At 64.2% G+C, this 114,466-nt stretch carries 102 protein-coding genes, 1 tRNA gene and 4 pseudogenes (2 of these 107 running past the window's edge); 54 read left to right on the forward strand and 53 right to left on the reverse strand.

The annotated features are described in order from the left end of the window. The 3 genes from EJ078_RS12620 to EJ078_RS12630 form a co-directional block, all read right to left on the reverse strand. On the reverse strand, positions 1-591 hold the 5' end (the start) of the coding sequence (locus tag EJ078_RS12620) for an ActS/PrrB/RegB family redox-sensitive histidine kinase (protein WP_095799233.1). Its footprint begins 735 nt before the window's first position; 591 of the gene's 1,326 nt are visible here — the first part of the coding sequence; the start codon lies at positions 589-591; the stop codon falls past the left edge of the window. Positions 592-975: 384 nt separating this feature from the next. Continuing rightward, entirely contained in the window at positions 976-3,438 is a 2,463-nt protein-coding gene (gene hrpB, locus EJ078_RS12625) for an ATP-dependent helicase HrpB (RefSeq protein WP_127847058.1), read from the reverse strand. Between the two features lie 52 nt (positions 3,439-3,490). Beyond that, complete coding sequence (locus EJ078_RS12630; protein ID WP_095824309.1) at positions 3,491-4,381, reverse strand: DMT family transporter; 891 nt, start codon at positions 4,379-4,381, stop codon at positions 3,491-3,493. A 23-nt stretch (positions 4,382-4,404) separates the two neighbouring features. On the opposite strand from EJ078_RS12630, the gene EJ078_RS12635 reads away from it, so the two are divergent. From EJ078_RS12635 to EJ078_RS12705, 15 genes are all read left to right on the forward strand, one after another. Then, positions 4,405-5,094, forward strand: a complete 690-nt coding sequence (locus EJ078_RS12635) for a PIG-L deacetylase family protein (protein ID WP_067324285.1) — start codon at positions 4,405-4,407, stop codon at positions 5,092-5,094. A gap of 238 nt (positions 5,095-5,332) precedes the next feature. Next, positions 5,333-6,664, forward strand: coding sequence for an extracellular solute-binding protein (locus EJ078_RS12640; RefSeq protein WP_095782297.1), 1,332 nt, complete (start codon positions 5,333-5,335; stop codon positions 6,662-6,664). 99 nt (positions 6,665-6,763) lie between these two features. Beyond that, positions 6,764-7,711, forward strand: coding sequence for a sugar ABC transporter permease (locus EJ078_RS12645; RefSeq protein WP_095824412.1), 948 nt, complete (start codon positions 6,764-6,766; stop codon positions 7,709-7,711). Further along, positions 7,708-8,658 carry a carbohydrate ABC transporter permease gene (locus EJ078_RS12650; RefSeq protein WP_067324280.1) on the forward strand — a complete coding sequence of 317 codons (951 nt, stop codon included), beginning with the start codon at positions 7,708-7,710 and terminating at the stop codon, positions 8,656-8,658. Before EJ078_RS12645 ends, EJ078_RS12650 begins: the two co-directional genes overlap by 4 nt. After that, positions 8,655-8,861 carry a hypothetical protein gene (locus EJ078_RS12655; RefSeq protein ID WP_095777044.1) on the forward strand — a complete coding sequence of 69 codons (207 nt, stop codon included), beginning with the start codon at positions 8,655-8,657 and terminating at the stop codon, positions 8,859-8,861. Before EJ078_RS12650 ends, EJ078_RS12655 begins: the two co-directional genes overlap by 4 nt. A gap of 2 nt (positions 8,862-8,863) precedes the next feature. Then, positions 8,864-9,970: an ABC transporter ATP-binding protein gene (locus EJ078_RS12660; RefSeq protein WP_095824311.1), complete on the forward strand. Its 1,107-nt coding sequence runs from the start codon at positions 8,864-8,866 to the stop codon at positions 9,968-9,970. Beyond that, entirely contained in the window at positions 9,963-10,976 is a 1,014-nt protein-coding gene (locus EJ078_RS12665) for an ABC transporter ATP-binding protein (protein ID WP_095824312.1), read from the forward strand. Before EJ078_RS12660 ends, EJ078_RS12665 begins: the two co-directional genes overlap by 8 nt. A 52-nt stretch (positions 10,977-11,028) precedes the next feature. Beyond that, positions 11,029-12,669, forward strand: a complete 1,641-nt coding sequence (locus tag EJ078_RS12670) for a dihydroxyacetone kinase subunit DhaK (protein ID WP_095824313.1) — start codon at positions 11,029-11,031, stop codon at positions 12,667-12,669. Between the two features lie 10 nt (positions 12,670-12,679). Further along, positions 12,680-13,279 (forward strand): dihydroxyacetone kinase subunit DhaL, encoded by a 600-nt coding sequence (gene dhaL / locus EJ078_RS12675; protein WP_095824314.1) that lies wholly within the window; start codon positions 12,680-12,682, stop codon positions 13,277-13,279. After that, positions 13,279-13,668, forward strand: a complete 390-nt coding sequence (gene dhaM / locus EJ078_RS12680) for a dihydroxyacetone kinase phosphoryl donor subunit DhaM (protein ID WP_067003489.1) — start codon at positions 13,279-13,281, stop codon at positions 13,666-13,668. The genes dhaL and dhaM overlap by 1 nt, the downstream gene beginning before the upstream one ends. A 19-nt stretch (positions 13,669-13,687) precedes the next feature. Continuing rightward, positions 13,688-13,990 (forward strand): HPr family phosphocarrier protein, encoded by a 303-nt coding sequence (locus EJ078_RS12685; protein ID WP_067003487.1) that lies wholly within the window; start codon positions 13,688-13,690, stop codon positions 13,988-13,990. 41 nt (positions 13,991-14,031) lie between these two features. Continuing rightward, a complete protein-coding gene (ptsP, locus tag EJ078_RS12690) occupies positions 14,032-15,606 on the forward strand; it encodes a phosphoenolpyruvate--protein phosphotransferase (protein WP_164750600.1) in 1,575 nt (524 codons plus the stop codon). Positions 15,607-15,613: 7 nt separating this feature from the next. Next, the gene (locus EJ078_RS12695) at positions 15,614-16,045 is read left to right on the forward strand and encodes a hypothetical protein (protein WP_067324262.1); all 432 of its coding nucleotides are present in this window, start codon (positions 15,614-15,616) and stop codon (positions 16,043-16,045) included. Positions 16,046-16,070: 25 nt separating this feature from the next. Next, positions 16,071-17,057, forward strand: a complete 987-nt coding sequence (gene dhaK / locus EJ078_RS12700; RefSeq protein ID WP_127216663.1) for a dihydroxyacetone kinase subunit DhaK — start codon at positions 16,071-16,073, stop codon at positions 17,055-17,057. A gap of 58 nt (positions 17,058-17,115) precedes the next feature. After that, a complete protein-coding gene (locus EJ078_RS12705; protein ID WP_127216662.1) occupies positions 17,116-18,141 on the forward strand; it encodes a nucleotidyltransferase family protein in 1,026 nt (341 codons plus the stop codon). A 16-nt stretch (positions 18,142-18,157) separates the two neighbouring features. Here the strand turns inward: EJ078_RS12705 and EJ078_RS12710 are convergent, their stop codons facing one another. The 3 genes from EJ078_RS12710 to EJ078_RS12720 are packed head-to-tail and all read right to left on the reverse strand — an operon-like array spanning position 18,158 to position 19,862. Beyond that, positions 18,158-19,144: a serine kinase gene (locus EJ078_RS12710; RefSeq protein WP_127216661.1), complete on the reverse strand. Its 987-nt coding sequence runs from the start codon at positions 19,142-19,144 to the stop codon at positions 18,158-18,160. Continuing rightward, a complete protein-coding gene (locus EJ078_RS12715) occupies positions 19,141-19,575 on the reverse strand; it encodes a lasso peptide biosynthesis B2 protein (RefSeq protein ID WP_127403643.1) in 435 nt (144 codons plus the stop codon). Before EJ078_RS12715 ends, EJ078_RS12710 begins: the two co-directional genes overlap by 4 nt. After that, positions 19,575-19,862, reverse strand: a complete 288-nt coding sequence (locus EJ078_RS12720; protein ID WP_067324253.1) for a PqqD family protein — start codon at positions 19,860-19,862, stop codon at positions 19,575-19,577. Before EJ078_RS12720 ends, EJ078_RS12715 begins: the two co-directional genes overlap by 1 nt. A 586-nt stretch (positions 19,863-20,448) precedes the next feature. Here EJ078_RS12720 and EJ078_RS12725 point away from each other — a divergent pair. From EJ078_RS12725 to EJ078_RS12735, 3 genes are all read left to right on the forward strand, one after another. Next, a complete protein-coding gene (locus EJ078_RS12725; protein ID WP_208721546.1) occupies positions 20,449-22,356 on the forward strand; it encodes a propionyl-CoA synthetase in 1,908 nt (635 codons plus the stop codon). Positions 22,357-22,477: 121 nt separating this feature from the next. Beyond that, a complete protein-coding gene (locus EJ078_RS12730) occupies positions 22,478-23,557 on the forward strand; it encodes an acyltransferase (RefSeq protein WP_127216402.1) in 1,080 nt (359 codons plus the stop codon). Positions 23,558-23,803: 246 nt separating this feature from the next. After that, positions 23,804-24,520 carry a metallophosphoesterase family protein gene (locus EJ078_RS12735; RefSeq protein WP_164749204.1) on the forward strand — a complete coding sequence of 239 codons (717 nt, stop codon included), beginning with the start codon at positions 23,804-23,806 and terminating at the stop codon, positions 24,518-24,520. 30 nt (positions 24,521-24,550) lie between these two features. On the opposite strand, the gene EJ078_RS12740 is transcribed toward EJ078_RS12735, so the two are convergent. From EJ078_RS12740 to EJ078_RS12765, 6 genes are all read right to left on the reverse strand, one after another. Then, a complete protein-coding gene (locus EJ078_RS12740) occupies positions 24,551-26,932 on the reverse strand; it encodes a polysaccharide biosynthesis tyrosine autokinase (protein WP_127216403.1) in 2,382 nt (793 codons plus the stop codon). A 167-nt stretch (positions 26,933-27,099) separates the two neighbouring features. Continuing rightward, complete coding sequence (gene galU / locus EJ078_RS12745) at positions 27,100-27,996, reverse strand: UTP--glucose-1-phosphate uridylyltransferase GalU (RefSeq protein ID WP_095799217.1); 897 nt, start codon at positions 27,994-27,996, stop codon at positions 27,100-27,102. Positions 27,997-28,071: 75 nt separating this feature from the next. After that, a complete protein-coding gene (locus tag EJ078_RS12750; RefSeq protein WP_127216404.1) occupies positions 28,072-29,022 on the reverse strand; it encodes a glycosyltransferase family 2 protein in 951 nt (316 codons plus the stop codon). Next, a complete protein-coding gene (locus tag EJ078_RS12755; protein WP_127403641.1) occupies positions 29,012-29,956 on the reverse strand; it encodes a glycosyltransferase in 945 nt (314 codons plus the stop codon). The genes EJ078_RS12750 and EJ078_RS12755 overlap by 11 nt, the downstream gene beginning before the upstream one ends. Further along, positions 29,956-30,945 carry a glycosyltransferase family 2 protein gene (locus tag EJ078_RS12760; protein WP_095824413.1) on the reverse strand — a complete coding sequence of 330 codons (990 nt, stop codon included), beginning with the start codon at positions 30,943-30,945 and terminating at the stop codon, positions 29,956-29,958. Before EJ078_RS12760 ends, EJ078_RS12755 begins: the two co-directional genes overlap by 1 nt. A gap of 25 nt (positions 30,946-30,970) precedes the next feature. Further along, the gene (locus EJ078_RS12765; protein ID WP_127216695.1) at positions 30,971-32,143 is read right to left on the reverse strand and encodes a glycosyl transferase family 1; all 1,173 of its coding nucleotides are present in this window, start codon (positions 32,141-32,143) and stop codon (positions 30,971-30,973) included. A gap of 195 nt (positions 32,144-32,338) precedes the next feature. Between EJ078_RS12765 and EJ078_RS12770 the strand changes: the two genes are divergently transcribed. Continuing rightward, positions 32,339-33,835 carry a lipopolysaccharide biosynthesis protein gene (locus EJ078_RS12770; protein ID WP_127403640.1) on the forward strand — a complete coding sequence of 499 codons (1,497 nt, stop codon included), beginning with the start codon at positions 32,339-32,341 and terminating at the stop codon, positions 33,833-33,835. An 81-nt stretch (positions 33,836-33,916) separates the two neighbouring features. Further along, entirely contained in the window at positions 33,917-34,939 is a 1,023-nt protein-coding gene (locus EJ078_RS12775; protein WP_127216693.1) for a phosphoribosyltransferase, read from the forward strand. 121 nt (positions 34,940-35,060) lie between these two features. Here the strand turns inward: EJ078_RS12775 and EJ078_RS12780 are convergent, their stop codons facing one another. From EJ078_RS12780 to EJ078_RS12815, 8 genes are all read right to left on the reverse strand, one after another. Continuing rightward, positions 35,061-36,140 (reverse strand): glycosyltransferase, encoded by a 1,080-nt coding sequence (locus EJ078_RS12780; protein WP_127216692.1) that lies wholly within the window; start codon positions 36,138-36,140, stop codon positions 35,061-35,063. Positions 36,141-36,211: 71 nt separating this feature from the next. Continuing rightward, complete coding sequence (locus EJ078_RS12785; protein ID WP_095824415.1) at positions 36,212-36,655, reverse strand: hypothetical protein; 444 nt, start codon at positions 36,653-36,655, stop codon at positions 36,212-36,214. A gap of 11 nt (positions 36,656-36,666) precedes the next feature. Then, a complete protein-coding gene (locus EJ078_RS12790) occupies positions 36,667-38,112 on the reverse strand; it encodes a GMC family oxidoreductase (protein ID WP_095799211.1) in 1,446 nt (481 codons plus the stop codon). Positions 38,113-38,217: 105 nt separating this feature from the next. Then, the gene (locus tag EJ078_RS12795) at positions 38,218-39,549 is read right to left on the reverse strand and encodes a UDP-glucose/GDP-mannose dehydrogenase family protein (protein WP_095824327.1); all 1,332 of its coding nucleotides are present in this window, start codon (positions 39,547-39,549) and stop codon (positions 38,218-38,220) included. A gap of 130 nt (positions 39,550-39,679) precedes the next feature. Then, complete coding sequence (locus EJ078_RS12800; RefSeq protein WP_127403393.1) at positions 39,680-40,552, reverse strand: glycoside hydrolase family 16 protein; 873 nt, start codon at positions 40,550-40,552, stop codon at positions 39,680-39,682. Positions 40,553-40,637: 85 nt separating this feature from the next. Then, positions 40,638-41,078: a hypothetical protein gene (locus EJ078_RS12805; protein WP_245456998.1), complete on the reverse strand. Its 441-nt coding sequence runs from the start codon at positions 41,076-41,078 to the stop codon at positions 40,638-40,640. 126 nt (positions 41,079-41,204) lie between these two features. Further along, positions 41,205-42,221, reverse strand: a complete 1,017-nt coding sequence (locus EJ078_RS12810) for a glycosyltransferase (protein ID WP_127215157.1) — start codon at positions 42,219-42,221, stop codon at positions 41,205-41,207. A 55-nt stretch (positions 42,222-42,276) separates the two neighbouring features. Beyond that, positions 42,277-43,434, reverse strand: coding sequence for a nucleotidyltransferase family protein (locus EJ078_RS12815; RefSeq protein ID WP_208721548.1), 1,158 nt, complete (start codon positions 43,432-43,434; stop codon positions 42,277-42,279). Here EJ078_RS12815 and EJ078_RS12820 point away from each other — a divergent pair. From EJ078_RS12820 to EJ078_RS12850, 8 genes and pseudogenes are all read left to right on the forward strand, one after another. Next, entirely contained in the window at positions 43,433-43,645 is a 213-nt protein-coding gene (locus EJ078_RS12820; RefSeq protein WP_127215155.1) for a hypothetical protein, read from the forward strand. The genes EJ078_RS12815 and EJ078_RS12820 overlap by 2 nt on opposite strands. A gap of 292 nt (positions 43,646-43,937) precedes the next feature. Further along, positions 43,938-44,090, forward strand: a complete 153-nt coding sequence (locus tag EJ078_RS12825) for a lasso peptide (RefSeq protein WP_082953851.1) — start codon at positions 43,938-43,940, stop codon at positions 44,088-44,090. 201 nt (positions 44,091-44,291) lie between these two features. Further along, a complete protein-coding gene (locus tag EJ078_RS12830) occupies positions 44,292-44,540 on the forward strand; it encodes a PqqD family protein (protein ID WP_245459206.1) in 249 nt (82 codons plus the stop codon). Next, the gene (locus tag EJ078_RS12835; RefSeq protein ID WP_127215153.1) at positions 44,524-44,940 is read left to right on the forward strand and encodes a lasso peptide biosynthesis B2 protein; all 417 of its coding nucleotides are present in this window, start codon (positions 44,524-44,526) and stop codon (positions 44,938-44,940) included. The genes EJ078_RS12830 and EJ078_RS12835 overlap by 17 nt, the downstream gene beginning before the upstream one ends. A 3-nt stretch (positions 44,941-44,943) precedes the next feature. Beyond that, the gene (locus tag EJ078_RS12840) at positions 44,944-46,863 is read left to right on the forward strand and encodes a lasso peptide isopeptide bond-forming cyclase (protein ID WP_127215152.1); all 1,920 of its coding nucleotides are present in this window, start codon (positions 44,944-44,946) and stop codon (positions 46,861-46,863) included. Next, on the forward strand, positions 46,860-47,840 hold the full coding sequence (locus EJ078_RS12845; RefSeq protein WP_127215151.1) for a serine kinase: 981 nt from the start codon (positions 46,860-46,862) through the stop codon (positions 47,838-47,840). Before EJ078_RS12840 ends, EJ078_RS12845 begins: the two co-directional genes overlap by 4 nt. Positions 47,841-47,911: 71 nt before the next feature. After that, positions 47,912-48,394: pseudogene (locus tag EJ078_RS30430) on the forward strand (ABC transporter ATP-binding protein); the annotation flags it as partial. 91 nt (positions 48,395-48,485) lie between these two features. Next, complete coding sequence (locus EJ078_RS12850; RefSeq protein ID WP_245459208.1) at positions 48,486-49,745, forward strand: ABC transporter ATP-binding protein; 1,260 nt, start codon at positions 48,486-48,488, stop codon at positions 49,743-49,745. Here EJ078_RS12850 and EJ078_RS12855 read toward each other — a convergent pair. Continuing rightward, a complete protein-coding gene (locus EJ078_RS12855) occupies positions 49,716-49,982 on the reverse strand; it encodes an exopolysaccharide production repressor exox (RefSeq protein WP_067003432.1) in 267 nt (88 codons plus the stop codon). The genes EJ078_RS12850 and EJ078_RS12855 overlap by 30 nt on opposite strands. A gap of 668 nt (positions 49,983-50,650) precedes the next feature. Between EJ078_RS12855 and EJ078_RS12860 the strand changes: the two are divergent. The 3 genes and pseudogenes from EJ078_RS12860 to EJ078_RS12870 all read left to right on the forward strand — a co-directional run. Further along, positions 50,651-51,265, forward strand: a pseudogene (locus EJ078_RS12860) (sugar transferase); the annotation flags it as partial. Positions 51,266-51,440: 175 nt separating this feature from the next. Then, positions 51,441-52,628 carry a polysaccharide biosynthesis/export family protein gene (locus EJ078_RS12865; protein WP_095777021.1) on the forward strand — a complete coding sequence of 396 codons (1,188 nt, stop codon included), beginning with the start codon at positions 51,441-51,443 and terminating at the stop codon, positions 52,626-52,628. 106 nt (positions 52,629-52,734) lie between these two features. After that, positions 52,735-53,829 (forward strand): acyltransferase, encoded by a 1,095-nt coding sequence (locus tag EJ078_RS12870; protein WP_127215149.1) that lies wholly within the window; start codon positions 52,735-52,737, stop codon positions 53,827-53,829. A 112-nt stretch (positions 53,830-53,941) separates the two neighbouring features. Here EJ078_RS12870 and EJ078_RS12875 read toward each other — a convergent pair whose 3' ends face one another. After that, positions 53,942-55,225, reverse strand: a complete 1,284-nt coding sequence (locus EJ078_RS12875; protein ID WP_095777019.1) for an O-antigen ligase — start codon at positions 55,223-55,225, stop codon at positions 53,942-53,944. Between the two features lie 483 nt (positions 55,226-55,708). On the opposite strand from EJ078_RS12875, the gene EJ078_RS12880 reads away from it, so the two are divergent. The 4 genes from EJ078_RS12880 to EJ078_RS12895 all read left to right on the forward strand — a co-directional run bounded on the left by EJ078_RS12880 (position 55,709) and on the right by EJ078_RS12895 (position 61,111). Next, positions 55,709-56,638, forward strand: coding sequence for a TIR domain-containing protein (locus EJ078_RS12880; RefSeq protein WP_067324214.1), 930 nt, complete (start codon positions 55,709-55,711; stop codon positions 56,636-56,638). A gap of 101 nt (positions 56,639-56,739) precedes the next feature. Then, positions 56,740-57,390, forward strand: a complete 651-nt coding sequence (locus EJ078_RS12885) for a bifunctional DNA primase/polymerase (protein ID WP_127215148.1) — start codon at positions 56,740-56,742, stop codon at positions 57,388-57,390. Further along, positions 57,387-59,549 (forward strand): glycosyltransferase, encoded by a 2,163-nt coding sequence (locus EJ078_RS12890; protein WP_127403396.1) that lies wholly within the window; start codon positions 57,387-57,389, stop codon positions 59,547-59,549. The genes EJ078_RS12885 and EJ078_RS12890 overlap by 4 nt, the downstream gene beginning before the upstream one ends. Continuing rightward, complete coding sequence (locus tag EJ078_RS12895; RefSeq protein ID WP_127217069.1) at positions 59,546-61,111, forward strand: glycosyltransferase; 1,566 nt, start codon at positions 59,546-59,548, stop codon at positions 61,109-61,111. Before EJ078_RS12890 ends, EJ078_RS12895 begins: the two co-directional genes overlap by 4 nt. Before the next feature lie 85 nt (positions 61,112-61,196). Here EJ078_RS12895 and EJ078_RS12900 read toward each other — a convergent pair whose 3' ends face one another. From EJ078_RS12900 to EJ078_RS12965, 14 genes and pseudogenes are all read right to left on the reverse strand, one after another. Next, complete coding sequence (locus EJ078_RS12900) at positions 61,197-61,778, reverse strand: DUF1349 domain-containing protein (RefSeq protein ID WP_067324209.1); 582 nt, start codon at positions 61,776-61,778, stop codon at positions 61,197-61,199. Positions 61,779-61,790: 12 nt separating this feature from the next. Next, the gene (locus EJ078_RS12905) at positions 61,791-63,230 is read right to left on the reverse strand and encodes an aldehyde dehydrogenase family protein (RefSeq protein WP_127217070.1); all 1,440 of its coding nucleotides are present in this window, start codon (positions 63,228-63,230) and stop codon (positions 61,791-61,793) included. Between the two features lie 199 nt (positions 63,231-63,429). After that, complete coding sequence (locus tag EJ078_RS12910; RefSeq protein WP_095824342.1) at positions 63,430-63,915, reverse strand: hypothetical protein; 486 nt, start codon at positions 63,913-63,915, stop codon at positions 63,430-63,432. Positions 63,916-64,001: 86 nt separating this feature from the next. Then, positions 64,002-64,174 (reverse strand): annotated as a pseudogene (locus EJ078_RS12915) (sugar phosphate isomerase/epimerase); the annotation flags it as partial. Positions 64,175-64,305: 131 nt separating this feature from the next. Then, a complete protein-coding gene (gene ugpC / locus EJ078_RS12920) occupies positions 64,306-65,373 on the reverse strand; it encodes a sn-glycerol-3-phosphate ABC transporter ATP-binding protein UgpC (RefSeq protein ID WP_095799193.1) in 1,068 nt (355 codons plus the stop codon). A 3-nt stretch (positions 65,374-65,376) separates the two neighbouring features. Beyond that, positions 65,377-66,225 carry a carbohydrate ABC transporter permease gene (locus EJ078_RS12925; protein ID WP_127217482.1) on the reverse strand — a complete coding sequence of 283 codons (849 nt, stop codon included), beginning with the start codon at positions 66,223-66,225 and terminating at the stop codon, positions 65,377-65,379. Then, positions 66,225-67,148, reverse strand: coding sequence for a sugar ABC transporter permease (locus tag EJ078_RS12930; RefSeq protein WP_095777012.1), 924 nt, complete (start codon positions 67,146-67,148; stop codon positions 66,225-66,227). The genes EJ078_RS12925 and EJ078_RS12930 overlap by 1 nt, the downstream gene beginning before the upstream one ends. A gap of 275 nt (positions 67,149-67,423) precedes the next feature. Next, on the reverse strand, positions 67,424-68,701 hold the full coding sequence (locus tag EJ078_RS12935) for a sugar ABC transporter substrate-binding protein (RefSeq protein WP_127217014.1): 1,278 nt from the start codon (positions 68,699-68,701) through the stop codon (positions 67,424-67,426). Between the two features lie 25 nt (positions 68,702-68,726). Next, complete coding sequence (locus tag EJ078_RS12940) at positions 68,727-69,929, reverse strand: PLP-dependent transferase (protein ID WP_095824343.1); 1,203 nt, start codon at positions 69,927-69,929, stop codon at positions 68,727-68,729. Beyond that, positions 69,926-70,657 (reverse strand): FadR/GntR family transcriptional regulator, encoded by a 732-nt coding sequence (locus EJ078_RS12945; RefSeq protein WP_067324712.1) that lies wholly within the window; start codon positions 70,655-70,657, stop codon positions 69,926-69,928. The genes EJ078_RS12940 and EJ078_RS12945 overlap by 4 nt, the downstream gene beginning before the upstream one ends. Before the next feature lie 133 nt (positions 70,658-70,790). Next, positions 70,791-71,507 (reverse strand): DUF2161 family putative PD-(D/E)XK-type phosphodiesterase, encoded by a 717-nt coding sequence (locus EJ078_RS12950; protein ID WP_127217015.1) that lies wholly within the window; start codon positions 71,505-71,507, stop codon positions 70,791-70,793. 62 nt (positions 71,508-71,569) lie between these two features. Further along, on the reverse strand, positions 71,570-71,920 hold the full coding sequence (locus EJ078_RS12955; RefSeq protein ID WP_245299804.1) for a hypothetical protein: 351 nt from the start codon (positions 71,918-71,920) through the stop codon (positions 71,570-71,572). Positions 71,921-72,049: 129 nt separating this feature from the next. Further along, positions 72,050-72,125: transfer RNA gene (locus EJ078_RS12960), tRNA-Ala, on the reverse strand. 176 nt (positions 72,126-72,301) lie between these two features. Further along, entirely contained in the window at positions 72,302-72,697 is a 396-nt protein-coding gene (locus EJ078_RS12965; protein ID WP_067003406.1) for a TIGR02300 family protein, read from the reverse strand. A gap of 194 nt (positions 72,698-72,891) precedes the next feature. Between EJ078_RS12965 and aroA the strand changes: the two genes are divergently transcribed. Continuing rightward, complete coding sequence (gene aroA, locus EJ078_RS12970) at positions 72,892-74,250, forward strand: 3-phosphoshikimate 1-carboxyvinyltransferase (RefSeq protein WP_067003404.1); 1,359 nt, start codon at positions 72,892-72,894, stop codon at positions 74,248-74,250. Positions 74,251-74,504: 254 nt separating this feature from the next. Continuing rightward, positions 74,505-75,155 carry a (d)CMP kinase gene (cmk, locus tag EJ078_RS12975; protein ID WP_127216881.1) on the forward strand — a complete coding sequence of 217 codons (651 nt, stop codon included), beginning with the start codon at positions 74,505-74,507 and terminating at the stop codon, positions 75,153-75,155. Between the two features lie 9 nt (positions 75,156-75,164). On the opposite strand, the gene EJ078_RS12980 is transcribed toward cmk, so the two are convergent. Next, entirely contained in the window at positions 75,165-76,055 is an 891-nt protein-coding gene (locus EJ078_RS12980) for a bile acid:sodium symporter family protein (protein WP_127216882.1), read from the reverse strand. 96 nt (positions 76,056-76,151) lie between these two features. Between EJ078_RS12980 and EJ078_RS30435 the strand changes: the two are divergent. Then, positions 76,152-76,253 (forward strand): annotated as a pseudogene (locus EJ078_RS30435) (cytidylate kinase); the annotation flags it as partial. A gap of 204 nt (positions 76,254-76,457) precedes the next feature. Further along, the gene (gene rpsA, locus EJ078_RS12985; protein ID WP_067003396.1) at positions 76,458-78,155 is read left to right on the forward strand and encodes a 30S ribosomal protein S1; all 1,698 of its coding nucleotides are present in this window, start codon (positions 76,458-76,460) and stop codon (positions 78,153-78,155) included. 77 nt (positions 78,156-78,232) lie between these two features. On the opposite strand, the gene EJ078_RS12990 is transcribed toward rpsA, so the two are convergent. The 4 genes from EJ078_RS12990 to EJ078_RS13005 all read right to left on the reverse strand — a co-directional run bounded on the left by EJ078_RS12990 (position 78,233) and on the right by EJ078_RS13005 (position 82,415). Then, positions 78,233-78,940 carry an SDR family NAD(P)-dependent oxidoreductase gene (locus tag EJ078_RS12990; RefSeq protein ID WP_127216883.1) on the reverse strand — a complete coding sequence of 236 codons (708 nt, stop codon included), beginning with the start codon at positions 78,938-78,940 and terminating at the stop codon, positions 78,233-78,235. A 183-nt stretch (positions 78,941-79,123) separates the two neighbouring features. After that, positions 79,124-80,704, reverse strand: a complete 1,581-nt coding sequence (locus tag EJ078_RS12995; RefSeq protein ID WP_127324262.1) for a 5-guanidino-2-oxopentanoate decarboxylase — start codon at positions 80,702-80,704, stop codon at positions 79,124-79,126. A gap of 197 nt (positions 80,705-80,901) precedes the next feature. Continuing rightward, positions 80,902-81,573 (reverse strand): TetR family transcriptional regulator C-terminal domain-containing protein, encoded by a 672-nt coding sequence (locus EJ078_RS13000; protein ID WP_127216001.1) that lies wholly within the window; start codon positions 81,571-81,573, stop codon positions 80,902-80,904. Continuing rightward, complete coding sequence (locus EJ078_RS13005; RefSeq protein WP_127216000.1) at positions 81,543-82,415, reverse strand: dimethylarginine dimethylaminohydrolase family protein; 873 nt, start codon at positions 82,413-82,415, stop codon at positions 81,543-81,545. The genes EJ078_RS13000 and EJ078_RS13005 overlap by 31 nt, the downstream gene beginning before the upstream one ends. A gap of 212 nt (positions 82,416-82,627) precedes the next feature. Between EJ078_RS13005 and EJ078_RS13010 the strand changes: the two genes are divergently transcribed. From EJ078_RS13010 to EJ078_RS13040, 7 genes are all read left to right on the forward strand, one after another. Beyond that, positions 82,628-83,443, forward strand: coding sequence for an ABC transporter ATP-binding protein (locus EJ078_RS13010; RefSeq protein ID WP_067003385.1), 816 nt, complete (start codon positions 82,628-82,630; stop codon positions 83,441-83,443). Positions 83,444-83,498: 55 nt separating this feature from the next. Beyond that, the gene (locus EJ078_RS13015) at positions 83,499-84,293 is read left to right on the forward strand and encodes a transporter substrate-binding domain-containing protein (protein WP_067324186.1); all 795 of its coding nucleotides are present in this window, start codon (positions 83,499-83,501) and stop codon (positions 84,291-84,293) included. A gap of 200 nt (positions 84,294-84,493) precedes the next feature. Then, positions 84,494-85,159, forward strand: a complete 666-nt coding sequence (locus EJ078_RS13020; RefSeq protein WP_127216003.1) for an ABC transporter permease subunit — start codon at positions 84,494-84,496, stop codon at positions 85,157-85,159. Beyond that, complete coding sequence (locus tag EJ078_RS13025) at positions 85,159-85,968, forward strand: ABC transporter permease (protein WP_127215999.1); 810 nt, start codon at positions 85,159-85,161, stop codon at positions 85,966-85,968. The genes EJ078_RS13020 and EJ078_RS13025 overlap by 1 nt, the downstream gene beginning before the upstream one ends. Positions 85,969-86,101: 133 nt before the next feature. Then, the gene (locus tag EJ078_RS13030) at positions 86,102-87,103 is read left to right on the forward strand and encodes an Ldh family oxidoreductase (protein ID WP_067324184.1); all 1,002 of its coding nucleotides are present in this window, start codon (positions 86,102-86,104) and stop codon (positions 87,101-87,103) included. Between the two features lie 380 nt (positions 87,104-87,483). After that, a complete protein-coding gene (locus EJ078_RS13035; protein ID WP_067324182.1) occupies positions 87,484-87,936 on the forward strand; it encodes a DoxX family protein in 453 nt (150 codons plus the stop codon). A 158-nt stretch (positions 87,937-88,094) separates the two neighbouring features. Beyond that, complete coding sequence (locus EJ078_RS13040) at positions 88,095-89,078, forward strand: complex I NDUFA9 subunit family protein (protein WP_067324180.1); 984 nt, start codon at positions 88,095-88,097, stop codon at positions 89,076-89,078. A gap of 27 nt (positions 89,079-89,105) precedes the next feature. On the opposite strand, the gene EJ078_RS13045 is transcribed toward EJ078_RS13040, so the two are convergent. After that, positions 89,106-90,476 carry a cytochrome P450 gene (locus tag EJ078_RS13045; RefSeq protein WP_067324178.1) on the reverse strand — a complete coding sequence of 457 codons (1,371 nt, stop codon included), beginning with the start codon at positions 90,474-90,476 and terminating at the stop codon, positions 89,106-89,108. Positions 90,477-90,656: 180 nt separating this feature from the next. Between EJ078_RS13045 and EJ078_RS13050 the strand changes: the two genes are divergently transcribed. The 3 genes from EJ078_RS13050 to EJ078_RS13060 all read left to right on the forward strand — a co-directional run bounded on the left by EJ078_RS13050 (position 90,657) and on the right by EJ078_RS13060 (position 95,092). Next, positions 90,657-91,238, forward strand: a complete 582-nt coding sequence (locus tag EJ078_RS13050; protein WP_127215998.1) for an NADPH-dependent FMN reductase — start codon at positions 90,657-90,659, stop codon at positions 91,236-91,238. A gap of 247 nt (positions 91,239-91,485) precedes the next feature. Continuing rightward, positions 91,486-93,957: a DNA topoisomerase (ATP-hydrolyzing) subunit B gene (gyrB, locus tag EJ078_RS13055; RefSeq protein ID WP_127847062.1), complete on the forward strand. Its 2,472-nt coding sequence runs from the start codon at positions 91,486-91,488 to the stop codon at positions 93,955-93,957. A 217-nt stretch (positions 93,958-94,174) separates the two neighbouring features. After that, positions 94,175-95,092, forward strand: coding sequence for a hypothetical protein (locus EJ078_RS13060; RefSeq protein WP_095776998.1), 918 nt, complete (start codon positions 94,175-94,177; stop codon positions 95,090-95,092). 76 nt (positions 95,093-95,168) lie between these two features. On the opposite strand, the gene EJ078_RS13065 is transcribed toward EJ078_RS13060, so the two are convergent. From EJ078_RS13065 to EJ078_RS13110, 10 genes are all read right to left on the reverse strand, one after another. Then, positions 95,169-96,566, reverse strand: coding sequence for an NAD(P)(+) transhydrogenase (Re/Si-specific) subunit beta (locus tag EJ078_RS13065; RefSeq protein ID WP_067324170.1), 1,398 nt, complete (start codon positions 96,564-96,566; stop codon positions 95,169-95,171). Between the two features lies 1 nt (position 96,567). Beyond that, a complete protein-coding gene (locus tag EJ078_RS13070; protein WP_067003367.1) occupies positions 96,568-96,990 on the reverse strand; it encodes a proton-translocating transhydrogenase family protein in 423 nt (140 codons plus the stop codon). Beyond that, positions 96,990-98,258, reverse strand: coding sequence for a Re/Si-specific NAD(P)(+) transhydrogenase subunit alpha (locus tag EJ078_RS13075; RefSeq protein ID WP_127214914.1), 1,269 nt, complete (start codon positions 98,256-98,258; stop codon positions 96,990-96,992). The genes EJ078_RS13070 and EJ078_RS13075 overlap by 1 nt, the downstream gene beginning before the upstream one ends. Before the next feature lie 86 nt (positions 98,259-98,344). Further along, positions 98,345-98,569: an aa3-type cytochrome c oxidase subunit IV gene (locus tag EJ078_RS13080; RefSeq protein ID WP_095799174.1), complete on the reverse strand. Its 225-nt coding sequence runs from the start codon at positions 98,567-98,569 to the stop codon at positions 98,345-98,347. A gap of 271 nt (positions 98,570-98,840) precedes the next feature. Further along, positions 98,841-98,990, reverse strand: a complete 150-nt coding sequence (locus EJ078_RS13085; RefSeq protein ID WP_067003359.1) for a DUF3096 domain-containing protein — start codon at positions 98,988-98,990, stop codon at positions 98,841-98,843. A 144-nt stretch (positions 98,991-99,134) separates the two neighbouring features. Next, complete coding sequence (locus EJ078_RS13090; RefSeq protein ID WP_245456954.1) at positions 99,135-100,055, reverse strand: hypothetical protein; 921 nt, start codon at positions 100,053-100,055, stop codon at positions 99,135-99,137. A gap of 224 nt (positions 100,056-100,279) precedes the next feature. Further along, positions 100,280-102,595, reverse strand: a complete 2,316-nt coding sequence (locus EJ078_RS13095) for an EAL domain-containing protein (protein ID WP_067003356.1) — start codon at positions 102,593-102,595, stop codon at positions 100,280-100,282. 254 nt (positions 102,596-102,849) lie between these two features. Beyond that, on the reverse strand, positions 102,850-106,356 hold the full coding sequence (locus tag EJ078_RS13100) for an indolepyruvate ferredoxin oxidoreductase family protein (RefSeq protein WP_259979601.1): 3,507 nt from the start codon (positions 106,354-106,356) through the stop codon (positions 102,850-102,852). Positions 106,357-106,532: 176 nt separating this feature from the next. Beyond that, complete coding sequence (locus EJ078_RS13105) at positions 106,533-107,060, reverse strand: hypothetical protein (RefSeq protein WP_127403919.1); 528 nt, start codon at positions 107,058-107,060, stop codon at positions 106,533-106,535. Continuing rightward, positions 107,053-107,661: a CGNR zinc finger domain-containing protein gene (locus tag EJ078_RS13110; protein WP_067324160.1), complete on the reverse strand. Its 609-nt coding sequence runs from the start codon at positions 107,659-107,661 to the stop codon at positions 107,053-107,055. The genes EJ078_RS13105 and EJ078_RS13110 overlap by 8 nt, the downstream gene beginning before the upstream one ends. Before the next feature lie 95 nt (positions 107,662-107,756). On the opposite strand from EJ078_RS13110, the gene EJ078_RS13115 reads away from it, so the two are divergent. The 4 genes from EJ078_RS13115 to EJ078_RS13130 all read left to right on the forward strand — a co-directional run bounded on the left by EJ078_RS13115 (position 107,757) and on the right by EJ078_RS13130 (position 112,345). Continuing rightward, complete coding sequence (locus tag EJ078_RS13115) at positions 107,757-108,662, forward strand: branched-chain amino acid ABC transporter permease (protein WP_067324158.1); 906 nt, start codon at positions 107,757-107,759, stop codon at positions 108,660-108,662. 243 nt (positions 108,663-108,905) lie between these two features. Beyond that, on the forward strand, positions 108,906-109,511 hold the full coding sequence (locus EJ078_RS13120) for a TRAP transporter small permease subunit (RefSeq protein WP_067324156.1): 606 nt from the start codon (positions 108,906-108,908) through the stop codon (positions 109,509-109,511). Then, positions 109,508-111,304, forward strand: a complete 1,797-nt coding sequence (locus tag EJ078_RS13125; protein WP_189413685.1) for a TRAP transporter large permease subunit — start codon at positions 109,508-109,510, stop codon at positions 111,302-111,304. The genes EJ078_RS13120 and EJ078_RS13125 overlap by 4 nt, the downstream gene beginning before the upstream one ends. 12 nt (positions 111,305-111,316) lie before the next feature. After that, a complete protein-coding gene (locus tag EJ078_RS13130) occupies positions 111,317-112,345 on the forward strand; it encodes a zinc-dependent alcohol dehydrogenase family protein (RefSeq protein ID WP_127214920.1) in 1,029 nt (342 codons plus the stop codon). Positions 112,346-112,429: 84 nt separating this feature from the next. Here the strand turns inward: EJ078_RS13130 and EJ078_RS13135 are convergent, their stop codons facing one another. After that, positions 112,430-113,539 (reverse strand): TRAP transporter substrate-binding protein, encoded by a 1,110-nt coding sequence (locus EJ078_RS13135; RefSeq protein WP_067003340.1) that lies wholly within the window; start codon positions 113,537-113,539, stop codon positions 112,430-112,432. Positions 113,540-113,784: 245 nt separating this feature from the next. Here EJ078_RS13135 and EJ078_RS13140 point away from each other — a divergent pair, with 245 nt between their 5' ends. Next, positions 113,785-114,466 carry the 5' portion of a gamma-glutamyl-gamma-aminobutyrate hydrolase family protein gene (locus tag EJ078_RS13140; RefSeq protein ID WP_067003338.1) on the forward strand. It continues 92 nt past the right edge of the window, so only the first 682 of its 774 coding nucleotides appear in the window; it begins with the start codon at positions 113,785-113,787; its stop codon lies beyond the right edge, outside the window.

Here is a 114,466-nt window from a genome sequence, read left to right on the forward strand (position 1 = left end):
GGTGGCGGCGAGCGCGTTGGCGAGCAGGCGTGCCTCGGCCGCGACGCGGAAGGCGTAAATCGCGGTGAAGGCGATCGAGGCGAACACCGCCATCCACATGCCGGCGACATAGATGAAGGGCATCGACAGCGGCGCGCCTTCGTACCAGGGCAGCGGCAGATGGAAGAACACAAGCAGCGTGGCCGCCGCGATGACCAGCGCGCCGAGCACCGCGGTGAGGCGCAGCGGCAGTGATGCGGCGGAAATGACGACGGGCACCGAGAGCAGGACCGAAAACGGGTTGGTCAGGCCGCCGGTCATATAGAGCAGGCCGGCGAGCTGCAGGCTGTCGATGGTGAGGATGACGAAGGCCGAGAGCGGGGTCAGCCGATGCGCCGCGGGATAGCGGAAGGTGAGCCAGAGGTTCATCCAGGCCGAGCAGGCGATGAGCGCGAAGCACAGCGAGACCGGAAGCGGGAATTTCAGCCCGTAGCCGACGACGAGCACCGCGATGCTCTGGCCGACAATGGCCAGCCAGCGCAGGCGGATCAGCGTGTTGAGCCGCAGCCGCTGGCTCTGCTGGGAATCGGGCGCGCGCAGAATATTGATCATCGACTTACGATTATAGCCGCAGGAGGGTTAGCGCTAGTAGCGCTGTGACGGCGACTTGACCGGTCAGCGGCCGTTGTTTCGGTTCACCATCATGAGCGCTTGATGATTGGCCTAGGCCCCTCGCGACTTCGTCATCCCCGGGCGGAGCGACGCGAAGCGGAGCGCAGGCCCGAGGAGATCCATTCCGTGACTTCGAAGTTTTGCGATGGTTCAGAATTCTGTTCCGCTGCATTTTACGGTCAAGGTAGCGGAATGGATCCTCGGGTCTACGCGCGTCGCTTCGCTCCTTGCTCCGCCCGTGGATGACGAAGTGATGGGCGTTTGCGCCAATCGCCAACGCACGTTGCCCACTAACGCGAATGGCCCGCCGAAAGCGGCACGAACCTATGTCCCGCGCGGCTTGGCGCGGCTGGTGGCGGCCGCCAGCAGCGGGTTTTCCGGCCAGACATGCTTAGGATAGCGACCGCGCATATCGGTGCGCACATCCGCCCACGAGCCGCGCCAGAAGCCGGGCAGATCGCGCGTCGTCTGGATCGGGCGATGCGCCGGCGACAACAGCTCCAGAGTCAGCGGCACCGTACCGCCCGCGACCGAAGGATGGCGATCGAGGCCGAACAGCTCCTGCACGCGGATCGCCAGCACCGGCCATTCGCCGTCATAGCGGATCGGCACATGGCTGCCCGAGGGCGCGTCGAAATGGGTCGGCGCCAGCGCGTCGACCTCGCGCTGCAGGTCGTGCGGGACCAGCGACATCAGCCCCGCCGCAAGCGCCGCCGGCCTGATCGCCGCGAAGGAGGCCTCGCCGGCAAGGAAAGGCAGCAACCAGTCGTCGAGACGGTCGAGAAGCGCCTGGTCCGAGACGTCGGGCCAGGGAGAACCGAGGCCGCGATAGAGCCAGCCGAGCCGCTGGCGCAGCGTTTCCGCCTCCTTGCCCCAGTCGAGCAGCGACAGGCGGTGCTCGCGCAGGGCGTCCAGCATGGCCCGATCGGCCTCGGCACCGGAAGGTGCGGGCAGCATGCGCTCGGAAAGGGTGATGGCGCCAAGGCGAGCGGTCTCGCGCACGCGCACGACGCGGCGCTCGCGGTCGAAACTCGTCTCGCGCTTCGTCTCGATGCGGTCGGCAAGCGCGGTGCGGATAAGGGCCTCGTCGACGGGCGCGGCGGCGGTGATACGGGCATTCTGCGCCTTGCCCTGCAGATCGGCGACGACCAGCCAGCTCTCGCCGGCAAGTGGATCGGCAGCATCGACCATCGCGCCGGAACCGTTGGCGAGCACGAAGCGGCCGCGCTCGCCGCGGGCTCTGGCGACACGATCCGGCCAGGCATGGATCAGCAAGGCGCCGGGCGCGGCTGGCGAGTCTGCCCTTGCCCCGCCTGCCTGCTTGGCCAGGCGTGCGGCAAGTTGCCGGGCGGCACCGGCGCGCGGCGATTTTTCTGCGCGGAAGCGGATCAGCCGCCGTTCCAAATCTGCGCTGTCGCCGCCAAGCCCGCGCTCCGTCAAAAGCACGGCAAGGATCGCCGCTTCCTGCGCCTGCCCGATCTCAGCCGCTTCGGCCACCATGTGCGCGAGCCGCACGGGCAGAGCGAGCTTGCGCATCGCCGCGCCCGCCTCCGTCAAGCGGCCAGCGTCATCGATTGCATGCAGCGCTTTGAGCAACACCCTCGCTTCGTTAAGCGCCGGCGCCGGCGGCGGGTCGAGGAAGGACAGGCTCGACGGATCGGCGATGCCGAAAGCGGCGCAGTCGAGCAACATGCCGGAAAGGTCAGCCTCGAGGATTTCCGGCGGTGTGAAGGCGGGCAGCGCCGCCGTCTGCTCGGCACGCCACAATCGGATGGCGACGCCCGGCTGCGTTCGTCCGGCGCGGCCGGCCCGCTGATCGGCGGAAGCCTTGCTGACGCGCACCGTTTCCAGCCGGGTCAGGCCGCTTGCCGGCTCGTAGCGCGGCAGGCGCGACAGGCCGCAATCGATGACGACGCGCACGCCGTCGATGGTGATCGAGGTCTCGGCGATCGAGGTCGCCAGCACCACTTTACGGCGGCCAGGCGACGCCGGCTTGATCGCGGCATCCTGCGCCCTGTTGTCCAACTGGCCATAGAGCGGAACGATGTCGGTATCGGCACCGAGGCGATCTTCTAGCCGCTCTGCGGTGCGCTCGATCTCGCGCTGTCCGGGCAGGAAAGCGAGCACGCTGCCCTGCTCGGCGGCTAAAGCCGAGCGAACCGCCTTGGCCATCGCGTCCTCGACCGCCATGCCGGCCGGCCGCTCGTCATAGCGGATGTCGACCGGGAAGGCGCGGCCCTCGCTTTCGACCACCGGCGCCCCGGCCAGTAGTTTTGCGACGCGCGCGCCGTCGAGCGTCGCCGACATCACCAGCAGGCGCAGATCCGGCCGCAGCGCGCCCTGAACATCGAGCGCCAGCGCGAGGCCGAAATCGCCGTCGAGCGAACGCTCGTGGAATTCATCGAAGATTACCGCCGCAACGCCGGGCAGTTCGGGATCGTCGAGGATCATGCGCGACAGCACGCCTTCGGTGACGACGAGGATCTTTGTCCGCGCTGAAGTGCGGTTCTCCATGCGCATCGCGTAGCCGACTGTACCACCCGGCTCCTCGCCGACAAGCTCGGCCATGCGACGGGCGGCGGCGCGGGCTGCCAGCCTGCGCGGCTCTAGCAGCACGATCCTGCCTTCGCCGAGCCAGGGCGCGTCGAGCAGCGCCAGCGGCACCAGCGTCGTCTTGCCGGCACCGGGCGGCGCCACCAGCACGGCGCTGTTGCGCCCGGCGAGCGCCTCGCCGAGCACCGGCAGCACGGCGGATACCGGGAGTTCCGGCAAAATTCCTCTGTTCATGGCGTCCGCATATCAGCGGCCACGGTGAGCGCGCAACCTGTCCCGGAATTGCCTAAAGCCTGGTGCGCGTGAACGGGTTCCAGCGCACGGTGCCCAGCCGTACCTCCTCGCGAACCATGGTCAGCAGGCCCGAGGCGCCGAGCACTGCAAGGCCGGCCAGCGTCAGCAGGTCGGGATCTTCCTGGAAGAACAACGAGCCCAGCACCACCGCCCAGACGATCTGCGAATAGTGCGTCGGCGCGATCCGGTTGGCAGGCGCGTATTTGGCCGCGAGAAGCTGCAACAGCTGACCGCCGGCGGTGAAGGCGCCGGCCATGACCAGCCAGATCAGCTGCCTGCCATCCGGCAAGGTGAAGGACGTTGCCGCCACGCCGAGGCCATTGAACAGCAGGCCATAGCCGACAAGCACGCCGAGCATCGTCGTGCGCTTCTCCTGCTGCGCCAGCGACCGCATCAGGATGACGCTGGTAGCGGCAAGAAAGGCGATGGCGAAGGCCGCGAGGTGGCCGAGATGAAGTTCGCGGAAACCCGGCCTGACGACCAGCATGACCCCGGCAAATCCGGCGACCACGGCAAGCCATCGCCACGGCCCAACCTTCTCCCTCAGGATGAGAGTGGAGAGGATGGTGACGAACAAGGGCGCCAGGAAAATCAACGCGTAGACTTCCGCCAGCGGGATGGTGGTGAAGGCATAGACGCTGAGCACGCCCGATGCGATGCCCGCCCAGGCGCGGGCCTGCACGGCCCAGGGCCGGCTGGTGCGCCAGAAGTCGCGCCAGCGCTCATCGGCAGGCCTTGTGAAGAACAGGAAACAGCCGGCAAACAAGGTTACGAAGAAGCCGATCTCGAAGACGGTGAACTGCCCGCCCAGGCTCTTGATGACGGCATCGCTCCACGAATAGCTTGCATAGGCGATGAGGGCGAGCAGGATTCCGTTCGGCACGTTCCAATTCCGGGAGAAAAGAAGTGAAGATACTGGCGCTGGGGGCTCATCCCGACGATATCGAGATATTCATGTTCGGTACGCTGGCCGCCTATGCCGCGCTAGGCGCAGAGCTGACTTTTGCGATAGCCACGGACGGAGCCAAGGGCGGCACGGGCGATCCGAAGGCGCTTGTCAAAGCGCGGCGCGAGGAAGCGACCGAGGCGGCCACCCTGCTCGGCGTCACACCGCGTTTCCTCGATTTCCCCGACGGGGCGCTGGTTGCGGATGCCGCATTGATCGGCACACTCAAGGCGCTGATCGGCGAGGTGCAACCCGACCTCGCGATCACGCATGCGCCGAACGACTATCACGGCGACCACCGCGCGCTGTCGGATGGCGTGCGCATCGCGGCGTCCTTCGAGGTACCGGTGCTGCATGCCGACACACTGGGCGGCACAGGTTTCTCGCCGTCGCATTACGTCGACATTTCCAGCCACTGGGACCTCAAGGCGCAGGCCATTCTCGCGCATCGCTCACAGGGGCCCGAGCATTATCTCAACGGTGCACGCATGCAGAACGCGTTCCGCGCCGGCCAATGCAACGGCGCGCCCGGCGCGCTGGCCGAGGCGTTCCGGTTCGAGCCCCTCTTCCCCTTTGCCGACATCCGCGAGCTGCTGCCTCCGGCGCCGCGGATCCGGCCGGTCACGGTGGGCCCGAAGACCGTCAGGTAGCCGGCTGAAGCACGAGCCGCCAAGCACCAACAGTTATTTCCCAACGATTTCAAGCACCGCTTTCGTCATGCTGCGGCGCAGCAACGAATTCGCTTGCATTGTTTAGTAAAAAGAGCATCACTAAACAAATTACTAAACATCGGCGACGCGGCGCGCGCCATGTTCAGGCCCTCGGAGGAGCGAGGTTGAGGCTTTTGAAACCGTCATCCGGACGCGTTTCGCAAATGGGAGGTAAGGCATGAAATCGACCTTGAAACTGGCGTTGGGACTGGCCTCGGCGGCACTCGCGTCGACCGCCGTCTCGAACGCGGCGCATGCGGAAGATCTGACGCTTTGCTGGGCGGCCTGGGATCCGGCCAACGCGCTCGTGGAATTGTCCAAGGACTTCACCAAGGAAACCGGCATCGGCATGAAGTTCGAATTCGTGCCGTGGACCAACTATGCCGACCGCTTCCTCAATGAGCTCAACTCACACGGCAAGCTCTGCGACCTGATCATCGGCGACAGCCAGTGGATCGGCGGCGCGGCCGAGAACGGTCATTACGTCAAGCTGAACGACTTCTTCGACAAGGAGAAGATCAGCATGGACGACTTCGTGCCGGCGACCGTCGTCGGCTATTCCGAATGGCCGAAGAACACGCCGAACTACTGGGCGCTGCCGGCCATGGGCGACGTGGTCGGCTGGACCTATCGCAAAGACTGGTTCTCGCGGCCGGAACTGCAGAAGGAGTTCAAGGAGAAGTATGGCTGGGACCTCGCCCCGCCGACGACCTTCGACCAGCTGAGGCAGATCGCCGAGTTCTTCCAGAAGCGGCAGATCGACGGCAAGACCGTCTATGGCGCCTCGATCTACACCGAGCGCGGCTCCGAAGGCATCACCATGGGCGCCATGGACGTCCTCTACAGCTACGGCTTCCAGTACGAGAACCCGAAGAAGCCCTATGAGATGGACGGCTTCGTCAATTCCGAGAAATCGGTGAAGGGGCTGGAATTCTACAAGGCGCTCTATGATTGCTGCACACCGCCCGGCGCCTCCAACAGCTACATGGGCGAAGGCGTCGATGCCTTCAAATCCGGCCAGGTGGCGATGCACATGAACTTCGCCTTCACCTGGCCCGGCCTGCAGAAGGACGAGAATGTCGGCGGCGACAAGATCGGTTACTTCGCCAATCCGAAAGGTCCCGACGGCGACCAGTTCGCGCAGCTCGGCGGCCAGGGCATCTCGGTGGTTTCCTACTCCGACAAGCAGGAATCGGCGCTGAAATACATCAAGTGGTTCGCCAACAAGGACGTGCAGGCCAAGTGGTGGTCGCTCGGCGGCTATTCCTGTCTGAACTCCGTCGTCAAGGATCCGAAGTTCCCGTCCAGCCAGCCCTATGCGCAGGCCTTCCTCGACTCCATGGCGATCGTGAAGGACTTCTGGGCAGAGCCGAGCTACGCGCCGCTGCTGCAGGCCTCGCAGAAGCGCTTCCACGACTATGTCGTCGCCGGCCAGGGCTCGGCCAAGGATGCGCTCGACGGCCTCGTCAAGGACTGGACGCAGATCTTCCAGGATGACGGCAAGATGTAAAGCTCCTCCCGAGCAGGCGTCCCGTGCCGCCTTGGCACGGGACGCAGTTCAGATAAATTCCAGCGCCGAGGCTGACCAGTGACCGATGCAGGACTAACCATGCTCAATCGGACTGCGGACAACGCTGCACGGGCCACACCCGAGCCGTTGGCCAAGAAGATCCGGGGCATCAGCGACAAGGGCCTCGCCTGGCTGTTCATTTCGCCGACGATCCTTCTGCTTTTAGCCATCAACATCTTCCCGCTGTTCTGGGCGATCTACCTCTCCTTCACCAATTACCGCGCCAACCGCCCGAACGAAGTGGTCAAGAATCTCGGGCTTTCCAACTACAGGCGCATCCTCGGCGACCAGGATATCTGGATCGCGATGCAGACGACGGCGCATTTCGTCTTCTGGACCATCCTGCTGCAGACGGTGATCGGCTTCGCGCTTGCCTGGCTGATCGACCGGAAATTCCGCGGCCACGCCATCTGGACCACGATCATCCTGGTGCCGATGATGCTGTCGCCGGCGGTGGTCGGCAATTTCTGGCGCTTCCTCTACGAGCCGCAGATCGGACTGTTCGCCTACGCCGTCTCGTTCCTCACCGGCATCCCGCCGACGAATGTCCAGATGCTGTCCAATGTCGAGCTGGCGCCATGGGCGATCATCATCGTCGACACCTGGATGTGGACGCCTTACGTGATGCTGATTTGCCTCGCGGGTCTGCGTTCCATCCCAGAATACATTTATGAAGCGGCCGAGGTCGACCGCGCCTCCAACTGGCGGCAGTTCTGGTCGATCACCCTGCCGATGGCGCTGCCCTTCATCATGCTGGCGGTGCTGTTTCGCGGCATCGAGAACTTCAAGATGTTCGACATGGTCAACCTGCTCACCGGCGGCGGACCGGGCTCGACCACCGAGGTCGCCTCGATCACGCTGAAGCGGCAAGCCTTCGAAAGCTGGCGCACCGGCTATTCCTCGGCTTTCGCCATCGTCCTGTTCGTCGCGGTGTTTGGCCTTGCCAACATCTACGTCAAGGCACTCAACAAGGTGAAGCAGAGATGAGCCTGACCACCGCCCATTCCGTCGTCGCACCTTCGACGAATTCGAAGCGGATCGCCGGCGTGCTCGTCGTCGGCTACGCGCTGATCTCGATCGTGCCGCTCTTGTGGATCTTCGCCACCAGTTTCAAGACGCCGCCGGATTCGATCGCCTATCCGCCGAAGATCGTCTTCCAGCCTAGCATCGAAGGCTACTGCAACCTGTTCACGACCCGCACCAGGCAGACGCCGGAATACATCAACGCGCTCGGACCGGCGACCGGCTTCTGCGATGAGACGGTGCGCAAGCGCAACATGGTGATCGCCGGCCCGTCCAACTTCCTGCCGCGCTTCGTCAACTCGCTGATCATCGCCTTCGGCTCGACCTTCTGCGCAGTGTTCCTCGGCACGCTCTCGGCCTACGGCTTCTCGCGCTTCAAGGTGCCTTTGGCAGACGACCTCCTGTTCTTCATCCTGTCGACGCGCATGATGCCGCCGATCGCCGTCGCGATCCCGATCTATCTGATGTACCGCGAGCTCGGCCTCTCCGACACCGCGCTCGGCATGATCCTGCTCTACACCGCGGTCAATGTCTCGCTGGCGGTCTGGCTGCTCAAGGGCTTCATCGACGAGATCCCGCGCGAATACGAAGAAGCGGCGATGATCGACGGCTACACGCGGCTGCAGGCCTTCTGGCGCACGGTGCTGCCGCAGGCGACCACCGGCATTGCCGCGACCGCCATCTTCTGCCTGATCTTTGCCTGGAACGAATATGCGTTCGCCGCGCTTCTGACCTCCGGCACGGCGCAGACGGCGCCGCCCTTCATCCCGACCATCATCGGCGAAGGCGGCCAGGACTGGCCGGCAGTCGCCGCCGGCACCACGATATTCCTGGTGCCGATCCTGGTCTTCACCATCCTGCTCCGCAAGCAATTGCTGCGCGGCATTACCTTCGGCGCGGTGCGCAAATGAGCACGATCCAGCCTGCAAAACGCAAATCGCGTTGGCCCGTCTGGGCAAGACGCGGCCTGATGGAAAACATCGCCACGGCGATCATCGCCATCGGTTTCCTGATGCTGTTCCAGCCTTTCGCGCTGTCGCTCTACAGCTATTCCTTCGTCACCATGCTCGCCGGCACCGCCATGTTCATCGTCGTCTCGAAATTCCCGGAATAGAAATGGCCGAGATCCGTGTTCAGAACCTGAGGAAAGCCTTCGGCGAGTTCGTTGCCGTGCAGGATTCCAATTTCGTTGTCGAGGACGGCGAGTTCTTCGTGATGCTCGGGCCGTCGGGCTGCGGCAAGACGACGACGCTCCGCATGATCGCCGGCCTCGAACTGCCCACCGGCGGCAAGATCCTGCTCGGCGGCGAGGACGTCACCATGCGCCGGGCGCGCGAGCGTGACATCGCCTTCGTCTTCCAGCTCTTCGCGCTCTATCCGCATATGAATGTGCGCAAGAACATCGGCTTCCCGCTCTTGGCGCAAGGCATGGCGTCGGCCGAGATCCGCGCCCGCGTCGAGGAGACCGCGAAGCTGCTGCGCATCGACCACCTGCTCGACAAGTCGGTCTCCGGTCTTGCCGGCGGCGACCGTCAACGCGTCGCGCTCGGCCGCGCCATCGTCAGGCGACCGAAATGTTTCCTGATGGATGAGCCGCTTGGAACCCTCGACACCGAGTTCCGCGATTTGATGGTGCATGAGTTGCGCGAGCTGCACAACCGCATCCACGCCACCACCGTCTATGTCACGCACGACCAGATGGAAGCGATGTCGATGGCCGACAAGATAGCGGTGATGAACCACGGCGTCATCGAGCAGTTCGGCAGCCCGCGCGAGATTTACGACCGGCCGGCCACGATGTTCGTCGCCGATTTCATCGGCTCGCCGCCGATGAACTTCTTGCGCTTCGGCGGTGGGCTCGCGAAGGGTGCGAAGGAGATCGTCGTGCAGGGCGCCAGGGTGACGGTCCCGGAAGTGCGCGAGGATATTGCGCCGGCCGACATGGCGCTTGGCATCCGCCCCGAGCACATCCGCTTCGACGATGCCTCGAAGCTGCGCGGCGCGATCTACGGCACCGAATATCTCGGCACCACGCAGATCGTCGCGGTGGAGACGGCTGACGGCATCATCAAGGCCCGGGTGCCGGCCGGAATCCATCTAAATACGGGCGAACAGGTAGGGCTGGCATTGAGCAGCGCGCGGCTGTCGCTGTTCGAGAAAGGCACTGGACGCGCGGTGAAAACCGTCATGTACGATCAGGCAGTGGAGGCGCGCCATGGCTGACGTGCAGATTCAGGGTGTGACCAAAAGCTTCGGCGAGACAGTCGCGGTCAGCGATCTCGACCTGCAGATCAAGGACGGTGAGTTCGTCGTGCTGCTCGGGCCGACCGGCGCCGGGAAGACGACGACGCTCAGGCTGATCGCCGGGCTCGAGCGGCCGGACAGCGGCACGATTTACATCGGCGGCCATGATGCGACGGCGCTGTCGCCGGCCGAGCGCGATACGGCCTTCGTCTTCCAGCAATATTCGCTCTACCCGCATCTTTCGGTCTTCGACAACCTCGCCTTCCCGCTGCGCTCGCCGGCGCGGCGTTTTCCGGAGGAAGCAATCCGCCGCCGCGTCGAGGAAGTCGCGCGGATGGTGCGCATCGACCACAAGCTCAACAACCGCTCGACCAGGCTTTCGGGCGGCGAGATGCAACGCGTCGCCATCGGCCGCGCGCTGGTGCGAAAGCCCTCGATCTATCTGATGGACGAGCCGCTGTCCTCGCTCGACGCCAAGCTGCGCGCCGATCTCAGGCTCGAGCTGAAGCGCATCCAGTCCGAGCTCGGCGCCACCATGCTCTATGTCACGCACGACCAGATCGAGGCGATGACCATGGCCGACCGCATCGGCATCCTTTCCGAGGGCGTGCTGGTGCAGATCGGCACGCCGCGCGCGATCTATTCCGAGCCGGCAAACCTTCATGTCGCGGCTCGCCTCGGCCAGCCGGCGATCAACCTTCTGCCGGCAGGGTTGCTGCCCGACGGCGCCGCGCCCACCGGTACGACGACGATCGGCGCGCGCACCGAACATCTCGCGATCGAAAAGGCGGCGAACGGCCATGCCGACGGCGTCGTCGACTGGGTCGAGCATCTCGGCGACCAGAACCATCTGCATGTCACGGTGGGCGCCAAGAAGCTGGTGACGCTGACCGATCCCGACACGCCGCTCGCAAAGGGGGACAGAGTGACGATCCGCTATCGCTCGCCGCTTTATTTTGGGTCGGACGGGCACAGATTGATGTAGCCGGCGCATCCGCACTTTTTGACGACCCGCAGATACGGACTGGACGAAATCCATGAAGCACTTTTTCAACCGCAAGGACTCGATCGTTACCGAAGCGCTGGACGGTTATCTGGCCACTGCCGGCTCCGGGGCGCTGGCGCGGCTCGACGGCTATCCGGAGATCAAGGTGGTGTTGCGCGCCGACTGGGACAAGGCGAAGGTCAGCGTCGTTTCGGGCGGCGGCGCGGGGCACGAGCCGTCGCATGCGGGCTTCGTCGGCGCCGGCATGCTGACGGCGGCTGTCTCCGGCGAGATCTTTGCTTCGCCGAGCGTCGAGGCGGTGCTGGCGGCGATCCGCGCGACGACCGGGCCGGCCGGCTGCCTGCTGATCGTCAAGAACTACACCGGCGACCGCCTCAACTTCGGCCTCGCCGCAGAAAAGGCCCGCGCCGAGGGCTTCGCGGTCGACATGGTGATCGTCGGCGACGACATCGCGCTGCCCGACATCGCACAGCCGCGCGGCATCGCCGGCACGCTGTTCGTGCACAAGATCGCCGGACATCTTTCCGAATCCGGCCATGACCTAGCCTCGGTCGCGGCGGCAGCGCAGGCGGCGGCGAAGGATATTGTTTCGCTCGGCATCTCGCTCTCCTCCTGCTCGATCCCCGGCCAGACCCACGAGGACCGCTTCGGCGCCGGCGATGGCGAGCTCGGTCTCGGCATCCATGGCGAGCCGGGCGTGGAGCGCATAACCCTGCAGAGCGCCAGTGCGCTCGTCGCCATCATGGCCGACCGCCTCGCGGCCCGGCTCGATGCCGGCAGCCGCTATGCCTTGCTGATCAACAATCTCGGATCGGTACCGCCGCTCGAAATGTCGTTGATCGCCAATGCCGTGCTGGCCTCGCCGCTGGCAAAGGCGGTGAGGCTGACGATCGGTCCCGGACATCTGATGACCGCGCTCAACATGAACGGCTTTTCGCTGTCGTTGATCAGGCTGGAGGCGGAGCGCGAGGCAGCGCTGCTGGCGCCGGTCGGCCCGCATGCCTGGCTGCCGGCCAGGCCGGTTCGCCCGCCGGTCGTGGTGACCATAGCCCAGCCGGCAGGTCGCGACATCGCCAAAGCGGCCAGCCGTGACGCCGGCGCCGAGCGGCTGATTGCTGCGGTCTGCGAGAAGCTGATCTCGCTCGAGGAGGCTCTGAATGACCTCGACGCCAAAGCCGGCGACGGCGACACGGGATCGACGGTGGCGACCGGCGCACGCAGCGTGCTTGACCGCGTCGACACGCTGCCGCTCGCGCACCAGGCCGCAACTCTCGCCACAATCGGCGATACATTGGGAACTTCCATGGGCGGTTCCAGCGGCGTGCTTTTGTCGATCTTCTTCACGGCTGCCGCGCAGTCGCTCAACGGCGGCGCGCCGCTCAGCAAGGCGCTGCTCGCCGGCCTTGACCGCATGACCTTCTACGGCGGCGCGAAACTCGGCGACCGCACAATGGTCGACGCGCTGGAGCCGGCTCTGAAGGCGCTCGACACGAACGGGCTGGAGGCGGCTGCTTCGGCCGCGCGGCGGGGCGCGCAGGCGACTGCAGCGATGCCGAAGGCGAAGGCCGGTCGCTCGGCCTATATCGGCCGCCAGCTTGACATAGCGGATCCGGGCGCGTTTGCAGTTGCCGAGGCGTTCGCGGCCATGGTGGCCATGTTCGTCCCGGCGTGAAGGACAGGCGATGGCCGCACCCGATTTCTCACAATTGATCGCGGCGACAGCGGATACGATCGCGGCGCATGCCGACGAGTTGACCGCGCTCGACCAGGCGATCGGCGACGGCGACCATGGGCTGAACATGAAGCGCGGCTTCGAGGCGGTCCGCGCCGAAAAGGCCGCAATCGCGGCAAAACCGCTGCCGGACGCGCTTAAGGCGATCGGCACCAGGTTGGTGATGACCGTCGGTGGAGCCTCCGGGCCCTTGTTCGGTACTCTGTTCATGGCGCTCGGCAAGGAACTGTCCGGCACGCCCGACCGCGCCGCGCTGACAGCGGCGCTGGGTAAGGCGATCGAGGCGGTTTCGGCGCGCGGCAAATCGCAGCCGGGGCAAAAAACGATGCTCGACGTGCTGCAGCCGGTGTATGAGGCACTGGCGCAGGGCAAGACGGCTGGCGCAATCGCAGACGCCGCCGACAAGGCGGCCGAGGCCACCGTGCCGATGAAGGCCTTGCGTGGGCGCGCCTCTTTCCTGGGGGAGCGCTCGATCGGGCATATGGACGCCGGGGCGCGGTCGACCGCGCTCTTGGTGCGCGCAGTCGCTGAAGCAATCGAGGGTTCTTGATGAGCAATGTCGGTATCGTCATCGTCTCGCATTCGCCGCTGGTCGCCGAAGGCACGGCCGACATGGTGCGCCAGATGGTGGGCGACGAAGTGCCGCTTGCATGGTGCGGCGGAAACGGCCATGGCGGGCTGGGCACCAGCGTCGAGGCGATCATGGGCGCGATCGAAAAGGCCTGGTCGGAAGCGGGCGTCGCCATCCTGGTCGATCTCGGCGGCGCCGAGACCAACAGCGAGATGGCGGTGGAAATGATCGGAGAGCCGCGCTCCCGCAGAATAGTCGTCTGCAACGCGCCGATCGTCGAGGGCGCGGTGATGGCGGCGACGGAATCTTCCGGGGGTGCCTCGCTCAAGGAAGTGGTGGCGACGGCGCATGAATTGTCGCCGTCGTGAGTGAACGGGAATCGACTGAATGTCCGCATCCGCCGAAGCCACGGTTCTGATCACCCACGAGGTGGGCCTGCACGCGCGCCCTTCGGTGAAGTTCACCAAGCTCGCCAAGTCGTTCGCGGCCGAGGTGGAGGTGGCAGTCGCCGCCAACGGCCCCTGGTTCGATGCCAAGAGCATCGTCAAGGTCATGGCGGCCAAGGCGCCGAAAGGAACCGTGCTGCACATAAGGGCGCGAGGCGACGGCGCAAGCAACGCGGTCGAAGCGCTGGTCGGCCTGGTGCAGCGCGATTTCGACGAGGATGCGGATCATGCCCGCTCCGCTTGAGCCGGGTCTGCCGCCCTCTCAATCCGCAAGGAATGCGGGCCATGCGGATTGAGGGCATCCCTGCCTCTCCCGGCTACGCCGAAGGGCCGCTGTTCAACCTCGACCGTCCACCGGCTGCTTATGTGGCTAAGGCGAGCGAGGCGGAGGAGAAAGCAGCGCTGAAGGCGGCCATCGGCAAGGCGGTGAGCCGGCTGACCTCGCTTGTCGAGACGGCCGATGGCGATGCCGCCGGCATCCTCGAATTCCACATCGCCATGCTGGAGGACGTCGCGCTGAGCGCGCCCGCCTTCGCGGCGCTCGGCTCCGGAGAGCCGGCCGACGCTGCCTGGCGGCAAGCACTGGATGCCGAGATCGCCGGCTATGAGGCGTCCGACCAGGACTATTTCCGGGCACGCGCCTCGGACTTGCGCGACATCCGCGACCAGGTGCTGCGAGCGCTGAGCGAGGATAGCGAGACCGCGGCGCCCCTCGGCGCCATCCTCTATGGCCTGGACATCGCGCCGACGCGTTTCCTCGAAACCGACTGGAGCAGAGGCGGCGGCATTGCGCTCGAGGCCGGCAGCACCGCCAGCCATGTCGCCATGCTGGCACGCTCGCGCGGCGTGCCGATGGTGGTGGGGCTTGGTGCCTTTGCGGACGAGCCCACCGGAAACGCGCTGCTCGACGCCGAGCATGGCGGCATCGTGCTCTCGCCCTCGCCGAAGGAGATCGAGGCGTTCCGGCAATCATCCTCCTCCTTCGCGGCGCGACAAGGCCAGGCGCAGACTTTTCTCGCCCAGCCGGCGGCGACCAAGGCCGGCACGTCGGTGCGGGTGCAGGTAAACATTGCCTACCCTTCCGATGTCGACGGCATCGACATTGCGACCTGTGATGGCGTCGGGCTCATGCGCACCGAATTCCTGTTCGGCAAGGCCCTGCCGGACGAGGAGACACAGTACCAAGCCTACCGCAAGGTGCTGGAATGGGCCGGAGAAAAACCGGTGACCATCCGCACCATCGATGCCGGCGGCGACAAACCGATCCCCGACTTCACCGTCGAGGAGACCAACCCGTTTCTCGGCCTGCGCGGTATCAGGCTGTCGCTGGCGCGGAGCGACATCTTCCGGGTGCAAATCCGGGCATTGCTGCGCGCCGCCGTCCACGGCAATCTGAAGGTGATGTTTCCGATGATCGCCAGGGCCGAAGAGCACAGGCAGGCCGCCGCGTTGTTTGCGGAGGAGGAGGCCGCTCTCGCGTCGCGCGGTGTTGCGCACAAGCTGCCGCCGCTGGGCATCATGGTCGAGGTCCCTTCGGTGGCCATCGCGCCGGAGGCTTTTGCCGACGTTGCCTTCTTCTCGATCGGCTCCAACGACCTGACGCAATATGTGATGGCAGCCGCGCGTGACAACGCCGCCGTTGCACATCTCAACGCTGTCCGCCATCCGGCTGTGATGCGGCTGATCGCTTCGGTCGCGGCCTTCGGGCGCGAGAAAGGAATTCCGGTCAGCCTCTGTGGCGATGCGGGCGGCGATCCGGCCGCCATTCCGGCGCTGATTGAGGCCGGCCTGCGCGACCTATCGGTGTCTCCGGCGCAACTCGCCATGGCCAAGGCGGCCATAGCGGACGTCCCGGTGTAAGCACAGCATGGCCAGGCCAGCCAAGATACAAGAAGCCGGCGCGGAAGACGCGATCCGCGCGTATAAGACCATCCTGTCGCAAGTCATCGACCAGCGGCCTTCCGGCATGCGCCAGCGACTTGCCGATGCGCTCGGCAAGCATCGCAGTTTCGTCACGCAAATCTCCAGCCCGGCCTATTCGATCCCCATCCCGTCGAAGCATTTGCCGGCTATCTTTTCCGTCTGCCATTTCAGCCCGGCCGAGCGCGACCAGTTCCTGGCCGCCTACCACCAGGCGCATCCGGGCAAGCTGCCGGCGGCTTCGGGTCCGCGCAAGACGCGCCACGTCTCGCTCATCGTGCCGGATTTCGGCGACGACAAGCAGAACGCAGCGCTCGACCGAGCGATCAACGAATTCATCCAGAAGATCACCAGCATCGCCGGCAGGGGCAGCGGCTGAGCGATCTCTATTCGGGAGGACTGCCATGAAGAAGTTTCTGAATTCGGTGGACACGGTCCTCACCGAAAGCCTCGATGGCTTCGTCGCCGCGCATTCCGACATCCTCGCGATCGGCGACGAGCACAAATTCGTTCGCCGCAAGACGCTGAAACCGGGCAAGGTAGCGCTGATCTCGGGTGGCGGCTCCGGCCACGAGCCGCTGCATGGCGGGCTGGTTGGCCACGGCATGCTCGACGCCGCCTGCCCCGGCCAGGTCTTCACCTCGCCGACGCCCGACCAGATGCTCGCGGCCGCGCAAGCCGTCGACACCGGCGCCGGCTGCCTGTTTATCGTCAAAAACTATGAAGGCGACGTGATGAATTTCGACATGGCCGCCGAAATATCGGACGGCGTTCTGCAGGTGGTGACCAATGACGACGTCGCGGTCGAGAATTCGTCCTACACCACCGGTCGGCGCGGCGTGGCCGGCACGCTGGTGGTGGAGAAGATCGTCGGCGCCGCGGCCGAGCAAGGCATGCCACTGCCCGAGCTCAAGGCGCTGGGCGACCGCGTCAACGCCTCGACGCGCTCGATGGGCGTGGCGCTGACCAGTTGCACGGTGCCGGCTGCGGGCAGGCCGACCTTCGACATTGGCGACAACGAGATGGAATTCGGCGTCGGCATCCATGGCGAGCCCGGCCGGCGGCGCGATGATCTGAAGGGTGCCGACGCCATCGCCGAGGAGATCTGCACGGCAATCCTCGGCGATCTTGGTGACCGCGCCTGGGGACCGGCGCTGCTTTTCGTCAACGGCTTCGGCGGCACGCCATCGATGGAGCTTTATCTGATGTACAACAGCGCGCGAAAAATCTTCGAGAAGAGAGGCGTGACGGTGACCCGCTCGCTGGTCGGCTCCTATGTCACCTCGCTCGACATGGCAGGCTGCTCGATCACGCTGACGATGCTCGAGGATGAGACGACGGCGCTTTGGGACGCTCCGGTGCACACGGCGGCGCTGCGCTGGGGGATGTAGCGTCGCGCGGGCTTTTCTGCGACCATGGTCGCCTGTTGTTCGCGATATTGCCCGGTTGATGCTGCTCCCGCTTTCACCTGCCGAAGAAAAGCTGCTGCTCGAATTTGCCGATCCGGAGGCGCCGTCCGAGCCGGGCGGGGCCCTCTCGGCAAGCAGCCTCATTGCGCTGCTCGCCAATGCCGAGTTCCACGGCGTGCTGCCGATCATGCTGCGCAAGCTTCGGGAAATCGGCGAGGCCGATCTGCCGAACGATGCCGCCCTGCGGCAAAAACTCTCCGGGCTTCGCGATCAGGCGACACTGGCGACCGGGCAGTCGATGCTGCTGCAATATCACGGCGACCGCATCATGAAGGCCTTGGCCGCGAAAGGCGTTGCGGCTCGCATCGTCAAGGGCCCGGTGTTCGCGCGCAAGCTTTATCGCCATGCTGCCGATCGGCCGTTCACCGACATCGACATCCTTGTCGATCCGGCCAGCATCGGCGAGGCCAACAACGTGATCGCCGAATGCGGCTTCACGCTTGGCAGCGGCGAGGCCGAATCGCATGAGTTGCAGGAGTTCAAGTGGCTGGAGAAGGAGAACTCCAGCCTGCTGATCGAGCTGCACGGCAATCTGGTGCATGACACCGGCATGCGGCGGCGCCTGTCGCTCGGCTTCCGCGAGTTGCAGATCATTGACGGCGGCGAGGCCGACACGCCGGCGTCGCTGCTCACCATCGCCATCGTTCATGCCGCCGGAGGCCACAAATTCCACCGGCTGCAGCTCTGTATCGACGTGCTGCAAGGTGTGCGCGCTCTGCAATCGCCGGAAGCCGAAGCGCGCCTTCTCGAAGCCGCGCGTATGACCGGCATCGAACTCGAGCTGGCGACCGTGCTCAATGTGACCGGGCGGCTGTTCGACGAGCCGCGCGCGATCGCCCTTGCCAACCGCATCAAGCCCGATCTGTCGATACGGCTCGCCAAATTGCTGATCACCGGCAACATGCTGCTCAGGGTCAATTCGCGGGACAAGATGCGCTCGCGCCTTAGCCGCGACGCCTTCCGCTGGGTCCAGCGGCTTGCCCGGCCAAGGCCCTATCCGGCCTGAAGGCCCGTTTGGAGATCTACTCCTCCACCGCGCCGCGGATCAGCCCCGCTGCATCGGCCGGGCTTGAGCCGACTTCCAGGGTGAAAGTGGGGACGGCCCTGACCAGTGCCGCGATCGACGCCATCCGCCGTTGCTGCATCGGCAACAGGCCGGTCAGGCCGGTCCTGACATTGTCGGTGGCAAGCGCGACCATCGCATCGGTCCTGGCCAAGCGCGTGAGCCGGGTGTGGCCGTCGGTCGAGCGCGCCAGATGCAGCAGCGCCGAGACCGGCCTGGGACGGACGTCGTCGATGCGAATGATCTCGGCGAGACGCTCCAGCGAGACGGCCTGCTCGCCCTCGGCGTCCCATCTGTCGCCAAGGCAGGGCGAGAGGAATGGCAGCATCGCCGCGGTGTTGCGATGGATCTTCACCTTACGCGGCATGCCCCAGGCCAGGGTGCCTTCAGATGTTGCGCCGAGGATCATCACATCGTCCGAGCATAGGCCGAAGCCCTGCGATGCCAGCGCCATTGAAGTCGTCGACTTGCCAGTGCCGCTTGGCGCATGGATCAGCACGAGCGCCCCACTATCGGGCAGCGTCAGACCGGCGGTATGGAGCATGTACTGCCCGCCGGAATCGAGCGCGGCATCCAGCACCATTATCAGCAGCGTCCATTTGACCTTGCTGTCGGGATGAACGCGGATTTCGGCCGCACCCTCGTCGGCACGGATCGAGGCCGTCTGGAGGCCGGGAAAGACCAGATGGACCACGTCGCCGGCGTCGATGATGCGGCAATGGCCGTCCAGCGGCACTTCGCCGTCGAAGGCGAGCTTCCCTTCCGGGTTTTCGGGCAGCGCCGACGTTTCGAGGATATCGATGCGAAAGCCGGGTTCGACCGCTTCATTGACGCGCAATGTGCCGAGCATCAGATCGAAGCTCGGCCAGAGCTCGGCGCGCTCTGCCGATATGCCGATGACCTGGCCGTTGAGGTCATAGCAAACGGTGGCTGCGCCGCCGGTCAAGCGGCGCGCGCCTTCACGCTGCCGCCGGGGTGGCGATAGATTTCAACCATGTCGGGAAGGCTGTCGCTGACCACCGGCTTGCCGTCGAGGCAAACCCAGCAATGCGCCGAAAGGCGCGGCTCATGCATCGATTTGGCATCGACACCGAAATGGAGGTCGGGGTTGAAACCCGCCATCCGCAGGAAGCGGAAACCGAGCAGCCCTTCCCTCAGGCATCTGCGATCACGCATCACCCAGGGATGCCGAACCGTGCGGTTGACGCGGCTGACGACGTAGCTGCATGGCAGGCCACGATAGGGTGTGGGCAATTGCAGCGGCGCCAATTTCAGCACGCTTTCGAAATCGCGCCCGGCGACCAGTACCGGTATCAGCCGGGCGCTGAGCCACAGATGAGTGCGGAACAGGGCGCGCAGGAACGGTCCGCCGGCCATCACGCGCCCGGGTCGGCAAGGATGCCTTCGGCCACCAGCTCGGCGGCCAGCGCCGTCATGTCGTCGCCGAGCGTCGCCTTGTCGACCTCGAATTCTTCCGACAGCAGATCGACGATGTGGTCGAGGCTGCGGGCGCCGTCGACCTTGTCGAGGAACGCTTCGGTGGTGCCATTGCAGGTGTAAAGCTGGCCGCTGCGCGCCAGAAGCACCACGGCGCCGTCGCCGACATGCTGCACGGAGGCGTCGTCCGCCATCCGCAGAACCGTTTCAAAGGCGATTTCAGCCATACGCCCGCTCCCTATGCCGAACTGCAATTAGCGCGGCATGCCGTCGCTGTCCATTGCCAAGCGGGCAACGCTGCGTGTCAGACGGCCGGGCCTATCGGGCCACTCGGGCCCGCAACGATGCTCGACAGCTTCGCGCGCCTGACCGGAACCGGTTTTTCGTAAGTTCTTTTCGTCAAAACTTCCCCGGAAAGACTATCCAACTCGCGCGAGAATGATGGTGGGCTGGAACCACTGTCAAGCCGCCGTTCGCGCCAGGGTTGCCATCTTTCCCATAAGTAAGCTAAGAGTCTGCCGGCTTTTTGGGGAGTGGACAGTATGCGTTACAACTGGGATCGCGCTCCGACGGCATTCGAACGCCATCGGAAGGCATTGGCCGCCGCCATTCTAATAGCCGGCGGTGTCGGGCTGATGCTGGCAGCACTGCCGCTCTAAGCCGAATTCACTTGCTGACGTCATAGCGCGCTCCGATCCGGGAGCGGCTGGATCCGTTTGCCGGCAACGCCGACCAAAATGCGAGGAGACATGGCCGGCCAAAGCGGCTTAGGCTATTGCCATACGACGGAATGTTCCTGGGGAGGAAAAGTCGATGGCCTCACGCTACCACGAAGTCTATGAGGGCTGGAAACGCGACCCCATAGCGTTCTGGGCCGAAGCGGCCAAAGCGATCGACTGGTATTCGCCAGCCGAAAAGGTCTTCGATCCGGCGGCGGGCGTCTATGGCCGCTGGTTCACAGGCGCCACCTGCAACACCTGCTTCAATGCCATCGACCGCCACGTGGCGGGGGGGCGCGCCGACCAGCTGGCGCTGATCCATGACAGCGCGATCACCGGCACGATCCGGAAATTCACCTATGCCGAACTGAAGCTCGAGGTGGTCGCGCTCGCCTCTGTCCTCAAGAACCGTGGCATCGGCAAGGGCGATCGGGTGATTATCTACATGCCGATGGTGGCGGAAGCGGCGATCGCCATGCTCGCCTCGGCCCGCATCGGCGCCGTGCATTCAGTGGTGTTCGGCGGCTTCGCCTCGCATGAGCTCGCGACCCGCATCGACGACGCCAGGCCGAAGCTGATCATCACCGCCTCCTGCGGCCTGGAGCCGGGACGCGTCGTCGCCTACAAGCCGCTGCTCGACAAGGCGATCGAGATGTCGAAGCACAAGCCCGATGCCTGCCTGATCCTTCAGCGCGAGCAATTGCGCTGCGAGATGAAGGACAATTGCGACATCGACTATGCCGATGCGGTCGCCCGCGAGCGCGCCGCCGGCGCCAATGTCGACTGCGTGCCGGTCTTGGCCACCGACCCGCTCTACATCATCTACACCTCCGGCACGACCGGGCAGCCGAAGGGCATCGTGCGCGACAATGGCGGTCACATGGTCGCGCTGAAATGGACGATGGACAACGAGTTCGGCGTCAACCCCGGCGAGGTGTTCTGGGCGGCCTCCGACGTCGGCTGGGTGGTCGGCCATTCCTACATCGTCTATGGGCCGCTTCTGCATGGCTGCACCAGCGTGCTCTTCGAAGGCAAGCCGATCGGCACGCCGGACGCCGGCACCTACTGGCGGGTGATCTCGGAACACGGTGTGGTGGCGCTGTTCACGGCGCCGACCGCCTTTCGCGCCATCAAGGGGCAGGATCCGCGCGGCGAGTTCGTGCCGAAATACGATCTGTCGAAATTCCGCACGCTGTTCCTCGCCGGCGAGCGCGCCGACCCCGAGACCATCAAATGGGCAGAGCAGAAGCTCAACCGTCCGGTGATCGACCATTGGTGGCAGACCGAGACCGGCTCGCCAATGACCATCAACCCGGCCGGGCTCGGGCTTTTGCCGGTGAAATACGGCTCGCCGGGCGTGCCGATGCCGGGCTACGATATTCGTATTCTCGACGATGCCGGCCACGAGGTGCCGCGCGGCACGCTCGGCAATGTCGTGGTCAAGCTGCCGCTGCCGGCAGGCTGCCTGCCGACGCTCTGGAACGCCGACGCCCGCTTCCGCCAAGCCTATCTCGAGGAGTTCCCCGGTTTCTACAAGACGGCCGACGCCGGCATGATGGACGAGGACGGCTATCTCTACGTCATGGCCCGCACCGACGACATCATCAACGTCGCCGGGCACCGCCTCTCGACGGGCGCGATGGAGGAGGTGCTGGCCGCGCATCCGGACGTCGCCGAATGCGCCGTGATCGGCATCGCCGACGCGATGAAAGGCCAGGTGCCGCTCGGCTTCGTCGTGCTCAACGCCGGTGTGGCGCGCGACACCGGCGCCATCGAAAGCGAGGTGGTGGGCCTGGTGCGCGAGCGGATCGGACCGGTCACAGCCTTCAAGACGGTGGTGACGATCAAGCGGCTGCCGAAGACGCGCTCCGGCAAGATCCTGCGCGGCACGATGCAGAAGATCGCCGACAAGGAGGAATGGACGATGCCGGCGACCATCGACGATCCCGCGATCCTCGACGAGATCACGGCGGCGCTCAAGGGGCGCGGCATCGGGATCTAGCCGCTCGCGGGATCGCAACGCGAGGGCAGCCTCACGAATGCATCCTGCGCTGCAATCGACTGTTGTGCAATGCAGCAGCACCCCCTAGAAGTCTGCCCGGGGGCCGTTCCGAAGGCACGGCATGGCTCAGCACAAGACCACATTCGGCGGCGTCGACATTTTGCGTTTCTTCGCCGCCGTCATGGTGATGTTCTATCACTACGGCTTCTGGGTATGGGCGTTTCCCGACGGCGTGTCGGCGCGCTCGACCGGCGGCATCCCTGCCCATCCCGAAATGGCGTTTGTCGGCTCCGGCTGGGTCGGCGTTCAGGTGTTCTTCGTCATCAGCGGCTTCGTCATCGCATTCAGCGCCGAGAATTCGACGCCGCTGAAGTTCTTCGAAGCCCGTGTCAGACGGCTGGCGCCGGCGGTCTGGGTCTGCGCGCCCATCTCCGCGATCGTGCTGCTGATGGTCGGTCTTTCCTGGCCGACCGATGCCGTGGTGCGACTTGCCCGCACGGCGCTGTTCGTGCCGTTCGAGCCATGGGTCGACAGCATCTACTGGACGCTCGGCATCGAGATCGCCTTCTACGCCATCGTCTGGACCCTGCTGCGGTTCGGCCGATTCGACCTGATGGAAGCTGTCGCCGTCATCATCGGCCTGCTCAGCACGCTGTTCTGGTGTCTCTATTTCGCCTTCGGCTGGACCGATCTCGCGGAGGCGCGCTGGCTGCAGCTCACCCTGGTGCATCACGGCGCGTTCTTCGCGGTCGGCGTGCTCATCTGGCTGATGCGCTTCAAGGCGGTGACAGCGGCACGGCTCTGCTTCTCGGCGCTGTTTCTCGCCGGCGGGGCGCTGCAGATCGTAAGCTCGGTCGACGTGCACAGCATCAAGGTGGAAGCGGCGATGCCCTATGCGCCGCCGATCATCATCTTCCTGGCCGCGGTAGCGCTGATGGCTTGGTCGCTGCGCCTCAACCTTTCCTGGGGCGGCTGGCGCCGGATCGGGCTGATGACCTATCCGCTCTACCTCATCCACGATGTCGTCGGCGCGGCGCTGCTCGGCGTCCTGATCCGCGCCGGCGTGCCATATCTGGTTTCGATCCCGATCGTCGGCATGGCCATGATCGCGGCAAGCTGGCTGGTGGCGGCCGAGGCCGAGCCGCGCGTCCGCATGCTGCTCGACCGCACGCTTTTCCGCTATCGGCTCAAAGCGGCCTAAAGCGCATCGCGCCGAAACGGTTCAGGCGACGCTTTTCGGGGTATTGATGCACGTCGTTTTGCCAAGACCGCTGCGCCTTTTTGGCGATGTGCATCGAGCAGCCCGGTGTGGAAATGTTTGCATTCGACATGATATCGAGGCTTGGTCCACGCTCCGTGGCATGACCCTAGTTTGAGTACCGAGCCTCAATCCGTGAGCCTGTTCCAACGATCGAGACGACCCCGGCCCTTGCCGCGCGAACGGCTGATGATGGATATGCGCGACACGGTGGTCTACGCGATCGGCGACGTGCATGGCTGCTACGACGAGCTGCGCACGCTGGAGCAGAAGATCGAGGCCGACGCGCTGCAGTTCCGCGGCCGCAAGATCATCATCATGCTGGGCGACTATGTCGACCGCGGGCCCAATTCGCGGCGCGTGGTCGAGCATTTGATGGCACCGCCGCCAGAAGGTTTCATGCGCGTGTGCCTTGCCGGGAACCACGAAGTGGCGATGCTCGCCTATCTCGACGGCCATCTGTCACTGGAGCCGTGGCTCCGCGTCGGCGGACGGGAAACGCTGTTCTCCTACGGTATCGATCCCGACCGCCTGGCCGATTTGTACGGATCGAGCGAAGAGGTAGTCGAGCGTATCCGGGAGGCCATTCCGGCCACCCACGTCGCCTTCATGCGCACGCTGCCGGTGATGATCTGTTCGGAGCGGTTCCTTTTCGTCCATGCCGGCATCCGGCCCGGCATCGCGCTCGAAGCGCAGGACGAGGCCGACCTGCTCAACATACGATCCGAGTTCCTGGCGGCGGCTCACCGCCTCGATCGCTGGGTCGTGCACGGACATACGATCGTGGACGTTCCGACGCTCGACGGGCGCCGGCTCGGCATCGACACCGGCGCCTTCCAGAGCGGCCGGCTGACCGCCCTCAGGATCGTCGGCAAATATGGGCGGCTGCTGTCGACCGGAGAATAACCGCCGCGGCTTTTCGTCGGATGAACTGCTTTAGGCGGCCTGCTTGGCGCGCGATTCCGACTTCTCGAGGTAGTAACTCGAATAGCGGTCGAAGAACTTTTCCGAACCGCCGAGAGAGCCGTATTTCGCCAGCTTCTTCAGCTCGACCTTGTTGAGCACCGCGCCGGTGATCTTTTCGGCGATGTAGGGTTCCGACTCCAGCATCGAGCGCACCATGGCGCGTGGCGTGCGGCCCCACTCGGTGACGAGCACGAAGCCGTCGACCAACGGCGCGAAGGCCTTGGCGTCGACCACCGGGCCGAGCGGCGGTAGGTCGACGATGATGTATTCGAACGTCTCCTTGGCGTTCTCGATGAAACGCCGCATGCCGGCGGAGCCGAGAAGCTCGCTGGTGTGCGAGAACTGGCCGCGCACCACGGCCGGGATGATCGCCAGCTTGGTCTGGCGGTCGACCTTGCCGACCGACTGCCAGGTCTGTCCATTGACCACCGCCTCCATCAGCCCGTGCTCCGACTCCATGCCGAGGCTGCGGCTGAGGCCCGGATTGCGCAGGTCGCCATCGATCAGCAAAGTCTTGGCGCCGTTGGCGGCGAGCAGACCGGCGAGGTTCGCCGCAACCGTCGACTTGCCTTCGCCGGGCAGGACGGAGATGACGCCGATCACCCGGCTGCCCTTGTCTTCCATCACCACGTCGAAAGCGATCTTGGCGTTGCGGAGCGTCTCGGCGAACATCGAGGCCGGCGCATCGAGGCTCACCCGCATGCGCGCCCGTTTCTCGGCGGCCGACAGGCTGGTGACCTTGCCGTCGGCCGGCAAGTCGTCCGGCTTCGACTCCTTGGCCTTGCCGCCACCGATCGTCGGCAGATAGCCGAGGAACTTCAGGCCGACACGGTCGCGAATGTCCTCGCCTGTCCGGAAGAAGCGCTCGTTGAATTCGTTCAGGCCTCCGCAGCCGGCGCCGAGCATGAGGCCAAGCACCAGCGAGAGCGCCAGCACGCGCAAGGTGCGCGGAGCCGAGGCGGTGAGAGGCATCGACGCGTCAGAGATGATGCGGACCTTGCCGACCGGGAATGACTGCTGCTGCGACGCTTCCTCGTAACGGCTAAGGAAAGTCTGATAGAGCGTGGTCAGCGCCTGCGCCTGCTGATCAAGTTCCTTCAGCCTGACCTGCGACTGGTTGTCGATCGAGCTCTTGCCTGCCTGGGTGGCGATCTTCTCCCTAAGCGCGGTCTCGCGCGCCTGCGCCACCTGATAGTCGTTTCGGTAGCTCTCGGTGATCTGTTTCAGCTGTCCGAAGATCTGCGCCGAGACGTCGGCCTTCTCCTTGGCCAGCGCAACCGCCTGCGGGTGATCCTTGCCGAAGTTGTTCTCGACGTCCTGCAACCGTTTCGCGATCGCGAGATAGCGGGTTTTCAGCGCGATGATGACCGAGCTGCTCGGCTGATCGGCCGCTATCGCGGAATCGTTGAAGGCGCTTTCGGAGCCGCTGTCGACGATCGCCTTGTACTGCTGGTAGCGGGCGCTGGCGCGGGCTGTATCGGCCTGCGCGACGATGAGCTGGGCGTTCAGGTCGGCGAGTTGCTTGTCGCTGAGCAACTGGCCGTCGCTGTTTGCGGAAAGCCCGTGCTCGGCCCTGAACTTCTCGACCGCCAGCGCAGCTGCCTGCGAGCTTTCGCGCAGTTCGGTCAACCTGCCCTGCAGCCAAACGGCCGCGCGCTCGGTGGCGTCGAAGCTGGCGTTGAGCTGGTCGGCAAGGTAGGCGTCCGCATAGGCCTTGGTGATGGCCGTGGCCAAAGCCGGATTGGTCGACTGATAGCCGATGCTGATGACATTGCTGCGGCCGTTGCGATCCGCCATCAATCCGGTTTGCAGCACGAGAACCGCGTAGTCATGGGTCGCCGCCTTCATCATGGCTTCGCGCGTTGCGGCATCGACATTCTCGATCCCGGGGATTTGGTTGCCGCCGCCGCTGCGGAAATAGCCGACGATGCCGCGCAAGAATCCGATTCCCTGGGCCAAAGCCGATTGCGGCGGGTTCATGAATTCCTGGTTCTGGTCCAGCTTCAGCTTGTCGACCACCTCCGATGCCAGCCGCGCCGAGTTGAGTATCTCGATCTGGCTGAGGATCGTCGCGTCCGTCTGCTGCGTGGCACTGACAGCCGAAATGTCGTCCACGACCTTGTTCAGGCCGTCGTCGATCAGCACGCTCGCAAGGGAGGTGTATTGCTTGGGCGTCGTCTGGAGATAAATCACACCCAGGAATAGACCGATGACGGCGCAGACCGCCACCACCTTGGCCTGCCGGGCGGCCATGCCAAGCAGACGCTCGATATCGATGAAGTCTTCACCCTTTTCCGGTTCGGTGGTGGGCAATGGCATCCTCTTGTCGAGAGGAAAGTTGGCATAATTCATCGTCGGTCCAATTCCAGGTTGCAGGCGCTACCGGCCTTCGAAGAGTGTCGTCGTTACCAGAAAAGGCCACGCAACATTCGTGCCACGGAGCGCCCGGCCAAGAAGGCCAAGCGCTTGCGTGGCTGTCGCGCCATCGCGATTTCGCATATGCACCCAAAATTTGGGCATTATGCGGCTACTTCCCGGCGCTCGTGCGACCGGACGAATTGCTGCAGCATTTCGAAGACAGGTCCTTTCATGTCGTCGCGCGCCAGAGCAAAGGCGATGGTGGCCTCGATGAAGCCCTCCTTGGAGCCGCAGTCGAACATGCGGCCGTTGAAGGGCTGGGCATAGAAAGGCTGGCTTTCAGCCAGTCGAACCATGGCGTCGGTGAGTTGGATCTCGTTGCCGGCGCCGCGTTGCTGGGTGCCGAGCAGGGCGAAGATCTCCGGCTGCAGGATATAGCGGCCATTGATGTAGAAGTTCGACGGCGCGTTGGCGGGGGCCGGCTTCTCGACCATGGCGGTTACTTCGAAGCCCGAGGCCACCTCGGCGCCGCGGCCGACGATGCCGTATTTGCTGGTTTCCGAAGGATCGCAGCGCTCGACGGCGATGACGTTGCCGCCGGTCCGCTGATAGAGGTCGACGGTTTCCGCCAGGCAGCCCGGCGCGCCGAAGGACACCATGTCGGGGAGCAGCAGCGCGAAGGGCTCGTTGCCGATCACGTCGCGTGCGCACCATACGGCATGGCCGAGACCGTGCGGCGACTGCTGGCGGATGAAGGAGGTGGCGCCGGCCACCGGCAGCAAGCTTTCCAGCGATTGGAGCTGCGCCTTCTTGCCAGTCTGCTCGAGCGTCCCGATCAGTTCAGGGTGCAGGTCGAAATAGTCTTCGATGACCGCCTTGTTGCGCCCGGTGACGAAGACGATGTGCTCGATGCCGGCCTCGAAGGCCTCGTCCACGGCATATTGCACGACAGGCTTGTCGACGACGGGCAGCATTTCCTTCGGCATCGACTTGGTCGCCGGCAGGAACCGCGTTCCGAGCCCCGCCACCGGTATGACTGCCTTCCTGACTTTCTGCATCGCTTATTCCTTCTGAGGATATCGCTTTTTTACCTATCGCTGGCTATGAAACCGCATTCCATGCGCCTGCATACTTCACCTCCCCGTGCCCACGGCAAACTGTGCCGCAACCCTTCTCAGCCGAACCGCGATCGGCATCGACATATGCCGGACCGCGGCCGGATCGCTGAGCGCCGTGCGTATCGCCTTCAGCGGCGCACGCGCCTTGATGTGCTGCACCAATGACAGGAACGAGGCCGCCTTGCGCAGGCTGCGGCCGCGTCTGGCGAAAGCCGCCTTGGCGCCGTCGTCCATGAAATGCTCGGCCGCGAAGGCGGCATCGGCCTCGGCCATCGCCTCGACATGATGCAACTCGAGCACGCGCGAGATCGAGCCGGTGCGGATATGGTAGACATAGCCGACGGTCGGCTCGACCACGCAGCGGCCGCCTTTGGCCAGCGCGCTCGCCAGAAGAATGTAGTCTTCGCCGATGCGCAGCTTCTCGTCGTAGCGGAGGTGATTATCGTCCAGGAAACGGCGCTGGAAGATCGGCTTCAGATAGCCGAGGTTGAAGCGCGACTCGAAAACGATGTTGCCGGCGATATAGTCGGTCAGCGAGATTTCGCCGAGCCCTTCGAGGTACCTGGTCGGGAACATGATGTCTTCGGGCGTGCCGTCTTCGCGCACGACCTGGACATTGTCGACCGCGATCTCGGCACCCGCCTTCTCCGCCCGCGCGATCATGGCCGCCAGTCTGCCGGGCAGGACGGCATCGTCGGAATCGAGCACGGCGACCCAGCGGCCGCGGGCCAGATCGAGCCCGGCATTCCTGGCGCCGCCGGGGCCGCGGTTGGCAGGAAGCGCGACTACCTTGACGATGTCCTGAGGATAAGCGCGCGCGACATCGAGCGTGCGGTCGCTCGACCGGTCGTCGACGACGATGACTTCGATCGCGACATCGCGCTGCGCCATCGCGCTGGCGATCGCCCGGTCGAGAGTTGCCTCGGCGTTGTAAGCGGCGATGACGAAGCTGACGTCAGGCTGCACGCTTTTCCCCTTCCTGCGGAGTGATGCCGTACTGGCGGATTTCGCGGACTCCGACCAAACCGCTGACGACGCCGAGATGCATAATGCCGCGCAGCATGCTGCGGTTCCGTCGCACCGGGCTGACTGCGGCCAAAAGCGCCATACCGAAGCAGTAGCCCGCCTTCGCCGAGGCGAGACCGACCTGGCAGACGCGACGCAGGCCGCCGGTGTTGCGCCCGATGAGATGACCATGCGTCTGCCCGAAGCGGAAGCGGCGGCGGCGCAGCCAGTCGAAGGCGGCCCTCGAACTCGGCACCACCTCGTCGACAAAGGCGTGCGAGGCAAAGGCGATGCGCCCGCCGGACTTGACCACCGAATCGAAGAATTCGGTGTCCTCGCCGCCGGTCTGGCCACGCGCCAGGCTGAAGCGCCGGTTGCGCAGGCTTTCCTCGGTCATCCTGAGCAGGACATTGCAGGTGTAGCCGGTGCGGATCTCGCCGCGCACCCAGACGGGCAAGGTCGAGTGGAAATCGCCCTTGCGCATCCAGTCCGGCGCGTCCTGGCGATATGTCGCGCGGACCGGCCCGAGCACGGCCGTCGCGCCCGTCGCCTCCGCGGTCGCCACGAGTTCGACGAGCCAGCCCGGCGAAGCCGTCTCGTCGTCGTCGATGAAGGCGACGAGGTCCGAGACGCTGGCATCGAGGCAGGCGTTGCGAGCGATCGAGATGTTGCGCGCCGGCGCGTGGCGATAGCGGATCGGCAGCTTCAGTTCCTGCGCCAGCGCCTTCACCAGCGGCTGCGCACTCGGCTCGTCGTCATTGTCGGCGACGACGATGCCGATCTCGAAACCGGCGGGGTTCTCCAGCGCGGCGATGGAGCGCAGCGTGTCAGCAAGCTCCGGCCTGCGGAAAGTGCAGATGCAGATGTCGATGCTGCCGCTCCTCTTCGCAGCCATCACGCCGCCTCGCGCGACGGCTGCGGGCCGAAGAGTTGCAGCCAGAAGCCCATGGACCAGCCCAGATGCATGACCATCACCGACACGCCGGCCAGCGCTATGGCGGGATTCCGCTGGCTGATCGCGGTCCGGACGCCGTAACCGAGGCAGACACCCGCCCACACCAGAAACGGCACGGCCGCCAGAACAAAGATCGGAGACAAGAGCGCCATCAGGACCACCGGAAACACCAGCAGCGGGATCATCTGCCGCAGCTTCGGCATCATGCGATGCTTGAGCACGTTCCTGGCGCGGCCGCGGCCATAGCCGAGATATTGGAAAAACAGGCTCTTCAAGGTGGAGCGCGGATAATAAACCATCTGCGTCTTGCCGCTCATCCAGATGCGGTAGCCGGCCAGACGGAGGCGGTGATCGAGCTCGGCGTCCTCGTTATGGCTGAAGCTCTCGTCATAGCCGCCGACCGCGCGGAACGCGGCAATGCGCATCAGCGCATGGTGGCCGTGGTCGACCCACTCGCCGGCCGACATGTGGCGGTGCTTGGAGCCGCCGGTGCCGAGCCTGGAATTCTGCGCCGCCGCCACGGCCTTCTGTACCGCGCCCGTGCCGCTGGTCAGCATCGAAACGACGACCGAATCGGCACCCGTAGCTTGCGCTTCCTCGACCAGCCTGTCGCAATAATCGGCGGGATATCCGCCATGCGCATCGATGCGGATGAGATAGTCGGCGTCGTCGCCGAAGGTCGCCACCGCAAGGTTGATCGCCGCGCTCTGGATGCGCTTCGGATTGGCGATCAGGATGACGCGTGGATCCTCCGCAGCGAGTTCTTCGACGATGCCTTGTGTGCCATCGGTGCTGCCGCCGTCGGCCACGACGATGCGCGCGCCGAGCCGCGCCGCGGCCGGCCGCAGCCGCTGGAGCAGCCCGCCGATATGAGCGGCCTCGTTGAGGCACGGGATGACGATCAGGCTCGATGCCGTCGTGCGCGTCATCGGGTTTTGTCCATTCTTAGCCATCCTATGCCAGCGCCTCGGTCGCAAAGCTCCCGCGACCGGCGGTCAGGCCGCGCAGCTTGTCGACAAAAGCCAGGCAATCGCTGCGGTCGTAGCTCCAAGTCCGCGGATTGCGTGCCAGCACCCGCGACTTCAGCTTGCCGTAGTGTTCCTGACCCATTCGGCCGAGCGCGGTGTCGAGTCCTTCGGACGTCGCCTCGGACAGAAGCACACCGATGTCCTGCTGCTTCAGGAACCGGCCGGTTTCGGTGCTCGCCATCGAGATCGGCACGGCGCCGAAGCGGCAGCCTTCGTAGAGCCGGTTGGGAAGCAGCCATTCGGAATTCTGGCCCTGCTCGAAGAAATCGATCGCCCAGGAGAAATGCACCTCGCGGTAGATCGCCGCCATGTCCTCCGGATTGCGATAGGGACCGCGGAAGGAAAGCCAGGGCTCGGCTTCGACAAAGGCATGAAAATCCGGAAATTCGGAGAGCGCGGGACGCCCCCTGAGCACCACTTCAAAGCGTCCGTCTTGCCGGCGGGTGAACTCGGCCAGGAGTTCCAGCGAGCGCCGGCAGCGCAGCGCGCCGAACCAGCCGATGCGCCAAGGCGGCGCCGCCGGACTGTCGTCCTCGCGGCGATGATCCGCCGGCACGGGCATGGTGTCGAAATATTTGTTCTCGATCAGCTCGACCGGCGCCGCGATTTGCCCGAACGGCTTGAAATAATTGGCGACGAAGGCGGGAGAGCTGGTCACCAGAAGCTTGACGTCGCGGGCCAGATGACGCTCGGCGCCGCGCAGCGTCTTGCCGATCAGGTCGTTGCGCAACACAAGTCGATGGATGTCGAGGCACTCGTAGACGATCGGCACGCCGGCGCCGAAAGCGCGCCTGGCGCGGCTGGCAAGCGCCAGCATCTCGAGATTGCGCGCGAGGATCAGATCGGGTCGCGCCAGGCCCGCGAATTTGGCTCCGATCGACATGGCGGCCTTGGCAACTGCACCGATGCGCTGGGCGAATCGGCCATCGCGCGTCGGTCCGAGGTCGACGGGCTTGATGCCTTCGATCTCGGCGATCGGATTGGAGGTGCGACGGAAGCCCGCCAGGGTTATCCTGGCGCCGCCTGCCCTGAGCATTTTTATCCTCCGGCGCACCGCCGGGTCGGATATGTCATGCACAAGGTACAAGACATGCAGCATGAAACTCGACCGCTTTTGGGCCCGCCACCCAAGAGGGGATGCTAGTACAGCTTTTGCTGCATCGCAACATTTTTGGTGCAGCGTAGCAATCGGCGCACATTTTTTGTTGCGCTGCAAAAACCTCTTGCGGTAGTTTGTGCATGGCGGCGGGCGCCGGTCGCGATGATGACTGGCGCAAAATCAGGAATCCAGAATTTGGAAACCAGTGCATTCGATCCGCCCGAGGGCTCCCTGCGCAGATCGGTCGGGCGCGGCGCCGTCGTCACCGCGATGGCGCAGGGCGTGCGGGTCGCCACCCAAATCGTGTCGGTCATCGTGCTGTCGCGGCTTTTGTCGCCGCAGGATTTCGGCGTCGTGGCGATGTGCGCGCCGGTGCTCGCCTTCATCGCGCTGTTCCAGGATTTCGGCCTGACCCAGGCGACGATCCAGAAAACCGGCATCCGGCACGAGGAGGTCAACTACCTCTTCTGGATCAACACGGCGGTGAGCGCGATCCTGGCCTGCGTGCTTGCTGCGGCGGCTCCCCTGGTGGCCGCCTTCTACGGCGAGCCGCGCGTCACCGGGCTGGTTGCCGCCTTCGGCCTGCAGATCATGGCCTATGGTCTCGGCGCCCAGCATCTGGCGTTGCTGACGCGCCGCATGGAATTCAGCCGGCTCGCCGTCATCGACGTCGCCAGCGCCGTTACGGGCCTTGTGGTCTCGATCGCCTGGACCTTCATCGACCGCTCCTATTGGGCGCTTTTTGCCGGCACGCTGACCGGCGCCGTGTTGCCGACGCTTTGCTACTGCGTGTCATCGCGCTGGCGTCCGGGGCTGCCGCGCAAGGTCGAAGGCATCAGCCAGCTGATCAATTTCGGCGCCGGCATCACCGGCTTCAACTTCGCCAATTTCTTCGCCCGCAATCTCGACAATGTGCTGATCGGCAAATATTGGGGCGAGGCGCAGCTCGGCCTCTACGACCGCGCCTACAAGCTGCTGCTTTTCCCGCTCAGCCAGATCACCAACCCGCTGTCGAAGGTGATGGTGCCGGCACTTTCGCGGCTGAAGGACGAGCCGGACCGTTATCGCAGCGCCTATCTGCGCGTCATGCCGCTGATCCTCCTGGTGGCGTTGCCGGGCGTGGCCTTTGCCACCGCCATGTCGGATACGCTCATTCCTTTCGTGCTCGGCCCGCAATGGCGGGAGAGCGCCAACATTTTCCTCGCGCTGGGCTTCGCCGGCCTGCTGCAGCCGCTCAACAATCCGGCCGGATGGCTGTTCGTCAGCCAGGGCCGTTCGGGCGATTTCATGCGCTGGGGCATCATCACCGCCGTCACCTCGGTGCTGGCCTTCGCCATCGGCCTTCCTTATGGCGCGCTCGGCGTCGCGGTCGCCTATGCGGTCAGCGAATATTTGCGGACGCCTTTCCTCTGGCTCTATGTCGGCAAGGCTGGGCCGCTGCGGGCGAGCCATGTGCTGCACGCAGCCGCCCCCTTCGTGCTCGGCGCGCATCTGGCGCTGGCCCTGGTCTGGGTCGCCAAGCCGATGCTGCCGGCGCAGCCCATCATCGCTCTCGTAGGCGGCGCGGTGCTGTCCTATGTCGTCACCATCATCGTCGCGCTCGCCTTCGGCGCCGGCCGCGAGGCGCTTCGGGAGGCCCTGCGGCTGATCCCGGCGCGCGGGTTTTCGCCCGCGCCCAGCGAGGCGAAATGACCTTGCCGGCGCAAACCGCCAGGCATTCCGGCCGCGGCCGGACAGCCCAAAACTGCTGACTTTTGAGGGTTAGGCAACAGCATGAATTACCGATCGATCTCAGACATGAACGACGCGATCGCGCGGAACCTGCACCGGCTGCCGCGCGACATCGACCTGGTGGTCGGCGTGCCGCGAAGCGGCATCCTCGCCGCGACGCTGGTCAGCCTGACGGCGAATATCCCGATGACCGATCTCGACAGCTTTCTCGCCGGCAAGATCTACACCTCGGGGATCACCAAGCGGCGCGCGGCGCTCGATCGGCAGCATTCCGAAATGCGCAAGATCCTGGTGATCGACGACAGCGTTAGCGGCGGCAACGCCATGCGCGACGCGCGCAGCAAAATCGCGGCTGCCGGCATCCCGGGCGATTTCGTCTACGCGGCCGTGTTCGGCCTGCTTTCGCAGCACAACGAAACCGACATCGTCTTCGAGGTCGTGCCGCATCCCAGGATGTTCCAGTGGAACTTCATGCACCACGTCTTCCTCGAGCAATGCTGCGTCGACATAGACGGCGTGCTTTGCCTCGATCCGACGGCGGACGAGAATGACGACGGCCCAGCCTACGAGAAATTTCTCACCGAGGCGCGGCCGCTTCTCGGGCCGACGCGCAAGATCGGCTGGCTGGTGACCAGCCGGCTGGAAAAGTACCGCAAGCTGACTGAAGCCTGGCTGGCCAAGCACGAGATCAAATATGACCATCTCGTCATGCTCGACCTGCCGAGCAAGGCCGAGCGGCAGCGGCTTGGCGCGCATGGCAGCTTCAAGGCCGAGTTCTATCGCAAGTCGGACGCCATCCTGTTCATCGAGAGCGAGCACGAGCAGGCGCTCAAGATCGCCAAGCTATCGGGCAAGCCCGTGCTGTGCGTCGAAACCAACATCGTGAGCTTTCCCGACGCGTTTTCCCTGCCGGCGCTGGAGCAGGCGGCCCGCAACCTGCCGGCACGGCTCAGGCAGATCAATTCGCCCGAAGGGCGCAAGAAGGTCATCAAGACCGCCGCGCGCGCCCTGCTCGGCGAACGCGCCTATGAAATGCTGAAGAGCCGGGTCAAAAGGCCAGCGTAAGCAAAGCCTTACGCGGAACTAAGGTGCCTCGCGCCGAATCGAATTCAGTCGACGCCCTTTTCAGTCGCTGTTTCGATGCCTGTCGCGCCCAGAACCGCTGCATACTTCTGGGCGAAATGCATTAAGCAGCGCGCCGGGCGCGCTGCCGGGCAGCCCTGTCCAGCAAGGCGAAGAAGGTGGCGAATTGGCGCTCGGGATCGAGTTCCGGGCGCTGCGAGAACGTGAGCGCGGCTTCCGAGACCCGCTGATACTCCTCGCGATCGTTCCACAGCCGCCTGAGCGCCGCGACCCAGTCCTCAAGCGGCGCGTCATAGTCCAACACGACGCCGCCGGAGCCGATCGCTTCGGGCAGGCCGCCGCGCCGCGAGCCGACGACGGGAATACCGCTGCAATGGGCCTCCGAGGCAACGCGACCCCACGCCTCTTCCCATTTGCTCGGCGCCAGCAGGATCCTGGTGCGGCCGTAGAGAGTCTTCATGTCGTCGGTGCGGTTTTCGAGCTTGATATTGGAGAACGGCGCGATCGTTTCCGCGATGCGGGCGCGGTGATCGTCATCCAGCTTCCAGCTCTCGACGAACAGGAAAGGGATCTCCCTGCAGGCGGCCGCAATCCGCACCGCCAGCTCGAAACCCTTTTCCTCGTAGGGATTGATAAAGGTGACGTACGCGCCCGTCGTCGGCGTGCTGTAAGAGGCCGGATTGATCGTCGGCGGGATCACCGTGGAATCGATGCCAAACTCGCGCTTGTAAGTGCGCGCCGTGAAATCGGAATTGGCGATGTAAGATGCCGAGTTCAGCTCGCGCAGATCGCCCCCGAGTTCATGGAATTCAACATTCCTGAGATAGACCACCAGCGGGACGCCCTCGGCCTCCAGCGCCTTGCCGAGCGGAACCGATTTGTGACACTGCACCACCGCTACGTCCGGCTGCAGCTTCTTGACGGCAAAGGCGGCCGCTTCCCAGGGGAACCAGGCGCGCACCACCGGATAGCCGGGGAAATTGTCGATGACGGCGCGCTGACCGAGGAGCTTCATCTTGGCGCGCGCCTTGTATCCGAACATGCCCTGCCCGAACAAGGCCGCAAGCACCGATGCCTCATGACCGTGTTCGATCAATTGTTCCGCCAGATGATGGGTGCTCGACTGGACGCCGCCGCTGAATTGCGGCGGATAGCCGTTTCCGCCTGCGAAGAGAACTTTCATGGTTCGGCTCCTTGTCATATTTTTCTTGGCCAGTTTTCCTGGCTTGCCGGCAAACATGCCGGCGGGCAGTGTCAGGCAGTCTGCTGCTCGAGATTGGCGAACGGATTGGTGCATGGATGCCAGCCGGTGAAGCGGATCGGATCATTGGGCGAGCTGCGCCAGGCATAATCGGTCAGCATGTGGAACTCGGCGATGACCCAGCGCTCGAAATTGCCGACATCCTGCTGCTTGCGCCTGGGCAGCAATTCGCGCGCCCTGTCGAGCCTCACGGTCTCCAAAAGCGTCACCGCGTCCGCCAGCTTTTCGCTCGGGAATATCCACGGGTTGCGGTTGCGGAATTCGAGCACGAATTGCTGCAGGTGCTCGATGCGCATGTTGAGCGGGCCGAAGTATTTCTCGAGCGTGAGGCGGACCAGATCCTCATCCGAGAAGGACGATACGGCCGCAGCGGCGATGCCGGTCGAAGCAATGCCGCCGGCAACAACGGCCAATGCGGTGCGTCGCGTGATCTTCATCGACCCCTCCTTCATGCCAGCCGGCTCGCCGCCCGCAGCGAAAGCGCCGCGGCGGTCAGGCTTGGGTTGGCGCAGGAACAGCTCGGATAGGTGCTGGTACCGACGACGACGAGGTTCCGGAGCTGGTGGTGGATCATGTCGCGGTCGACCACCGAGTCGGCGGGGCCGGTGCCCATCCGCAAGGTGCCCTGCACATGCGATTCGGTCGGCCTTATGCCGCGATCGAATATCTGCTCGACCGGAAGAGGGTTGAGCAGCGCCGGCAGCCTCTCGAGCGCCTTGGCCATGCCCTTGGTTGCATAGTCGGAGGCTCCCTTGAAGCTGACGAAAGCGTTCTCGTTCTTGTCGAGGATCACCCGGTTTTCCGGGTCGAGCAGGTTTTCGGTGACAATGACCAGCGGCAGCGCCTGCCGCAGCCGCCCCTTCTCGGCTCGCATGCCGTGCTGCCAGCGGTTCTCGAAATAGACCAGCGCCGCCGCGTGCTCGGCGCGATGCGGGCCGTCATAGAGGCCGAAATTCAAGCCGGTGGTGATGGTGCTGCCGTCGAAATTGTCGACGCCGTCGAGATAGACCTCGTAGTTCCAGCCATAGGATTCGTGCAGGCCGAGCCCGACGAATTCGCCGCCGAGCCCCGAGCGCAACATGATTGCAGGGCTCTGGATGGCGTTGGCGCCAAGGATGACGAGTTCGCCGCTGACCGAATATTCCTTGCCGTCGCGCAGGAAGGCAACCGAACGCACCGAGCCGGCTGAATGGTCGAGCCGCCGCACTTCGGCGCCCAAGCAAACCGACACGTCCGCGTGCTGGAAGACGTGCATCAAACCATTGTTGGCGGTGAACTTGGCGTCGGCCGGGCACAGCCAGCATCTGAGGTTGGCGCAGCATGAGTTGCGCTGCGCCGTCGCGACGCGGGCGCGGGCGGTCGGCATGACGAAATGCTGCTCCGGCTGCGCCGCCTTCATCATCCGGTCCGGCGTCGACATGCGGTGCGGCGGCTGCGGAAACGGCCGCGAACGCGGCAGCATCCGGGCCATGTCGGGGTCGCCGGAGATCGACATGACCTCCTCGGCGTCGCAGTAGAACGGCTCCAGCTCGTCATAGCTGATCGGCCAGTCGTTGCCGACGCCGTATGTGCTCTTCAGCCTGAAGTCGTTGGGATGGAAACGCGGCGTCTGCGCGAACCAGCAGTTGGTGCCACCGCCGAGGCCGATCGTGTAGTTCCACGGCTTGTCGGCATTGTCGGTCTTATAAGTGCTCTCGTCGTCTATGTCGGTGTTGGCGTTCTGGTCAAGCTGCCATTCATGCGTGTTGTGGCGGCCCCATTCCAGCACCAGGACCCGGGCTTTGCGCCGCTTCAGGAACTCATGCAGGAAAAAGGCTGAACCAAACCCGGAACCGATGACGACGAGGTCGAAATGCTCGTTGGCGATCTGTTCGGGCTGAACGTCCATCACCATCAGATCGAATCTCCCGAAACGCGCACGATCATTCGGCACCCCATCATTGTCGGTCCCACTGTCGTTCGCCGGAGCCATACGGCGGGAAGGTGGCGGCGGACACTGTCATGCCGCCATCCTGCCGATCGAGTGGTATTCGATGCCGTAGCGGGCGATGACCCTCGGGTCGTAGAGGTTGCGGCCGTCGAAGATGACCGGTGTCGACAGCGCGTCCTTGAGCGCGTCGAAGGAGGGAGCCCTGAAGCTCTTCCATTCGGTGCAGATGAGAAGCGCGTCGGCGCCGCGCAGGGCCGCTTCCTTGGTGCCGCACAAGAGAAGGTCCTCGCGCTGGCCGTAGATGGCCTGGCACTCCTGCATGGCCTCCGGATCGTAAGCCTGCACCTTGGCGCCGGCGGCCCAAAGCGCCTCCATCAGCGTGCGCGACGGAGCCTCGCGCATGTCGTCGGTGTTCGGCTTGAAGGCCAGGCCCCACAGCGCAAACGTCTTGCCCTTGAGGGCGCCCTGGAAATAGCGGTTGACCTTGTCGAACAGCACCGATTTCTGCGCGTTATTGCGCTCTTCGACGGCGCGCAGCAGCTTGGCGTCGAACTTGACGCCCTCGGCGGTCTTGATCAGCGCGCGTACATCCTTGGGGAAGCAGGAGCCGCCATAGCCCAGGCCGGGATAGATGAAATGGTAGCCGATGCGCGGATCGCTGCCGATGCCCTTGCGCACCTCCTCTATGTCGGCGCCCAATTGCTCGGCGAGGTTCGCCATCTCGTTCATGAAGCTGATCTTGGTCGCCAGCATGCAGTTGGCCGCATACTTTGTGAACTCGGCGCTGCGGACATCCATCACGATCATCTTCTCGTGGTTGCGATTGAACGGCGCGTAAAGCTCGCGCATCACCGCCTCGGTGGCCTCGCTCGACGTCCCGACGATGATGCGGTCCGGCTTCATGCAGTCGGCGACCGCCGAGCCTTCCTTGAGGAATTCCGGATTCGAAGCCACGTCGAAGGTCAGGTCCTCGCGGCCGCGCGCCTTCAGCGTCTGGGCGACCCTTTCCTTGATCTTCTCGCAGGTGCCGACCGGCACGGTGGACTTGCCGACGACAATCTTGGGCGCGTCCATCTCGCGGCCGATGGCCTCGGCGACGGCAAGCACGTACTTCAGGTCGGCCGAGCCATCCTCGCCAGGGGGCGTGCCGACCGCGATCATCTGGATCTGGCCATGCTTGACCGCCGCGGCCGCGTCGGTCGTGAAGCGGATGCGGCCGGCGGCGTGGTTCTCCTTGACGAGAGCTTCCAGTCCTGGCTCGAAAATCGGGATGAAACCCTGGTTGAGCCGCTCCACCTTCGCTTCGTCGATGTCGACGCACACCACCTCGTGCCCGACTTCCGCAAGCACCGCGGCCTGGACGAGACCGACATAGCCAATTCCAAACACCGTCAAATTCATTTGGTTCTATTCCTGTTTAAGGCCGGGCCGCAAAACGGCCCGGCCAGTTAAGATGTCCCCCAGGCCCATGAGGCCTAGATATTCGGCATGATCCGCATCCCAAAACCAGTTCCTACTTTGGGGGACATGCCTAGTTGCTGTTGGTTATGGTGCATGCCAGCGACTCCGGGAACTGGCACGGCTGGCCGAGCGCTGTGAAAGCGATGCGCTTGACCTGCATGGTCACCTTGCGGCCGGGATCGGCAAAGGCGCCCATCCAGTTGGTCAGCTTGTCGCTGCCCCACAAGCTGAAGAATATTTTTTGCGGATTGGTCGGCAATTCGTCCGGGTTGGTCACCTCGTTGACCAGCTTGCCGTTGACATACCAGCGCAGCCGGTCCTTCTCCCAGACGAACCCATAGTCGTTGAAGCCCTTATCGGCGCCGCCTTCGACGTCGACCAGCTTGCCGTTCTTCGGCTTGCCTTGGATGTAGCTGTTCACCTGGACTTTGGTCGGGTCCTTGGTGAGGACCTCGAAGTCGATCTCGTCCCAGGGCTTTTTGTCCTGCGGTCCGATATAGGTGAAAAAGGCGGCATTGAGGCCGGATCCGGTATCGGTCTTCATCCGCGCCTCATAGACGCCGTAGCCATAGCGCTGCTTGGTCTGGACCTCGGCGCAGGCGAAGTCGCGATCCTTCAGCTTGCGCTTTTCGAAGCTCAGCGACAGCACGCCGTCCGAAAGCCGGACAAGGTCCTTCGACCATGTGCAGTTCTGATGATTGCCGTTGCTCCAGCCGTCGGAGACGAACCAGCGCGAACGGTCGAAATTCGAAAAATTGTCGACGAAGGACGGCGCGCTCTGCATCTCCTCGGCATGCACCGAATGGGGTGGTGCCACAATGGCGGCCGCGGCCGCAACCAGCGCGCCGGCGAGCCAGAGCTTAAGCCTCTTCGACCTATTCGAATTCGCGCGCGGCATGCTGCAAGCAGCCGCGGTGGAGGTGTCGTTCGGATATGCGTTCATGACAAACTTACCTTTGTGCTGTCCGCCCCAACCCAAAGTCATTCCTGGCCCGCCTCCAGAGAGCCGCTTCTGATCCTCCCCCCTCTTACTCCTCTAATGTTTTGCAGCTATGACCGCGCCTGGAAGCGCTGTCAGCCTCTGCCCGCAGACCTTGCCTGTGCGGCCCGCGAACCGGGTTGCCCGACACCCCATCTTCGACAATCGCGTCGAGCGAATGACGCAGTTCCTTCATCAGACCTTTCTGACGCGTGAGTTCGGCGATGCGCCGCTCGTAATTCAGGATCGCGCCGGTCATCGTGTTGACATCCGACGACTTGTCTGTCGACGCGGAGCCGTTCTCCATTGCCTCGACCAGGAAAGCGGCGTTGGTTGCCGTCGACCGATAGCGGTTCTCCAGCCCGGTCTTTTCCGCTTCGATCTCGGCGGAGATCTGGTCGAACAGCTTCGCCAGACGGTCGAGCCGCTGGAGATCGGTCTGCCGGTCACGCGCCGGATCCCTGGATCTGAAGCCAAAAATCGAAGCCATTCGATCGGCCTTTCGAAATTGCTGCACCGCAACATAGCTTGCCATTCTCGGGGCAAGTAGGCAACCTCGTAGTTTCGGAAAGCGGATTTTTTTGGGAACGGCGCCAGCGCTGACGCTTTTGTCGGATCATTCTGTTGCGGCACTCGTTGCCGGCATCAGGAAGCGCATCGGCGGCACCTGCTGCTTTGCAGCAATGCCGGCGCGGCGGAGCAACGCGTCCAGCTTGTCGCCCGCCACGCCGCGAACGATCGGGATCAGATTGGACTGGCTGGCAAAGGCATAGGCGGCAGCCGATGCCAGGCCGCGCTCCGCCTTCACGTCGAGGAAATTCCGCAGCCGATATTTGTCGCGCACATGGCGCTCGTGGCGCCGCAACGCGGCCTTCGAACCCTCCGGCAGGTTGCCCAGCGCCAGCAGCGCCAGGTCGGCATCCGCAAGCCGCTTCAGGTCCTGCGTCCTGTGGCGGCCGCTCAGCGAATCGGCGCGAACGATCGCACCATAGCCGCAGGACTTGATAATCTTGAAACGCGCGCCGCGGGCGACCGCGCGCGCATAGAGCTCGTAGTCCTCGCCGAGCCGCAGGTTTTCATCGTACCTCAGCCCGTGACGATCGAGGAACGCCCGGCTGATCACCGGCTTGAGGAAGCCCAGTTCGCCGCGCAGCAGGCGGCGACGGGAAATGTTGCCTTCGATGAAACGCTCGAAGTCGAGGAATTGCGGTTCTGGCGCGAAGGACGGAGCTGCGACCTTGGTGGGGTCGGTCGCGGCATCGTCCCTGATCAGCATGATGTTGTCCGCCGCGAAATCCCAGTCGGGGCTGGCAAACAGCCGGCGGAAACGGCCTTCGAGGAAGAAATCGTCGGCGTCGAGGATGCTGATGAAAGGCGAAACGGAAGCCTTGATCGCGGCGTTGCGCGCAAAGGACGGACCATGGTTGACGTCGAGACGCATCACCTTGAGCCGACCGCTGCCATCATCAGCGGCGCGCGCCACATTCTGTGTGTCGTCGGTGGAGGCGTCGTCGACCACGACGACTTCCGCCACCTCCGGCTCGCGCAGAGCCGAAGCGATGGCGACCGGTATGGTCCGCGCCGCGTTGCGGGCGGCGATGATGACGCAGACCCTTGGGGTCGTCACGGCCATGATTCACCTTTCGATTGCGTGAGTGACAGCCCGCCTATGAATGCAAAACCGATCTTCATGCGTTGCCCCGCACCAGCGCGGCCGCGGCCGGCCGCTCGAAGATCCGCCGGCTGAGATCGGCGGAAGCCGCCCAGCCGGCCTCCGCCAGATAGCGCACCGGCTCGCGACCGCAGAGCTCCCACAGCACCGTTCGCCGCTGCGGCCAGCGCAACGAGGACAGCCAGGGCGCGATCACCATGTGGAAGAGGTCGGCATTGTCGATGCGCGCCAGGATCCGGGTGGCGCGGTCCGAAAGCAGCGTGCCGGTACCGCCAAGCAGAACATCGGCCGCGCGCAAAGCAAGTAGCAGCGTGTCGGCGAGGCCCTGCTCAGCGGCATGGTCGAGCAGTTTCTGCTGCTCGGCTTCGTTCAGCCGGCCGGCCGCGGCTCTGACGTCGCAGACATAGCCGGCGCAGGGCTCGCGGTTGAAGAAGGCTTTGGCGACGCTGATGCAGGACAAGAGCAACGTGTCGGACGCCGATATCAGGGGCATGGAGGCGCCCGCAACCTTGACCTCGCGCTTGCGGCGCAGGAAGCCGTCGATGTCGCGCGGGCTCGGCGAGCCCGGCTGCTGCAGCCGATAATGGAGATCGACCGTTGCGGCCCGCACGCCATCGTCGCGGACCATGTGCTGCTCGCCGAGGAAACGCACCCACCAGACCGACCGGGACTTGCCGGCGACCTCGTAGCCGGCCGAGCGAAGGGCTTCGCGGGCGGCAGCGAAGCCGGACGGGCAAACCAGAATATCGACGTCGCCGGACGGCTTCATGAAATGGTCGCCGTAGAGCAGTTGCTGCTGGAGCGGTCCCTTCAGGAAGACGAAGTCGATCTGCCTGTCCTGCAACACCTGATGGATGGCGATCGAATCGCCGATGCAGGCGGCATTCATCGACATGGTACGCCGGCGATAACCATCGAGCCATGCGAGCAATTCGGGAGGCGTCGGGCCGGTGGCCCCATGCGAGAGAGCCTTGAGCGAAAAGACCGCGACCTTGTTCAACCTCGCAATGTCGGTAACGTCGGCCACGCAGATTGCCGGAGCCGGCATACCGCCATGGTCGACTGCTCGCGCTGTTGGATTGAAGAACAGCCGCAGACAGGCCTGCACATAGGCGACTTCGTCGGCACTGCCGGCCGCACGCAGCCTGTCGTAAGAAGCGTCCTGCACGGCCATGCCCGTTGTCGTCTCTCCGCAAAACCGCCCGCGGCGGCGTTTATACCGCAACTGCGAAGAAAAGCATCGCCAAAAAATCAGGAGCGCCATCCAGCGCCTTCCCAAGCCGCCTCGCGCCTGCAACCTGAGCGTTCATATTCGGTCATCGCCGATCACTTTTGAAGACAAATCCGGCGGCGGCGAAGTGAGCCGGCAATCTGCTATTTTCTGAAGTGTTTTCATCGCAATTCCCACATAGCCACTTAAGCTCACGAACTTACCTCAATCAAATCATATGCTTACTTAGACGGCAAAAAGGCGATGTTGAACGTTCGAGTGGTGTTCGCCCGAGATGCAAAAATCCGACGGTGTCATCACCGACGCAGGCATGCGCAACCAAGAATTGATTACTGCCTGGTAAATCAGGCTTGACTCATAAATGTTGCCGTGCAGCAATTGCAATGCAGCATAGCAATATGCTGGCGGCATTCCGACGCCGCTTCCAGTCTTAATTGGAGAATAGAATGGAACAGAATGTTGAAAAGCAAGAGTACGAGACCCCAAGCCTGACGGTTCACGGTTCGATCGAAACGATCACGCAGGGTGCCTCCGGGACCACGGCGCTTGACGCGGCATTTCCCGCGCACACACCGGTCGGTGAGCTCACCTTCTCCTGAGCTTGCAGCGCCCGGAGTTGTCGCAGTTGGGGCTCCGGGCGTTCTCTTTCTTCAAACGGTGAACCGGGGGCCCTGTCCTGGGCTCCCTGAGGATCGCAGGCAACCGATCCCGGTCGAGGTCACGCAGGCGTTCAACAATGACGTTTTAGGATGCACTGGAACCCATCAAACCATGACCGCGTGGTCGCGAGCGGCGATGCCGTGGCTTGTGAATTCGGCAACGGACTGGCGCTGCTCCATCTCAAATCCAACATCTACTACAGCCTGAACGGCGTCGGCGCCTGCATTTGGGAGCTGATCCAGGAGCCACGACCGATCCCCGACATAACAAGCGCGGTGCTCGCCCGCTACGATGTCGGTACAGAACGCTGCAAGGCCGATGTCGAGGGCTTGCTCAAGGGACTGATCGAAGCCGGGCTTGCGAGTTTCCACCATGAGGAACTGGCCTAGGGTCCTCTCGCTTAGCGGCCCGGAGGCGCTGTTTCTGGCGCGCTGCCTGGCAGTGGTCAGCCTGGTACGGCTGGGGCTTACGCTTTCGTCCTATAATCGCATGCGCGCGCTGGTGACTCGACTGGAAGCGAGGAATGACGCTGGCATCGCCGATCTGCGGCGCGTCGCATGGGGCGTTGCCGCTGCTGCGCGATACGTGCCGGGCGCCAGCTGCCTTACCCAGGCGCTCGCCGGACAGTATCTGCTTGCCCGCCAGGGCAAGGCCTCCACGATCAGCATCGGCATCGCGCGCGACCCCGGCGCCGATCTCAAGGCGCATGCCTGGCTGATCAGCGGCGACCACATCGTGCTTGGCGGCTCGATCAACGGCTTTGCCCATCTTGTCGATCACGGACACTAGGCGATGAGCGGCGTCGCCGGAATTCTGCTCAGACAGGATGGCAGCCCAGCGGCGGCGGCCGACATCCAGCAGATGCTGGCGCGCATGCGCCATCGGGCGCGCGACGGCAGCTCATGGTGGACGGACAGACACGCAGCACTAGGCCATGCCTGGCTCGACACGACCGGCGAGCAGGGCCCTGGGCCGCTGACAATGGCCGGCGGCAAGCTCGCCATTACGGCCGATTGCCGGCTGGACAACCGCGAGGAGCTTCTGGCGCAACTTGGCGTGTGCGACCGATCGGCCGCCGACGCCATGCTGCTGATGCAGGCCTATCTCAAATGGGGCGAGGCCTGTCCGACCTACCTGCAAGGCGATTTCGCCTTCGCGGTCTGGGACGCCGAGCGCCGGGCGCTGTTTTGCGCGCGCGACCATTTCGGCGTCAAACCTTTCTACTACCACTGCGCCGACAGGCGCTTTGCCTTCGCCTCGGAGATCGGCCCACTTCTGGCGCTGGATGGTGTCGGCAGGGCTCTCAGCGAGCATCAGATTTCCGGCTTTCTCGCGGGCCTGCCGGACGATCCGCAATCCACGCTCTATGCCGAGATCTTTCGCTTGCCCGCTCGGCACAGCATGACGGTGACCAACAATCAGGTCGTGCTGAGCCGCTACTGGGAGATTGAGCCGTCACAAAGGCCGCCGCGTTCGGATGCGGCGGACGAGTTCCTGCATCTTTTCGCGCGATCGGTTGAAAACCGGATGCGGGGCACTCCGTCCGTCGGTGCCATGCTGAGTGGTGGGCTCGATTCGTCCTCGATCGCCTGCATGGCCGGACTTCAAGCTGCGGCGACGCAGAAGCCGAAGCTCAAAACTTTCTCGCTGGTGTTCGAGAGGGGGTCTTCGATGGACGAGCGGCCCTTCATCGATGCAGTGCTGGAGCAATATGGGCTCGACGGCACGCTGATCGCGGTCGGCGACTATGCGCCCTTCGCCGAGTTTGATCGCATTCTGGAGGAACAGGAAGGGACCTTCCTGGCGCCCGGTCTGTCCTTGACCCGCAGCGTCTATCGCACCGCGAGCGCTAAGGGCGTCACAGTGCTTCTCGACGGCCACGGCGGTGACGAGGTCGTATCGCAAGGTCATGGGCATCTGCATGAGCTCGCCCATCGCGGCAGGTGGCTGGAGCTGTGGCGCGAGCTGCACAGTGCCGCCAACACCTATGGCGACGGGATGCTGCCTCTTTACTTCAAGTTCCTCGCCGCCTACGGGCCGGCCTGGCGGATTGCCAGGATGAGGGCGAAGGCCAGGCGTCTTCTCGGAAAACTGCGGCGCAGACGCTTCGATGCACCGCGCGCGGCCTGGGCAGGACTGGTCAATCCGGAGCTTGCCAGGCGTACCGATCTCGCCGAACGTTTCCATCGCGCGGCCTATATGCCCGCCAATGTCAGCACCAGCGAAGCGCTCACCCATCGCTGGCTTTTGTCCACCGGGCTGGTGCCCCATGCTTTCGAGGTTCTCGACAAGGCCGCCGCCAATTTCGGCGTCGAGCCGCGCTATCCGTTCTGGGACAAGCCGCTGGTCGAATTCTGCCTGGCACTGCCGGGCGAGGAAAAGCTGCGCAACGGCTTCGGCCGCCATGTGCTGCGCCGGGCGATGGAAGGCGTGCTGCCGCCGGCGGTGCAGTGGCGGCGCGACAAGATCGATTTCACCGCCAGCCTGGTCAAAGGCATGATCGTCAACCATCGCGATCTGCTGGACCGGCTGCTGGTGTCGGACAACGACTTGATCGCCCCCTATGTCAATCTGCCCGAGGTGAACGCGGTCTATGCGCGCATGCTGCAGCGGCCCGAGCAGGCGACGCTGCCCGACGTCCAGCATATCTGGCGTTCGGCCTCACTGTCGCTATGGCTGCGGCAGGTCCAACAGCATGGAAGCCCTGCATGAACTCTCCAGCCGCTTATCTTGCCGCGAGGCCCGGCTCCGCCATCGAAGCGGCCCCTCGAAACGGGCGTGCCCGTCGGTTCTACAAGGCGTACGGCCTGACGATCGGGTCGGAGGTGGCTTTGCCGGAACTGGAACCGACCGCGCCGGCAACACCGGACATCGAGATCGCTGTTGGGCCGATCGATTTTCCGGAGGCTGCATTGGCGAACGCCGCGGCCTTTCGCTTCGAGCCGACACGCAAGTACCTGTCCTGGCAAGCCGTCGGCACTTTCCTGATCAGCGATGCCTCCCGGATCGATGTCGATCCGGCGCCGGGCGTCGATGATCCGCTGCTTGCCTTCCCACTTTTGGGTCCGGTGCTGGCGCTCACGCTGCATCAGCGTGGCCTGCTCGTCCTCCACGCCAGCGCGATCGCCGTTGGCGGGCAAAGCGTGATCTTCATGGGCGACAAGGGTGCCGGCAAGTCGACCACGGCGGGCGCGATGATCCGCGCCGGTCACCTTCTGCTTACCGACGATGTCGTGGCGCTGGACCTGTCCGATCCTTCACGGCCGATGATCCTGCCCGGCTTTCCGCAGCTCAAGCTTGCAGCGGATGCCGCGAACGCCATCAGGATCGGCCGAGCGGAGGTGCGGCCGCAGGTGCATCCGCAGATCGAGAAGGCGCAGCATCGGCTGCGAGATGGATTCTCCGGCGAAGCCGTGCCGGCGGCCCGGATCTATGTGCTGGAGCGCGACGGGCAGGCGGCGATCACGCCGCTAAAGGGCGCCGCCGCGCTGCCGGCGATCATCAAGTTCTCCTATGTCACGCGGTTCGGCCGGCAGGCGCTGGTCGCCGATTTCGCGTCCACCCATCTCCAGCACTGCGCGCAGCTTGCCGGCCGGATCGGCGTCAGCCGGCTCGAAGTGCCGGCAGGCCTGGAGCGGATCGATGATGCCGTCGCCCTGATCGAGCGCGATCTGGCCCGGGCAAGGTGAGCAGCGGCATGGGCTGGTCCTCGAAACTTCGCCTGACACTTTTGCGGGACGTGGCCGGCTTCGGTGGTGTCATGGCGCATATCGGCGGGCAGCGCACGCTGACGGCGCTTGCTTTCCTGGTGCTCGGGAGTCTGACCGAGGGCCTTTCGATCCTGCTTTTGATCCCGCTCTTGCATCTGATCGGCAGTGCCGACCAGGATTTCGCCGTGCGCGTACCGGGCGCCTTGCGCTGGCTGGTGCCGGGCGGGACGCTCTCGCTGGCGACGGTGCTCTGCCTGCTCGTCGCTCTGGTGGCGCTGCAGGCTATGTTCAACCGCTTCAAGTCGCTCTACATGGCGCGGCTGCTCTACGACTTCGTCAACCGGGTGCGCATGAACCTGTTCGAGAGCATCGGCAAGGCGCGCTGGGGTGTCTTCACCCGCATGCGCAGCTCCGATCTCGACCACGCCTTGACCGGCGACATCGACCGCGTTCAGGCCGCAGCCTTCTCGCTGCTGATGCTTGCCCAGACGGCGCTGCTGCTTGCCGGCTATCTCGTGGTGTCGGTGTTCATCTCGCCGGTGATGACGTGCTTCGCGATCCTGATCGGCGTGCTCTTGTTCATCGCGCTGCAGCCCTTTCGCGCGCGCCACCGCCTACGGTCGCGTGCTGACCGGCAGCCGCCAGGACCAATACCGTACGGTGTCGGAGTTCCTCGGCGGCATCAAGGTGGCCAAGAGCCTGAATGTCGAGACGAGCTATTTCGCGCAGCTCCGCGCGACGCTGGACAAGATGAAGGCGGACAATGTCGCCTATGTCCGCAACAGCACCATCGGCACCGCGCTGTTCCAGGTCGCGAGCGTGATCGGGCTCAGCCTGTTCATCTACATCGCGCTGGTCCGCTTCCATCTCTCCCTTGCGGAAATCGTCGTGCTGCTCCTGGTCTTCATGCGGGTCGCGCCCCGCTTCATGGACATGCAGGTGCAGGCGCAGCAGATGCTGATCAACCTGCCGGCCTACACCGCCATGCAGGCCCTGCAGGCGCGCTTCGATGCCGAGCGCGAGATGGAGCCCGGCGATGCCGCGCCGAGCGCAAGGCTGTCGCTCGACAGGGGCCTCGATATCCGCGACGTCTCGTTCGCCTATGGCGACGGCGATGGAAGGCCGGTGGTGAGCGGCATTAGCTTCGGCCTTCCCGCTGGCGAGGTGACGGCGCTGATCGGCCCGTCCGGTTCGGGCAAGAGCACGATCGCCGACATGCTGCTTGGGCTGCTCGAGCCGAGCCAAGGCGGGATCCTGGCGGACGGTGTCGAGATCACCGCGCAAAACCGCAGGGCCTGGCGCGGCCAGGTGGCCTATGTGCCGCAGGACGTGTTTCTGCTGCACGACACCATCGGCGCCAATCTGCGCCTGGCGGCGCCGCAGGCCGGCGACGAGGAGCTGTGGGCTGCGCTGCGCAAGGCTCATGCGGCCCACTTCGTCGAGCAGCTCGACCGGAGGCTCGAAACGGTGGTGGGCGATCGCGGCGTCAGGCTTTCCGGCGGCGAACGCCAGCGCATCGCGCTGGCACGGGCGCTGCTGCGCGAACCCTCGCTGCTTATCCTCGACGAGGCGACGAGCGCGCTCGACTGGCAGAATCAGTCGCTGATCGCTCAATCGATCGAGGAATTGCGCGGCAAGATGACTATCCTCACCATCGCGCATCGGCCGTCGATGATCGCCTTTGCCGACTGGGTCGTGGCCATCGAGGGCGGCCGCATCGTCGAGGTCGGGCAATATCAGCGGCTGAAAGCAAAGTCGGGCAGCCGGCTGGCCAGGATGCTCACCGGCGAACGGGCCGAACGGGAAACGGCAACATTGGCCGACAATACGCCGCCCCCGGCGCCGGCTGAAAGATCAGCGGAGGCTGCCGCGCCGGGCGGTTAGCTTTTCGCCATCGGGCACCTTGATGCCGCGGTCTGCCTGCCGCGCCTTGTCGGCGGGTATCGGCCCGCTCCTTGCGATCATGGCGAACACCAGAACGAAGTACCCCACCTGAATGACGACAGCGCAAATCACGGCGCGCATGATGATGGTGCCAAGCGATTCGCCGTCGAGCCAGGACCAGCCGACTACAACAGCGAGCGTGAATATCATCCCGACGATGAACTTTGGCAAAGACATGCTCGTCGGCCCGTCAACCGGCACGCGCAAGCAAAAGCTGTGGTCTACCCACCGGCGTAACTCCCCGTTCCGCCAGAGAGCTATTTCTGGCTGCCCAATCAGGCCGGTTGCTTCCGGCCTTTCCGACCCATCCGGACTATGACAGCAACAGTTTGCCACTCTATTAAGGCGAGACCTTTGCGGCAAGGCCAAATGCACATGAAGCCAAGGGTTTCGCGGCATTGACTCTGCCATGCTGCGGCGCACACCCCTGCATCGCCACCTATTCACTATAGCGAAATCCTCGACAGTAGAATCCGAAACATTAAGCAGTATTTGATGCGATGAACTTACCTGAGCGAGTGATTCTTACGACCTGCAACCGCCGTTCGTCTGCAGCAAAGAATGCATCGCCCAAAATCAGCCCGAAAGCTGTACTACATTTACCAAAAAACCTCTCACGTTGTCATAAACATGCCACAAAGGCCAAAAATTGGGCACGGCAGGTTTATTATTTGGTCAATTCATGACGCGAACATTTCACGCGAATGGGAAATTGTGTGTTGCGCTGCAGCATTTTTTTGGTATCGTGCCGTAAACCATCCGTTCAACGTATGGAGCTTTTGCATGAGGGACGTCGCCAAGCCGGCTAATGCGGGTTTTTCGCAGGCCGGCATTGATTTTCCACCCCCATCGGCGGTCTGCTCAAACGCAGTTTCGATATCGTCGGTTCCCTGGCGGGTCTGGTCCTGCTCAGCCCGCTTTTCCTGATGGTCGCCCTGCTGGTCAAGCTTTCCGACCGCGGCCCGATCTTCTACGGCCACAAGCGGATCGGTCGCGGCGGAAGGATTTTCGCCTGCCTCAAATTCCGCACCATGGTGCAGGATGGCGAGAAGGTGCTCGCCGCGCATCTGGCGGCCAATCCGGATGCCGCCGCCGAATGGGCGGCGACGCGCAAGCTGAAGGACGATCCGCGAGTGACGCGTGTCGGCGCGGTGCTGCGGAAGCTCAGCCTCGACGAGCTGCCGCAAATCATCAACATCCTGCAGGGCGACATGAGCCTGGTCGGGCCCCGCCCTGTTGTACGCGACGAGCTCGAGATCTACGGCAGCGCCGCAGTCTATTATCTGAAGTCGCGCCCGGGCCTCACCGGGCTGTGGCAGGTGAGCGGGCGCAACGACGTGTCCTACGACACGCGCGTCGCCTTCGATCGCCACTATGTCGAGAACTGGTCGATGGTCGAGGACATTCGCATCATCGTCAAAACCGTGCCTGCCGTGTGGATGGCGCGCGGCAGCTATTGACCGCCAGGCCTGTCCCGCCAATCTCGGGACAGGCGTCCGGCAGTAATCTCATCGGGCGGATGGGGCTAACGCGGATCGGAAACGTTCATTGAAAAACCACCCCCTCGGACTCCTTTCCAAGGCGCCCAGCCGGTTTGCGGCCGTGGCGCTTGCCCTGTCTCTTGCGATTCCCACCATGGCGGTGGCTGGAGACTATCGTCTCGGGCCGCAGGACAAGCTCAACATCCGCATTGCCGAGTGGCAGACGGTCGACGGCACGTTCCGCGACTGGTCATCCATCAACGGCGACTATTCGGTCGGCCCCGCCGGCACGCTCTCGGTACCGTTCGTCGGCGAGATGCAGGCGGCCGGCAAGACGACCTCGGAGATCGCTGCCGCGATCGGTCTCGCGCTGCAGCGCAAGCTGGCACTGCCCGACAAGCCTGAAGCCTCGGTCGAGATGGCGCAGTTCCGGCCATTCTACATTTCGGGCGAAGTGCAGAACCCTGGCCAGTTCCCCTACGTGCCGGACCTTACGGTACTGAAGGCGGTGAGCATCGCCGGCGGCATCCGGCGCAACGCCGATTACGGCCCTCAGCTCGGCAAGGACCTGGTCACCGCCAAGGGCAGTTTCGATATCTATGACGACCAGCGGCTGCGGTTGATCATAAAGCGTGCCCGCATCGACGCAGACCTTGCCGGCAAGACGAGCTTCGAGATTCCGAAGGAGGCTGCGGACGACCCGAGAACGCAGGCCATCGTTGCCGACGAAATGCAGATCCTCACGGCCGACCAGAAGGCGCTGAAGCTGAAGCTGGACGCGCTTGATGACCTGAAAGGCGTGCTCGAAGGCGAGATCGAATCGCTGCAGAAGAAAATCGCCAACCAGCAGCAGCAAGTGGATCTGGCGCAGCAGCAGCTCACCAGCATCGGTCCGCTGGCCCAGAAGGGCCTTGTCGCCAATGCGCGACTGCTCGATTCGAAACAGTCGGTGGCGGACCTGCAGGGCAAGATCTTGGATTATGAGACGGCCATCCTCACCGCCAAGCAATCGATCAGCAAAGCTGATCAGGACGCCATCGATGCCCGCAACACGCTCAATTCCAACCTGGCCGCGAGCCGGCAGCAGGCCGAGGCCGACCTGAACGAGGCGACGCTGAGGACTGCCATGCAGAAGGGCCTGATCGCCGCGGCCTCGGATCCCGCAATGGCGGCTGCCATAACAGGCGGCCAGGAACCGGCCCTGCTGTATTCGCTGGTGCGTGTTGCCGACGGCAAGACCAGCGAGATCGACGCCAAGGAAGACACGCCGGTGCTGCCGGGCGACGTCATCAAGGTGAAGCTGGCGCCGAGTGCCGGCGGCCCACCCATGGCCAGCCAGTAGCCGGGCGCCCGGGCCTCGCTCAGCGCGGTCCGCGGGAGGAACAAGTCAGGCTCGTTCGCGCCAAGGTGCGGGCGAGCAATCTGTTTGGACCGCTTGAAGGCATAGAATGCAGCCTGCCGCTCCGCGTCACGTCTACCTGAACCTCGACGCCATCCGCGGCGTGGCGGCGATCAGCGTGATGCTCTATCACTTCTCGCCCTTTCTGGCCGACGGCAAAGTGCTGCCGTCGAGCTATCTTGCGGTAGACCTGTTCTTCCTGCTCAGCGGCTTCGTCATCGCCCACGCTTACGACCGCAAGATCGAGAACGGCATGGGCTTCGGCACCTTCCTGGCCATCCGCCTGATACGCCTCTACCCGCTCTACCTCGTCGGCACGTTGCTCGGCTGCTTCTATCTGCTGATCAAGAACAGGCTGATTGCGACGGAATACATGCCGTTGTCGGAGATCGGCACGCAGCTCACAACAGGCATGCTCTTCATTCCGCTGGTCGGCGATGCCTACCATACGATCTTTCCGCTCAATCCCGCTTCGTGGTCGCTGTTCTTCGAGCTGATCGTCAACATCGCCTATGCCGCCGTCTTCTTCCTGCTGTCGAAACGTGTGCTGACGGTGCTGGTGGCTGTCAGCCTGCTGCTGCTGATCGTCGCCTCGGCACTTGCCGGCACGCTCGATTTCGGCATGACCGGCAAGACCATCATCAGCGGGCTGCCGCGCGTCTGGTTCTCCTTCTTCCTCGGCGTGCTGCTCTGCCGGTCGATGGCGCGCTACCAGGATGGCCTCGGCTTTCTGCGGCGCGGCTGGTGGGTCGAGGCCGCGATCCTGCTTACGCTGATCGTCTTCGCCATCGCGCCTGCGGGTGCTGCCGGGCGTGTCGCTTACGACCTCGCCTCTATCGCCGTCGTTTTCCCGCTCATGGTGGTGACCGGCGCGGTGGCGCCGACCGCGCCGCGACTGGCTAGCTTCTATGGCTGGCTGGGGCGGGTCTCCTACCCGATCTACATCATCCACACGCCGCTGCTGATGATCATCGCCGGGGCCGGCAAGGCGGCGTCGGTCGACCCGTTCGCGCATCATCCCTGGTTCGGCATCGTCATGGCCGCTGCGGTTATCGTCATCGCCGACATTGCCACCCGCATCTATGACGAGCCGGTGCGCCGCTTCCTGCAGCGGCAAATGCAGCGCTCGCGAGCCGTGGCCTAAAGCGCGTCGCAATCTTTCAGATTTGCTCCGCGCTCTTTTAGGTTTTTGGTCTTACGCATGTCCTTGACCCGAAACCGGTTCTCGCTTTCGGGGGACTAGGCGAAAACCGCGATCAGACCGGCGCCGGCATGTGGCCGTTGGCCGGCTTTTCATCCTGGACAGGAATGGCAACCCGCCGTCGCCGGGCAACCGGCAGCGGGTTCAGCTTGAACAGGCCATAATAGACGATGAAGGAGGCCATGAAGTAAGGGCCGAGGATCTCGACCTCGAAGAAGGAGCGGATCAGCATCAGCCCGACGGCGCCGGCGAGCACCACCGAATCGGCGCTCCAGACCCCGAACACCACCTTCGAGATATGGCCGTAGAAGGCGCGCAGGATGATCAGCGCCAGCATGGTGACGCCGACGAAGCCGATCTCGACCAGGGTCTCGATATAGGTGTTGTGGAAATGGAAGCCGGTGCGGGTCGTGATGTAGAACTCGGCCCACAACCGTTCCGGATCGGCGAACCCTTGCACCCAGTAGGCGGCATAGCCGTAGCCGAGCAGCGGGTGCAGCTGCGCCGCCTCCCAACCCTGCTGCCAGAGATAGGTGCGGCCGGTCAGCGTCGAATCCTTGCCGAAGATGCCGAGCACGACGTCCAGCAGGCCAAGGTTCAGCGCGGCCACCACGCCGGCTACCAACGCGCCGCCGCCGACCACGAACAGCACGCGGCGGTAGCGCCGCGACAGGACCCTGCTCATGGTGAGCAAGATGACGATGCCGAGCACCGCCGGCAGCGAGGCGACGGATGTCGCCGAGTGGGAGATTGCCAGCATGTATGCCGACATCAGGATGATCGGCGCGGTCCAGAAGAAGCTCAGCCAGTTGCGCCGGTAAAACATCAGGAAGACGAAAGACAAAAAGATGCCGAACGACGAGAAGAACCCGACCTGGTTCTTGGAGGCGAAGGCGCCGACGAAATTGAAAGTGCCGTCCATTATGTCCAGCGCGTAAGCGTTGACTTTCAGCGAGTAGAGCAGGACGACGAATATCCCGATCAGCGATCCCAGGACCAGCGTCCGCACGCTGATGGTGCGGGCCGCGATATAGGCACAGACGATATGCGAGGAATATTGCACCGCCGCACGCGCGCTGATGCCGGCGGCCTGCGACCAGAAGACCGACAGGCAGACATAGGTCGCGAAGAGTATCGGCAGCCAAGCGTTTGAGAGCTTCCAGGTGAAACGTCGGTAGTCGACGAAGAACAGCGGCAGCCAGACCGCGTAATAGGCGAGGATCAGGACCTGACCGAAATTGCTGGAATAGGCAAAGGCAAGAACGGAAACCGCGACGGCAAAGGCGCCATAGGCCTTGTTTGCCTCCGGATCGAGCAGAATGGATTTTGGAATCTTCATGCCGGATTTTTCGTCCGTTCAGCCTTGGAGCAATTCCAGGAAAAGTGTGTGACTGTCTTTCGTCGGGAATTGCGTAAACAACAGTTAGCGCGGTTCAGTGTCTGATAGCCGGCATGAGCCGACGTTCGGCCCTACCGGGTTCATTGTGCACTGCAGCATAATCTATCGCCCTATCGCCGGTGGCTCAACCGGAAATGTTGCCACGGGCAAAGAGGCGTTATCACAGGCATATTGCACAGCGAAAAGGCCGGAATGGGGCGGCCTGTTGCTCGTTGGCGGATGATCCTTCCCGAAAATCGATTTCGATCATGGCTCATGCGAGAACAGGTCCCCGAGCATCACCACCGAGCGCGAGCTCTTCCTGCAGTTCTTCCAGCACCGCGCGGAGGTGTAGCTGGAGGCGTGCCATGGTAATGCGGTCGTTGCAATGAGATAGGACAACCGCCTACGCTGTGAGGAGTCTATTGCGCCGGAGAGAGACGAATGGCCAAACCGCGAATCTTCCTGGGCTCGTCAGGAAAACAGAAGAAGCTGTTGCAGGCGCTGCAGCGTGGCCTTGAAGATATTGCCAATGTCGAACCTTGGACGACATCCTTCAATCCCGGGACGACAACACTGGGGCGTCTCCTCGAGCTGACGCGCGAGGTCGACTTCGCCGCTTTCGTGTTCGCCCAGGACGACTGGACGAGCGCGAGCCAGCCGGAATCGACCACCACTGTTCCCGCCCAGGCTTCTCCGCGAGACAATGTGGTTTTCGAGGCCGGCCTGTTCGGCGGGGTTCTCGGCATGCGCCGGACCTTCATCCTGCATGCGAATGGTGCCAAGCTTCCCAGCGATCTGCTCGGCCTGACGTCGGTACGCTACGGCGAGGCAGCGACCGCCGCGGAGACCAGAGCGATCAATCAAAAACTGCGAAATGCCATCGAAAATGAGGGGCGAGTCGCCCGCATAGAGGGGTTTTGGTGGCAGTTCTCCCTGTCAGAGCGCACAGCAAGGGAGCCTTCCGCGGTCAGTCTGCTCAGGATCTCGCGGGACCGCAACGGCGCACTGGAGCTGAACGGCCGCTCATGGCAAGAGAATGGCAGCCTGTCGGCCAGATACTGGAGCGAGGCGTCGAAGGAGAAAGGAGAGTCTTCGGGCATCTTCTACTACTGGAACGGGGAACGGCCGTTGGACGCCAACGCGCCGCAGCTGCACGGGACAGGCGAAATCCGGCTGGAATCCGCCGAGCGCGCGTCCGGATATTTCACGACACGTTCGGACACGAATCCGGAGGTGAATGCGCGAACGTCCGGCGTCTATCTGCGCGCCGATCCGCAGGACTTAACCATCCTGGACGGGAACGACAATCAGCGGCGCGTGGAGTTGATCGCAGAACGGCTAAGTCACTGGAAGTCGATCAAGAATGTCTGACGACAGTGCTGGCAGTCGCGGCGAAGGCGCCGGCGCTTGACGAACGGACCGTTCGGCTCAACAGATTGTCGGGAACGTCTCGATCCCGGAACATTTGGCGGATGCAGGCTGGGGCACTGACCGACTATACCATAAGGCTGTTCGAGCGCGGCTATATCTGCCTGCCGCTTCGTGCCGGCGGCAAGCATCTCGACCTCGCGGCCATGGAGTATGATCCGTTGCACCTGCGGACGTTGCGCAAGGACCTGAAGGAACTGGCGTTCACCTCCATCACCTTCCAACTGGCGCAGAAGCCGCCGGGCCGCAGCGACATCGCGCGCTGGTTTGGCGACTTTGCCGGCAATGTCGGCATATTGGGCGGATTTGGGAACCTGATGATCCTCGATTTCGATGACGACGCCGGCTACCGTGCCTGGCGGTCCGGTCACAAGGCGATTGCGAACGGCACGCCAATAGCAAAATCGCCGAGCGGATTTCATGTCTATCTAAGAACGCGGGAACCGGTGATCTCTTCCAGCCTCCATTTCGGCTTGCGCCGGGTGGGTCACGCGAAGGCGCTGGGCGGTTATGTCGTGGGCTGCCCGTCGGTGCTGAAGGACGGCTCCTCCTACAGCTGGATCGAAGGCCAGTCGCCATTCGACATCGAACCTCAGGTGGTGGGCAATCTTGACAGTCTTTCGCTGCGCCCGGTGTCGGTGCTTAAGCATTGCTATGACCGCCTGCTCAAGCGTGGCTTCTTCGAACAGCAATGAGCGGCTCACCTGTGGCGGCTGACATTACCGTCGTTATCCCGGCAAGAAATGCGGCTGCAACCATCGAAGCGGCAGTCGGCAGTCTGGCCTCCGACAGAGCGGTCATCCGCGAGATTCTCTTGGTCGACGACGGATCGGACGACCAGACGGCTGCGATGGCGAGGCAAAGCGCGCACCGTCACGGCTTGCCGCTGGACGTGGTGGGCGTTCAACTGCGCAGAGCGGGCGCCGCGCGCAATGTCGGACTCGAGCGGGCAAGCGGCACATCCATATTCTTTCTCGATGCCGACGACGAGGTGATGCCCGGCAGCCTGTCGCGGCTGAGCGCGGCGCTGGCAGGCCGGCCTTGCGCCGGCCTTGCCGTCGGGGCCAGCATACGGCGGACAAAAAGCCGGCCGGACAAGCTCAAGGCACCGCAAGGCTACGGCGCGGACCGGCGAGAGAATGTGCGACGCTACCTTCGCAACGAAGTGTGGCCAATCGCGATGGGAAGCGCGTTGGTCGCCGACTGGGCGACCGCAAACCTCCGCTTTCCGGAAACGATCGGCCTCGATGAGGACACCTGCTACTGGACCGCCGTGCTGGCCCGTGCCGACGTGGTTACCGTCGAGACCCCGGTGCTGCTCTACCACCATGACGAGGAACGTATGGCGCGCCGCTTCATCACGGCACCGCGCAGGACCTTCCTTGCCATAGCGCTGGAACTGAACGGGCTGGCTGCCGCCGGCGTCGAACGGGAGGCGGTGCAGTGGCGCAAGGCCTGGATAGCTCAGCGGATCGCCCGACAGCTGATCAGGCACCGCAAGTTCGCCGATGCTGGCGGCATGATGCGCGCGGTCCGAGCGCATAAGGAGCTGGGCCGCAGTTGGAAGGCGATGCGATATCTGGCCAGGATCCGAATCGGGCGACTGACCGAGACTGAGGCTAGGATGTCGCCAATGCCCAATTCAGCGACGTCGCGCCGCACGCTGATCATATGCCACGACCCGCCGTTTCCGCCGAGGTCCGGCGCCGATCTCAGGAATTTCGGCAACGCCATGGCGGCAGCCGCGTTCGGCCCGGTCTGCCTGGCCTCGCTCCTGCCGCGAAGCAGCGACGTCCAACCTCCCGGGCCGGACATTCGCGTGACTGAGCTCATCAACAAGTCCGAACCGCGAGCGCCTTCGCTCGCCCGCTGGAGGGCCAAGGGCGAGAGCCGGATACCGCTTCCGGCGCTGGCGCGGCTCAAGGCGCTCGTGGCGGATTTTCGCCCGGATACTATTGTGGTCGAAGGCGTTGGTCTGTTCAGATTTCTCGCTCCGTTGCGGCCGATTGTCCGGCAACTCGTTCTGGACATGCACAATGTTGAATCGGATCTCGCCGGTCAGTTGCCGCGCAAGAAGCGTTGGCGGCCGTTTTCCTCAGACCTCAGGGCGCTCGAGAGAAAGGCGGCAGCCATCGTCGACCGTATCTGGGTGTGCTCGCAACGGGATCGTCAGCGGCTGGAGGCGTTTGTCCGGCCGCAAGTCCCCGTCCACATCGTGCCAAACGGCATCCCGCGAGCGGACGAGCTGCCGCGGCTACTGCCGCTGCAGCGAGCCGTCTCGGATGCGTTTCCCCTTATCCTCTATGTTGGGCATCTGGGCTATCAGCCGAACGTCGACGCCGCCGAGCGGCTGGGGCACACCATCTTGCCCCGCATTCGCCAGACGCTGCCGACCGCGAAGCTCGTTCTTGCCGGCCGTTCGCCCGAGTCGCGCGTTCGCGCCCTGGCAAGACTGGATGGGGTCAGTCTGGTCGAAGATCCGGACGATATCAGACCTCTGTTGTCCGTTGCCCATCTCGGCATCGTCCCGCTTGCCATGGGCGGCGGCACGCGCATCAAGATCCTCGAAGCAATGGCCTGGGGGGTCCCGGTCATTGCAACGCCGCTGGCAGCCGAGGGTCTCAACCTGATCGAGGGCGACGAGGTGCTTCTGTCGGACACCGACGAGGGATTGGCCGACATAGCGGTCAGACTTTGTTCCGACCATGCGCGCATGGCCAGCGTTCGCGCCCGGGCCCACGAGGCCGCGTGGTCGCGGTTCGGGCCGCAGGCGATCCGCGATGCCGTCGGTCAGGGCCTGGGCACGCCCTTCGCCGCCGACTGTGACCAAGTTCAAGCCGTGAGCCGCGGATGATCCCGAAAATCCTGCACCAGACGTGGAAGACCGACATCGTCCCACCCCGTTTCCAAGGCTATGTCGACAGCTGGAAGCGGCATCATCCGGACTGGACGATGATGTTCTGGAACGATCGGACTTTGCTCGAGTTCGTGGCCGCACACTATCCCAGCTTCCTGCCGACCTTTTGCAGCTACGAGTATGGTATCCTGCGCGCCGACGCGGGCCGCTATCTGCTTCTCCACCATTTCGGCGGCGTCTATGCCGATATCGATTGCGAATGCGTGGCGCCGTTCGATCCGATCCTGGGCGAGGATCGGATCGTGTTCTGCACGGAGCCGGACGCCCACGCACGCGTGCAGGCGGACTTTCGCGGATTGCCTTACCTTCTGTTCAACGGGACCATGGCCAGCCCGCCGGGGCACCCATTCTGGCTTCATTTGCTGTCGTTCCTGCCCGGGCTCGTCCGCGCAAAACAGGCGATCGACGCCACCGGGCCTTGCGTGCTTACCTCCGCGCAACTCGGCTATCCAGACCAGACGGCGTTTGCGATCCATCCGGCCGAGTTGTACTCGCCTCTCGATTCGTCGGGAAAGCGGGCGGGCAGCGGCGGCATGACGTTGTCGATCCACCACTGGGCGGGCACATGGTGGACGCCGGAGAAGCCCGCCCGGTTGCGGCATAGGCTGCGCAAGTTGATCTACCAGGCCCGGCACCGCCTGACGCGCGGGACTATTTCCGATGAGCAAGCCGCCCGGCAAAGCGTCAGCCAAGCGGCCGTCGCAGCGCGGCCACCATCGGGATCCAACCTCGCCGTGCTGGTGCCGCTGCGCGATGCGGCCCAACACATAGAGCCATTCCTCGCCGCGTTGCGGCAGCTCGACTACCCAAAAAATAGGATGAAGCTCGTCTTTTGCGAAGGCGACAGTTCAGATGACAGCTGGGAGCGGCTGCAAGGTGCCACTGCGGCCCTGGGCAAGGACTATCGGGAGGTCGTGCTGCTGCGGAAACAACTCGGCACCGAGCTTGACCGCGACAAGCGAGCGAACCGGCAGCTGCAACGCGTCAGGCGCAGCGGCATCGCCAAAGTGCGTAACCATCTGATCGATAAGGGGCTGACCGAAGAGGACGACTGGGCGCTGTGGATCGACATCGATGTCTGGTGTTTTCCAGCGGACGTCGTGACCCGGCTGATTGCAAGGGGGCACCGCATCGTCGCGCCGCACTGCGTGAAAGTCCCAGGCGGCGACAGCTTCGACCTCAACAGTTTCGTCACGGTGCGGCACAACAGAGATCATAACTACTTCCGCCATGTTCACGACGGTCTCTATCAGCCTCCGCGGCACACCCATGCAAGGCTGCATATGAGCGATGTCCGCCACCTCGACAGCATCGGCCTGGACGGTGTCGGCGGCACCATGCTCTTGGTCGATGCCGCCTTGCATCGCGGCGGCCTTCGCTTTCCGGAGATCCCCTATCGCGACCTGATCGAGACCGAGGGTTTCGGTGCCCTGGCGAACGATCTCGGCATCAGGCCGATCGGACTGCCGCGGCTGGAGATACAGCACGTCCCTTGGTGAGGCCCGTCTTTCCCAGTTTCCTTCCAGAAACGGCCGGCCGCGGAGGGCAGCGTCGCAGGTGCGCGCGGGCAGCGCCGCGCCACCATCAATCGTGCAACTCTCTCGCGATTGGCGGGCCAACGCTGAAGCCCGAGAACATCACCTCGAAGCCTTCGCGCTGCGGCGAGCAGCACATCATGCCGACGTTGACGCTCCGCGAGACCGGGAAATGGGCCAGCCGCACCGGTTTCCAGCGGCCGTCCGCGGCTTCGAGGTACTGAACGCGAATGGCTTCGGCGTGGCGGGTCAGACGAATCCGTACGCCGTCGGGGTCGGTCGGAATGCTGACCAGCGACCAGTCGGAGGCGTCGTTGGTGACGACAACGGAAAAATAGGCGAGGCCGTCCGTGTATTCGATACCGGCCTTGATCCAGTGCGTTTCGCTGAGCCGCAGCATCAGGCCGGCCTGATCGTAGAGCGCCTTGTATTCGCCCTTGACGGTGACCTCGGCGCTGAAGTCGCCCGCCACGGGACGATAGAGGAAATGGCCATTGTCGCGGCGGAAGCCGTAGAAGGTCTCGCGCCAAAAATCCGTCTCCTTGCCGGTGCGGACATGAAGCGTCCCGTCGCCAAACACATGGCGCGGCGGCGGGTTGAGCCAGGCCATTCCGGCGAAGTCGGACGTCATGACGCCTGCCCGTCAGCCGGCGAACGTATAGGCCGTCTTGACGGTGGTGTAGAACTCCATGGCGTAGCGGCCCTGCTCGCGCGGGCCGTAGCTCGAGCCCTTGCGGCCGCCGAACGGCACATGGAAGTCGACGCCCGCCGTCGGCAGGTTGACCATTACCATGCCGGCTTCGGAGTTGCGCTTGAAATGCGTCGCGTGCTTCAGGCTTGTCGTGCAGATGCCGGAGGTCAAGCCGAACGGCGTGTCGTTGGCCACAGTCAGCGCCTCATCATAATCCTTGACGCGGATGACATTGGCGACCGGGCCGAAGATTTCTTCGCGCGAGATGCGCATGGCGTTGGTGGCGCCGGTAAACAGCGCCGGCCTGAGATAGAAGCCGGGAGTTTCGCGCTCCAGCCGCTCGCCGCCGAAGGCGAGTTCAGCGCCTTCCTGGCGGCCGATGGCGATATAGTCCTCATCCTGTTTGAGCTGGGTCTGGTCGACGACCGGGCCGATCTGGGTCTTGGCGTCCAGCGCGTCGCCGATGACCAGCTTGTCCAGGCGTTCCTTCATGGCGTCGACGAAGCGGTCGTGGATCCCTTCGGTGACGATGAGGCGCGAGGACGCGGTGCAACGCTGGCCGGTCGAGAAATAGGCGCCGTTGACGGCACAATCGACGGCCACCGCAAGGTCCGCATCGTCGAGCACGACCAGCGGGTTCTTGCCGCCCATCTCGAGCTGGAACTTGCGCATATGCTCGACACTCGCCGCGGCGACACGCTTGCCTGTGCCGACAGAGCCGGTGAAGGAGATGGCGTTGACGTCCGGACTGTCGAGCATGGCCTGGCCGACGACAGAGCCCTTGCCCATGACGAGGTTGAGAACGCCCTTCGGCAGCCCGGCACGATGCAGGATGTCGACGATGGTCCAGGCACTTTCGGGGACCAGTTCCGCCGGCTTGAAGACGATGGTGTTGCCGTAGGCCAGCGCAGGCGCAATCTTCCAGGCGGGAATGGCGATCGGGAAGTTCCACGGCGTGATGATGCCAACCACGCCGACGCCTTCGCGGGTCATCTCGACACCGACGTCGGGGCGCACGCTCGGCACAAGCTCACCAGACAGCCGCAGCGTCTCGCCGGCGAAGAAGTCGAAGATCTGCGCGGCGCGGATGGTTTCGCCGACGCCTTCGGCCAGGGTCTTGCCTTCTTCGCGAGCGAGAGACCGGCCGATCTCGTCCTTGCGCGCCATGATCTCGTCGGAAGTCTTCTTCAGCACGGCATGGCGCGCCAGCGGGCCGGAGCGCGACCAGGCCGGGAAGGCCGCCTTGGCGGCCGCGATGGCCTGCTTGGCCTCCTCCGGCCCGGCCGAGGCGTATTCGCCGACCACATCGTTGGTGTTCGACGGGTTGATGTTGCGCGAGCCGGCCTCGCCCAGCCACTCGCCGTCGATCAGGTTCTTGCGGAGCACGGTCATCTTCATTCCTTCGAGATTGGCTTGCTTCTTCGAGATTGGCTGGCGTGGCAAAGCGCCGGTCATTTGTCAGACAAATGATATAGCCATGGTCTGCGGAAACGTCTACCCGAGAAGCTTTCGATAAAGGTAGGCGCGCGGCGGTGGAAGTCCACCGGCTTCGTCCGCGCCCCCTGTCACGACAAAGCCCTGACGGCCTCCTTCAGACGGAAAACGACCAGAACAGGCAGGCGAGCGTTGCCGCGGCGAAGATGACGAAGAACAGGCTTCTGAGCAAGATGTTGCGGCGAAGCTCATTCATGGCGAGATGCGCGCCGACGATCGCCGGGACGAACAGGAAGCGCCAGTTGAGAAGGGTCCAAGGCACCTCACGCTGGCCGAGCGCCCATCGAGCGAGAAGCGAACCGACAATGGCGGCGAACAGCACGATCGTTGCCCAGAAGATCGCGTCGGCGGCATGCGTAAGCACAACCCCGGCGGCGCGGATGGGCAGGATCAACATCAACAGCGCGCTGAAGAAATAAATGGCGGCGATGGCCAGGAACGAACCCGCGTCGGCAATGCCGTCGAGGCGCTTAACGCCGAAGGCGCCTTGAGGGTAGCCGTGCTTGGCGACCGCCAGCGACAGCGCCATCAGCAAGGCGCTCAGAACCGTGACCAATGCGAATGTGCCGAGAGCCTTGCTCATGCCGTTCCCTGTCGAGACGAATCACGGGAGTCTAGCAGAGCGCGGCTGCCGAAAACCGCAATTCACCTCGCGGCAGTATCGAAGCGTCAGGGCTCTTGCGAGGCCGAGTGGAGTTCGGCCTTGCGCCGGGCGGTCTCCAGGCCGACGTCGATGAAGCGGCGCGCATGGCGGGCCAATTCCATGTTGTCGGTCCACAATTGCGCCAGATCGCCGTCTTCCTCAAGAGGTTCTCGCCGACGATCTCGGAGGAGAAGGATTCGCGTCGAGCACGACAGCGCAGGCGGGGCCGGTGCAGGCGTGGCGACGACGCTGGTCTTGTCCGGGATATTGGCCGATCTAGGCGACCTGACCGGCCCGATTACACATTGGACGCCTTCCGCCGGCGCTGACCTAACCGATGCGAGCGCCGCTTGCCGGATCGAACAGATGCAGCGCCGCTGGGTCGGCGGCGAGGCGGACCTCGTCGCCCGGTTTGACATTGCTGCGGCCCATGACGAAGACGCAGATCTGCTGGTTGGCCAGCCTGACATAGAATTGCGTCGACAGGCCGAGCGGCTCGACGACCTCGACCTGACCTTTCAGCGGGCCGTCGTCGGCCAGCCGGATGTGTTCCGGCCGCAGCCCGACGGTCAGCGCATCGCCATCCTTCAGCGGCAATCCGTCCGGCAGCCTCAGCTTCTGGCCGTCGGCCAGCACGGCATCGACCTTGCCGCCCTTGGCGACCTTTGCCGGCAAAAAATTCATGCCGGGCGAGCCGATGAACCCGGCGACGAAAGTGTTGGCGGGACGATCGTAGAGCTCCAGCGGATGACCGACCTGCTGCACATAGCCGTCATGCATGACGACGATGCGGTCGGCCATGGTCATCGCCTCGACCTGGTCGTGCGTGACATAGACCGAGGTCGTCTTCAGCTGCTGGTGCAGCGCCTTGATCTCGGCGCGCATGTGGACGCGCAGCTTGGCGTCGAGGTTCGACAGCGGCTCGTCGAACAGGAAGACTTTGGGATCGCGCACGATGGCGCGGCCCATGGCGACGCGCTGGCGCTGACCGCCGGAAAGCTGGCGCGGCAGGCGGCCGAGAAACGTCTCCAGACCGAGGCGCTTGGCGGCGGCGCCCACCCTGCCGTCGATCGTCGTCTTCTCGGTCTTCTTCAGCATCAGGCTGAAGCCCATGTTCGAGGAGACGTCCATATGCGGGTAGAGCGCATAGGACTGAAACACCATGGCGATGTCGCGGTCCTTCGGCGCCACATCGTTGACCAGCCGCTCGCCAATGCGGATCTCGCCGCCGGTGACCTCCTCCAGGCCGGCGATCATGCGCAGCAGCGTTGACTTGCCACAGCCGGACGGGCCGACCAGCACGACGAACTCGCCGTCGGCGATCTCGAGATCGACGCCGTGCAGGATGCGCAGCGCTCCATAGTCCTTCTCGACATGTTGCAGGGTGACGGAAGCCATCGATTATCCTTTGACAGCGCCGGCGGTAAGGCCGGTGACGAGATAGCGTTGCAGGAAGGCGAAGAAGATGCAGACCGGGATCAGCGCCAGGATGGAGGCCGCCATCATCTGCCCCCAGTCGACAGCGAACTTGCCGATGAAGGTGAGCAAGCCGACGGCAAAGGTCTTCTGCTCATCGCTGGAGATCAGCATCAGCGCGAACAGCAATTCGCTCCAGGCGGCGGTGAAGACGAAGCCGAGCGTCGCCCCCATGCCGGGCAAGGTGAGCGGCACGATCACCCGGCGCGTGGCCTGGGCGCGCGTGCAGCCGTCGATCATCGCCGCCTCTTCCAAGTCCTTTGGAATGCTGTCGAAGAAGGACTGCATCAGGAAGGTGGCGAAGGCGGTGTTGAAGGCGGTGTAGATGATGATCAGCCCGGTTAGGCTGTTGGTCAGGCCGAGATCGCCCATGATGCGGTAGATCGGCGGGATGACCATCACCAGCGGGAAAGTCTGGGTCAGCAGAAGCAGGATCGCTAAAGTCGCCTTGCCGCGGAAGGTAAAGCGAGACATCGCATAGCCGGCTAGCGTGGCGATGACGGTGACCAGTGCCGCCGTCGACACCGAGACGATGACGCTGTTCAGGAAATAGCGCGGGAAGTCGGAAGCCTCCAGCACGGTGTCGAAGTTCTTGAGCGTCATTTCCGATGGCCAGAACGTTATGCCTTCGGAATAGAGCAGCCGCTCCGGCGTCACAGAGATCTTCAGCGTCCAGAAGATCGGGAACAGCGCGAAGACGACATAGGCGGCGATCGCGGCGTAGAGGCCGATGCCGCCGGCGATGCGCGAGGAGGTGGAGCGGCCGGCGATCATCAGACATGCCTCACAAGCGTGCGGCGGATGGCGATCAGGCCAACCGCATAGGCAATGAGCAGCACCAGCAGCAGAACCGCGACTGCGGACGCATAGCCTTTGTCCAGCGACTTGAAGGCGCTGACATAGATGTAGACCGGCACCGTGCTGGTCGAGCCTGCCGGTCCGCCCTCGGTCATGACGAAGATCAGGTCGGCGAAGGTCGCGATCCAGATGGTGCGCAGCATGACGGTGATGACGATGGTCGGCGCCAGGAACGGCAGCGTCACCTTGGTGAAGCGCTGCCAGGGCGAGGCGCCGTCGATGGCTGCCGCCTCATGCAGTTCCGACGGGATCGACTTCAACGCCGCAAGCAGAGTGATGGCGAAGAAGGGAATGCCGAACCAGATGTTGGCGACGATCGGCCCCCACATGGCTGTGGCCGGATCGGAAAGCACGTTGGTCGGCTCGGCCTTCAGGCCGAGCGCGAAAAGCCAGTGCGGCAGCGGGCCGATGATCGGGTTGAACAGCCAGGCCCAGGTAAGGCCGGAAAGAAAGGACGGCACCGCCCAGGGCAGGAACACCACGGCCTGCACGACCTTGCGGCCATAAAAGGGCTTGTCGAGCAGCAGCGCCAGACCAAGCCCGAGGAAGAACTGGAAGAACAGGCTGGCGGCCGTCCACCAAAGCGTGTTGACCAGCGCCTGGCCGAGCACCGCGTCGGAGAGCATCGCCTGGTACTGGCCGAGCCCGACATATTCCGATTTGAAGGCGGAGAATTTGCGGAAGGAATAGCTGATGCCGATGATCAGCGGCACCAGGAGCACGACGACCAGCAGGACGATAGCCGGCGAAAGATAGAGCCAGGGCTCGATCGCGGCCTTGCTCAGCCGCTTCTTGCGCGGCCGGCCGGTCGATCGGATTTCGGACACTGCGTAGGTCATCGATTTGGCTCTACGGGTGATGGTGAGGCCAGCGTGGCGACAGCGTCCTTCTCCCCATTCACCGGGAGAAGACGCCGGTTCACCCTCCGTAGCTGCAGCGCAGCTGCTGCGGAGGAGGGCAGGCAGATGAGGAGCGGAGCCGACTTTCAGGATTCGGCGCTGCCCCTCATCCGTCACTTGTCCGTGAATGTCGTTCTCCCAAAACCGCTTCGCACTTTTGGGCGACATTCATCGGGTGACACCTTCTCCCCGCAAGCGGGGAGAAGGAAGAAAGGTCACTTCTTGTTCTTGGCCAGCCAGGCCTGCTGCTCCTTGGTCAGGAACGCCGCCCACTCGTCGGCCACCTGCTTGGCCGGCTTCTGGCCAAGCAGCACTTCCTGGAAGTTCTTGATCGCCACCTGGTCGACGAAGTTGCCGAGGTTTTCCAGATGGGTCGGCGGCGTCACCATTTCATATTTCGAGCTGTCGTTGAGCTCGGTGAACCAGCCCTTGAACTGCTCGGTCTTGAAGTGGGCGTCCTGATCGGCGCCGTTGTGGATCGGGACGACGCCGACTTCCTTGGCCCATTCCAGATTGTCCTTGGGCGACAGCAGCGTCGCCATCAGCTTCCAGGCTTCGTCCTTGTGCTGCGAATTGGCGAACATCGCCCAGCCGGCATAGCCCAGCGTCGGATAGGATTTGCCGCTCGGGCCGACCGGCAGCGGCGCGACCGCAAAGTCGTCGGCGCTCATCTTGTCGGCGATGCCGAGCAGCGCGTCCGGATCCTGGTTGAGCATGGCGCAGGTGCCGGAATAGAAGCCGGTCACCGTCTCGTTGAAGCCCCAGCTCACGGAATCCTTCGGCGCCAGGCCGTTCTTGTACATGTCGGCCAGCATTTGCAGCCCCTTGACCGAGCCCGCGTCATTGATGGTCGAGGTGCCGTCCTCGGTGAAGTAGCCGCCCTTGCCGGCGGCGATGTTCATGAACATGTGCATGCCGTTGAAGGCGCCGGGACCGCCGCGCAGGCAATAGCCGTATTTGCCGGGGATGGCGGAGATCTTCTTGGAGAACTCGACGAACTCGTCGAGGTTTTCCGGCGGACGGTCAAGACCCGCTTCCTTGAACAGCTTCTTGTTCCAGAACAGCGCGTTCACATAATAGCCGTAAGGGATCATGAACTGGGTGTTGTTGACGGTCGAGCCGAACTGCTTGGCCCGGTCGCCGAGCGTCTTGGCGTCGTCCCATTTGGCCATGTAGGGGCCGAGATCCTCGAGCTGGCCGTTGTTGGCATAGAGGCCCATCCAGCGCTCCGGCATCTCGACCACGTCGGGCGTGTCGCCGGCCTGGACCATGGTGAGAAACTTCTCGAACGCCTGACCCCAAGGCAGCGAGACGAGCTCGACCTTGATGCCGGGATTGGCTTGCTCGAATTCGGCGATCTGCTTCTTCAGGAATTCGGTGCGCGGCGGGCTGGTGATGACCTCGACCATCTTGACGGTGGTGTCGGCCAGCGCGGCCCCGGCGGAAATCGCGAGGCCGGCAGCGGCGGCAAGCAGGATTGTCAGTCTTTTCATGTTCGGAACTCCCATTTTGAACACCTTATTTTTTTGCCTTGTCGAAGGCCTGGGCGATGTCGGCCCAGAGGTCCTCGACGTTCTCCAATCCGACATTGAAGCGGATGGTTCGGGGGCTGACGCCGAAGCGCGCCATCGAATTCAGACCCGGCGTCTGCTCGAGCGAGGCCTTGGCGGGCACGACCAGGCTTTCATGGCCGCCCCAGCTGACGCCGATGCGGAACAGCTTCAGCGCATCGACGAAAGCCGGAATGTCGACATCTTCCGCGACCTCGAAAGAGAACAGCCCGGCATAGCCGGCAAGCGTCTTCTTGCCGGGATGGTTGGAGTAGGCGGGATGGTTGACCCGCTCGACCTTGCCATGCGCCTTCAGCCGCTCGGCGAGCGTGAGACCGCTCTTCATATGATGCGGCAACCGCAGCGGCAGCGTGCGCAGGCCGCGCAGCAGAAGCCAGCCCTCGAAAGGCGACAGCTTGCCGCCAAGCGACGAATAGGTCTGCTCGTTGATGTGCTTGATATGCGCGGCCGAGCCCGCCACCACGCCAGCGACGGTGTCGCTGTGGCCGCCGAGATATTTCGAAGCCGAGTGCAGCACCAGATCGACACCATGCGAAATCGGCTTCTGAAAGACGGGCGTCGCCCAGGAATTGTCGATGGTGGTGACGATGCCCCGCTCCTTGGCCAGCCGGGTCAGGTGCTCAATGTCCTGCAGCTCGAACATCATCGAGGTGGGGCTTTCGAGGTAGAGCAGCTTGGCGCCCGGAAGCGCCGCCGCCACCGCATCGGGGTCCGAGCCGTCGACATAGTCGACCTTGATTTGCAAGCGCGGGAACAGGCGCTCGAACAGGCGGTAAGCGTCGCCATAGCAGTTGCGTACGGCAACGATCCGCTCGCCGGCGCCGACGAAGGCGAGCACGGTGGCGCTGATAGCCGCCATGCCGCTGGAAAAGCCCCGCGCGGCTTCCGCGCCTTCCAAGGCCGCGACGCGCGCCTCGAATTCCATCACCGTTGGGTTGTCGCCGCGCGAATAGATCGGCTGCCTTCTCCTGCCGGCAAAGGTGTCGGCCATGTCGGCGTAATTGTCGAAGGTGAAGAGCGATGTCTGGTAGATCGGCGGCACCACAGCGCCGCCGGGGAACGGATCGTCATGCGCGAGAAGAGTCGCCGCCTCGCCGAGATAGTCGCTGGCCAAAGAAGCCGGGTCGAACCCTGTGGGATGCTCGTTCATTTGCGGTCCAAAAGCTTGAGGTTGGCGGCGCCGCGCTTGAGGTCGTTTTCGACAGTAGCGATGAGCTTCAGCGCTTCGGCCCGGGCTCCCTCCGGGTCGTGCGCGGCGATGCGGTCGAAGATGGTGCGGTGATAGGGAAAGCTGGCATGGCCGAAATCGCGCACGCCGAGCGGATGCTCCCAGAAGCGGTGGAACAGCTCGTGCATGGCGCTGATGATCTGCTCGAACAGCGGATTGCCGGAGGCGCGGTAGACCGACTGGTGGAACTCCCAGTCTTCCTCCGACGACATGCCGGCGCGGCTGTGGAAGGCTTCTTCCATGATGTCGAGCTTGCGCTCGATCTCGGCGACCTCAGCCTTGCCGGCGCGGACGGCGCAAAGAGCGGCGGCCTCGGCCTCCAGCGCGCGGCGGATCTCCAGGGTGCGCATCAGGCCGGCAAAGTCGTTGCCGCCGGCAAGGGTCAGCGGCATGTGCAGCATGTCGGGCGAGACCGCCGCCTTGAGGTAAGTGCCGCTGCCTTGGCGCCGCTCGACGAGGCCCAGCCCCTCCCAGCGGGTGAGTGCCTCGCGAACCGTGTTGCGGCTGACCTTAAGGCGCTCGGCCAAGATGCGCTCGGTCGGCAGTTTTTCACCGGGACCCAGCGCCTCCTGCCGCACGAAGCCGGCCAACGCCTTCAGGACCGCATCATCGCGGGCCGTCGTCTGGATCGGCGGGAGAGGGTCGGTCACGCTGGTGAATCAATCCGAAAGTGGCTCAATGGTCCAACCAATTTCTGCATGAACGAAGAGGTGAGTCAACCACGCATGGTGCGATTCGACGATTTCGATCGGCAGCCGACAATGCGCGAGCGGCGTCAGCCGGTCACGCGCCGAGCTTCGCTCCAAGCTGCTCGACTTGAAACGGAGCGACCTGCAGCGGTCCTTCGAGGACCCCTTGCGACAGCAAGGCAGCCTGCCCGAGTTCGGTCAGAGCGTAGATGCCGCGCTCGGCCCTGGCGAACCAGCCATAGTAGTTGTGCAGCAGGATGCTGGCCGCGCGGGGCGCGACGAGTTTCAAATCGCGCGGCCGCTTCGGGCCGTCGGCCAGGGCGGCGGCGCAGGCAATTGCTTCCTGGCGGTATGCGGTCATGATCGGCTTTTGCCGCGTGCTGCCGCCGATGGAGGGATCGCCCTTGCGGCGGTGATGCTCCTCGACCAGCCGCGAGCGCCGCCTCGGGTCGCGCCGCGGCGGCACGGCGGCCGGGCTGAGCAGCAACTCGACCTTGCCTTTCCCGTCGACCGCGAGCAGGCCGAAGCCGAGCCGGCGGCAGAGCGCGCGAAAACGCCGATCGTGCTCGCGGCCCTTGCCGCGCGCCGACATCCGCGCGGCGAGCCAGACCTCGTCGCAGGCCGCCGCCCGATCGACGCCTTGCAGAACGAGCTCGAGATTGAACTGCAGCTTCAGCTCGCAGATGACGACCACGGGCGGCTCGCCTTCGCGCAACCCGACGATGTCGCAGCCGCCGACCTCGCCTTTGACGGTGAAGTCGAGGCTCTCGAGGAACCGCTTCACCGGTGCATAGAGGGACGTTTCCTGCATGGGAGAGGCATAGCCGATTCGAGCCCGGCCGACACGGCAGAAGGCGACGCGACCGCCCGCCGCTATTGCTTGGCGAACTGGCCCCTATAGGTCTGGCCGGCAAGCGTGTAGGTGCCGGCAAGCGTTCCGTCAGGCTGCATCGTAAACGTGATGTCTGCGCCGTTCGGCAGGCGTCCAAGCTTTAATGTGTTCCCGGCGATCCTGCCGGCGCCGTCGGCGATCCCCGGCTTGTTGTCGGCCATATCGCCCCACGCGTAGCTGACCGTCACCTGCCCGGCCGGTGAAACGGTCAGCACGGCCAGCTTGCCTTCAAAGGTGCCATCCAGCCGTCCCGCCCAAATGCCTGAAAACGCCGCATATCGGGCGGGGACACTCTTGCCCGGAGGCGTGATCGCCACGGTTTGGTCGAGCACCGCAGTATCCGGGACAGCGGGAGCCGCGACAGCAGCCGGGGCAGGTTGAGGAGGAGGCGGGGCCTCGGATACCGATCCACAAGCGACAAGCGCCAATGCCGCGAAACCGAGCATCACAGAAAGACTGTTTGGTGGAGCCAATCGGAATCGAACCGACGACCTCTTGAATGCCATTCAAGCGCTCTCCCAACTGAGCTATGGCCCCACTCCCGGCAGTCAGCCGGCGCCGTTTCCGGCGAAGAGATCCGGCGCGGTTGGGCACCGCGCCGTCGTTTAGTGCTGGCGGCTTCTAGCGCCGCCTTCGGTCAAGATCAAGCCTTGAAAAGCCGCTTTTTCGTCACAGGTCAAAATGGCCGGCAAACAATCGCGCCGGGGCCGAAATCAGACCTCGTCCTCGTCGTCGCCGACGCCGATCATATCGGAAACGTCGTCGTCCTCTTCTTCCTCGTCGGCAAGGAAGGTGTCATCGTCATCGTCACCGAGATCGACATCATCCTCGTCGTCGCCGAGATCGGGCAGATCGTCGCCGCCGCCCTTGGTCTCCTCGTCCGCATCTTCGAGCGAGACGATTTCGGCGCCTTCTTCCTCCTCGGAGTCGACTTCCTTGTCGGCGACGTCCTCATCGTCCTCGATCGCGGAAATCTTGCCTTCCTCGAAATAGGAGCGCGGATAGCTCTTGCCGGTGTAGGGCGAGACGATCGGGTCCTTGTTCAGATCGTAGAATTTCCGCCCCGTTTCGGGGTCGACACGTTTTGTGCCAAGTTCAGGTTTTGCCACAGCAAGCCTCGTCAAAAAAAGAATGGTCCCCTTAACCGCAGTTTTCCGCGCTGTCAAAGCCAAAAGCCGGCATCGCAAAACCTTGCATTCGAAGGCCCGCGTGAGGGGATGACCATTGCGGCGCGCCGTGATACGAGACCGCCGCAACACGACGAATTGAGCCGGCCCGCCGGCACCCGCATTTGGAAAAGACAATGTCTCACGCTGCCGCCCCGAAGCCGGCTACGGCCCGCAAATCCCCTGCCCTTGCCGGCACGGCGCGGGTGCCGGGCGACAAGTCGATCTCGCACCGCTCCTTCATGTTCGGCGGCCTGGCTTCCGGCGAGACGCGCATCACCGGCCTGCTGGAAGGCGAAGACGTGATGCGCACGGGCGCCGCCATGAAGGCGATGGGCGCGCATATCGAAAAGACGGGCGCCGAATGGGTGATCCGCGGCACCGGCAACGGCGCGCTGCTCGAGCCGGAAGGCCCGCTCGATTTCGGCAATGCGGGCACCGGCTCGCGGCTTACCATGGGCCTGGTTGGCACCTATGACATGGAGACGACCTTTATCGGCGACGCCTCGCTCTCCGGCCGGCCGATGGGCCGGGTGCTGGAGCCGCTGCGCCAGATGGGCGTGCAGGTGCTGAAAGCGGCGCCTGGCGACCGCATGCCGATCACGCTACGCGGCCCCAAGCATGCCGCGCCGATAACCTATCGCGTGCCGATGGCCTCGGCACAGGTGAAGTCGGCGGTGCTGCTTGCCGGGCTCAACACGCCCGGCATCACCACCGTGATCGAGCCGGTGATGACGCGCGATCACACCGAAAAGATGCTGAAAGGCTTCGGCGCCAACCTGACCGTCGAGACCGACGAGCGCGGCGTGCGCCACATCTTCATCGAAGGCCAGGGCAAGCTGACGGGGCAGACCATCGCCGTGCCCGGCGACCCGTCCTCCGCCGGCTTCCCGCTGGTGGCAGCGCTCATCGTGCCGGGTTCCGATATCGTGATCGAGAACGTGCTGATGAACCCGACCCGCACCGGGCTGCTCCTCACATTGCAGGAGATGGGCGGCCGCATCGACATCCTCAACCCCCGCAATGCCGGCGGCGAGGACGTGGCGGACCTGCGCGTGCGCTCCTCCGACCTCAAAGGTGTCGTGGTGCCGCCGGAGCGGGCGCCGTCGATGATCGACGAATATCCGGTGCTGGCGGTTGCCGCTGTTTTCGCCGAAGGCGAGACGCTGATGCAGGGTCTGGAGGAATTGCGCGTCAAGGAATCCGACCGGTTGTCGGCGGTGGCCAACGGGCTGAAGCTCAACGGCGTCGACTGCAGCGAGGGCGAAGCCTCGCTCGCCGTGCGCGGCAAGCCCGGCGGCAAGGGCCTGGGCGCTCATCCCAACGGGCCGGACACGGCGGTGAAGACGCATCTCGACCACCGCATCGCCATGAGTTTCCTGGTGATGGGGCTGGCGACGGAAAAGCCGGTGACCATCGACGACGCCAACATGATCGCGACGAGCTTTCCGGAATTCATGGGGCTGATGAAGGGGCTCGGCGCCGAGATCGAGTGACGGGCGATGGGTTGGAGCCGAACCGAGATGCAGGCGGAACAGCACCCCGCTTTGTCCTGCCGGACATCTCCCCCGCAAGGGGGGAGATTGGCGGCTCCGGCGCTCCGCTCAATCCTGCAACATAGACAATTGGCGCAAGCCGCGATGACGGCTGATCTCCCCCCAAGCGGGGGAGATGTCCGGCAGGACAGAGGGGCGCGCGAAGGATCGCGGCGCTCATCTTGCTCATTGCGCCTATCGTTCGAGGCGAGCCAATGAGCACCCCCTTCACCATCGCAATCGACGGCCCCGCGGGCGCCGGCAAGGGCACACTCGCTCGCCGGCTCGCCGATCATTACCGCCTGAACCTGCTCGATACCGGCCTCACCTATCGCGCCGTCGCCCATAAGCTGCTCGAGCTCGGTCTGCCGCTCGACAATGTCTCGGCGGCGGAAACCGCGGCACGCCAAGTCGATCTTTCGAACCTCGACCGTACGGTGCTTTCGGCGCATGCGGTAGGCGAGGCCGCCTCAAAGGTCGCCGTCATTCCGTCGGTCCGGCGCATCCTGGTCGACAAGCAGCGCGAGTTCGCCAAGGCGCCGCCAGGCGCGGTGCTCGACGGACGCGACATCGGCACGGTCGTGTGTCCCGACGCCGATATCAAGCTCTATGTCACAGCGAGCGCGGAAGTGCGGGCAAGGCGCCGGCTGGCCGAGATCGAAAGCATGGGCGGCAGCGCCGATCTTGCCACGATCCTCGCCGACATCGAGCGCCGCGACGAGCGCGATATGGGCCGTGCCGACTCCCCGCTCAAGCCGGCGGCGGACGCGCACTTGCTCGACACCAGCGACATGGCAATCGAGGCCGCGTTTCTGGCAGCCATGGCAATCGTCGACCGCGCCATGGGTGCGAAAGACCTCGCCTGAGCTTGGCTATCACGACCGGATCGTGCCTTCGATCGCAGGTCTGCCTGACCTGCTCACGACGGCTACGAAAACCGCCGCGGTGACATAGGCAATCAAGGCGTAAAGCGCTGGCGGGATCGCCATTTCGGCGTTGTTGAGGAGATATTCGCTAAGCGCCAGGGCTATGACGAACGCGGCGTTGTGGATGGCCGTTGCCATGGTGATGGCGACCGCCTGCCGCCTTTCCAGGCGCAGCAGCGACGGAACGGCGTAGCCGAGCGCCATGCTCACCACGTTGAAGGCAAAGGCGGCAAAGCCGACAATGGGCCCCCAGGTCACGATAACCTGCCGCTGATCGACGACGGCAAAAATAACGACCGCCGCAAGAAAAAGCGTCGCCAGTAGCTTGACGGGCCCCTCCAAGCGCTCGGCCAAGGCCGTGTAGCGGTGCCGGACGGCAACTCCGATCGAAACCGGGACAAGCACAACGGCAAAGAACTGCAGGAATTTCTCGATCGGCAGCGGGATGACGTGCCCGGCGCCATAGAAATGCAGCAGCGAAAAATTGGTGATCAATGGCACCGACACCAGCGCCACCATTGAGCTGATCGCCGTCAGCGTCAGGCTGAGCGCCGTATCGCCCTTGGCAAGGTGAGTGAAGAGGACCGCGGACGGGGCGCCGGGACTGGCCGCGAGCAGCATCATGCCGACCGCCATGGCAGGCGGCAAAGCCGAAACCGACACGATGCCGAAGCAAAGGACGGGAAGAACCAGTATCTGCACGATAAGAGCCACCAGGAGGGCCTTCGGTCGCAGCACCACCTGCAAGAAGTCCTGGAGCTTGAGCGACAGGCCAAGCCCCAGCATGATGATGACGAGGGCAACCGGCAGGAAGATGTTGAAAGTGGCGCTTGACTGCATAGTGATGCTCCCCGTGACCATCCATGTCGGCAAGAAGAACTGCAACCGCGAACGCGTAATCGCAAAAACATTCGGGCGGAGCACGCGCACCGCCGCGACGCGCACTTGCCTGACACCGGCGAAGTGTCTATAGAGGCCGCGTTTCTGGCGGCCATGGCTAACCATCAAAGACTGCTGGCCAAGAGAAACAAGGCCTGATCCGGGTTTTCCTCGTGTTTTCCGTTGCCGGAGGCGATGAAAATACCCATATCGGGCACGAACCAGCCTGCCAGCATTCTCTATGCGCCGGACTTGCCGCTTAAGCGGCCGAGGGCTCTTCAGCCCGGAACGCCGGCAGGCTCACGCAACGCTAACCCACGGCGCCCGCTTCGCTTTGTTGTGCGAAGCATTCCAGGAGAAACAATGTCAGCTGCAAATCCCACTCGCGATGATTTCGCGAGCATGCTCGAAGAATCATTCACCGCCGGCCATTCCGGCGAGGGTCAGGTTGTCCGGGGCACGATCACCGCGATCGAAAAGGACATGGCCATCATCGATGTCGGCCTCAAGGTCGAAGGCCGCGTGCCGCTGAAGGAATTCGGCGCCAAGGGCAAGGATTCCTCCCTCAAGGTCGGCGACACCGTCGAGGTCTATGTCGAGCGCATCGAGAACGCGCTTGGCGAGGCCATGCTGTCGCGCGAGAAGGCCCGCCGCGAGGAGAGCTGGGTGCGCCTCGAAGAGAAGTTCACCAAGGGTGAGCGCGTCGAAGGCGTCATCTTCAACCAGGTCAAGGGCGGCTTCACCGTCGATCTCGACGGCGCCGTGGCGTTCCTGCCGCGCAGCCAGGTCGACATCCGTCCGATCCGCGACGTCTCGCCGCTGATGCACAACCCGCAGCCCTTCGAGATCCTCAAGATGGATCGCCGCCGCGGCAACATCGTGGTGTCGCGCCGCACCGTGCTCGAGGAGAGCCGCGCCGAACAGCGTTCGGAAATCGTGCAGAACCTCGAGGAGGGCCAGGTTGTCGAGGGCGTGGTCAAGAACATCACCGACTACGGTGCGTTCGTCGACCTCGGCGGCATCGACGGCCTGCTGCATGTCACCGACATGGCATGGCGCCGCGTCAACCATCCGACCGAGATCCTCAACATCGGCCAGACGGTCAAGGTGCAGATCATCCGCATCAACCAGGAAACCCATCGCATCTCGCTCGGCATGAAGCAGCTCGAGAGCGATCCGTGGTCGGATATCGGCACCAAGTTCCCGATCGGCAAGAAGATCAAGGGCACCGTCACCAACATCACCGACTACGGCGCGTTCGTCGAGCTGGAGCCGGGCATCGAGGGCCTCATCCACGTTTCGGAAATGTCGTGGACGAAGAAGAACGTGCATCCCGGCAAGATCCTGTCGACGACGCAGGAAGTCGACGTGGTGGTGCTCGAGGTCGATCCGGCCAAGCGCCGCATCTCGCTCGGTCTCAAGCAAACGCTGGAGAACCCGTGGGAAGCCTTCGCGCGCAACCATCCGGTCGGCAGCCAGGTCGAGGGCGAGGTCAAGAACAAGACCGAGTTCGGCCTGTTCATCGGCCTGGAAGGCGACGTGGACGGCATGGTGCACCTCTCCGACCTCGACTGGACACGTCCGGGCGAGCAGGTGATCGAAGAGTACAATCGCGGCGACATGGTCAAGGCGCAGGTGCTCGACGTCGACATCGAGAAGGAGCGCATCTCGCTCGGCATCAAGCAGCTGGCCCGCGACACGGTCGGCGAGGCGGCGAGCAGCGGCGAGCTGCGCAAGAACGCCGTCGTCACCTGCGAGGTCACCGCGGTGAAGGATGGTGGTCTGGAAGTGCGGCTGGTCGACAGCGGCCTCGATACCTTCATCAAGCGTTCGGACCTTTCCCGTGACCGCGACGAGCAGCGCCCCGAGCGCTTCACCGTCGGCCAGAAGGTCGACGCCCGCGTCATCGCCTTCGACAAGAAGACCCGCAAGCTGCAGGTTTCGATCAAGGCGCTGGAAATCGCCGAGGAGAAGGAAGCGGTCGCCCAGTACGGCTCGACCGACTCCGGCGCCTCGCTGGGAGACATCCTGGGCGCGGCGCTGAAGAAGCAGGGCAACTAAGCTCCTTCCTTTGTCGAAAGCAAAAACCCCGCCGGAGCGATCCGGCGGGGTTTTTCATTGCACTTTGATCTGTGAGCTCAGGCTCGCCCGTAGAGCGGCACCAGCGTGCCGCTCATCGCCTGATTGGCGGGCGAGGCGAGATAGGCGACCGCCTCGGCGGCGGCCTCGAGGCTGACCCATTTGGTGAAATCGGCGTCGGGCATGTCGGCGCGGGTGGCGGGCGTGTCGAGCGTCGAGGGCGCGACCGCATTGACCAGGATGCCCTTGTGCTTCAGCTCCTCGGCCATCGCCTGGGTCATCGCTGCGACCGCCGCCTTGCTCGCGGCATAGGCGACCATTCCGGCGCCGCGCCTGGGATCAAGCCCGGCACGCGCGCTGACGTTGACGATGCGCCCCGCGGTGCCCGACGTCAGCATCGAGCGCACCGCGGCGCGGCTGCAAAGGAAGGTGGTCCGGGCATTGGTGTCCATCATCTCGGCAAAGGATGCCGTCTCGATCTTTTCGACCGGCGCCATGGTGAAACCGCCGGCAAGATGGATCGAAGCCCAAAGCTCCGGAACCTGATGGTAGAAGGCCTCGACCTTGGCGGAGTCCGACAGGTCGACATTGTGCGCCAGATGGACGCTGGCGTGAGCCGCGTAGGGAAAATGCGGCGGAGCCGCGGCATGCGCATTGGGCACGTGGCAAATCGCGCCCTGCTCCAGCAACCTGCCGACAACCGCGCCGCCGAGCGCCCCGGTGCCGCCCGTCACCACGACATGCCTGCCGTTAAGCGTTTCCGTCATATTTCGACTGCTCCTGTCGTATTCTTATGGTTATGCCGCCCCAGCCTCGAACGTCGCGCCTTTCGCGTTGTCACTCAATTGAAATATCGACATGGCAGGCGTCCCGTCTTTGCATGCGTCGAGACAAAGCCGCGTAACGTGACGCGGCTGCGTCTCGGCCGGATGGGACGGTCGCCAGGACCTTCAATCGACGGTGATTTCTATAACCCGCGGCTTGCCGGCAGTTCGCGCGCGCTTCAGCGCACCGGCCAGGTCACCGACCCCTGTTAGCCGCTCGGCTTCGATGCCGTAGGCCTCGGCGAGCTTGCAGAAATCCGGCGGCGCCGGCGACACGCCGACCGGCTCGACGCCGACATCAAGCATCGAGGTCTCGATCTCGCGATAGCCGCGATTGTTCCAGACGACGAAGATCACCGGCGCCTCGGCGTCGAGCGCCGCGCCGAGCTCCGGCAAGGTGAACTGGAAGCCGCCGTCGCCGGTGAGGCACACGACCGGCGCTTCGGGCACGGCAAGGGCGGCACCGATCGCCGCCGGCGGACCGTAGCCCAGCGCGCCGAAACCGGTCGCGGCATTGAACCAGCCGCCCGGACGGTCGTGGTCGTAATAGAGATTGGCGGCGTAGATCGGCTGCGTCGAGTCGCCGACGATGATGGCGCCGGGCAGCGCGTCGCGGATCGTCTCCACGGCGCGCAGTTGCGCCAGATAGTCTGGCCGCAGCTCCGCCAGCGCGGCCTCTCGCCCTGCGGCAGCGCGGGCTTCGCCGTCTTTCGCGGCGACATGAGCGGCGCCGAGTGCAGCCAGCAGGGCAGAAAGCGCCTCGGCACAATCGGCGTGGATGCCAACCGTCACCGGACGGCGCGCGAGTTGGTCGGCGCCGATATCGATGCGGATGAGGCTCGGCGGCAGCACGAAGCCGCCATCGCCATAACCGTCATAGTCGGTGGGGCCGAATTCGGTGCCGGCGGCGATCACCAGTTCGGCATCCGCCATCAGCGCGCGCACCGCCTTGAGGCTGGGGCTTGCCGGCACCAAGAGCGGGTGCCGATGCAGCAGGCCGCGCGCGTTGGCGGTCTCGACCACCGGCGCGCCGAGCGCTTCGGCGAAGCGTGTCAGCGCCGCGTCCGCTTTCTTGGCACCGCCACCGGCAAGAATCAGCGGACGGCGAGCCGCCTTGATCAACCTCGCAGCCTCGGCAACAGCCGCCGCGTCCGGAGCGGGCGGCGCGGCGTTGCCGAGCACCGGCGCGAGCCCCTCGGCGGGCTTCACCATGACGTTTGTCGGGATCTCGATGTGAACCGGACCCGGCCGCGACGAGGAGAAGACGGCGAAGGCGCGGGCGAGCGCACCCGGCAGTTCCTCGGCCTCGGTGACACGCTCGGAAGACAGCGCCACCTTCTCCATCATGCCGCGCTGGTCCGGCAGTTCGTGCAGGAAGCCCAAACCCTTGCCGAGCGTATCGGTGGCATTGACACCGGAGATCACCAGCATCGGCACCGAATCGGCGCGCGCCTGGCCCATCGCGGTGATGGTGTTGGTGAGGCCGGGTCCGGTGATGACGAAAGCCACGCCCGGCCGGCCGCCGGCGCGGGCGTAGCCGTCGGCCATGAAGCCGGCGCCCTGCTCGTGGCGCGGCGTGATGTGGCGGATCTTCGAACGCGCCAGGCCGCGATAAAGCTCGACCGTATGCACGCCCGGAATGCCGAATACGGTGTCGACCCCATGCGCCTCGAGCAAGGTGATGAGCGCTTCGCCGAGCGTGGTCATTGGTTTTCTCCCTTTGGAGCGGATCACCGTTTAACGGAAACAGTGATTTGCTCTATCTCTTTGTTTGTTACGCAATCCCGGACGGGAAACCGCTTTTCACCTTTTCCTGGAATTGCTCTGGACCGTGATGGCGTTTCGTTGAATTGCCATCCCGATCTAACCTTTGTTGAGCATGATCTTTCTCCGAAAACCGGGTCCTACTTTTCGGGATCATGCTTCAGCGGTGCGAGGCCGAGTTCGGCCTCGACAGCCTTGATGCCAATCGCCGCCAACTCGCCTGGCGAGAACATCTCACCGGCCAGGCAGCCTTCGATCCAAAGCCCGTCGATGATCGCGTTGATGGCGATGGCATGACGGCGCAGCTGACTTGCGTCCGGTTCGCGCTGTTCGGCGGCGAGCACCTCGGCGACGACCGCTTCCACCTCGTTACGAAAGCCAAGATAGCCTTCGCGGTGAGCACGGGCGAGCGTCGGATCCGCACCGGCACGGCCGATGAAGGTCGCCCAGAGCGAAAACACCCGCTGGTCGATGATCGGCGCGCTGAGATTGGCGGTGACGAAAGCTGCAAGGCGTTGGCGAGGCGACGCCTCTTCCATGACCAATGCTGCTTTCGCCTGCTCGGTCATGCGGCCGACCAGCGCCGTATAGGCCCCCTGCAGCAATTCTTCCTTGCCGGGGAAATAGTGCCGGATCAGGCCGGCGGTGACGCCGGCACGCAATGCGATGGTGCGCAAAGTGGCGCCCTGCAGGCCATATTCCGCCACGCAGTCCAGAGTCGCTTCGATCAGATCCTGCCGCCGCCGCTCCTCGCCCTCGCGACGGAACTTGCGGCGCGCAGTCATCGGCGCAGGATCGGCCGTGTCAGGCATGTCGGCCCGCCTTCACAGGCGATACAGAGCGCGTCCGCCTCGAAAATCTCAACCGTGCAGCCGGCGGCCTCCATCGCGGCTTTGGTCTTGGGAAAGCCCGCAACGGCAATGACCTTGTGCGGGCTGGTCGGCAGCACGTTCAGGCTGAGGCCGTTGGAAGCGGCGAATTCTCCGGCGTCGCCTTCGACCAGCCTGATGCCGCGCGCCTTCAGCATCTGATAGAACGGGGCCGGCAAAAGCGGCGAATAGACCAGCGCGAGATCGTCGGCCAGCGGGCTGATCACCGACATCAGATGCAGGCACGCCTCTTCCCCCTGCCACAGCGGCAGATCAAAACCGTAGACGGAAATTCCCAGCGGCGTCAGCAGGTTCGAAACCTGCTGGATGCCTTCCTGGTTGGAGCGGACCCCGCGCCCGATCGCCAGCGTGCGGGCATCCACCCATACGCAATCACCGCCTTCGACCTGGCCAGGAGCCTCGACGCGGCCAAGGATCGGAATGCCCAGCGCTCTGTAGGTTTCCTCATGAAGGGAGGGCTCCCTGGCGCGCAATGGCTTGCCCATGGACAGGATCAGCGCACCGCGGTCGGTCATCAGCGATGGGTCGTGCGTGAACACCGAATCCGAAAGGCCGTCGGCCTTGTCCTCGATCCATTCGATTTCGGCGCCGGAAGCGGCTACCAGTTCAGCAAGGGCCGCGTGCTGCGACGCTGCCTTCGCCGGGTTGAACCCCGGGCCATAGTGCCATTGAGCTCTGTCGGCGTCGCGCATCGCGTTCGCCGCCGACCGCATGAGCACGCGCCGCAGCGGCGCCGCCATGGATTGTGATCCGAAAGCGCTCATCAAATGCCCTTATAGGATGAAAAAAACCGAAAAAATTTCATGAAAGGCTATTTATACACTTGCGCAACAAGGCCGCAAGTGCCGTAATGAACGGGATTGACGGGCTCGCGCTGCCGGGTCCATGCTGAAGTGAGGAGCGGGACAGTACAGCGTATGTTGATGAGCCGGATGGACGTTCGACGAACTGCCGTCGCCCCTATAGAGGTTACCCGGTGAGCGCGGTGGAAGCCGCCGCAGTCCCAGCCGGCCAAGCGCAGAGCGGCGCCGCCGAAGCCATCCATGTCGAGAACCTGCACAAGAAGTTCGGCCAGTTGCATGTGCTGAAGGGCGTTTCGCTGTCGGCGCGCGACGGCGAGGTGATCGCCATCATCGGCGGCTCGGGCTCCGGCAAGTCGACGCTGTTGCGCTGCATCAACTGCCTGGAAAACCCGACCAGCGGCATCATCCGTGTCAATGGCGAGGAGATCAAGCTGAAGGCCGACAGCCACGGCCATACGGTTCCTGCCGACCGCAAGCAGATCGAGCGCATCCGCTCGAGACTCGGCATGGTGTTCCAAAACTTCAACCTGTGGAGCCATATGACGCTGATCGAGAACGTCATCGAGGTTCCGGTGCACGTGCTCGGCGTCAAGCGCGACGAGGCGATCGCCCAGGCCGAGAAGCTGCTCGCCCGGGTCGGGCTGGCGGAGAAGCGCGACGTCTACCCGGCATTCCTGTCGGGCGGCCAGCAGCAGCGCGCCGCAATCGCCAGGGCACTGGCGATCAATCCGCGCGTCATGCTGTTCGACGAACCGACCTCCGCGCTCGATCCGGAACTGGTCGGCGAGGTTCTGAAGGTGATCGGCGACCTGGCGCGCGAGGGGCGCACCATGGTGCTGGTGACGCATGAAATGAAATTCGCCCGCGAGGTCGCGACCCATGTCGTGTACCTCTACAACGGGCTGGTCGAGGAAGAAGGCCCGCCGGAACAGCTGTTCGGCGCGCCGAAATCCGAAAGGCTCAAGCAATTCCTCCGCAATGTCGGCTAGGGCCGGCGTCAAGCGGAGCGAAAACCGGGAACGACAACAAACTGGGAGTCCTGAAATGAAGACTGTTCTCAAGACCTTCGCCGCGGCGCTGCTGTTCGGCGTCGCCGCGATGGGCGTGGCCAAGGCCGATCAGGTCAAGATCGGCGTCGCCGCCGAGCCCTACCCGCCATTCACGTCGCCGGATGCGACGGGCAAATGGGTCGGCTGGGAGATCGATTTCATCGACGCCGTCTGCGCCGAGGAGAAGCTCGACTGCGTCATCACGCCCGTTGCCTGGGACGGCATCATTCCGGCGCTCACCACCAAGAAGATCGACCTCATCGTCTCCTCGATGTCGATCACCGACGAGCGCAAGAAGACGATCGACTTCTCGGATAAGTATTACAACACGCCGACAGCAATCATCGGACCGAAGGATCAGAAGTTCGGCGCCACGCCGGACGATCTTAAAGGCAAGGTGATCGGCGTTCAGGTGTCGACCGTACATGCCGTCTACGCCAAGAAGCACTTCACCGGCGCGCAGGAGATCAAGGAATACCAGACGCAGGACGAGGCCAACAACGATCTCGCCGCCGGCCGTCTCGATGCGGTGCAGGCCGACTCCATCGCGCTCGGCGAATTCCTCAAGACGGACCAGGGCAAGGCCTGCTGCGATCTGAAGGGCATGGTCGCGCCGGACGACGAGGTGCTCGGACCGGGCGTCGGCGCCGGCGTGCGCAAGGAAGACACCGCGCTCAAGGAAAAGATCAACGCCGGCATCAAGGCCATCCGCGCCAACGGTAAGTACGATGAGATCTCGAAGAAATACTTCGACTTCGACATCTATGGCGGCGCCACGCAGTCGAACTGACGCCTCCTTTTGATGTTGGGGGCATGGCCAGCGCCATGCCCCTTGGCCCAAACCTTGCCACGCATGCCCGCCGCTGAACGCTGCGGTCGGCGGCTGCCAGCAATTCGGGGGCGAAGCTGATCAATGCCTTTCTTCCGGCCTCGGCGGCCGGCATCATCGAGCTCCTGTCGCCCGTGCCGCCCGGCTGGGGCGGCACCCTGCTGGTCGGATTGCTGCATTCGATCGAGATCGCCATCGGCGCCACCTGCCTTGGCCTTTTGATCGGCACCGGCGGCGCCTGGGGCAAGCTCTACGGCGGACCGGTGGCGCGCGATCTGCTCGCCGTCTACACCACGGTGGTGCGCGCCGTGCCGGAACTGGTGCTGATCCTGCTGCTCTATTACGCCGGCACCGATCTCATCAATCAGCTGCTGACCGCGATGGGTTACCAGCGCGTCGACATCAGCGGGCTGGCCGCCGGCATCTTTGTCCTTGGCGTCGTGCAGGGCGCCTATTCGACGGAAGTCATCCGCGGCGCCATCCTGTCCATCCCACAAGGCCAGATCGAGGCCGCCCGAGCCTATGGCATGCCGCCCGGCCTGATGTTGAGGCGCATAACATTGCCGGCAATGCTGCCTTTCGCCATTCCCGGCCTTGCCAATCTCTGGCTGATCGCCACCAAGGACACCGCGTTGCTTGCCGTCGTTGGCTTCTTCGAACTGACGCTGGCGACGCGTCAGGCGGCCGGCGTCACCAAGGCCTATCTGGTCTTCTATCTTGCTGCCGGCGCGCTTTATCTGGCGCTGACGCTGTTTTCCAACGTGATCATCGGCCGCGTCGAGGCCTGGTCGCGGCGCGGCATGCCTTCCGTCAAGGAGGCGCGCTGATGTCGGCCGAAGCGACCGCGATCAACATGGCGGCGCGTGCCTCGCTCTGGCTGAAGCCGCACCGCATCGTGCTGATCCTAATCGCGCTGGGATTGGTCCTCTGCGCGGCCTTCGTCATGCGCTGGGACTGGCTGCCGCAATATTGGCAGATGGGGCTGCTCGGCATCTGGCGGTCGCTGTGGATCCTCGTCGTGACCTGCGCGCTGGGCTTTATACTGGCCGTACCGCTTGGGCTGGCGCAGGCCGGTGGGCCGTTCTGGCTCGCCGCACCGGCCAAGATCTTCTGCACCATCATTCGCGGCACGCCGCTGCTGCTGCAGCTCTGGCTGCTCTACTACGGGCTTGGATCGCTTTTTCCGCAATATCCATGGATTCGCGAGTCCTGGATGTGGCCCTATCTCAGGCAAGCCTGGCCCTACGGCGTGTTGGCGTTGACCTTGTCATTTGCCGGCTATGAAGGCGAGGTGATGCGCGGCGCCTTCGCCGGCGTGCCGAAAGGGCAGCTGGAAGCCGCGCGCGCCTTCGGCATGAGCCGCTTCAAGATCTTCCGCCGCATCTGGCTGCCGCAGGCCTTCTTCCGTGCGTTGCCGACACTGACCGGCGAAACCGTGCTGCAGCTCAAGTCGACGCCGCTGGTGGCGACGATCAGCGTCATCGATATCTTTGCCGTCTCGTCCAAGGTGCGGCAGGACACTTATCTCACCTACGAGCCCTTGCTGCTGCTGGCGCTGATCTACATGACCATCACCGGCATCCTGGTTCTCATCTTCAGCCGCATCGAGGCCCGGATTCCGGTCAAGATCGGTTAGTAGGGGAATAGGGGAATAGGGGAGTGTTCAGCCACGATCCGCGTTCACATTTCCATCCCCATTCGCTATTTGCTCCACAATCTCCCCCTACTGCCTTATTCCCTTACTCCCCTACTTCCTCAGGACGGCTCCGATGCAACTCACTCTCGACCAGGCAACAGGGCTGTGCCGCATGGCGGCGCTCGGCGCCGGCGCCAATGAAGAAGTCACGCAGTCGCTGGTTGCCTCGATCATCGCCGCGCAAGCAGAAGGCCTGTCGGCGGTCGGCCTGTCGCATTTCATCGACTATCTGGAGGCCATCGAGGACGGCCGCATCGACGGCGATGCCGATCCGGTCGTCACCCGGCCGGCGCTGGCCGTCTACCTCTCCGACGCGCGCGGCGGGCTTGCCCATACCGGCTTCGACCGCACTATAGATGACCTCGTCAAGGCGGCGAGGCTGTTCGGCGTCGCCATCTTCTCGCAAAGGAACGCCTATACCTGCGGCGCGCTCGGCTATTTCACCGGACGGCTGGCAGCGCAGGGGCTGGTCTCGTTCGCCGCCACCAACGGACCGGCGGTGCTTGCAGGCTCGGGCTCGGTCAAGCCGGTCTACTGCACCAACCCGATGTCCTTTGCCGCGCCTGCCGCGGACGGGCCGCCGTTGGTGATCGACCAATCGTCGAGCGCCACCGCCTTCGTCAACATCCGCAAGGCGGCGGAAGACGGCAGAAAGATCCCCGAGGGCTGGGCACTCGATGCCAGCGGCAATCCGACCACCGATCCAGCGGCGGCGATGAAGGGCGCGATGCTCGCCTTCGGCGGCCAGCGCGGCGCTAACATCGCGCTTATGGTCGAGGTGCTGGCGGCGGGGATTTCCGGCGCCAACTGGTCGCTCGACGCACCCTGGTTCTCAGGCGGGCCGGACAGCCCCGGAACCGGGCTCTTCGTGCTCGCTATCGAGCCCAAATTGGTCGACCCGGATTTTGAACAGCGCATGAAGGACCAGCTTGACCGGCTGCGGCGGCGCTACGGCGTGCACATCCCCGGCCGCGCCCGGGCAGAGGCCGCTGAAAAGGCGACGGCGCGCGGTGTCGATATCCCGAAGGCGGTCGTGCAGCGCATTTCCGAATTCGCCGAACGCTACTCGGCCTGATCGAGGCATCGCCCGGCAACAAGGCGCGCATTTGTTTCGCGCCGCTTTGAACCTTTCTTAGCCCGGCAGCGACCCATCAGCGGCACCCCACATCGCAAGCCGCAAAAGGGTGGCTTGGGTCGCGGCTTGCGATTGGCGGCCGTCGCGCCGGGCGTCCAGGGCCGGGGCGGGCGTGCTTGCTTCACGCCGCCTTGATACCGTCTCAGGTCAGGCCGCCTCGTTGGACCCTGTTTCGATGCGCTCACTGCCCGGAAAACCCCGCCTCGGCGGGGTTTTCTGTTTCTCACTGCGGCAATAAAACATGCGAAAGTTCGTCAGGTTTATTCTATTTGACGGAGTGGACGCCTTTGCGTCCGTCAAATCAGCAAAAAGGAGACCGCATGTTCGCCAGCACCGACACGTCCAGACCAAGGCTTATCGTTCCGGCCCTAGGCGGACTCTATGCGACGCTGAACAATGCGGCCGAAACGCTGCTGCGCGCCGTTGCCGGGGCGTTCCTCGCCATTCATGGCTCGCAGAAGATCGTCAATCCGTTTGGCGCCACGGAAATGGTCGAAGGTCTGGGCTTCTATCCTGGCGTCTTCTGGTCGCCGCTGCTCGCCTGCACCGAATTCTTCGGCGGCATTTTGATTGCCATCGGCCTCGTCACCCGCCCGGCCGCTTTCGCCGGCCTGATCGTGCTTCTGGTCACAGTATGGTTCCACTGGGTCACCATGGGCCAGGGCTTTTCGGGCGCGGAAAAGTCGCTGCTCTGGGCGGCAATCCTCGCCTTCTTCGTCATCCGAGGCGGCAACCGGCATTCGGTCGACGCGCGCATCGGCCGGGCGTTCTGAGCGGCTTTTACCCTGACGCAATTCGGCACGGAAAACCGCTCCACACTTTCCTGGAATTACTAAAAAACAAGGCGGCGGCGACCTCCGGTCGCTCTTTGCCTTTGACGCGAAACGGATTAAGAAGCGGCTCAGCCAAGCTTTTGCGCGCGGAGCCAGCCATGACCGAAATCCTGCAGACCCCCAAGCTCGTCGTCGTGTTCGGCGGCTCGGGATTCGTCGGCCGTCATGTCGTTCGCGCGCTCGCCAAGCGCGGCTATCGCATCCGGGTCGCCTGCCGGCGGCCCGACCTTGCCGGCCATGTGCAGCCGCTCGGCAATGTCGGCCAGATCCAGCCGGTGCAGGCCAATGTGCGCGTGCGCTGGTCGGTCGACCGCGCCGTTCAGGGCGCCGACCACGTCGTCAATCTCGTCGCCATACTGCATGAGAGCGGCCGGCAGAAATTCGGCTCCGTGCACGAGTTCGGCGCGCGCGCCGTCGCCGAGGCCGCGCGATCGGTCGGCGCCGGCCTCGCCCATATATCGGCGCTCGGCGCCGACCTCAACTCGCCGTCGGGATATGCCCGCACCAAGGCTCTCGGCGAGAAAGCAGTGTTCGAGACGGTGCCCGACGCCGTCGTCTTGCGGCCCTCGATCAATTTCGGACCCGAGGACGCCTTCTTCAACCGCTTCGCCAACATGGCGCGCTTCTCGCCCGTGCTGCCGCTGATCGGCGGCGGGGAGACGAAATTCCAGCCGATCTATGTCGGCGACGTTGCCGAGGCGGTGGCACGCTCGGTCGACGGCAAGGTCGAGCGTGGCCAGACCTATGAGCTCGGCGGCCCGCAGGTGTTGACCTTCAAGGAATGCATGCAGGAGCTGCTCGCCGTTATCGACCGCAGACGCCTCCTGGTGCCGGTGCCGTGGTGGGTGGCCAATATCCAAGCCTCGATCCTGCAGCTGTTGCCCAATCCGCTGCTGACCAAGGACCAGGTGCTGCAGCTGCGCGAGCACAACGTCGTCTCCGAAGCCGCCGCCAAGGCGAACAGAACGATCAATGGCCTCGGCATCCAGCCGCAGGCGATCGCCGCGATCCTGCCGAGTTATCTCTGGCGCTTCCGCGCCGCCGGCCAGTTCCAGCAGCGCCGGCCGATCGCCGACCGGTAGACTGTTCCCGATCGGGACCCGTTCCAATCAGGCGCGGCGGGAAATCTGCATCGGCAGGCCGCCCTGCGGCTGCGTGGTCAGCTTCTGCACCGGCCATGGCCGAGTTTGTGACGTTACGTCGAAACGGAAGCGCGACAACAGGATGGCCAAAGCAATGATCGCCTCCTGCATGGCGAAGCTGGCGCCGATGCAGACGCGCGGCCCGGCGCCGAAAGGCAGATACTGGAAGCGGTCGATCCGTTCGCGGTTCTCCGGATGGAAGCGCTCCGGCATGAAGGCGTCCGGCCTGTCCCATAGCTTGCGATGACGATGCACCACCCAGGGCATCACCAGCACGGCGGCGTATCTCGGGATATAGAGGCCGTTCCAGGTCTCCGGCTCGATCGGCTCGCGATTGATCGAGGGCGCCGGCGGATAAAGCCTCAGCGCTTCCTCGAAGGCGGCGCGGGTGAGCGGCATGGCGTCCAGCCACCTTGTCGGATCGGGCTCGCGCGCCAACACCGCATCGATCTCCTGCTCGACCTTGTCGCGCTCCCAAGGCGCTTCGGCGAGACAGTAGATCGTCCAGCCGAGCGCGCGCGCCGTGGTCTCGTGCCCGGCGCCGATGAAGGTGATGATGTTGTCCTCGACTTCGGCGCGGGTCAGGCCGTCCGGCCCCTCGGCTTTCAGGAGTAGCGTCAGGAAATCCTGCGGCACGCCGTCGGGATCGCGCTTCAGCCGCTCCTCGCGCATTTTCACCGTGTTGGCAACGATGTTGCGGAAATAGGCCATGGTCTTGCGGCCGCGGATGCGGGTCAGCCGCGGCAGCCATTCCGGGGCGCGCAACAGGTCGAGCGGATCGACCCGGCCCATGGTCTCGAACAGGCGGTCGATCTCCTTGGCGAAGCTGCCGGGCTCGCCGGCGATCTCGCCGGAAAACAGCGTCTCGGCTAGGATATCATAGGTGAGCATCGTCATGTCGCGGGCGACGTCGGTCGTACCGCCGGCCTCGTAGCGGGTGGCGAATTCCAGCGTGCGCTTCAGCATCGGCTCGGCGAAACCGAAGATGTGGCGCGGCGTGAACACCGGCGCCATCGCCTTGCGCGAGCGCTTCCACACCTCGCCCTCGGCGGTGAGCAAGCCGTCTCGCAGGATCGGGCGCAGGATCAGCTGGCGCACCGTCGCCATCTTGTAGTTCCTGGCGTTGTCGATCAGCACGTGGCGGATGAGGCCGGGATCGTTGGCGATGACCAGCGGCCCGCCGATACCGGTCACCGAGATCCAGGGCTCGTTGTAGGTATGCTCGCCCCACAGCTCGAGCGGGTTGCGGTAGACGATGCGCATCATCTCCAGCGTCGAGGGCGGCTGGGTGCGCGGCTTCGGCGCAGGCGGCACGAAGGGGGCGGGCTTTGTGTCCATCGGATGCTCCGCTACGACGGCAAATGTAATGCGCGGCAAAGCGGGCGTCCATGTGACCGAACGGAAAGCCCATGGAGAGACCGCCTCGCCTGAATGTGAACGGCGCCCTTCGATGGCTGCTTGTTGACGGTGACCGGTTCCTTTAGTCGCCAACGGATACCGTCAATCGAGGAGCCACCCGTGAAGCGCCAGTTGAGCATCATCATCGGCAGCACGCGACCGGGACGCGCCGGACCGATCTTCGCCGAGTGGCTGGAGGGGTTCGCGCGCGAGCACGGCAAGTTCGAGCCGGCGCTCGCCGACATTGCCGCCTTCAAGCTGCCGCTGCTCGACGAGCCGCATCATCCGCGCCTGCGCAAATACGAGAACGACCACACCAAGGCCTGGTCGAAGGCGATCGACGCCGCCGACGCCTTCGTCTTCGTGGCGCCGGAATACAATTATTTCGCCGCTCCGGCGATTGTTAACGCCGTCGACTATCTGCTCAAGGAGTGGCGCTACAAGCCCGCCGCCATCTTCAGCTATGGCGGGGTGTCCGGCGGCCTGCGCGCGGCACAGGCGCTGAAGCCGCTGCTGACCTCGGTCGGCGTCATGCCGATCCCGGAAGGCGTGGCGCTGCCTTCCTACAGGACCTTGCTCGACAAGGAGGGCGCGTATCATCCGGGCGAGCAGGTGCTGGGCGGCGCCAAGACCATGCTGGACGAGTTGTTCCGCTGGAGCGAGGCGCTGAAGGCGCTGCGCGCCGGCCTCCGGGCGGAATAGCAGACGTCCCGATATGACTGCTGCAACGCCGCGCTCGGGCGAGGCTTTCGCGCCGGCATAGCCCGCTGCCCGCCCCGCGCTTCCCGGAGTATCGCGCCCGGCCTGCCAACGGCCGCTCGCCAAGCCGGCAAAACGCCTGCAAACCTTGGAAAAACGGCCATTTGCGCCTATATCTAGGACATCAAAACGGCGCGATTCGGGACCATTTTTCCGCGCCGGATCAGCGACATCAATCAGACAGGTATTTATGAGCGATCAGACCGAAAGCGCCATTGGCGCGGAAGCCGAGTATGGCGCCGATTCCATCAAAGTTTTGAAGGGGTTGGACGCTGTCCGCAAGCGGCCGGGCATGTATATCGGCGACACCGACGACGGCTCGGGCCTGCATCACATGGTCTATGAGGTGGTGGACAACGCCATCGACGAGGCGCTGGCCGGGCATGCCGACCTCGTCTCGGTGACGCTCAACCCCGACGGCTCGGTGACCGTCATCGACAATGGCCGCGGGATTCCGACCGATATCCATCCCAGCGAGGGCGTCTCGGCGGCCGAAGTGATCATGACCCAGCTGCATGCCGGCGGCAAATTCGACCAGAACTCCTACAAGGTTTCGGGCGGCCTGCACGGCGTCGGCGTCTCGGTGGTCAACGCTCTTTCGGCATGGCTCAAGCTCAAGATCCGTCGCAACGGCGAAATCTTCGAGATGAGCTTCACGCACGGCAATGCCGACGCTCCGCTGAAGGTGACCGGCAGCTACGAGCAGGACAAGCGACCGGGGACCTATGAAGGCCGCAGCGGCAGCGAGATCACCTTCTTCCCGTCAGCCGAAACCTTCACCATGGTCGAATTCGACTACAACACGCTCGAGCACCGGCTGCGCGAGCTCGCCTTCCTCAATTCCGGCGTGCGCATCGTGCTGACCGACGCGCGCCATGCCGACCTCGTGCGCCACGAATTGCATTATGACGGCGGCCTAGAGGAATTCGTCAAGTATCTCGACCGGGTGAAGAAGCCGCTGATCGAGAAGCCGATCGCCATTCGCGCCGAGCGCGACGGCATCACCGTCGAGGTGGCGATGTGGTGGAACGACAGCTACCACGAGAACGTGCTGGCCTTCACCAACAACATCCCGCAGCGCGACGGCGGCACGCATTTGGCCGGATTCCGCGCCGCGCTGACCAGGCAGATCACCGGCTATGGCGAGTCCTCCGGCCAGACCAAGAAGGAAAAGGTTTCGCTCACCGGCGACGACTGCCGCGAAGGCCTGACGGCCGTTCTGTCGGTCAAGGTTCCGGATCCGAAATTCTCCTCGCAGACCAAGGACAAGCTGGTCTCCTCGGAAGTCCGGCCGGTGGTGGAAAGCCTGGTCAACGAGGCGCTGGGCACCTGGCTGGAAGAGCATCCAAGCGAAGGCAAGGTGGTGGTGGAGAAGGTGATCCAGGCGGCCGCCGCGCGCGAAGCCGCGCGCAAGGCGCGCGACATAACCCGCAAGAGCACGCTCGGCGTCACCTCGCTGCCCGGCAAGCTTGCCGACTGCCAAGAGCGCGATCCCGCGAAATCGGAAATCTTCATCGTTGAGGGCGACTCGGCCGGCGGCTCGGCCAAGGGCGGGCGCTCGCGCCAGAACCAGGCGATCCTGCCGCTGCGGGGCAAGATCCTGAATGTCGAGCGGGCGCGCTTCGACCGTATGCTCAGCTCCGACATGATCGGCACGCTGATCACGGCGCTCGGCACCTCGATCGGCAAGGACGAGTTCAACGCCGACAAGCTGCGCTACCACAAGATCATCCTGATGACGGACGCCGACGTCGACGGCGCCCACATCCGCACGCTGCTGCTCACCTTCTTCTTCCGGCAGATGCCGGAGCTGATCGAGCGCGGCCATCTCTACATCGCCCAGCCGCCGCTCTACAAAGTGACGCGGGGCAAGAGCTCGCAATATCTCAAGGACGAAAGCGCCTATGAGGAATATCTGATCGAGTCCGGGCTGGAAGAGGCTTCACTGACGCTCGCCTCCGGCGAGGTGCGGACCGGACAGGACCTGCGCGGCGCGGTCGACGACGCCTTGGCGGTGCGGCACCTGATCAACGGGCTGCACACGCGCTACAACCGCAGTGTCGTCGAGCAGGCGGCGATCGCCGGCGCGCTCAACGCCGACGTGCTCGCCGATCTCGGCCGCGCCACCGCCATGGCCGAACACGTCGCCAGGCGGCTCGACATGATCGCCGAGGAGACCGAGCGCGGCTGGAGCGGACGGCTGTCGACCTCCAATGACGGGTCGGGCGGCTATGTCTTCGAACGCACCGTGCGCGGCGTCAAGGACGCGGTCCAGCTCGATGCCGGGCTGATCAATTCGGCCGATGCGCGCCAGCTGGACCGCTATGCAGCGCGCCTGGCGGAAGTCTATGGCGAGCAGCCGGCGCTGCGCCGCAAGGAGACTTTCGAGCTCCTTTCCGGGCCGCTGGCGCTGCTCAACGCGGTGTTCGCGGCTGGCCGCAAGGGACTGACCATGCAGCGCTACAAGGGCCTTGGCGAGATGAACGCCGAACAGCTCTGGGAAACCACGCTGGATCCGAATGTGCGCTCGCTGCTTCAGGTCAAGGTGGCCGACGCGACCGACGCCGACAGCCTGTTCTCACGGCTGATGGGCGACGAGGTGGAGCCGCGGCGCGAGTTCATCCAGGACAATGCGCTGTCGGTGGCCAATCTGGATATTTGAGGACCGTGCCATCGGGCCTCTCAGCCTGCCGTCGGTCCGCCGTCCGTGGCGGATGGGGTGATCCGACCGGAACAGAAGGTCTCCTGAAACATTGTGACAGATCGATCACAACTTGTTTCAGGAGGTTTCGATGGGCCGCGGTATCTTGCTCTGGTTGCTCGGGGTTCCGATTCCGATCATCATTCTCATCATGCTTTTTGCCCGCTAGGAGGCTTCGATGCAGCCCACCCTATCGGCAACCGATGCTCCCGGTACGCTAGAATCCTCCGCCACCGCCGTCAGTTGGGGGCCGATCATCGCTGGCGCTTTCGCAGCCTCGGCTTTGACTCTCATCCTTACCTTGCTCGGCTCCGGACTCGGGCTGACGATGGTTTCGCCCTGGTCCGCGTCGAATCCTTCGGTCACCACCTTCGCGGCTACCACCGGCGCCTGGTTAATCGTCGTGCAATGGCTGTCGGCGGGCCTAGGCGGTTATCTTGCCGGGCGGTTGCGGACCAAATGGGTTGGCGTCCACACTGACGAGGTCTATTTCCGCGACACCACCCACGGCTTCCTTGCCTGGGCGCTGGCCACGTTGCTTGTCGCCGGTGTTCTCGGCTCGGTCCTGTCGGCTGCAGTTGGGACGGGCGTGCAGGCGGCATCCACTGTCGCGTCGGGCGCCGCGATGGGTGCCTCGGCAGGCGCGTCGGCAAACGCCAACGGCGCCTCGGTCGACAATGCGACATCGTATTTCGTCGACACGCTGTTCCGTCCGGCGGATGCGAGCAAGCTTGCAGCCGCCAATCCGCAGAACGACGCGGCGACCACGGCGCAAGCGTCTCGCATCCTGGTCGCAAGTGCCGCCTCCGGTGAGGTGTCGGCCGACGACAAGACCTACCTGGCGCAGCTTGTGACTGCCCGCACAGGCCTTCCGGAAGCCGACGCAAAGGCCCGTGTCGATGCGGTGCTTGCAAAGGTGGAGGAGGCTAAGACCAAGGCCAAGCAGGCGGCAGACACGGCCAGGAAGGCAACGGCCTCATTTGCCCTGATCGGCGCCTTGGCGTTGGTCATCGGCGCATTCATCGCCAGCGCTGCCGCAGCTCTCGGCGGCAAGCAGCGCGACGAAGACGAGGCGCTTTTCCTGTCCAAAGGCTAGACTGAACCATCCGGTGATTGAAAGACAAAGCCCGGCTCACGGCCGGGCTTTTCGGTCTTTGAGATGGCAAGCCGGATCAGTGATCGAAGGCCTTGACGATTTCCTCGGTCATCTTCTTGGCGTCGCCGAGCAGCATCATGGTGCCGTCCTTATAGAACAGCGTGTTGTCGATGCCGGCATAGCCCGAACCCAGCGAGCGCTTGACGAACAGGCAGGTGCGGGCCTTGTCGACGTCGAGGATCGGCATGCCGTAGATCGGGCTGCTCTTGTCATCTCGCGCGGACGGGTTGGTGACGTCGTTGGCGCCGATGACATAGGCGACATCGGCCTGGGCGAATTCGGAGTTGATATCCTCCAACTCGAACACCTCGTCATAGGGCACATTGGCCTCGGCGAGCAGCACGTTCATGTGGCCAGGCATGCGGCCGGCAACCGGATGGATGGCGTATTTTACCTCGACGCCATTGGCCTTGAGCTTGTCGGCCATCTCGCGCAGCGCGTGCTGGGCCTGGGCCACCGCCATGCCATAGCCCGGCACGATGATGACCTTCTGCGCGTTCATCATCAGATAGGCGGCGTCGTCGGCCGAGCCCTGCTTGACGGTGCGCTCGATGCCGTCGTCGGCAGCCGCAGCCGTCTCGCCGCCGAAGCCGCCGAGAATGACGGAGATGAAGGAGCGGTTCATGCCCTTGCACATGATGTAGGACAGGATCGCACCGGAAGAACCGACCAGCGCACCGGTGATGATCAGCGCCAGATTGCCGAGCGTGAAGCCGAGCGCCGCTGCCGCCCAACCGGAATAGGAATTCAGCATCGACACCACGACCGGCATGTCGGCGCCGCCGATCGGGATGATCAGAAGCACGCCGAGCACCAGCGAAGCGGCGACGATCAGCCAGAAGATTAGCTTGGATTCGGTGGTGACGAGCAGCACGATCAGCACCACGAGGGCTACGCCGAGCGCGATGTTGATCAGGTGGCGGCCGCCGATCATGATCGGCTTGCCGGACATGCGGCCGTCGAGCTTGAGGAAGGCGATGACCGAGCCGGTGAAGGTGATGGCACCGATCGCGACGCCGAGGCTCATCTCGATGAGCGCCTGGGCATGGATGTCGCCGGCCGTGCCGATGCCGAAGCTTTCCGGCGCGTAGATTGCTGCCGCCGCCACCATGACGGCGGCGAAACCGACGAGCGAGTGGAAGGCGGCGACCAGCTGCGGCATCGAGGTCATGGCGATGCGGCGCGCCACATAAGCGCCGACCCCGCCGCCGATGGCAAGCCCGAGCACGATCAGGCCGAAGCGGCCAGCCGAGGGCAGCGCCAGCGCCAGCGTGGTGGCGATGGCAATGCCCATGCCGATCATGCCGTAGAGATTGCCCTGGCGGCTGGTGGTCGGATGCGACAGGCCGCGCAGCGCCAGGATGAACAGGATGCCGGAGACCAGATAGAGGAAGGAAGCGAGATTGACGGTCACGTCACTTTTCCTTCTTCTTGTACATGGCGAGCATGCGCTGGGTGACGAGGAAGCCGCCGAAGATGTTGACCGAGACCAGCACCAGGGCGATGAAGCCGAAGCCCGCGGCAAGGCCGGAGGCCGCGATGCCGACGGCGAGCAGCGCGCCGACGACGATGACCGAGGAGATGGCGTTGGTGACGGCCATCAGCGGCGTGTGCAGCGCCGGCGTCACCGACCAGACGACATAATAGCCGACGAAGATCGCCAGCACGAAGATGGCGAAGCGGAAGACGAAGGGATCGATGGCGCCGCCCGAGAGCGCGTGCGCCGCGTTGCCGGCAGCCTCGGCGCCGGCGGGCGCATTGGCCAGATCCTGCACCGCGAGGCGTACGGCAGCCGTCGCCTGATCGAGCTGGTCGAGGGCTTTCTGCAGCTGTTCCATCACGCGGTCCCTTCTGGCTTAGGCGAGGGTGACTTGGCCGCGGCCCTCCTCCTGGGCGCCGGTTTCTTGTCGGCGGCATCCGCGACCAGGACCGTGGCCGGGATCGCAGCCGGCTCGGTGCGCGGCTGCCCGGCGGCCTTGGCGAAACTGGGGTGCACGATTTGGCCGGCATCGGTCAGCATCGTCGCCTTGACCAGCTCGTCATCGCGCTTGATGGCAAGGGTCTTCGTCGCCTTGTCGACCATCGTCTCGAGGAAGGCGTAGAGGTTCTTGGCATAGAGCAGCGAAGCGGATGCAGCGACACGACCGGGCACATTGAGATGGCCGACGATCTTGACGCCGTTTTCCGTCGTCACGACCCTGCCGGGTTGAGCGCCTTCGACATTGCCGCCGCGTTCGACCGCAAGGTCGACGATCACCGAGCCCGGCTTCATCGAGGCGACCATGGCGGCCGACACCAGCTTCGGCGCCGGACGTCCAGGGATCAGCGCCGTGGTGATGACGATATCCTGCTTGGCGATGTGCTCTGCGGTCAGGGCCGCCTGCTTGGCCTGATATTCCTTCGACATTTCCTTGGCGTAGCCGCCGGCGGTCTCCGCCGCCTTGAACTCCTCGTCCTCGACCGCCAGGAACTTTGCGCCGAGCGACTGCACCTGCTCCTTCACCGCCGGACGCACGTCGGTGGCGGTGACGACGGCGCCGAGACGGCGCGCTGTGGCGATCGCCTGCAGACCGGCGACGCCGACGCCCATGATGAAGGTTTTTGCTGCCGGCACCGTGCCCGCCGCCGTCATCATCATCGGCAGCGCGCGATCATATTCGGCCGCCGCATCGACCACCGCCTGGTAGCCGGCAAGATTGGCCTGCGAGGAAAGCACGTCCATCACCTGCGCGCGGGTGATGCGCGGCATGAACTCCATCGAGAAGGCGATGATGCCGGCACTGGCCATCGCGGCCAGCGCCGCATCGTTGCCGTAAGGATCCATGATGGCGATGACGGCCGCGCCCGATTTGTAGCCCTTGAGCTCGGCATCGGTCGGCCGGCGCACCTTCAGCACCACATCGGCGTTCTTGGCGTCCCCGGCAGTTCCAATCGTGCCGCCGGCGGCGGCAAATTCCTGATCGGTAATGCGCGAGCCCAGGCCGGCGCCCTTCTCGACGATCACCTCGAAGCCCAGGCCCGCCAGCCTTTTCACCGTCTCGGGCGAGGCCGCGACTCTCGGCTCGTTCGCGTCAAGCTCACGAGGGATGAATACCGTCTGCCCCACCGCATGATCCTTTCGGCTGGAACCTTGCTGCGCAAGGCGTCGGCCGGGACCTCCGGCGGAACGTCAAACGCAATGGCTTGGAAAGTCTACCGCAGAATGAAATAGCCGACGGCCATGATCACGATGAACAGGATGGTCGCCGAGAAGAAGCCGCCCGCGAAGAAGCCGAAGGCCATGGCCAGCAGAATGGCGGCGCAGACGAGTGAGCCGTATTTGGCCAGCGCGAGGAATGCGTTGTAGGTGCGATCATGTTCGGCATAGTCCATCTGCGCGCCCAGTTCGACAGGACCGGTCGGCGTGTGATCAGCCATAGGAATACCCCTTCGAAAATGCCTTCGAGGCACATAGCGAAAAGCCCGAGCAAGAGCAATGGCGCTATTGCCGCACGGCCGGCGACAACAGCCTCAAACGAAAGTTGAAATGGGCGGAAGCTAAAATTGCGATGGAGGCCCTCGCCGTGGCGAGGGGCGTCGTAGGCCTTTAAAGCGCGTCGCGCTGAATCGGATTCAGGCGAGACGCTTCAAAGCTCTTTTTGATGGGTGCCGTTGCCCAGAACCGCTGCACGGTTCCGGGCGAGATGCATTAGGCGGCGAGGTGCGGAAACAGGCCGAGCAGGCCGACCACGATCAGATAGAGCGCGACGATGTAGTTGAGCAGGCGCGGCATCACCAGGATCAATATGCCGGCGATCAGCGAGATCAGGGGCGTGAGCGCAAGCGAGTGGATGGTCATAATCGTACTCCTTCCCGTGAAAAACCCGATTTGAGCCGGCGACAAGCCTGGGGCAAGAATGCGGCGCCGTCGATGATCAGTGACGCCGGTACTCGTAACGCGGGAGCCGCGGGGAAGGTTCACGATGCGCGGAAGGACGCCCGTTCAGGCGGCATCGCGATAGTATTTGGCCGTCGGTACGATCGACAGAGGGGTGAGCCGGTTGATGGCCGGATTGGCGAACATCATCCGCTGCTCCACCGGCGTCGACTTGAAGAACGGGAAGCGGTCGAGCGTCTGGCGCAAGTTTTCACCGCAGGGGATCTCGAACAAGGCGATCGGCGCAAGGACACCCGGAAACACCTTGCCTTCTGTCCGCTGCACGGCATGGAAGATGCGGGCGTAGTAAGCGGAATGTTCGACCTTGACCGGCGTCAGCACGGCCGTCTGGCCAAAATAGCTGGAAGCCACCATGCCGAGCCTCAGCGTCAGGAAAGGCAGGACTCCGGGCGCGGGCGCGCTATCCGCGTCGGTTGCGAACCGGGTTCCGTCTATGAAGGTTTCTCCGCGGGCAAGCCGCTCGGCCAAGATTTCCGGATAGGCGTCGACGGAGGGCGAATAGGGGTGCTCGCGGGAAATGTAATGGAGCCGCAGCGTGCTGACCAAGTGGCCATCGAAATAGACGCCGAACCGGTAGGAATTCGGCAGGTTGTCCCAGCGATCCTCGAACATCCCGCTGGCGATCGGGCCGCACATGCCTGAGCGCAGGTAGGACTGATAGCGAAGGCGGTAGATCGCCTCCAGATCCTCGCCCCCCGTGATCAAACGATAATCGACATGCTCCAGCAATTGCATGATCGAACGATTCAGCGCCGAGCCAGCATTTGCGCCGGCGTCAGCCTGCGCATCGTTTCTTGCAGCATCCATCCTCAAGTCCTCGTATCCGCCTGTAAACAGGCTATTCGAGTCAAAATGAGACACAAGCCGAAAATTCGATACTGCTGGTTTACCTTCCGTTAACCTTAACAATGCGCCGGAACGGGTTGCGTGGAAAAGTCGACCGCACACTCGGACCTTGGCACGCATCCGATGTCAAGGAGTTCACAGATGCCATAGCTGAAAGGACTTGGCTGCCGCAGCTACCGGTAATATAAGGCATCAAGCTAAAAATACTTTGCCGTATTGAATTGCTTAGAGAAAACAAATGTGAGTTTTTGATCCTGAACAATCGGGTCAAAACCTTCCGATTGGACGAAAATTGCTGCGTAGCCAACGCAACGCGCATTCTTAATCCTGAATGATGAAATTCCCTATCTGGCCGACCGCCTGGGGGCGAGGCGCAGGTCCGCGGCAAATGGCCAGGTGACGTTCGACATCGTCTCGATGCCGGACGCGCTGAGCGCGGCGCCGAACAGGAAGCCTTGCACGAGGTCCGGCTTGACCGAACGCACCAATATCTTCAGCTGCTCGAAAGTCTCCACCCCTTCGATCGTGACGACCAGGCCCAGCGTCCGGGTCAAGCCGACGATACCCTTCAGAAGATCGAGCGACTGGGGGCTCTGGGTCACGTCGATCAGGAAGGAGCGGTCAATCTTGATCTTGTCGAGCGGCAGCTTGTGCAGGTAGCTGAGGCTGGAATAGCCGGTGCCGAAGTCGTCGAGCGCGATGCGGACGCCCAGCGCTTTCAGCTCTTCGATCAGCTCGCGGGTCAGCGATTTGTCGTCGAGCAGAGCAGTCTCCGTCACCTCGATCTCGAGCCGGTGCGGCGCAAGGCCCGACGCCGCCAGGGCATCACGTACCTTCTGCACGACGTCGCGGTTGCGGAAGTCCTTGGCCGACAGGTTGATCGAAACGCTGGTCTGGGCCGGCCATTTGGCGCATTCGGCGCAGGCCGCCTGCAGCACGAAAGAGCTGATCTCGGAGATGATGCCCATCTCCTCGGCCAGCGGAATGAAGACGCCCGGCGAAATCGGGCCGAGATCGGGATGGTCCCAGCGGCAGAGCGCCTCGCAGCTGGCGATGCGCATGGTGCTCATCGACACGATCGGCTGGTAGACGACGCGCAACTCCTTGGCTTGCACGGCGCTGCGCAGATCGGCCTTCATCAGCTGGCGATTGCGGAAGGCGGCGTCCATCGATGCCTCGAACAGCCGCCAGCTGTTTTTGCCGAGCTCCTTGGCTTTGTAGAGCGCGAGGTCCGCCTTGACGATCATGCCGTCGACGTCGGTGTCCTTGACCACGGACAACACCGCGCCGCCACTGGTCTGGATGCGCAGGCCGTGACCGGCGACGTCGACTTCGCCCTGCAGGCCGGCGAAGATCTCGTCGAGCAGGCTGCTGAGATGGCTCTCATCCTCGATGCGGTCGAAATAGATCATGAATTCGTCGCCGCCGAAGCGGCTGACATTGATGCCCGGCCCGGCGACCGCTGCCAGGCGCTCGGCTACGGCGTAGATCAGACCGTCGCCGACCGGGTGGCCGAGCGTGTCGTTGACGCTCTTGAAATCATCGAGGTCGAGCACCGCCAAGCCGCAGAGCCGGTCGCGGTCGCCGGACGCCATGGCTTCGCCGACCAGCTCGTGGAAGTAGGCACGGTTCGGCAGGCCGGTGAGGTTGTCGTAGCGCGCCATGAAGCGGATCTTTTCCTCCGCCTCGACCCGGGCCGTGACGTCCTCGAAGGTGATGACGCCGAGTTCCTGGCTGCCTTCGCGCGCGGAGAACTCGTAGTGCTGGCCATTGGCGAGCGACACGAGCACCTTGCGGTCCCGGCCCTCGCGCAAGGCGCGCGTCAGCTGCGCCTCGATGTAGCGGCAATCCTTCGGTGCCAGCATGCCGCCGGCGACGCCGCGCATCAGAAGGCCGTGGATCGAGCGCCCGAGCAGCGCGTCGGCCGATTTCAGCGACATCAGATGGGCGGCCTCGGCATTGGCGACGGCGACGCGCCCGTCGGGGCCGAGCATGACCAGGCCGTGCGACATCGTGTTGAGCGCGCGGTCGAACCTGCGCGTCAGGTTTCTCGCCTGCTTGTGGCCGATGACTGCCGAGAACAGCACGTTGCGGACATGATCGGCGCCGGTGATGGTGATGAACGTCATCGGGATGATCATCAGGCCGAGGACGACGGAGGGCGCGTCCATGCGCAGCAGGAGCGCGAGAGCCGCCGGACCGATGAAGGTCACGGAAAAGATCCGCACCATGCGCGGCGACCCATAGTTGCGGGCGACAACGGTGACCAGGGTCGCCAGCGTGAGCGACATTGCCGCGAGCTCGGCGAACGGTTCGGGATATATGTAGATCGACACGAAACATAGCGCGCCCAATCCGAGACCCTGAAGGCAGCCCTTCAGGATGTAGCTGCGCTCCAACCGCTGCGCGTGTTCGACATCGGCAATCGCGCCGCCTGTCCTCAGGAAGCCGCGAATGCCGAAGTAACGGATAAGGCTGACGGAAAGCAGGGCAAAAGAAAACGCCAGGAACAGGGGATTGTGGGTGCGCAGATAGATCATGAATCCGAGGATCCAGTAGCACGCGCCACCGATCAACAACATGTGCGCGTTGTCGAACAACGACCGCACAAATTGGATATAAACATCCGCTGGGATGCTTTCGGTCTTTGTTTTGCCCATAGGGTCGGCCCAACGCTAAGCCTTGTCATGACACAACCGCCTTAAGAAAGGCTTAGAACAGAACCGCCTTGAGCAGCGGCTTCGGTCTGCCGGCCAAGGGCCGCAAAGGACCTAACGCATGTCACCCACAAGTGAGCAGCGGTTTTGGAGAACGACCTGCATCGAACAAAGGCCTAAAGCGCCTCGCCTGGATCCATTTCCACGCGAGGCACTTTAGGCCGACCGACGAAAACTTCGGGATTGGTCTGGCGCAATCACTCGGCAGCGCTGAGAACGGGCACCGGAGCGGCCTCGGTCAGCCGCTGCAGCAGCCTGGAGCGCTCTTCGGACGCCTTGGCGGCGCTGGCCTGCCGGACATGGCCATAGCCGCGGACGAGCGCCGGAACGGAGGCCAGAGCGGCGGCGGCCTCGACCTTGCCCGGCGCAAGTGCTGCGGCGATCAGATCGAGATCGGCCTCGTATTGCGCAAGCAGTTGCCGCTCGGCGCGCCGTTCGGCGGTATGGCCGAACAGGTCGAACGCGGTGCCGCGCAGGCCTCTCATGACAACGAGCAGGCGAAATGCCTTCATCATCCACGGGCCGAAACTCGATTTCCTCGGCTTGCCGTCATTGCCGCGCCGCCCGAGGATCGGCGGCGCGAGGTGAAATTCCAGCTTTTCGTAGCTTTGGAACTGCCTTGCGAGATCGGCGGCGAAGCTGCCGTCGGTGTAAAGCCGGGCCACCTCATACTCGTCCTTGATCGCCATCAGCTTGAACAGGTTTTTCGCGGCCGCCTCGGTGACGACCGTCGAGCCGGGAACCGCTGTCGCCTCGGCTGCGCGCAGCGCCGCGACCCTGTTGGCATAGCGCTTGCCATAGGCGGCGTTCTGGTAGGCGGTGAGGAAAGCCACCCGCCGGGCGACAATGTCGTCGAGCGTTTCGGCGGGTGCCGATGCCGGCTTGCCGGTATGATCGACCAGGCCGCGCACGAAATCCGGCTGGTGCGCGGCACGACGGCCCCAGCGAAAGGCGGCGATGTTCATCACCACCGCTTCGCCGTTCAATTCTATCGCTTTTTCAACGGCTTCGGCCGAGAGCGGCAGCCCGCCATGCTGGAAGGCGAAGCCGAGCATGAACATGTTGGCGCCGAGCGAATTGCCGAACAGCGCGGTCGCCGTGCGGGTGGCATCGAAGAAGTGGGCCTTGTCGTCGCCGGCGGCGGCACGGATCGCCTTCTTCAGCCGCTCGACCGGCAGCGAAAAATCGGCGGAACGAGTGAATTCGCCGGGCATGATCTCGGCGGTGTTGGCGAGGAACATGGTATGGCCCTCGCGCACCGCGGCGAGCACCTTTTTGGCGCCGGAGACGACGAGGTCGCAGCCAAGCACAAGATCGGCCTTGCCAGCGGAAACGCGGATGGCGTGGATGTCCTCGGGCGTCCGGGCGATGCGGACATGGGTGAAGACCGAGCCGCCCTTCTGGGCAAGGCCCGCCATGTCGATCATGCCGCAGCCCTTGCCCTCGATATGGGCAGCCATGCCCAGCACCGCGCCGATGGTGACGACGCCGGTGCCGCCGACACCGTCGATGATCGCCGCCCAGCCCTGAGATCCGAGTGGAAATTCGGCGGGTGACGGCACGCCTTCGAGCGGATCGCTCTTGCCGGCAATCCCCCCGGCCTTCCTGATCTTGCCGCCATGCACCGTCACGAAAGAGGGGCAGAAGCCGTTGAGGCAGGAAAAATCCTTGTTGCAGCTCGACTGGTCGATCCGGCGCTTGCGGCCGAATTCGGTCTCGACCGGCTGGATCGAGACGCAGTTCGACTGCACGCCGCAATCGCCGCAGCCTTCGCAGACCAGTTCGTTGATGAAGACGCGCTTGTCGGGATCGGGGAAGGTGCCGCGCTTGCGGCGCCGGCGCTTTTCCGCGGCGCAGGTCTGGTCATAGAGAAGCACCGACACGCCCTTGACCTCGCGCAGCTCGCGCTGCACGAGGTCGAGGTCGTCGCGATGATGGATCGTGGCGCCGGGCGGGAAATCGGCCTTGCCGGCATATTTGGCCGGCTCGTCGGTGACGACGGCGATGCGCTCGACCCCCTCGGCGCGCACCTGTCTGGCGATCATATCGACGGTGAGGCCACCTTCGTGCGGCTGGCCGCCGGTCATGGCGACTGCATCATTGTAGAGGATCTTGTAGGTGATGTTGGCGCCTGAGGAGAGCGCAAAGCGGATCGCCAGCGCGCCGGAGTGGTTGTAGGTGCCGTCGCCGAGATTCTGGAAGATATGGCCGCGCTTGGAGAACGGCGCCTGGCCGACCCATTGCGCGCCCTCGCCGCCCATGGCGGTGAAGCCGACCGTGTTCCGGTCCATCCACAGCGCCATGAAGTGGCAGCCGATGCCGGCGGCGGCAAGCGAGCCCTCCGGCACCTTGGTCGAGGAATTGTGCGGGCAGCCCGAGCAGAAGAACGGCGTGCGCGAACCGATGTCCGCGGTATCGGCGAGCATCGCCTGGAACTGGCGCAGCTTCGCCACGCGCGCCGCGATCTCCTCCGAGGGGCCGATGGTGCGCAGGATACGCTCGCCGAGCGCGATCGCGATCTCGTTCGGGTCGAGCGCGCCCTTGGCCGGAAACAGCCAGTCCCCGCGCTCGTCCTTCTTGCCGACGATGGCAGGCTGAATAGCGGAGCCGTAGAGGTTCTCGCGCAACTGCACCTCGATCAACGAGCGCTTCTCCTCGACGACGACGATGGTCTCAAGGCCGCGGGCGAAGTCGGCGATATGCTGATAGTCGAGCGGCCAGGGGCAGCCGACCTTGAACAGGCGGATGCCGAAGCGATTGGCGGCCTTTTCGTCGATGCCGATATCCTCCAGCGCCTGGCGGACGTCGAGATAGCTCTTGCCTATGGTGATGATACCGAGCTTCGGCTTGCGGCCGCCCGAATAGACGGTCCGATTGAGCCCGTTGGCGTGGATGAAGGCGGAGGCGGCGGCGCGCTTGTGCTCATGCAGGCGCTCCTCCTGGCCGAGCATGTCGATCTCGTGGCGGATATTGAGGCCGCCCGGCGGCATGTCGAAATCAGGAATGACGATGTTCAGCCGCTCGATCGAGGCGTCGACCGAAGCGGTCGATTCGATGTTGTCCTTGACGCATTTGATCGCCGCCCAGGTGCCGGCGAAACGCGACATGGCGAAGCCAAAGAGACCGTAGTCGATGATCTCCTGGACGCCGGCGGGGTTGAGGATCGGCACCATGGTGTCGACGAAAAGGAATTCGGTGGCATGTGCGTTCGTCGAGGATTCGGCCATATGGTCGTCGCCCATCAGGGCGAGAACGCCGCCATTTTTCGACGAGCCGGCGAGATTGGCGTGGCGGAAAACGTCGCCGGAGCGGTCGACGCCCGGCCCCTTGCCGTACCAGACGGCAAAGACGCCGTCATGGGTGCCTTCGCCGAGCAGCTCGGTCTGCTGCGAGCCCCAGCAGGCGGTGGCGGCGAGCTCTTCGTTGAGGCCCGGCTGAAAGACGATGTCGGCCTGCGCAAGCTGCCGCTTCGCCTTCCACAGCTGCATGTCGAGGCCGCCGAGCGGTGAGCCGCGATAGCCGGAGACGAAGCCAGCGATGTTGAGGCCGGCGCGGCGGTCGCGCTCGCGCTGCATCAAAAGCATGCGCACGACGGCTTGCGCCCCGGACAGGAAAACGCGCTCCTTGGCAAGGTCGAACTTGTCGTCGAGCGCGACGTCATGCAGCGTCATCAGGCATGTCCTCTGCGGAGGCGCGCCGCGGATCGGCGGCCAACGTCGGAGTGAGAGGCCGCAGTCTTTCTTCCCTTGCGGGACAGGTCAAACGAAATCGCAGCGGCCAGAGCGCACGCAACAAACGGTCCCGCTGGAAACGGCCGCCGCATTCAATCGCACGCTAAACGCTTTACAGCGCACGAAAATTTCAACCAGTCCAGCGGGCCTCACGCCGCTTTCGAGCAATCCGGCTTGGGCGCATCCGGCAGCTTGCCGTCGTGGTGCCCGGCAAGGTCCGGGTTGAGCTCGTATTTCGGCCCGATTACCAGCGGCCGGTCCGGCAGCATGGTCTGGTCCGCCGAGGAGGTCATCGTCGTCTCGAGGCTTTGAAGCAACGTGCCGCTCGAATCCTCGATGCGGATCGTGACGGAATAGGGCTTGTCCTTGACCACGCAGGTGAGCGGCGGGCTGGTCAAGGTGATATGCGGGAGCTTCGGCCAGATCTTCTGGTTGACGATGAGCGGGTCGCCGCCGGCCGGATTCTGGAAATTCACCACCGCAATCTGTCCCTCGTCCATCGGCCGCAGCGGTCTCAGCGTGATGACATAGGTGGCGATACCAAGCCGGTAGTTGAACTCGAACAGCTTGCCGGAAATGGCGAAGAGCTGCTCCTTGCCGGTGTCGCGGCAGGCGCCGAGCGCCGTCGCGGCGATCAGGGCCGCGCCGAGAGCGATCGAACGGAATTTTCTAAGCATTGGTGGCCTCCCTGGCCGCCGTGCGGCGGCGATAATAGCGGTTCGCTTTCTGGCGGTTGCCGCAGACGGCCATGTCGCACCAGAGGCGGCTTGAGTTGCGGCTGCGGTCGACGAAGAGCCAGCTGCAGTTCGGACAGATCCTGAGCCTGGCAACGGTGTCGTCGCGCAGCAGCGAAAGCGCCGAGACGGCCAAAGCCGCCTCGAACGCTATCGGCGTCGCCGGATCGCCAAAGGGCCTGCCCGGTGCGCCGATCTCGATGCTGCTGCCGGAGAGGCCGTTGGCGCAGGCGGTCAGGAAATCCGGCAGATGGCCGGCGGCGATCGCGCCTTTCGCTATGGCATGGCGGAACAGGCGGTCCGTCGCCTCGCGTATCGACAGCACGACCGCGGCGATGCCGCCCGGTTCAGGCGCCTCCAGCCGCCGGCCGCCAAGCTCGGCGGCGCGAAAGCCGCTCGCCGCCTCGGCGAAGCGGGCGATCTCGGCCGGATCAGCGAAACGGTCGAAGGTCTTTTCCGGATCGTTGCGCAGGACGACCGTGTTCGCCGTGTCGAGCGCGAGGATGCCGCCGGTGAAGCGGTGCGGGGTCCAGGATACCGTCATGCCGGAAATCTAACCGATAAAACGTATTTGACAAGTTAGATTTCGGATGCAACGCTCGAAACGGGGGCCAGTTCGCGCGGCCCTAGGGATGCTCCATGCTCTATTTCTATCAGCAGGTGCTGAACGGGCTGCATTCGGGCGCGCTCTATGCGCTGCTCGCCTTCGGCTACGTGCTGACCAACGGCATCCTGCACCGCACCAACCTTGCCTATGGCGCGCTGTTTGCCTTTTGCGGCCACACCATGATCCTGACCGCCGCCTTCGGCTATCAGGCGCTGTGGCTGACGCTGTTTGCCTCGGTCGCGCTAGGTATCGTTGCTGCCCTGCTCTATTCGGTGCTGATCAGCCAGGTGCTGTCGCGCAGCGTGTTCGAGAGGCTGGCGGACCGGTCGCCTAATGCGATCGTGGTGACGACGCTCGGCATCTTGCTGTTCCTGTCGGAAGCAAGCCGCATCGCGGCCGACACCCATGATCTCTGGCTGCCGCCGATGCTCGCCCAGCCCGTCCTCTTCGCGCAGGGTGCCGGGTTCAAGGTGACGCTGACCGTTATCCAGCTCTTGGATTGCGCGGCGGTGATGGCGATGGTGGCGGTGGCCGCGTGGCTGTTTTCGCATTCGCGCTTCGGACGCGCCTGGCGGGCCGTGTCCGACGACCCGAAGGCGGCCGCGATGTGCGGCATCGACGTCACCGCGGTGTTCCGCCGCGCGGTGCTCTATGGCGGCTTCTGCGCGGCTTTTGCCGGCATGCTCGCCGGCATCTACTACGGCAACATCAGCTTCGGCACGGGCCTCGTCTACGGCCTCAAGATCCTGTTCGTGACGGCGGTCGGCGGCTACATGTCGCCGCTCAAGGCTGCTCTCGGCGCCGCGGCCTTCGGCATGGCCGAATCGCTGTGGGCCGGTTATTTCCCGCTCGAATGGCGCGACGGCTGGATATACCTCTTCCTCGTCGCCATGCTGGTGCTGATCGGCGCCGGCCGCGACCAGGCCAAGGTCGCCTGAAACCCATCAGACTTTGGTTGCATGACGCGCCGTGAGGTGACCGGTTTTTACCGTTGCTCGCCGCCTGGATCGCCGGCACGTGCTTTGCCATGTTGACCATCCGGGCCACGCACTGCATACCGTTGGGCCAAGCGGCGCGACACCGGAGGGGGACTCGGGCGCGGCGCCAGCACTTTGAGTTAGGCATCGTGCTTTCCGAAATCGAACGCGATTCTCGGGGCCGGTGCGCGAGGGAGGAAATGCATGGCAGGGCTGCTCGCTCTATCCACGACGATCGACCGCATCAACGAGTTCATCGGCCGCTGGGTCTCGTGGCTGATCCTGCTTGCGATCCTGGTGAGCGCCGGCAACGCCGTCATCCGCAAGGTGTTCGACATCTCGTCCAATGCCTGGCTCGAACTGCAGTGGTATCTGTTCGGCGCCGCCTTCATGCTGGCCGCCGCCTATACGCTGAAACAGAACGACCATATCCGCATCGACATCGTCTACGGCATGTTCCCCCGCCGCGTGCAGCACTGGATCGACCTCCTCGGCCATCTCCTCTTCCTGATGCCGTTCGTGGTGCTGATGGTGATCTACTTCGTGCCTTACGTGTCGCTGTCCTTCCGCAGCGGCGAGATGTCGACCAATGCCGGCGGGCTGATCGTCTGGCCGGCCAAGGCCATCCTGCTCGTCGGCTTCTTGCTGCTGGCCATCCAGGGTGTCTCGGAGATCATCAAGAAGATCGCCATCATGCGCGGCGACATGGAGGATCCCACTCCCTATGTCTCGGCCCACGACCAGGCCAAGCTCGAGGCCGAAGCGCTTGCCGAAGAAGCCAAGGCGCTGTCCGACGAGGTGCGCTCATGATCGAGTTCATCGCGCAGAACATGGCGCCGATCATGTTCGCCTCGCTGATCATCTTCCTTTTGATCGGCTACCCCGTCGCCTTCTCGCTCGCTGCGAACGGCCTGTTGTTCTTCTTCATCGGCGTGCTCTTGTCGCCCTATTCCGGCGGCTCGATCAACCTCGCCTGGCCTCTGCTGCATGCGCTGCCGGATAATTTCTACGGCACAAGGGTGATGTCGAACGACACGCTGCTGGCCATTCCATTCTTCACTTTCATGGGAATCGTGCTGGAGCGATCCGGCATGGCCGAGGACCTGCTCGACACGGTCGGGCAGCTGTTCGGCCCGATCCGCGGCGGGCTTGCCTATGCGGTGATCTTCGTCGGCGCACTGCTTGCCGCAACGACCGGCGTGGTGGCGGCCTCCGTCATCGCCATGGGGCTGATCTCGCTGCCGATCATGCTGCGCTATGGCTACGACCGGCGCCTCGCCTCGGGCGTTATCGCGGCTTCCGGCACACTGGCCCAGATCATCCCCCCCTCGCTGGTGCTGATCGTGCTGGCCGACCAGCTTGGACGCTCGGTGGGCGACATGTATGCGGGCGCACTGATCCCCGGCCTCGTTTTGACCGGCATCTACATGCTCTACATCCTGATCATGTCGATCGTCCGGCCGAACTCGATGCCGGCATTGCCGCTCGAGGCCCGCACGCTCGGCCACGGCGTGATCTCGCTGATGGTGGCGCTGCTGGTGACCGGCGCGATTTCCTATGCGGCCTATCGTTATCTCGCGCCGACGCATGGCGACAATGCGGACATCCTCGGCGCCACCGTCGGCGTGATCGTCATCTACATCGTGGCGATCGCCGACCAGCGCCTCCACATCAACATGATGTCCAAGCTGGCACAGCAGGTGGTGATCGTGCTGATCCCGCCGCTGGCGCTGATCTTCCTGGTGCTGGGCACCATCTTCCTCGGCATCGCCACCCCGACCGAGGGCGGCGCCATGGGCGCCGTCGGCGCGCTGATCATGGCGGGCTTCAAGGGGCGGCTGACGATGGATGTCATCAAGCAGGCGCTGGCCTCGACGACGCGGCTCTCCGCCTTCGTGCTGTTCATCCTGATCGGCGCGCGCGTCTTCTCGCTCACCTTCTACGGCGTCAACGGCCATATCTGGGTCGAGCATCTCTTGACCTCGCTGCCGGGCGGCGAGACCGGCTTCCTGATCGGCGTCAACGTGCTGGTTTTCGTGCTCGCCTTCTTCCTCGACTTCTTCGAGCTCGCCTTCATCATCGTGCCGTTGCTGGCGCCCGCCGCCGACAAGCTCGGCATCGACCTGATCTGGTTCGGCGTGCTGCTTGGCGTGAACATGCAGACCAGCTTCATGCATCCGCCGTTCGGCTTCGCGCTGTTCTACCTGCGTTCGGTCGCGGCGCGCGTGCCCTATCTCGACCGCATCACCGGCAAGCAGATCGCGCCGGTCACCACCGGCCAGATCTACTGGGGCGCGGTGCCGTTCGTCTGTATCCAGGTGATCATGATCGGGCTTACCATCGCCTTCCCGCAAATGGTAATGCGCTACAAGGGCACCGCGGTCGAGCCGAGCACGATCGACCTCAAGCTGCCGGACATGCCGGGACTTGCGCCGCTCGGCACGCCGCCGGCCGACAATGGCGCGGCGCCCCCCAGTGGCGGCTCGGCGCCCGCCGCCCCTGGCACCTCGGACTTGTCACAGCCGCCGAATTTCGGCGATACGGCCCCCGCCAAGCCGGTGGCGCCGGCGCCCGATCTTTCCAAGCCGCCGAGTTTCAACTGAGGTGACCAAGTCATGAGAGCCGTACGGCTGGAAGCAATCGGCGGCATTGCCCTTCGTGAGGTCGACAAACCTGCGCCGGGGCCTGAGGATGTTCTGGTGCGGATCGATGCCTGCGGCGTCTGCGGCACGGACCGCCACCTGTTCCATGGCGAATTCCCGTGCACGCCGCCGGTCACGCTCGGCCACGAATTCTGCGGCATCGTCGAGGCGGTCGGCGACGCGGTGTCCGGCATCGCCGTCGGCGATCGGGTCACGGGCGACCCCAACATCGCCTGCGGGCGCTGCGGCCAGTGCCAGGCCGGCCGCGTCAATTTGTGCAGCAATCTCAGGGCCATCGGCATCCACCGCGACGGCGGTTTCGCCGATTATGTCGTGATGCCGCAAGGCCAGGCCTTCCTCCTGCCCGGCAACCTCCAGCCGACGCATGGCGCCTTCTGCGAGCCGCTGGCCTGCTGCCTGCACGGCATCGACCTCGCCGGAATCAGGCCCGGCGACTCGGTGGTGGTGCTCGGCGGCGGCGTCATCGGCCTGCTCACCGTGCAATTGGCGAAGCTTGCCGGTGCCGCGACCATCATCCTATCGACCAGGCAGGCCTCGCGCCGCGCGCTGGCCGAAGAACTCGGCGCGACCGCTACGGTCGATCCCAGCGCCGTCGATCCCATCGAGGCCATCGCCGGAAAAGCCGGGCTTGTGCCGGGCGGCGTCGACGTGGTGCTGGAATGCGCCGGGGTTCGCGACACGGTCGAGCAGTCGATGCGAATTGCCAAGGCCGGAGGCACGGTGGTGATCGTCGGCGTGATGCCGCAGGGGCAGAAGGTGGCTTTCGAGCCGTTCGACGTGCTGTTCCGGGAGTTGAAGGTCCTTGGGTCCTTCATCAATCCCTTCACGCATCGACGCGCCGCGGACCTCATCGCGTCCGGCGCGATCGAGATCGACAAGCTGATTTCCAGGCAGGTGCCACTCGAAGAGGCGCCGCAGGTGATCTCGAACCCAGCCGCCCCCGGCGAGGTCAAGGTGCTGGTCGTGCCGGGCCGGACCTGAAGTCCTGCAACGTTGGCGATTGGCGAAACCGGCGGTGACAGCGCCCTCTCCCCGTCACCATAGGGGAGAGGGCGTAGACCCCGGCTACAGCTTGCCGTTACGCTGCTGCACCATCATGAAGGTGTCGTAGTTGTATTCGGCGACCTGGGCCCAGAGATAGTGCTCCTTGCGGAAGCCTTTGATGGATTCCCAGATCTTCTTGAACGGCGCGTTGTTGGCCTCCATTTCGGCATAGACTTCGTTGGCCTTTTCGAAGCAGGCGGCCATGATTTCCTGGCTGAAAGGAGCCAGCTTGGCGCCGCTGGCGACCAGCCGCTTCACCGCCGCCGGATTGAGGTAGTCGTATTTCTGCAGCATGTTGGCGTCGGCGGCTTGCGCGGCCGTGTGCACCAGCGACTTGTAGGCAGGCGACAATTCCTCGTATTTTGCCTTGTTGAACATCAGATGCACGGTCGGGCCGCCTTCCCACCAGCCGGGATAGTAGTAGTAGGGCGCGACCTTGTAGAAGCCGAGCTTCTCGTCGTCATAAGGGCCGACCCATTCGGCGGCGTCGATCGTGCCCTTTTCCAGCGCCGGGTAGATGTCGCCGCCGGCGATCTGCTGCGGCACGACGCCGAGCTTCTGCACCACCTTGCCGGCAAAGCCGCCGATGCGCATCTTGAGGCCGGAAAGATCGGCGACCGTGTTGATCTGCTTGCGGAACCAGCCGCCCATCTGCACGCCGGTGTTGCCGCCCGGCAGGCCGAACAGGCCTTGCGTTGCAAGGAATTCGTTGAAGAGGTCAATGCCGCCGCCATGATAGTGCCAAGCGTTCATGCCGCGCGCGTTGAGCGAGAACGGCACTGCGGCACCCAGCGCCCAGGTTGGGTCCTTGCCCCAATAGTAATATGCCACCGTGTGGCATGCCTCGACGGTGCCTGCGGCGGTGGCGTCGGCCGCCTGCAGGCCGGGAACGAGCTCGCCCGAGGCGAAGACCTGAACCTGGAAATTGCCGTCGGTCGCTTCCGACAGCATTTTTGAGAACACTTCCGCACCGCCATAGATCGTGTCGAGCGATTTCGGGAAGGACGATGCCAGCCGCCAGGTCACTTTCGGATTGGACTGGGCTATCGCCGGCGTGGCAAGCGCGGCGGCCGCTGCCGCGACACCAACACCGGATGCACCGGCCTTACGGATGAACGAACGACGATCCATGCATTTTCCTCCCGTTTAGAACCAACAGACCGATGCTCGGACATCCGCGGTGCCCTGATCGGCTGCGCGAAACAATACACGGGCAAGATGTCGAGTCCAGCACCGCGGGCAACGTGCAACTATAGTCTAACGCCGACCGTCCTGGCCCATTCGGAGAGCCGAAACTTGCCATGGCAAAGTGCCGGCTGATCGCCTATTTTGTAGGCAGAATAATTCGTTAGCCCTCGATGGAACCCGTATCCAAAATGCAGCAGCCGCTCGTTGCCGTCTCAACCGATGTCCGCCAGTTCGACAACTACACATGGCATGCCGCGCCCCAGCAATATATCGAGGCGGCGATCGCTGGCGCCGGCGTGTTCCCGCTCCTGGTGCCGTCCTTCGGCGACCGGCTCGATTTCGACGAGCTGCTGTCCTCGGTCGACGGCGTCATGGTGACGGGTTCGAAATCCAACGTGCATCCCTCGCTCTATGGCGGCGATCCCAGCGAGGCCAACGGCCCCTACGACCCGGCGCGCGACTCCACCACGCTGCCGCTGATCCGCAAGGCGATCGAGCGCGGCGTGCCGCTGCTCGCCATCTGCCGCGGCATCCAGGAGCTCAACGTGGCGCTGGGCGGGACGCTCGGCACCGAGATCCAGGAGCGCGAAGGCTCGCTCGATCACCGCGCGCCGGTGAGCGAGAATCAGGACGAGCGCTTCGGCATCCACCAGACGATTTCGATCAAGCCCGGAACCTGCCTCGCCGGCGTGTTCGGCGCCGGCGACATCAAGGTCAACTCGCTGCATCGCCAAGCGATCGACCGGCTCGGATCGAAACTGCAGGTCGAGGCTTTGGCGACCGACGGCACGATCGAGGCCGTCTCGGTCAAGGAGGCCCGCGCCTTCGCCGTCGGCGTCCAGTGGCACCCCGAATATTGGGTGAAGTCGG

The organism is Mesorhizobium sp. M1A.F.Ca.IN.022.06.1.1 (assembly GCF_003952605.1).
Classification (GTDB): Bacteria; Pseudomonadota; Alphaproteobacteria; order Rhizobiales; family Rhizobiaceae; genus Mesorhizobium.

Bases quoted from the DNA above. Each gene is read 5' to 3' on its own strand.
- EJ078_RS12670 (WP_095824313.1), top strand. From the start codon at position 11,029: ATGAAGCACTTTTTCAACCGCAAGGACTCGATCGTTACCGAAGCGCTG.
- EJ078_RS13025 (WP_127215999.1), top strand. From the start codon at position 85,159: ATGTCGGCCGAAGCGACCGCGATCAACATGGCGGCGCGTGCCTCGCTC.
- EJ078_RS12720 (WP_067324253.1), bottom strand. From the start codon at position 19,862: ATGGCTGAAATCGCCTTTGAAACGGTTCTGCGGATGGCGGACGACGCC.
- ugpC (WP_095799193.1), bottom strand. From the start codon at position 65,373: ATGGCTTCCGTCACCCTGCAACATGTCGAGAAGGACTATGGAGCGCTG.
- EJ078_RS12705 (WP_127216662.1), top strand. From the start codon at position 17,116: ATGCTGCTCCCGCTTTCACCTGCCGAAGAAAAGCTGCTGCTCGAATTT.
- EJ078_RS12730 (WP_127216402.1), top strand. From the start codon at position 22,478: ATGGCTCAGCACAAGACCACATTCGGCGGCGTCGACATTTTGCGTTTC.
- EJ078_RS13040 (WP_067324180.1), top strand. From the start codon at position 88,095: ATGACCGAAATCCTGCAGACCCCCAAGCTCGTCGTCGTGTTCGGCGGC.
- EJ078_RS12820 (WP_127215155.1), top strand. From the start codon at position 43,433: ATGCCCGTTGTCGTCTCTCCGCAAAACCGCCCGCGGCGGCGTTTATAC.
- EJ078_RS13035 (WP_067324182.1), top strand. From the start codon at position 87,484: ATGTTCGCCAGCACCGACACGTCCAGACCAAGGCTTATCGTTCCGGCC.
- EJ078_RS12780 (WP_127216692.1), bottom strand. From the start codon at position 36,140: ATGAAAGTTCTCTTCGCAGGCGGAAACGGCTATCCGCCGCAATTCAGC.
- EJ078_RS12805 (WP_245456998.1), bottom strand. From the start codon at position 41,078: ATGGCTTCGATTTTTGGCTTCAGATCCAGGGATCCGGCGCGTGACCGG.
- gyrB (WP_127847062.1), top strand. From the start codon at position 91,486: ATGAGCGATCAGACCGAAAGCGCCATTGGCGCGGAAGCCGAGTATGGC.
- EJ078_RS12665 (WP_095824312.1), top strand. From the start codon at position 9,963: ATGGCTGACGTGCAGATTCAGGGTGTGACCAAAAGCTTCGGCGAGACA.
- EJ078_RS12885 (WP_127215148.1), top strand. From the start codon at position 56,740: ATGCAGGCTGGGGCACTGACCGACTATACCATAAGGCTGTTCGAGCGC.
- EJ078_RS12905 (WP_127217070.1), bottom strand. From the start codon at position 63,230: ATGACCGTGCTCCGCAAGAACCTGATCGACGGCGAGTGGCTGGGCGAG.
- galU (WP_095799217.1), bottom strand. From the start codon at position 27,996: ATGCAGAAAGTCAGGAAGGCAGTCATACCGGTGGCGGGGCTCGGAACG.
- EJ078_RS12810 (WP_127215157.1), bottom strand. From the start codon at position 42,221: ATGGCCGTGACGACCCCAAGGGTCTGCGTCATCATCGCCGCCCGCAAC.
- EJ078_RS12695 (WP_067324262.1), top strand. From the start codon at position 15,614: ATGGCCAGGCCAGCCAAGATACAAGAAGCCGGCGCGGAAGACGCGATC.
- EJ078_RS12775 (WP_127216693.1), top strand. From the start codon at position 33,917: ATGAATTACCGATCGATCTCAGACATGAACGACGCGATCGCGCGGAAC.
- EJ078_RS12875 (WP_095777019.1), bottom strand. From the start codon at position 55,225: ATGAAGATTCCAAAATCCATTCTGCTCGATCCGGAGGCAAACAAGGCC.
- EJ078_RS12910 (WP_095824342.1), bottom strand. From the start codon at position 63,915: ATGAGCAAGGCTCTCGGCACATTCGCATTGGTCACGGTTCTGAGCGCC.
- hrpB (WP_127847058.1), bottom strand. From the start codon at position 3,438: ATGAACAGAGGAATTTTGCCGGAACTCCCGGTATCCGCCGTGCTGCCG.
- EJ078_RS12660 (WP_095824311.1), top strand. From the start codon at position 8,864: ATGGCCGAGATCCGTGTTCAGAACCTGAGGAAAGCCTTCGGCGAGTTC.
- EJ078_RS12765 (WP_127216695.1), bottom strand. From the start codon at position 32,143: ATGCTGCATGTCTTGTACCTTGTGCATGACATATCCGACCCGGCGGTG.
- EJ078_RS12845 (WP_127215151.1), top strand. From the start codon at position 46,860: ATGAACTCTCCAGCCGCTTATCTTGCCGCGAGGCCCGGCTCCGCCATC.
- EJ078_RS13110 (WP_067324160.1), bottom strand. From the start codon at position 107,661: ATGACGGTATCCTGGACCCCGCACCGCTTCACCGGCGGCATCCTCGCG.
- EJ078_RS12890 (WP_127403396.1), top strand. From the start codon at position 57,387: ATGAGCGGCTCACCTGTGGCGGCTGACATTACCGTCGTTATCCCGGCA.
- EJ078_RS12685 (WP_067003487.1), top strand. From the start codon at position 13,688: ATGTCCGCATCCGCCGAAGCCACGGTTCTGATCACCCACGAGGTGGGC.
- EJ078_RS12940 (WP_095824343.1), bottom strand. From the start codon at position 69,929: ATGAACGAGCATCCCACAGGGTTCGACCCGGCTTCTTTGGCCAGCGAC.
- EJ078_RS13095 (WP_067003356.1), bottom strand. From the start codon at position 102,595: ATGGGCAAAACAAAGACCGAAAGCATCCCAGCGGATGTTTATATCCAA.
- EJ078_RS13085 (WP_067003359.1), bottom strand. From the start codon at position 98,990: ATGACCATCCACTCGCTTGCGCTCACGCCCCTGATCTCGCTGATCGCC.
- EJ078_RS12840 (WP_127215152.1), top strand. From the start codon at position 44,944: ATGAGCGGCGTCGCCGGAATTCTGCTCAGACAGGATGGCAGCCCAGCG.
- dhaK (WP_127216663.1), top strand. From the start codon at position 16,071: ATGAAGAAGTTTCTGAATTCGGTGGACACGGTCCTCACCGAAAGCCTC.
- EJ078_RS12835 (WP_127215153.1), top strand. From the start codon at position 44,524: ATGAGGAACTGGCCTAGGGTCCTCTCGCTTAGCGGCCCGGAGGCGCTG.
- EJ078_RS12925 (WP_127217482.1), bottom strand. From the start codon at position 66,225: ATGATCGCCGGCCGCTCCACCTCCTCGCGCATCGCCGGCGGCATCGGC.
- EJ078_RS12760 (WP_095824413.1), bottom strand. From the start codon at position 30,945: ATGACGCGCACGACGGCATCGAGCCTGATCGTCATCCCGTGCCTCAAC.
- EJ078_RS13130 (WP_127214920.1), top strand. From the start codon at position 111,317: ATGAGAGCCGTACGGCTGGAAGCAATCGGCGGCATTGCCCTTCGTGAG.
- EJ078_RS12825 (WP_082953851.1), top strand. From the start codon at position 43,938: ATGGAACAGAATGTTGAAAAGCAAGAGTACGAGACCCCAAGCCTGACG.
- EJ078_RS12815 (WP_208721548.1), bottom strand. From the start codon at position 43,434: ATGGCCGTGCAGGACGCTTCTTACGACAGGCTGCGTGCGGCCGGCAGT.
- EJ078_RS13000 (WP_127216001.1), bottom strand. From the start codon at position 81,573: ATGCCTGACACGGCCGATCCTGCGCCGATGACTGCGCGCCGCAAGTTC.
- EJ078_RS12895 (WP_127217069.1), top strand. From the start codon at position 59,546: ATGATCCCGAAAATCCTGCACCAGACGTGGAAGACCGACATCGTCCCA.
- EJ078_RS12880 (WP_067324214.1), top strand. From the start codon at position 55,709: ATGGCCAAACCGCGAATCTTCCTGGGCTCGTCAGGAAAACAGAAGAAG.
- EJ078_RS13135 (WP_067003340.1), bottom strand. From the start codon at position 113,539: ATGGATCGTCGTTCGTTCATCCGTAAGGCCGGTGCATCCGGTGTTGGT.
- EJ078_RS12980 (WP_127216882.1), bottom strand. From the start codon at position 76,055: ATGCAGTCAAGCGCCACTTTCAACATCTTCCTGCCGGTTGCCCTCGTC.
- EJ078_RS12735 (WP_164749204.1), top strand. From the start codon at position 23,804: ATGATGGATATGCGCGACACGGTGGTCTACGCGATCGGCGACGTGCAT.
- EJ078_RS13115 (WP_067324158.1), top strand. From the start codon at position 107,757: ATGCTCTATTTCTATCAGCAGGTGCTGAACGGGCTGCATTCGGGCGCG.
- EJ078_RS12900 (WP_067324209.1), bottom strand. From the start codon at position 61,778: ATGACGTCCGACTTCGCCGGAATGGCCTGGCTCAACCCGCCGCCGCGC.
- EJ078_RS12715 (WP_127403643.1), bottom strand. From the start codon at position 19,575: ATGGCCGGCGGACCGTTCCTGCGCGCCCTGTTCCGCACTCATCTGTGG.
- EJ078_RS12995 (WP_127324262.1), bottom strand. From the start codon at position 80,704: ATGACCACGCTCGGCGAAGCGCTCATCACCTTGCTCGAGGCGCATGGG.
- EJ078_RS13045 (WP_067324178.1), bottom strand. From the start codon at position 90,476: ATGGACACAAAGCCCGCCCCCTTCGTGCCGCCTGCGCCGAAGCCGCGC.
- EJ078_RS13005 (WP_127216000.1), bottom strand. From the start codon at position 82,415: ATGAGCGCTTTCGGATCACAATCCATGGCGGCGCCGCTGCGGCGCGTG.
- EJ078_RS12725 (WP_208721546.1), top strand. From the start codon at position 20,449: ATGGCCTCACGCTACCACGAAGTCTATGAGGGCTGGAAACGCGACCCC.
- EJ078_RS12645 (WP_095824412.1), top strand. From the start codon at position 6,764: ATGCTCAATCGGACTGCGGACAACGCTGCACGGGCCACACCCGAGCCG.
- EJ078_RS12800 (WP_127403393.1), bottom strand. From the start codon at position 40,552: ATGAACGCATATCCGAACGACACCTCCACCGCGGCTGCTTGCAGCATG.
- EJ078_RS13120 (WP_067324156.1), top strand. From the start codon at position 108,906: ATGGCAGGGCTGCTCGCTCTATCCACGACGATCGACCGCATCAACGAG.
- dhaL (WP_095824314.1), top strand. From the start codon at position 12,680: ATGGCCGCACCCGATTTCTCACAATTGATCGCGGCGACAGCGGATACG.
- EJ078_RS12935 (WP_127217014.1), bottom strand. From the start codon at position 68,701: ATGAAAAGACTGACAATCCTGCTTGCCGCCGCTGCCGGCCTCGCGATT.
- EJ078_RS13015 (WP_067324186.1), top strand. From the start codon at position 83,499: ATGAAGACTGTTCTCAAGACCTTCGCCGCGGCGCTGCTGTTCGGCGTC.
- EJ078_RS13090 (WP_245456954.1), bottom strand. From the start codon at position 100,055: ATGCGTGCCAAGGTCCGAGTGTGCGGTCGACTTTTCCACGCAACCCGT.
- dhaM (WP_067003489.1), top strand. From the start codon at position 13,279: ATGAGCAATGTCGGTATCGTCATCGTCTCGCATTCGCCGCTGGTCGCC.
- EJ078_RS13030 (WP_067324184.1), top strand. From the start codon at position 86,102: ATGCAACTCACTCTCGACCAGGCAACAGGGCTGTGCCGCATGGCGGCG.
- cmk (WP_127216881.1), top strand. From the start codon at position 74,505: ATGAGCACCCCCTTCACCATCGCAATCGACGGCCCCGCGGGCGCCGGC.
- EJ078_RS12640 (WP_095782297.1), top strand. From the start codon at position 5,333: ATGAAATCGACCTTGAAACTGGCGTTGGGACTGGCCTCGGCGGCACTC.
- EJ078_RS12650 (WP_067324280.1), top strand. From the start codon at position 7,708: ATGAGCCTGACCACCGCCCATTCCGTCGTCGCACCTTCGACGAATTCG.
- EJ078_RS12855 (WP_067003432.1), bottom strand. From the start codon at position 49,982: ATGTCTTTGCCAAAGTTCATCGTCGGGATGATATTCACGCTCGCTGTT.
- EJ078_RS12950 (WP_127217015.1), bottom strand. From the start codon at position 71,507: ATGCAGGAAACGTCCCTCTATGCACCGGTGAAGCGGTTCCTCGAGAGC.
- EJ078_RS12870 (WP_127215149.1), top strand. From the start codon at position 52,735: ATGCAGCCTGCCGCTCCGCGTCACGTCTACCTGAACCTCGACGCCATC.
- EJ078_RS12755 (WP_127403641.1), bottom strand. From the start codon at position 29,956: ATGGCTGCGAAGAGGAGCGGCAGCATCGACATCTGCATCTGCACTTTC.
- rpsA (WP_067003396.1), top strand. From the start codon at position 76,458: ATGTCAGCTGCAAATCCCACTCGCGATGATTTCGCGAGCATGCTCGAA.
- EJ078_RS12865 (WP_095777021.1), top strand. From the start codon at position 51,441: ATGGCGGTGGCTGGAGACTATCGTCTCGGGCCGCAGGACAAGCTCAAC.
- EJ078_RS12795 (WP_095824327.1), bottom strand. From the start codon at position 39,549: ATGAATTTGACGGTGTTTGGAATTGGCTATGTCGGTCTCGTCCAGGCC.
- EJ078_RS13125 (WP_189413685.1), top strand. From the start codon at position 109,508: ATGATCGAGTTCATCGCGCAGAACATGGCGCCGATCATGTTCGCCTCG.
- EJ078_RS13060 (WP_095776998.1), top strand. From the start codon at position 94,175: ATGCAGCCCACCCTATCGGCAACCGATGCTCCCGGTACGCTAGAATCC.
- EJ078_RS13070 (WP_067003367.1), bottom strand. From the start codon at position 96,990: ATGGAACAGCTGCAGAAAGCCCTCGACCAGCTCGATCAGGCGACGGCT.
- EJ078_RS12990 (WP_127216883.1), bottom strand. From the start codon at position 78,940: ATGACGGAAACGCTTAACGGCAGGCATGTCGTGGTGACGGGCGGCACC.
- EJ078_RS12655 (WP_095777044.1), top strand. From the start codon at position 8,655: ATGAGCACGATCCAGCCTGCAAAACGCAAATCGCGTTGGCCCGTCTGG.
- EJ078_RS12930 (WP_095777012.1), bottom strand. From the start codon at position 67,148: ATGACCTACGCAGTGTCCGAAATCCGATCGACCGGCCGGCCGCGCAAG.
- EJ078_RS12740 (WP_127216403.1), bottom strand. From the start codon at position 26,932: ATGAATTATGCCAACTTTCCTCTCGACAAGAGGATGCCATTGCCCACC.
- EJ078_RS13105 (WP_127403919.1), bottom strand. From the start codon at position 107,060: ATGCTTAGAAAATTCCGTTCGATCGCTCTCGGCGCGGCCCTGATCGCC.
- aroA (WP_067003404.1), top strand. From the start codon at position 72,892: ATGTCTCACGCTGCCGCCCCGAAGCCGGCTACGGCCCGCAAATCCCCT.
- EJ078_RS12785 (WP_095824415.1), bottom strand. From the start codon at position 36,655: ATGAAGATCACGCGACGCACCGCATTGGCCGTTGTTGCCGGCGGCATT.
- EJ078_RS13080 (WP_095799174.1), bottom strand. From the start codon at position 98,569: ATGGCTGATCACACGCCGACCGGTCCTGTCGAACTGGGCGCGCAGATG.
- EJ078_RS12790 (WP_095799211.1), bottom strand. From the start codon at position 38,112: ATGGTGATGGACGTTCAGCCCGAACAGATCGCCAACGAGCATTTCGAC.
- ptsP (WP_164750600.1), top strand. From the start codon at position 14,032: ATGCGGATTGAGGGCATCCCTGCCTCTCCCGGCTACGCCGAAGGGCCG.